This is a genomic window from Sphingomonas vulcanisoli, from assembly GCF_011761305.1.
GTDB lineage: Bacteria > Pseudomonadota > Alphaproteobacteria > Sphingomonadales > Sphingomonadaceae > Sphingomonas_I > Sphingomonas_I vulcanisoli.
In genome coordinates this window covers 1-112,260 of the sequence record NZ_JAAOZC010000007.1, presented here as the reverse complement: position 1 = coordinate 112,260, position 112,260 = coordinate 1, and the positions used below count along the sequence as shown (strand labels likewise).

General features: G+C 65.2%; 115 protein-coding genes and 1 tRNA gene (1 of these 116 only partly in view). 59 read left to right on the top strand and 57 right to left on the bottom strand.

Features of this window, described 5'->3' with window-relative positions:
* A protein-coding gene (locus FHS31_RS13160) for a M1 family metallopeptidase (protein WP_167074255.1) crosses the window boundary here: on the bottom strand, positions 1-139 show its start. 1,745 nt of this gene lie to the left of the window's left edge; only the first 139 of its 1,884 coding nucleotides appear in the window; it begins with the start codon at positions 137-139; its stop codon lies off the left edge, out of view.
* 330 nt (positions 140-469) lie between these two features.
* Between FHS31_RS13160 and FHS31_RS13155 the strand changes: the two genes are divergently transcribed.
* The 9 genes from FHS31_RS13155 (at position 470) to FHS31_RS13120 (ending at position 8,675) form a co-directional block, all read left to right on the top strand.
* Positions 470-2,317, top strand: a complete 1,848-nt coding sequence (locus FHS31_RS13155) for an AsmA family protein (protein ID WP_167074253.1) — start codon at positions 470-472, stop codon at positions 2,315-2,317.
* Between the two features lie 67 nt (positions 2,318-2,384).
* Positions 2,385-3,002 (top strand): DUF2585 domain-containing protein, encoded by a 618-nt coding sequence (locus FHS31_RS13150; RefSeq protein ID WP_167074251.1) that lies wholly within the window; start codon positions 2,385-2,387, stop codon positions 3,000-3,002.
* Positions 3,003-3,038: 36 nt separating this feature from the next.
* The gene (locus FHS31_RS13145; protein ID WP_167074249.1) at positions 3,039-3,803 is read left to right on the top strand and encodes a BglII/BstYI family type II restriction endonuclease; all 765 of its coding nucleotides are present in this window, start codon (positions 3,039-3,041) and stop codon (positions 3,801-3,803) included.
* On the top strand, positions 3,800-4,453 hold the full coding sequence (locus FHS31_RS13140) for an MT-A70 family methyltransferase (protein ID WP_167074247.1): 654 nt from the start codon (positions 3,800-3,802) through the stop codon (positions 4,451-4,453). Before FHS31_RS13145 ends, FHS31_RS13140 begins: the two co-directional genes overlap by 4 nt.
* Before the next feature lie 316 nt (positions 4,454-4,769).
* Entirely contained in the window at positions 4,770-7,769 is a 3,000-nt protein-coding gene (uvrA, locus tag FHS31_RS13135) for an excinuclease ABC subunit UvrA (protein WP_167074245.1), read from the top strand.
* Positions 7,770-7,874: 105 nt separating this feature from the next.
* Positions 7,875-8,093 carry a DUF433 domain-containing protein gene (locus tag FHS31_RS13130; RefSeq protein ID WP_167074243.1) on the top strand — a complete coding sequence of 73 codons (219 nt, stop codon included), beginning with the start codon at positions 7,875-7,877 and terminating at the stop codon, positions 8,091-8,093.
* Positions 8,093-8,239, top strand: coding sequence for a DUF5615 family PIN-like protein (locus FHS31_RS16485; RefSeq protein WP_243843460.1), 147 nt, complete (start codon positions 8,093-8,095; stop codon positions 8,237-8,239). Before FHS31_RS13130 ends, FHS31_RS16485 begins: the two co-directional genes overlap by 1 nt.
* On the top strand, positions 8,240-8,416 hold the full coding sequence (locus tag FHS31_RS16480) for a hypothetical protein (protein WP_243843459.1): 177 nt from the start codon (positions 8,240-8,242) through the stop codon (positions 8,414-8,416).
* Positions 8,417-8,492: 76 nt separating this feature from the next.
* The gene (locus FHS31_RS13120; RefSeq protein ID WP_167074061.1) at positions 8,493-8,675 is read left to right on the top strand and encodes a hypothetical protein; all 183 of its coding nucleotides are present in this window, start codon (positions 8,493-8,495) and stop codon (positions 8,673-8,675) included.
* 146 nt (positions 8,676-8,821) lie between these two features.
* On the opposite strand, the gene FHS31_RS13115 is transcribed toward FHS31_RS13120, so the two are convergent.
* From FHS31_RS13115 to FHS31_RS13105, 3 genes are all read right to left on the bottom strand, one after another.
* Entirely contained in the window at positions 8,822-9,328 is a 507-nt protein-coding gene (locus tag FHS31_RS13115) for a HEPN domain-containing protein (protein WP_425057236.1), read from the bottom strand.
* 7 nt (positions 9,329-9,335) lie between these two features.
* Positions 9,336-10,412 (bottom strand): DUF262 domain-containing protein, encoded by a 1,077-nt coding sequence (locus tag FHS31_RS13110; RefSeq protein WP_167074239.1) that lies wholly within the window; start codon positions 10,410-10,412, stop codon positions 9,336-9,338.
* Positions 10,413-10,492: 80 nt separating this feature from the next.
* Positions 10,493-10,912: a hypothetical protein gene (locus FHS31_RS13105; RefSeq protein ID WP_167074237.1), complete on the bottom strand. Its 420-nt coding sequence runs from the start codon at positions 10,910-10,912 to the stop codon at positions 10,493-10,495.
* Between the two features lie 340 nt (positions 10,913-11,252).
* On the opposite strand from FHS31_RS13105, the gene FHS31_RS13100 reads away from it, so the two are divergent.
* Both FHS31_RS13100 and FHS31_RS13095 read left to right on the top strand, forming a co-directional pair.
* A complete protein-coding gene (locus FHS31_RS13100) occupies positions 11,253-11,540 on the top strand; it encodes a hypothetical protein (RefSeq protein ID WP_167074235.1) in 288 nt (95 codons plus the stop codon).
* Positions 11,537-12,322 (top strand): hypothetical protein, encoded by a 786-nt coding sequence (locus FHS31_RS13095; protein WP_167074233.1) that lies wholly within the window; start codon positions 11,537-11,539, stop codon positions 12,320-12,322. The genes FHS31_RS13100 and FHS31_RS13095 overlap by 4 nt, the downstream gene beginning before the upstream one ends.
* 131 nt (positions 12,323-12,453) lie before the next feature.
* Here FHS31_RS13095 and msrA read toward each other — a convergent pair whose 3' ends face one another.
* From msrA to FHS31_RS13075, 4 genes are all read right to left on the bottom strand, one after another.
* A complete protein-coding gene (gene msrA / locus FHS31_RS13090; protein WP_167074231.1) occupies positions 12,454-13,167 on the bottom strand; it encodes a peptide-methionine (S)-S-oxide reductase MsrA in 714 nt (237 codons plus the stop codon).
* 199 nt (positions 13,168-13,366) lie between these two features.
* Positions 13,367-14,569, bottom strand: coding sequence for a pyridoxal phosphate-dependent aminotransferase (locus FHS31_RS13085; RefSeq protein ID WP_167074229.1), 1,203 nt, complete (start codon positions 14,567-14,569; stop codon positions 13,367-13,369).
* A gap of 219 nt (positions 14,570-14,788) precedes the next feature.
* Positions 14,789-16,486 carry an aminodeoxychorismate synthase component I gene (pabB, locus tag FHS31_RS13080; protein WP_167074227.1) on the bottom strand — a complete coding sequence of 566 codons (1,698 nt, stop codon included), beginning with the start codon at positions 16,484-16,486 and terminating at the stop codon, positions 14,789-14,791.
* Between the two features lie 48 nt (positions 16,487-16,534).
* The gene (locus FHS31_RS13075; RefSeq protein ID WP_243843458.1) at positions 16,535-17,026 is read right to left on the bottom strand and encodes a DUF4142 domain-containing protein; all 492 of its coding nucleotides are present in this window, start codon (positions 17,024-17,026) and stop codon (positions 16,535-16,537) included.
* Positions 17,027-17,150: 124 nt separating this feature from the next.
* On the opposite strand from FHS31_RS13075, the gene FHS31_RS13070 reads away from it, so the two are divergent.
* The gene (locus FHS31_RS13070; RefSeq protein WP_167074225.1) at positions 17,151-17,816 is read left to right on the top strand and encodes an MBL fold metallo-hydrolase; all 666 of its coding nucleotides are present in this window, start codon (positions 17,151-17,153) and stop codon (positions 17,814-17,816) included.
* Here FHS31_RS13070 and FHS31_RS13065 read toward each other — a convergent pair whose 3' ends face one another.
* Entirely contained in the window at positions 17,817-18,539 is a 723-nt protein-coding gene (locus FHS31_RS13065; RefSeq protein ID WP_167074223.1) for a hypothetical protein, read from the bottom strand. It abuts the gene before it with no gap.
* A 19-nt stretch (positions 18,540-18,558) separates the two neighbouring features.
* A complete protein-coding gene (locus FHS31_RS13060; RefSeq protein ID WP_167074221.1) occupies positions 18,559-18,966 on the bottom strand; it encodes an MAPEG family protein in 408 nt (135 codons plus the stop codon).
* Positions 18,967-19,166: 200 nt separating this feature from the next.
* Here FHS31_RS13060 and rpmF point away from each other — a divergent pair, with 200 nt between their 5' ends.
* Genes rpmF through FHS31_RS13035 form a run of 5 tightly spaced genes read left to right on the top strand, consistent with a single transcriptional unit; the run spans position 19,167 to position 22,109 of the window.
* The gene (gene rpmF, locus FHS31_RS13055; RefSeq protein ID WP_167074219.1) at positions 19,167-19,346 is read left to right on the top strand and encodes a 50S ribosomal protein L32; all 180 of its coding nucleotides are present in this window, start codon (positions 19,167-19,169) and stop codon (positions 19,344-19,346) included.
* A gap of 31 nt (positions 19,347-19,377) precedes the next feature.
* Positions 19,378-20,421 carry a phosphate acyltransferase PlsX gene (gene plsX, locus FHS31_RS13050; protein WP_167074217.1) on the top strand — a complete coding sequence of 348 codons (1,044 nt, stop codon included), beginning with the start codon at positions 19,378-19,380 and terminating at the stop codon, positions 20,419-20,421.
* Positions 20,418-21,389, top strand: coding sequence for a beta-ketoacyl-ACP synthase 3 (locus tag FHS31_RS13045; RefSeq protein WP_167074215.1), 972 nt, complete (start codon positions 20,418-20,420; stop codon positions 21,387-21,389). The genes plsX and FHS31_RS13045 overlap by 4 nt, the downstream gene beginning before the upstream one ends.
* 55 nt (positions 21,390-21,444) lie before the next feature.
* Positions 21,445-21,744 carry an integration host factor subunit alpha gene (locus FHS31_RS13040; protein ID WP_167074213.1) on the top strand — a complete coding sequence of 100 codons (300 nt, stop codon included), beginning with the start codon at positions 21,445-21,447 and terminating at the stop codon, positions 21,742-21,744.
* Positions 21,745-21,752: 8 nt separating this feature from the next.
* The gene (locus FHS31_RS13035) at positions 21,753-22,109 is read left to right on the top strand and encodes a MerR family transcriptional regulator (RefSeq protein WP_167074211.1); all 357 of its coding nucleotides are present in this window, start codon (positions 21,753-21,755) and stop codon (positions 22,107-22,109) included.
* 6 nt (positions 22,110-22,115) lie between these two features.
* On the opposite strand, the gene FHS31_RS13030 is transcribed toward FHS31_RS13035, so the two are convergent.
* From FHS31_RS13030 to FHS31_RS13015, 4 genes are all read right to left on the bottom strand, one after another.
* On the bottom strand, positions 22,116-22,640 hold the full coding sequence (locus FHS31_RS13030) for a GNAT family N-acetyltransferase (protein WP_208408709.1): 525 nt from the start codon (positions 22,638-22,640) through the stop codon (positions 22,116-22,118).
* Positions 22,637-23,176 (bottom strand): SixA phosphatase family protein, encoded by a 540-nt coding sequence (locus tag FHS31_RS13025; RefSeq protein ID WP_167074209.1) that lies wholly within the window; start codon positions 23,174-23,176, stop codon positions 22,637-22,639. The genes FHS31_RS13030 and FHS31_RS13025 overlap by 4 nt, the downstream gene beginning before the upstream one ends.
* Positions 23,173-25,899 carry an ATP-dependent DNA helicase gene (locus FHS31_RS13020; protein WP_167074315.1) on the bottom strand — a complete coding sequence of 909 codons (2,727 nt, stop codon included), beginning with the start codon at positions 25,897-25,899 and terminating at the stop codon, positions 23,173-23,175. The genes FHS31_RS13025 and FHS31_RS13020 overlap by 4 nt, the downstream gene beginning before the upstream one ends.
* A 110-nt stretch (positions 25,900-26,009) precedes the next feature.
* Positions 26,010-26,579 carry a hypothetical protein gene (locus FHS31_RS13015; RefSeq protein WP_341786358.1) on the bottom strand — a complete coding sequence of 190 codons (570 nt, stop codon included), beginning with the start codon at positions 26,577-26,579 and terminating at the stop codon, positions 26,010-26,012.
* A gap of 82 nt (positions 26,580-26,661) precedes the next feature.
* Between FHS31_RS13015 and FHS31_RS13010 the strand changes: the two genes are divergently transcribed.
* The 7 genes from FHS31_RS13010 to eda all read left to right on the top strand — a co-directional run bounded on the left by FHS31_RS13010 (position 26,662) and on the right by eda (position 35,583).
* Positions 26,662-28,239: a lysine--tRNA ligase gene (locus FHS31_RS13010; protein WP_425057235.1), complete on the top strand. Its 1,578-nt coding sequence runs from the start codon at positions 26,662-26,664 to the stop codon at positions 28,237-28,239.
* A gap of 111 nt (positions 28,240-28,350) precedes the next feature.
* Positions 28,351-29,016 carry a DUF1345 domain-containing protein gene (locus tag FHS31_RS13005; RefSeq protein ID WP_167074205.1) on the top strand — a complete coding sequence of 222 codons (666 nt, stop codon included), beginning with the start codon at positions 28,351-28,353 and terminating at the stop codon, positions 29,014-29,016.
* Positions 29,017-29,055: 39 nt separating this feature from the next.
* Positions 29,056-30,993 carry a M61 family metallopeptidase gene (locus FHS31_RS13000; RefSeq protein WP_167074203.1) on the top strand — a complete coding sequence of 646 codons (1,938 nt, stop codon included), beginning with the start codon at positions 29,056-29,058 and terminating at the stop codon, positions 30,991-30,993.
* A gap of 4 nt (positions 30,994-30,997) precedes the next feature.
* On the top strand, positions 30,998-32,446 hold the full coding sequence (gene zwf, locus FHS31_RS12995; protein WP_167074201.1) for a glucose-6-phosphate dehydrogenase: 1,449 nt from the start codon (positions 30,998-31,000) through the stop codon (positions 32,444-32,446).
* Positions 32,439-33,143, top strand: coding sequence for a 6-phosphogluconolactonase (pgl, locus tag FHS31_RS12990; protein WP_167074199.1), 705 nt, complete (start codon positions 32,439-32,441; stop codon positions 33,141-33,143). Before zwf ends, pgl begins: the two co-directional genes overlap by 8 nt.
* The gene (gene edd, locus FHS31_RS12985; RefSeq protein ID WP_167074197.1) at positions 33,140-34,972 is read left to right on the top strand and encodes a phosphogluconate dehydratase; all 1,833 of its coding nucleotides are present in this window, start codon (positions 33,140-33,142) and stop codon (positions 34,970-34,972) included. The genes pgl and edd overlap by 4 nt, the downstream gene beginning before the upstream one ends.
* Positions 34,969-35,583: a bifunctional 4-hydroxy-2-oxoglutarate aldolase/2-dehydro-3-deoxy-phosphogluconate aldolase gene (gene eda / locus FHS31_RS12980; protein WP_167074195.1), complete on the top strand. Its 615-nt coding sequence runs from the start codon at positions 34,969-34,971 to the stop codon at positions 35,581-35,583. The genes edd and eda overlap by 4 nt, the downstream gene beginning before the upstream one ends.
* 3 nt (positions 35,584-35,586) lie before the next feature.
* Here the strand turns inward: eda and FHS31_RS12975 are convergent, their stop codons facing one another.
* The 14 genes from FHS31_RS12975 to flgB all read right to left on the bottom strand — a co-directional run bounded on the left by FHS31_RS12975 (position 35,587) and on the right by flgB (position 46,692).
* Positions 35,587-35,757, bottom strand: a complete 171-nt coding sequence (locus FHS31_RS12975; protein WP_167074193.1) for a hypothetical protein — start codon at positions 35,755-35,757, stop codon at positions 35,587-35,589.
* Between the two features lie 231 nt (positions 35,758-35,988).
* Positions 35,989-36,948, bottom strand: a complete 960-nt coding sequence (locus tag FHS31_RS12970) for a flagellar motor protein MotB (RefSeq protein ID WP_167074191.1) — start codon at positions 36,946-36,948, stop codon at positions 35,989-35,991.
* Between the two features lie 3 nt (positions 36,949-36,951).
* Positions 36,952-37,815 carry a flagellar motor stator protein MotA gene (gene motA, locus FHS31_RS12965; protein WP_167074189.1) on the bottom strand — a complete coding sequence of 288 codons (864 nt, stop codon included), beginning with the start codon at positions 37,813-37,815 and terminating at the stop codon, positions 36,952-36,954.
* Between the two features lie 125 nt (positions 37,816-37,940).
* Positions 37,941-38,786, bottom strand: a complete 846-nt coding sequence (locus tag FHS31_RS12960; protein ID WP_167074187.1) for a flagellin N-terminal helical domain-containing protein — start codon at positions 38,784-38,786, stop codon at positions 37,941-37,943.
* Between the two features lie 10 nt (positions 38,787-38,796).
* Positions 38,797-40,161, bottom strand: a complete 1,365-nt coding sequence (flgK, locus tag FHS31_RS12955; RefSeq protein ID WP_167074184.1) for a flagellar hook-associated protein FlgK — start codon at positions 40,159-40,161, stop codon at positions 38,797-38,799.
* Positions 40,158-40,478 (bottom strand): rod-binding protein, encoded by a 321-nt coding sequence (locus FHS31_RS12950; protein WP_341786357.1) that lies wholly within the window; start codon positions 40,476-40,478, stop codon positions 40,158-40,160. The genes flgK and FHS31_RS12950 overlap by 4 nt, the downstream gene beginning before the upstream one ends.
* The gene (locus FHS31_RS12945) at positions 40,475-41,533 is read right to left on the bottom strand and encodes a flagellar basal body P-ring protein FlgI (protein ID WP_243843463.1); all 1,059 of its coding nucleotides are present in this window, start codon (positions 41,531-41,533) and stop codon (positions 40,475-40,477) included. Before FHS31_RS12945 ends, FHS31_RS12950 begins: the two co-directional genes overlap by 4 nt.
* Before the next feature lie 101 nt (positions 41,534-41,634).
* Positions 41,635-42,357, bottom strand: a complete 723-nt coding sequence (locus tag FHS31_RS12940; RefSeq protein WP_167074181.1) for a flagellar basal body L-ring protein FlgH — start codon at positions 42,355-42,357, stop codon at positions 41,635-41,637.
* The gene (gene flgG / locus FHS31_RS12935) at positions 42,338-43,126 is read right to left on the bottom strand and encodes a flagellar basal-body rod protein FlgG (protein WP_167074179.1); all 789 of its coding nucleotides are present in this window, start codon (positions 43,124-43,126) and stop codon (positions 42,338-42,340) included. Before flgG ends, FHS31_RS12940 begins: the two co-directional genes overlap by 20 nt.
* Before the next feature lie 10 nt (positions 43,127-43,136).
* Entirely contained in the window at positions 43,137-43,883 is a 747-nt protein-coding gene (gene flgF / locus FHS31_RS12930) for a flagellar basal-body rod protein FlgF (protein WP_167074177.1), read from the bottom strand.
* A gap of 11 nt (positions 43,884-43,894) precedes the next feature.
* Positions 43,895-45,199, bottom strand: coding sequence for a flagellar hook protein FlgE (locus FHS31_RS12925; protein ID WP_167074175.1), 1,305 nt, complete (start codon positions 45,197-45,199; stop codon positions 43,895-43,897).
* Positions 45,200-45,221: 22 nt separating this feature from the next.
* Positions 45,222-45,905 (bottom strand): flagellar hook assembly protein FlgD, encoded by a 684-nt coding sequence (locus FHS31_RS12920; protein ID WP_167074173.1) that lies wholly within the window; start codon positions 45,903-45,905, stop codon positions 45,222-45,224.
* Positions 45,902-46,309, bottom strand: coding sequence for a flagellar basal body rod protein FlgC (gene flgC, locus FHS31_RS12915; protein ID WP_167074171.1), 408 nt, complete (start codon positions 46,307-46,309; stop codon positions 45,902-45,904). The genes FHS31_RS12920 and flgC overlap by 4 nt, the downstream gene beginning before the upstream one ends.
* A 2-nt stretch (positions 46,310-46,311) precedes the next feature.
* The gene (gene flgB / locus FHS31_RS12910; protein WP_167074169.1) at positions 46,312-46,692 is read right to left on the bottom strand and encodes a flagellar basal body rod protein FlgB; all 381 of its coding nucleotides are present in this window, start codon (positions 46,690-46,692) and stop codon (positions 46,312-46,314) included.
* Positions 46,693-46,878: 186 nt separating this feature from the next.
* Here flgB and FHS31_RS12905 point away from each other — a divergent pair, with 186 nt between their 5' ends.
* The 7 genes from FHS31_RS12905 to FHS31_RS12875 all read left to right on the top strand — a co-directional run bounded on the left by FHS31_RS12905 (position 46,879) and on the right by FHS31_RS12875 (position 52,328).
* Positions 46,879-47,574, top strand: coding sequence for a MotA/TolQ/ExbB proton channel family protein (locus FHS31_RS12905; protein WP_167074167.1), 696 nt, complete (start codon positions 46,879-46,881; stop codon positions 47,572-47,574).
* On the top strand, positions 47,571-48,008 hold the full coding sequence (locus FHS31_RS12900; RefSeq protein ID WP_167074165.1) for an OmpA family protein: 438 nt from the start codon (positions 47,571-47,573) through the stop codon (positions 48,006-48,008). Before FHS31_RS12905 ends, FHS31_RS12900 begins: the two co-directional genes overlap by 4 nt.
* Before the next feature lie 35 nt (positions 48,009-48,043).
* Complete coding sequence (locus tag FHS31_RS12895; protein WP_167074163.1) at positions 48,044-48,562, top strand: flagella basal body P-ring formation protein FlgA; 519 nt, start codon at positions 48,044-48,046, stop codon at positions 48,560-48,562.
* A gap of 73 nt (positions 48,563-48,635) precedes the next feature.
* Positions 48,636-48,908 (top strand): flagellar biosynthesis anti-sigma factor FlgM, encoded by a 273-nt coding sequence (gene flgM, locus FHS31_RS12890; RefSeq protein WP_243843457.1) that lies wholly within the window; start codon positions 48,636-48,638, stop codon positions 48,906-48,908.
* On the top strand, positions 48,905-49,222 hold the full coding sequence (locus FHS31_RS12885; protein ID WP_167074161.1) for a hypothetical protein: 318 nt from the start codon (positions 48,905-48,907) through the stop codon (positions 49,220-49,222). Before flgM ends, FHS31_RS12885 begins: the two co-directional genes overlap by 4 nt.
* 254 nt (positions 49,223-49,476) lie before the next feature.
* Entirely contained in the window at positions 49,477-51,600 is a 2,124-nt protein-coding gene (gene flhA / locus FHS31_RS12880; protein WP_167074160.1) for a flagellar biosynthesis protein FlhA, read from the top strand.
* Positions 51,597-52,328, top strand: a complete 732-nt coding sequence (locus tag FHS31_RS12875; RefSeq protein ID WP_425057234.1) for a FliA/WhiG family RNA polymerase sigma factor — start codon at positions 51,597-51,599, stop codon at positions 52,326-52,328. The genes flhA and FHS31_RS12875 overlap by 4 nt, the downstream gene beginning before the upstream one ends.
* 87 nt (positions 52,329-52,415) lie before the next feature.
* Here the strand turns inward: FHS31_RS12875 and FHS31_RS12870 are convergent, their stop codons facing one another.
* The 4 genes from FHS31_RS12870 to FHS31_RS12855 form a co-directional block, all read right to left on the bottom strand.
* The gene (locus tag FHS31_RS12870; RefSeq protein WP_167074159.1) at positions 52,416-53,081 is read right to left on the bottom strand and encodes a hypothetical protein; all 666 of its coding nucleotides are present in this window, start codon (positions 53,079-53,081) and stop codon (positions 52,416-52,418) included.
* A 120-nt stretch (positions 53,082-53,201) separates the two neighbouring features.
* Positions 53,202-53,873, bottom strand: a complete 672-nt coding sequence (pdeM, locus tag FHS31_RS12865; protein WP_167074157.1) for a ligase-associated DNA damage response endonuclease PdeM — start codon at positions 53,871-53,873, stop codon at positions 53,202-53,204.
* A gap of 190 nt (positions 53,874-54,063) precedes the next feature.
* Complete coding sequence (clpX, locus tag FHS31_RS12860) at positions 54,064-55,332, bottom strand: ATP-dependent Clp protease ATP-binding subunit ClpX (protein ID WP_167074155.1); 1,269 nt, start codon at positions 55,330-55,332, stop codon at positions 54,064-54,066.
* Positions 55,333-55,399: 67 nt separating this feature from the next.
* Positions 55,400-55,582 carry a hypothetical protein gene (locus FHS31_RS12855; protein ID WP_167074153.1) on the bottom strand — a complete coding sequence of 61 codons (183 nt, stop codon included), beginning with the start codon at positions 55,580-55,582 and terminating at the stop codon, positions 55,400-55,402.
* A 105-nt stretch (positions 55,583-55,687) separates the two neighbouring features.
* On the opposite strand from FHS31_RS12855, the gene FHS31_RS16740 reads away from it, so the two are divergent.
* Positions 55,688-56,710, top strand: a complete 1,023-nt coding sequence (locus FHS31_RS16740; protein WP_167074151.1) for a glycosyltransferase — start codon at positions 55,688-55,690, stop codon at positions 56,708-56,710.
* Positions 56,711-56,810: 100 nt separating this feature from the next.
* Here FHS31_RS16740 and clpP read toward each other — a convergent pair whose 3' ends face one another.
* The 6 genes from clpP to FHS31_RS12820 form a co-directional block, all read right to left on the bottom strand.
* Entirely contained in the window at positions 56,811-57,449 is a 639-nt protein-coding gene (clpP, locus tag FHS31_RS12845) for an ATP-dependent Clp endopeptidase proteolytic subunit ClpP (protein ID WP_167074149.1), read from the bottom strand.
* A 77-nt stretch (positions 57,450-57,526) separates the two neighbouring features.
* Positions 57,527-58,516: a glycosyltransferase family 2 protein gene (locus FHS31_RS12840; RefSeq protein ID WP_167074147.1), complete on the bottom strand. Its 990-nt coding sequence runs from the start codon at positions 58,514-58,516 to the stop codon at positions 57,527-57,529.
* Positions 58,513-60,036: a hypothetical protein gene (locus FHS31_RS12835; protein ID WP_167074145.1), complete on the bottom strand. Its 1,524-nt coding sequence runs from the start codon at positions 60,034-60,036 to the stop codon at positions 58,513-58,515. Before FHS31_RS12835 ends, FHS31_RS12840 begins: the two co-directional genes overlap by 4 nt.
* Positions 60,037-60,084: 48 nt before the next feature.
* Positions 60,085-61,026, bottom strand: a complete 942-nt coding sequence (locus tag FHS31_RS12830; RefSeq protein WP_167074143.1) for a glycosyltransferase family 2 protein — start codon at positions 61,024-61,026, stop codon at positions 60,085-60,087.
* 118 nt (positions 61,027-61,144) lie between these two features.
* A complete protein-coding gene (gene tig / locus FHS31_RS12825; protein ID WP_167074141.1) occupies positions 61,145-62,758 on the bottom strand; it encodes a trigger factor in 1,614 nt (537 codons plus the stop codon).
* A 98-nt stretch (positions 62,759-62,856) separates the two neighbouring features.
* A tRNA-Leu gene (locus FHS31_RS12820) sits at positions 62,857-62,941 on the bottom strand.
* A 234-nt stretch (positions 62,942-63,175) separates the two neighbouring features.
* Here FHS31_RS12820 and FHS31_RS12815 point away from each other — a divergent pair.
* Together FHS31_RS12815 and FHS31_RS12810 are read left to right on the top strand one after the other, a co-directional pair.
* Complete coding sequence (locus FHS31_RS12815) at positions 63,176-63,355, top strand: hypothetical protein (protein WP_167074139.1); 180 nt, start codon at positions 63,176-63,178, stop codon at positions 63,353-63,355.
* 17 nt (positions 63,356-63,372) lie between these two features.
* A complete protein-coding gene (locus tag FHS31_RS12810; RefSeq protein ID WP_167074137.1) occupies positions 63,373-63,579 on the top strand; it encodes a hypothetical protein in 207 nt (68 codons plus the stop codon).
* A 7-nt stretch (positions 63,580-63,586) separates the two neighbouring features.
* On the opposite strand, the gene ruvC is transcribed toward FHS31_RS12810, so the two are convergent.
* The 3 genes from ruvC to FHS31_RS12795 all read right to left on the bottom strand — a co-directional run bounded on the left by ruvC (position 63,587) and on the right by FHS31_RS12795 (position 65,333).
* Positions 63,587-64,078: a crossover junction endodeoxyribonuclease RuvC gene (ruvC, locus tag FHS31_RS12805; RefSeq protein ID WP_167074135.1), complete on the bottom strand. Its 492-nt coding sequence runs from the start codon at positions 64,076-64,078 to the stop codon at positions 63,587-63,589.
* Positions 64,075-64,440 carry an endonuclease domain-containing protein gene (locus FHS31_RS12800; protein ID WP_243843456.1) on the bottom strand — a complete coding sequence of 122 codons (366 nt, stop codon included), beginning with the start codon at positions 64,438-64,440 and terminating at the stop codon, positions 64,075-64,077. Before FHS31_RS12800 ends, ruvC begins: the two co-directional genes overlap by 4 nt.
* Positions 64,441-64,589: 149 nt before the next feature.
* Entirely contained in the window at positions 64,590-65,333 is a 744-nt protein-coding gene (locus FHS31_RS12795) for a YebC/PmpR family DNA-binding transcriptional regulator (protein WP_167074134.1), read from the bottom strand.
* A gap of 147 nt (positions 65,334-65,480) precedes the next feature.
* Here FHS31_RS12795 and FHS31_RS12790 point away from each other — a divergent pair, with 147 nt between their 5' ends.
* Positions 65,481-66,056 (top strand): hypothetical protein, encoded by a 576-nt coding sequence (locus FHS31_RS12790; RefSeq protein WP_167074132.1) that lies wholly within the window; start codon positions 65,481-65,483, stop codon positions 66,054-66,056.
* A 323-nt stretch (positions 66,057-66,379) separates the two neighbouring features.
* Here FHS31_RS12790 and FHS31_RS12785 read toward each other — a convergent pair whose 3' ends face one another.
* From FHS31_RS12785 to FHS31_RS12755, 7 genes are all read right to left on the bottom strand, one after another.
* Positions 66,380-66,619 carry a DUF2312 domain-containing protein gene (locus FHS31_RS12785; protein ID WP_167074130.1) on the bottom strand — a complete coding sequence of 80 codons (240 nt, stop codon included), beginning with the start codon at positions 66,617-66,619 and terminating at the stop codon, positions 66,380-66,382.
* 61 nt (positions 66,620-66,680) lie between these two features.
* Complete coding sequence (locus tag FHS31_RS12780) at positions 66,681-67,352, bottom strand: peptidylprolyl isomerase (RefSeq protein WP_167074128.1); 672 nt, start codon at positions 67,350-67,352, stop codon at positions 66,681-66,683.
* Positions 67,349-68,914, bottom strand: a complete 1,566-nt coding sequence (locus FHS31_RS12775; RefSeq protein ID WP_167074126.1) for an oligosaccharide flippase family protein — start codon at positions 68,912-68,914, stop codon at positions 67,349-67,351. Before FHS31_RS12775 ends, FHS31_RS12780 begins: the two co-directional genes overlap by 4 nt.
* Before the next feature lie 120 nt (positions 68,915-69,034).
* Positions 69,035-71,785, bottom strand: coding sequence for a DNA polymerase I (polA, locus tag FHS31_RS12770; RefSeq protein ID WP_167074124.1), 2,751 nt, complete (start codon positions 71,783-71,785; stop codon positions 69,035-69,037).
* A 207-nt stretch (positions 71,786-71,992) separates the two neighbouring features.
* Positions 71,993-72,172, bottom strand: coding sequence for a hypothetical protein (locus FHS31_RS12765; RefSeq protein WP_167074122.1), 180 nt, complete (start codon positions 72,170-72,172; stop codon positions 71,993-71,995).
* A 334-nt stretch (positions 72,173-72,506) separates the two neighbouring features.
* Complete coding sequence (locus FHS31_RS12760) at positions 72,507-73,676, bottom strand: N-acetyltransferase (RefSeq protein ID WP_167074120.1); 1,170 nt, start codon at positions 73,674-73,676, stop codon at positions 72,507-72,509.
* Positions 73,677-73,684: 8 nt separating this feature from the next.
* Positions 73,685-74,392, bottom strand: coding sequence for a sterol desaturase family protein (locus FHS31_RS12755; RefSeq protein ID WP_167074303.1), 708 nt, complete (start codon positions 74,390-74,392; stop codon positions 73,685-73,687).
* 178 nt (positions 74,393-74,570) lie between these two features.
* Between FHS31_RS12755 and FHS31_RS12750 the strand changes: the two genes are divergently transcribed.
* From FHS31_RS12750 to FHS31_RS12720, 7 genes are all read left to right on the top strand, one after another.
* Entirely contained in the window at positions 74,571-75,653 is a 1,083-nt protein-coding gene (locus FHS31_RS12750) for a CDP-alcohol phosphatidyltransferase family protein (protein WP_341786355.1), read from the top strand.
* The gene (locus FHS31_RS12745) at positions 75,650-76,474 is read left to right on the top strand and encodes an NTP transferase domain-containing protein (protein ID WP_167074118.1); all 825 of its coding nucleotides are present in this window, start codon (positions 75,650-75,652) and stop codon (positions 76,472-76,474) included. The genes FHS31_RS12750 and FHS31_RS12745 overlap by 4 nt, the downstream gene beginning before the upstream one ends.
* A 149-nt stretch (positions 76,475-76,623) precedes the next feature.
* A complete protein-coding gene (locus FHS31_RS12740; protein ID WP_167074116.1) occupies positions 76,624-78,177 on the top strand; it encodes an alkaline phosphatase D family protein in 1,554 nt (517 codons plus the stop codon).
* Between the two features lie 205 nt (positions 78,178-78,382).
* Complete coding sequence (pepN, locus tag FHS31_RS12735) at positions 78,383-80,980, top strand: aminopeptidase N (protein ID WP_167074114.1); 2,598 nt, start codon at positions 78,383-78,385, stop codon at positions 80,978-80,980.
* A gap of 105 nt (positions 80,981-81,085) precedes the next feature.
* Positions 81,086-81,751 (top strand): PEPxxWA-CTERM sorting domain-containing protein, encoded by a 666-nt coding sequence (locus FHS31_RS16470; RefSeq protein WP_243843455.1) that lies wholly within the window; start codon positions 81,086-81,088, stop codon positions 81,749-81,751.
* 21 nt (positions 81,752-81,772) lie between these two features.
* Positions 81,773-82,606: a PEPxxWA-CTERM sorting domain-containing protein gene (locus tag FHS31_RS12725; protein WP_167074112.1), complete on the top strand. Its 834-nt coding sequence runs from the start codon at positions 81,773-81,775 to the stop codon at positions 82,604-82,606.
* 42 nt (positions 82,607-82,648) lie between these two features.
* Complete coding sequence (locus FHS31_RS12720) at positions 82,649-83,347, top strand: NAD-dependent deacylase (RefSeq protein ID WP_167074110.1); 699 nt, start codon at positions 82,649-82,651, stop codon at positions 83,345-83,347.
* Positions 83,348-83,512: 165 nt separating this feature from the next.
* On the opposite strand, the gene rplI is transcribed toward FHS31_RS12720, so the two are convergent.
* The 4 genes from rplI to FHS31_RS12700 all read right to left on the bottom strand — a co-directional run bounded on the left by rplI (position 83,513) and on the right by FHS31_RS12700 (position 85,414).
* A complete protein-coding gene (gene rplI / locus FHS31_RS12715; RefSeq protein WP_167074108.1) occupies positions 83,513-84,109 on the bottom strand; it encodes a 50S ribosomal protein L9 in 597 nt (198 codons plus the stop codon).
* A 12-nt stretch (positions 84,110-84,121) separates the two neighbouring features.
* Complete coding sequence (gene rpsR, locus FHS31_RS12710; RefSeq protein ID WP_167074106.1) at positions 84,122-84,346, bottom strand: 30S ribosomal protein S18; 225 nt, start codon at positions 84,344-84,346, stop codon at positions 84,122-84,124.
* A 12-nt stretch (positions 84,347-84,358) separates the two neighbouring features.
* Positions 84,359-84,790 (bottom strand): 30S ribosomal protein S6, encoded by a 432-nt coding sequence (rpsF, locus tag FHS31_RS12705; protein WP_167074104.1) that lies wholly within the window; start codon positions 84,788-84,790, stop codon positions 84,359-84,361.
* A gap of 198 nt (positions 84,791-84,988) precedes the next feature.
* A complete protein-coding gene (locus tag FHS31_RS12700) occupies positions 84,989-85,414 on the bottom strand; it encodes an organic hydroperoxide resistance protein (RefSeq protein ID WP_167074102.1) in 426 nt (141 codons plus the stop codon).
* Positions 85,415-85,606: 192 nt separating this feature from the next.
* Between FHS31_RS12700 and katG the strand changes: the two genes are divergently transcribed.
* Positions 85,607-87,784 (top strand): catalase/peroxidase HPI, encoded by a 2,178-nt coding sequence (gene katG / locus FHS31_RS12695; RefSeq protein WP_167074100.1) that lies wholly within the window; start codon positions 85,607-85,609, stop codon positions 87,782-87,784.
* 123 nt (positions 87,785-87,907) lie between these two features.
* Here the strand turns inward: katG and FHS31_RS12690 are convergent, their stop codons facing one another.
* Positions 87,908-89,314, bottom strand: a complete 1,407-nt coding sequence (locus FHS31_RS12690) for an amino acid permease (protein ID WP_167074296.1) — start codon at positions 89,312-89,314, stop codon at positions 87,908-87,910.
* A 196-nt stretch (positions 89,315-89,510) separates the two neighbouring features.
* Between FHS31_RS12690 and FHS31_RS12685 the strand changes: the two genes are divergently transcribed.
* The 10 genes from FHS31_RS12685 (at position 89,511) to FHS31_RS12640 (ending at position 102,328) form a co-directional block, all read left to right on the top strand.
* The gene (locus FHS31_RS12685) at positions 89,511-90,872 is read left to right on the top strand and encodes a glycoside hydrolase family 47 protein (protein WP_341786354.1); all 1,362 of its coding nucleotides are present in this window, start codon (positions 89,511-89,513) and stop codon (positions 90,870-90,872) included.
* Between the two features lie 135 nt (positions 90,873-91,007).
* Positions 91,008-91,439 carry a MarR family winged helix-turn-helix transcriptional regulator gene (locus FHS31_RS12680; RefSeq protein WP_243843454.1) on the top strand — a complete coding sequence of 144 codons (432 nt, stop codon included), beginning with the start codon at positions 91,008-91,010 and terminating at the stop codon, positions 91,437-91,439.
* Positions 91,436-92,860: an efflux transporter outer membrane subunit gene (locus FHS31_RS12675; RefSeq protein WP_167074096.1), complete on the top strand. Its 1,425-nt coding sequence runs from the start codon at positions 91,436-91,438 to the stop codon at positions 92,858-92,860. Before FHS31_RS12680 ends, FHS31_RS12675 begins: the two co-directional genes overlap by 4 nt.
* Complete coding sequence (locus tag FHS31_RS12670) at positions 92,857-94,092, top strand: HlyD family secretion protein (protein ID WP_167074094.1); 1,236 nt, start codon at positions 92,857-92,859, stop codon at positions 94,090-94,092. Before FHS31_RS12675 ends, FHS31_RS12670 begins: the two co-directional genes overlap by 4 nt.
* Entirely contained in the window at positions 94,089-95,639 is a 1,551-nt protein-coding gene (locus FHS31_RS12665) for a DHA2 family efflux MFS transporter permease subunit (RefSeq protein WP_167074092.1), read from the top strand. The genes FHS31_RS12670 and FHS31_RS12665 overlap by 4 nt, the downstream gene beginning before the upstream one ends.
* Positions 95,636-96,526: an ROK family protein gene (locus FHS31_RS12660; protein WP_208408707.1), complete on the top strand. Its 891-nt coding sequence runs from the start codon at positions 95,636-95,638 to the stop codon at positions 96,524-96,526. The genes FHS31_RS12665 and FHS31_RS12660 overlap by 4 nt, the downstream gene beginning before the upstream one ends.
* Before the next feature lie 109 nt (positions 96,527-96,635).
* Positions 96,636-98,741 carry a histidine kinase dimerization/phosphoacceptor domain -containing protein gene (locus FHS31_RS12655; RefSeq protein WP_167074088.1) on the top strand — a complete coding sequence of 702 codons (2,106 nt, stop codon included), beginning with the start codon at positions 96,636-96,638 and terminating at the stop codon, positions 98,739-98,741.
* Positions 98,742-98,852: 111 nt separating this feature from the next.
* Positions 98,853-100,328 carry a circularly permuted type 2 ATP-grasp protein gene (locus tag FHS31_RS12650; protein ID WP_167074086.1) on the top strand — a complete coding sequence of 492 codons (1,476 nt, stop codon included), beginning with the start codon at positions 98,853-98,855 and terminating at the stop codon, positions 100,326-100,328.
* Positions 100,329-100,461: 133 nt separating this feature from the next.
* A complete protein-coding gene (locus tag FHS31_RS12645) occupies positions 100,462-101,397 on the top strand; it encodes an alpha-E domain-containing protein (RefSeq protein ID WP_167074084.1) in 936 nt (311 codons plus the stop codon).
* A gap of 118 nt (positions 101,398-101,515) precedes the next feature.
* On the top strand, positions 101,516-102,328 hold the full coding sequence (locus FHS31_RS12640) for a transglutaminase family protein (protein ID WP_167074082.1): 813 nt from the start codon (positions 101,516-101,518) through the stop codon (positions 102,326-102,328).
* 48 nt (positions 102,329-102,376) lie between these two features.
* Here FHS31_RS12640 and FHS31_RS12635 read toward each other — a convergent pair whose 3' ends face one another.
* Positions 102,377-103,156 carry a hypothetical protein gene (locus FHS31_RS12635; protein ID WP_167074081.1) on the bottom strand — a complete coding sequence of 260 codons (780 nt, stop codon included), beginning with the start codon at positions 103,154-103,156 and terminating at the stop codon, positions 102,377-102,379.
* A 132-nt stretch (positions 103,157-103,288) separates the two neighbouring features.
* Here FHS31_RS12635 and FHS31_RS12630 point away from each other — a divergent pair, with 132 nt between their 5' ends.
* Positions 103,289-104,809: a fumarate hydratase gene (locus FHS31_RS12630; protein ID WP_167074079.1), complete on the top strand. Its 1,521-nt coding sequence runs from the start codon at positions 103,289-103,291 to the stop codon at positions 104,807-104,809.
* Positions 104,810-105,036: 227 nt separating this feature from the next.
* On the opposite strand, the gene FHS31_RS12625 is transcribed toward FHS31_RS12630, so the two are convergent.
* The 3 genes from FHS31_RS12625 to FHS31_RS12615 form a co-directional block, all read right to left on the bottom strand.
* Positions 105,037-105,462 (bottom strand): type II toxin-antitoxin system VapC family toxin, encoded by a 426-nt coding sequence (locus FHS31_RS12625; protein ID WP_167074077.1) that lies wholly within the window; start codon positions 105,460-105,462, stop codon positions 105,037-105,039.
* Positions 105,462-105,704 (bottom strand): type II toxin-antitoxin system Phd/YefM family antitoxin, encoded by a 243-nt coding sequence (locus tag FHS31_RS12620; RefSeq protein WP_167074075.1) that lies wholly within the window; start codon positions 105,702-105,704, stop codon positions 105,462-105,464. Before FHS31_RS12620 ends, FHS31_RS12625 begins: the two co-directional genes overlap by 1 nt.
* A gap of 75 nt (positions 105,705-105,779) precedes the next feature.
* Complete coding sequence (locus FHS31_RS12615) at positions 105,780-106,964, bottom strand: serine hydrolase domain-containing protein (protein ID WP_167074073.1); 1,185 nt, start codon at positions 106,962-106,964, stop codon at positions 105,780-105,782.
* 257 nt (positions 106,965-107,221) lie between these two features.
* Here FHS31_RS12615 and FHS31_RS12610 point away from each other — a divergent pair, with 257 nt between their 5' ends.
* From FHS31_RS12610 to FHS31_RS12590, 5 genes are all read left to right on the top strand, one after another.
* Positions 107,222-108,799, top strand: a complete 1,578-nt coding sequence (locus FHS31_RS12610) for a DNA polymerase III subunit gamma/tau (RefSeq protein WP_167074071.1) — start codon at positions 107,222-107,224, stop codon at positions 108,797-108,799.
* Positions 108,800-108,815: 16 nt separating this feature from the next.
* Entirely contained in the window at positions 108,816-109,148 is a 333-nt protein-coding gene (locus FHS31_RS12605) for a YbaB/EbfC family nucleoid-associated protein (protein WP_167074069.1), read from the top strand.
* Positions 109,149-109,297: 149 nt separating this feature from the next.
* A complete protein-coding gene (locus tag FHS31_RS12600) occupies positions 109,298-109,690 on the top strand; it encodes a GFA family protein (RefSeq protein ID WP_167074067.1) in 393 nt (130 codons plus the stop codon).
* Between the two features lie 81 nt (positions 109,691-109,771).
* Positions 109,772-110,959, top strand: a complete 1,188-nt coding sequence (locus FHS31_RS12595) for a glycosyltransferase family 4 protein (RefSeq protein WP_167074065.1) — start codon at positions 109,772-109,774, stop codon at positions 110,957-110,959.
* Positions 110,956-112,134 carry a glycosyltransferase family 2 protein gene (locus tag FHS31_RS12590; protein WP_167074063.1) on the top strand — a complete coding sequence of 393 codons (1,179 nt, stop codon included), beginning with the start codon at positions 110,956-110,958 and terminating at the stop codon, positions 112,132-112,134. The genes FHS31_RS12595 and FHS31_RS12590 overlap by 4 nt, the downstream gene beginning before the upstream one ends.
* Positions 112,135-112,260 lie beyond the last annotated feature (126 nt).

The following is a 112,260-nucleotide window of genomic DNA, read 5'->3' as shown; positions in this document are numbered from 1 at the left end:
GCCGGGCGTAGGTCAGCTCGTCCCTTGCCTCGGGCGTGGTGAGGATCGGCGAAGGCGCATCGGGGGCGGCCTGCGCGGCGGAGGCGAGCGCCAGGGCGAGAGTGAGCGAGCGGAGCGGAAGGCGTGGAGCTTTGGTCATGCGCCAAGGCTTCCGATGTTTGTGGAAGACTGACAAGAGGCTCCCAACGTTCTCCGGAGCAGGCGGGCCGAGCGCAACGCCGGCCCCAAGGCAAAACCCGCCCCCTCCCTGTCAAGGGAGGGGCAAGGGGTGGGTGAGCATCTTCGGGGCTCGATGCCCCGACGATGCTTTCGGTTGCGGAGGGACCGCGAGTCTTCTGGGCGCGCAGACGCGCGCACCCACCCCCAACCCCTCCCTTGCAGGGAGGGGAGAATGCCTTAAATCCCCGACTTCCCATGCCATTTCGGCCATTTGCGGAACCTTTGCCGCAGCGGACCGTCCCCCCACGCAATGCCCCTGCCCAAATCGCGCACCGCGAAGATCATCCTCCTCGCGGGCCTCGGGCTGGCGCTGGTGCTATTGCTCGCCGCGAGCTTCCCCGCCACCTGGCTCAAGGGCCGGGCCGAGGCACAGCTCGGCACGCAATTCGGTGGCCCGGCGACGATCGCCACGCTGGCGCGCGAGAACGGCCCGTCCTTCAATCCCGTCATCCGCGCCACCGGCATCCGCATCGCGCAGCCCGCCTGGGCCGGCCCCGGCGACATGGCGACGATCGCCGAGCTGCGGCTGCGCGTCCACCTCTTCTCCCTGCTCGGCGGGCACCTCAGGAGCGATCTGCTCTCCGCGCGCGGCGTCCGCCTCGATCTCGTCCGCGCCGCCGATGGGCGCGAGAATTGGCGCAAGGAGAGCGAGCGCAAAACCGCCTCCAGCGGCGGCAGCCTCGGCGCCGTCTCGATCGAGGATGCCGTGCTCCGCTACCGCGATGCCAAGCGCAACCGCACCCTCGCCGTGAATATCCGCATCGATCCCGCCGCCGGGCTGTTCCTCTCGGGCAGCGGCACGATCAACGGCACGGCGGTACGGCTGCGCGCGCGCGGCGGGCCGATGGCGGCGGATCGCCCCTGGCCGTTCGAAGGCGCGATCCAGGGCACCGCGCTCACCATGCAGGCGAGGGGCATCATGGCCGCCCCGCTCGATACCACCCACATGCACTTCGCCGCCCGCGCACGTGCCGACGATCTCGATCGCATCGATCGCGTGATCGAGGCCGGTCTGTTCTCCACCCAGCCGATCACGCTGCAGGCGGATGTCACGCGGACGCCTGATCGCTGGACGCTTCACGCGCTCCGCGGCACCGTCGGCCGAAGCCCCTTCTCCGGCCAGATCGAAATCCGCAAGCTGGAAGGGCGGAGCAAGGTCGATGGCACGATCCGCTCGACGCAGCTCGATTTCGACGATCTCTCGAACGATGCCGCGCTGGCCAAGGGCGCCGCGCTGGCCCGCGCGCTGGGGCCAAGGCTGGTGCCGAATACGCGGATCAATATCCGCAAGATCCGCAACACCGATGGCGTCCTCCGCGTGACGGCGGATCATGTGGTCAGCCGCCGCAGCCCCTCCCCCATCAACAGCGCCAGCGGCGCGCTGACGATGGACCATCGCCTGCTGACGATCGCGCCGCTCCGCATCGGCCTCAGCCAGGGCGTGATCACCGGCACAGCGATCATCGATCAGCGCGATGATGCGCCGCAGCCGCTCGTCACCCTGGCGCTCGATCTCGCCAACGCCAGCTTCTCGACGCTGACCGGCGGCAATAGCGCGGGCGTCGAGGCGCCGGTGATCGGCCGGATGCGGCTTAAGGGCCGCGGCGATACGGTGCGCGATGCGGTGGGCCACGCCAACGGCGCGATCGGCATGGCCGCGCGATCGGGATCGCTGCCCGCCAAGACCGCCGCGATGCTCGGCTTCGATCTCGGCGGGGCGATCGGCGGCAAGCAAGGGCGGACGGCGCTGCGCTGCGCGGTCCTCCGCCTGGACATGCACGGCGGCCACGGCACCGCCAACCCGCTGCTGATCGATACCGCCGCCAGCCAGCTCAGCGGCCGCGGCACGATCACCTTCCCGACCGAAGCGCTGGACCTCACCCTGACCGGAGCGCCCAAGGGCAAGGCCGCGCTGCGCCTCCCCGGCGCAATCTACGCCCACGGCACAATCCGCACCCCCACCCTCCTCACCCCGCAGAAGGACCGCCCGGTCAGCACGCTGCTCACGGCGGTCAAACGCGCGGTGACGGGGCGAAATCACCCGCCGGCGGGTGATTTGGATTGCGCGGGCGCGGAGCGGCGCGCGCTGGGGTTTTGAGGGAGAGGCAGTTAGGTATGACTGATCCGGTCTTTCCCGCAAGCGCCTGACGGGGCAGGATCACGGTATGCCCCACCCTGCATCATCGCTCATAAGCCGACGCCACGCCGCCGCCGTCGCACTGCTGATCGCCGCGACCGGCCTGATCGAATGGGCCGAGGGACGCCCGCCGATCTGCCGCTGTGGCGTGGTGAGGCTTTGGGCAGGCACCGCCGATGGCCCCGAGACGAGCCAGATGCTCGCCGACTGGTACAGCGCGAGCCACATCATCCATGGCCTTTTGTTCTATGCCGCGCTGTGCTGGCTGCTCCTGCGCTGGCCGGCTGGTGTTCGCCTGATGCTAGCAGTGGGCATGGAAGCCGCCTGGGAACTAATCGAAAACTCCCCCGCCGTCATCGCGCGCTACCGCGCTACGACCATCGCCATCGGCTACTCCGGTGACAGCATCCTAAACTCGCTCGGCGACATCGGCTTTATGGTCTGCGGCTTCCTGATCGCCCGCGCGCTGCCTTGGCGGGCGAGCGTGGTGCTGGGCGTGGTGCTGGAGCTGGCCGCGCTATGGGCGATCCGGGATAATCTTACGCTGAATGTGCTGATGCTGGTGCATCCGGTAGAGGCGGTGCGGGTGTGGCAAGCGGGGATAAGCCCTAACGCCCAGATTATCTTCGCCCGTTCGTACGACTAACCTTGACCCGGTTTTGTTCTGTGGCATGAGTTGCGTATGGCTGAAGAAGAGGCAGTATTCCCAGCGGGTGGAGACGTCGGCGATGACGTAGCAAGCAAGCCCGATCAAAGCGGCGATCCGCCTTCGGTTGTTGCGGCCTATATTCCGGAAGACATACTCGCTCGCTACGAGGTATATAGCTATCGCAATGCTGCGTTGATCTTAAGACAGGCGTATCCAGAGCAGTTCGAAGAGTTGATGAACGCGCTTCGTGCCTTCAAAATCAGCACCGCTACCATCCTCAAGGCTGGTGGAAATGAATCGGAAATTCCAAAACTCATCTCAGCGGAGTTGCGTCCTCGGGGTTGGAATGAAACCACCATTCGCGCTGACCTGCTGATTTCGCTGCTCTGGAAAGAGCAGCAACTTAAAAGAAACGGCAAGCCGAAGAACGTTAAGCGAGAAGAGCAGCGAACCAAGGCCCGCTTTTTGGATGGTCATAAGGTTGATTACATCAAAGGCGCAGTGGCTTTCGACTTGGAGTGGAACTCTAAGGATCAGACGTTCGACAGAGACCTATATGCTTTCAGCGCTTTCAGCCAATGTGGCGTTATCGACGTGGGCGTTTTGCTGACGCGCAGCGCAAGCCTCAACCCTGTTTTTGCATCGTTGGGGAAGAAAGTCGCCGCAAAGTATGGCGCGTCCACCACGTGGATGGGCAAGTTGATTTATCGCTTGAATGCTGGACGTAATGGGAGCTGTCCCGTTCTCGCCATCGGTATTCGGCCCGAATGCGTCGAAGATTGGGAGCAGCCGGCATGACAATCGACGCCAAACTCGATTTCGAGAAGGCGACCCGAGGAAAGAAGTTTAAGACTATTCTCGCCGACCCGCCTTGGCGATTTCAAAACCGTACCGGGAAGATGGCACCCGAGCATCACCGTCTGTCTCGCTACGGTACAATGGATTTGGACGAGATTTGCGCGCTGCCGGTGGAGGGTGTCGCGGCTGATCCGGCGCATCTTTATCTTTGGGTGCCGAATGCGCTGTTGCCAGATGGCTTGGCGGTGATGAAGGCGTGGGGCTTCGAATATAAGTCGAACATAGTCTGGCACAAGATTCGGAAGGATGGCGGATCGGACGGGCGGGGTGTCGGCTTCTATTTCCGCAACGTCACAGAGCTAGTGCTGTTCGGTGTGCGCGGCAAGAATGCCCGCACGTTGCAGCCGGGACGGAGTCAGGTGAACCTGCTCGGCACCCGGAAGCGGGAGCATAGCCGTAAGCCTGACGAGTTTTACGACATCGTCGAAGCCTGTAGCCCCGGCCCGCGATTAGAGATGTTCGCACGTGGCGCTCGTAAAGGTTGGACAGCGTGGGGCAATCAGGCTGACGATTATGAGATTGGCTGGGATACGTACGCGCATAACTCGCGCCGCACCGTAGACGCGAATTGGGTAGAGGCCGCGGAGTAGTTCGCTACTCCAGGAGGGTGCCCGTTAGATCCAGGGCGTCATAAGCGCGATCGGCTTCGCCAGCCCATTCACTGAACATAGCGAACGGAGCGTCAAAGGGGTCCGTGGCGGCGGGATAACACAGGACAGAGCCACCGCCGTCGACTTCGGAAGAAATCTCGTTATTCATAAACAAAAGGTAAGGAAAAATCCTTACGCGCGTCCAGACGCGTCGATTGCCGCCAGCATCTTCAAATCCGCGCCCGCGTTCCCATCTACCTTACACCAAGCGCAACACACGCTTGCCACCCGAACAGATCTGGAACAAAATCGCCCCATGGCACTGACTCACCTCACCGTGCGCGGCGCGCGCGAGCATAATCTCAAGGGCGTGGACGTGGATATTCCGCGTGAGACGCTGACGGTGATCACCGGGCTTTCCGGTTCGGGCAAATCCAGCCTCGCCTTCGATACCATCTATGCCGAGGGGCAGCGGCGCTATGTCGAGAGCCTTTCCGCTTATGCGCGCCAGTTCCTGGAGCTGATGCAGAAGCCCGATGTCGATCATATCGAGGGCCTCTCCCCCGCCATTTCGATCGAGCAGAAGACGACCAGCCGCAACCCGCGCTCCACCGTCGCCACCGTCACCGAAATCTATGATTATATGCGCCTGCTGTGGGCGCGGGTCGGCGTGCCCTATTCGCCCGCCACCGGCCTGCCGATCTCTTCGCAGACGGTCAGCCAGATGGTCGATCGGGTGATGCAGCTGCCGGAGGGTACGCGCTGCTATCTGATCGCGCCGGTCGTGCGCGGGCGCAAGGGCGAGTATCGCAAGGAGCTGGCCGAATGGCAGCGCGCGGGCTTCACGCGCGTGCGGATCGACGGCACCTTGTACGAGATCGAGGAGGCCCCCGCGCTCGACAAGAAATATAAGCATGACATCGATATCGTGGTGGATCGTCTGGCGATCCGCGAGGGCATCGAAACGCGGCTGGCGCAGAGCTTCGAGACCGCGCTGAAGCTGGCCGAGGGGCTGGCTTATGTGGATGTCGTGGGGGAGGCGGCAGGTGCCTCGACTTCGCTCGGCACGAACGGGGAAGAGAGTGCCAGTGAAAAACCGTTAGTCCCGAGCGAAGTCGAGGGACGGGCCAAGAACGCATCGGGCGGTTCGATGAAAGGCCTCACCCTCCCTGAGGGCATCGCCGATCGCCTCACCTTCTCCGAAAAGTTCGCCTGCCCCGTCTCCGGCTTCACCATCGCCGAGATCGAGCCGCGGCTGTTCAGCTTCAACGCCCCGCAAGGCGCCTGCCCGGCCTGCGACGGGCTTGGCGAGAAATTGTATTTCAATCCCGAGCTGGTCGTCCCCAATGAGGCGCTGTCGATCAAGCAGGGCGCGGTGGTGCCCTGGGCGAAGAGCAACCCGCCGAGCCCCTATTACATGCAGGTGCTGGGCAGCCTGGCGAAGGCCTATGACTTCGATCTCAAGACCCCCTGGAACGAACTGACCGAGGAGCAGCGCACCGTCGTGCTCCACGGCACCAGGGGCAAGGCGATCCCGCTCACCTTCGTCGATGGCCGCAAGAGCTATACCGTCACCAAGGCGTTCGAGGGCGTGATCGGCAATCTCAAGCGGCGGATGCTCGCCACCGAAAGCGCCTGGATGCGCGAGGAGCTCGCCAAATATCAGGGCACCCGCCCGTGCGAGGTCTGCCACGGCGCGCGGCTGAAGCCCGAGGCGCTGGCGGTGAAGATCGCGGGCGAGGATATCTCGATGTCAACACGCCGCGCGGTCGGCCCCGCGCTCGCCTTCTTTCGCGCGATGCCCGCGCATCTCAACGCGCAGCAGAACGAGATCGCCAAGGCCATCCTCAAGGAGATTATCGAGCGGCTGGGCTTCCTCGATAATGTCGGGCTCGATTACCTCAATCTCGATCGCACCAGCGGCACGCTGAGCGGCGGCGAGAGCCAGCGCATCCGCCTCGCCAGCCAGATCGGCAGCGGCCTCTCGGGCGTGCTCTATGTGCTGGACGAGCCCTCGATCGGCCTCCACCAGCGCGATAACGATCGCCTGATCGTCACGCTCAAGCGGCTGCGCGATCTCGGCAACACGGTGATCGTGGTCGAGCATGACGAGGATGCGATCCGCACCGCCGATTATGTCATCGATATGGGGCCGGGCGCGGGCGTCCACGGCGGGCAGGTGATCGCGGCGGGCAGCCTGGAGGAGGTGCTGGCCTGCGAGGGCAGCCTCACCGCCGATTATCTCACCGGCCGCCGCATGGTCCCCCTCCCCAAGAAGCGCCGCAAGGGCAACGGCAAGAAGCTCACCGTGCGCGGCGCGCGCGCCAACAATCTCAAGGATGTCACCGCCAGCGTGCCCCTTGGCACCTTCACCTGCATCACCGGCGTCTCGGGCTCCGGCAAATCGACCTTCACGATCGATACGCTCTTCGCCTCCGCCAGCCGCCAGCTCAACGGCGCACGCATCCTGGCCGGGCATCATGAGAAGATCGAGGGGCTGCAATATCTCGATAAGGTGATCGATATCGATCAATCGCCGATCGGCCGCACCCCGCGCAGCAACCCCGCCACCTACACCGGCGCCTTCACCCAGATCCGCGATTGGTTCGCGGGGCTGCCCGAAGCCCAAGCGCGCGGCTACAAGCCCGGCCGCTTCAGCTTCAACGTCAAGGGCGGGCGGTGTGAGGCGTGCACGGGCGATGGCCTGCTCAAGATCGAGATGCACTTCCTGCCCGATGTCTATGTGACGTGCGATGTCTGCCACGGGCAGCGCTACAATCGTGAGACGCTGGAGGTGAAGTTCCGCGACAAATCGATCGCCGACGTGCTGGACATGACGGTGGAGGATGCGGTGGAATTCTTCAAGGCGGTGCCCGGCATTCGGGACAAGATGGCGATGCTGGCCGAGGTCGGCCTCGGCTACGTCAAGGTCGGCCAGCAGGCGACGACGCTGAGCGGCGGCGAGGCGCAGCGCGTCAAGCTCGCCAAGGAACTGTCCCGCCGCGCCACCGGCAACACGCTCTACATCCTCGACGAACCCACCACCGGCCTGCACTTCGATGACGTGCGCAAACTGCTGGAAGTGCTCCACGCGCTGGTGGAGCAGGGCAACACCGTGGTGGTGATCGAACATAATCTGGAGGTCATCAAGACCGCCGACTGGATCATCGATCTGGGGCCGGAAGGCGGCGACAAGGGCGGCGAGATCGTCGCGGTGGGCGTGCCCGAGGATGTGGTGAAGGAGCCGCGCAGCTATACGGGGCGGTATCTCAAGCCGCTGCTGGAAGCGAAGCGGGAGGCTGTAGCGGCGGAGTGAAAGTCTCCCTCTCCCCGCTAGCGGGGAGAGGGCCGGGGAGAGGGGGAGTCGTAGATGGCTGGGCCGACGATTGACGAAAACCCCCACCAAGCGCACTTTCCCCCCATGAGCGACCGCATCACCATCGATCCCGAAGTCTGCGGCGGCCGCCCGATCGTGGCGGGCACGCGGATGCGCGTCGTCGATGTGCTCGACGCGCTGGCGGCCTCCGCCACGGTTGACGAATTGCTGGCCGACTTTCCCTATCTGACGCAAGCGGACGTTCTGGCCTGCCTCGCCTATGGCGCGCGGGCCGTTGACCATACGGTCGTGCAAGCGGCCTGATGCGCTTCCTGATCGACGCGCAGCTGCCGCCGGCGCTGTGCGATTGGTTCGCGGATAAGGGGTACGGGGCGGAGCATGTCAGTGCAGCACTTGGCGGCCAGACCCCGGACGGGGTGATCGCCGACTATGCCGCGAAAGGCGGCTGAGTGCTGGTCACCAAGGACGATGACTTTCGCCTGCGCTTCCCGCCGATCGCCTATCAGCTCGTCTGGGTCCGCTGCGGCAACATCACCAATCGCGCGCTGAGAGTTTGGCTCGATGCCCGCTGGCCGAGGGTGCTGGCGCTTTTGGCAGCGGGCGATGCGCTGATTGAGGTGCGGTAACGTGCCATCCTTCACGCCCGCGCCGATCTGGCGTATCTGGAGCGGCGCATGCGCGAGGAAAGCGACGGAGATTACGGTGTCCAAGACATCCGCTGAAAGCGAGGAGGCCGTGATCGACATGGCCGAACTGGGCGCCAGCCTCGCGCGCCGCCGCGCGACGCTCGCCCCTGTCGAAACGCCACGCAATGCCGGCAAGGCGCGCACCGCCAGCAAACGCGCGTTGCTCAGGGCGATTGAAGAGGCAGGCGGCCATTGGTGACGGCGGCGACACGCCTGTCCTGAGCCTGTCGAAGGAGGCGGCGAGATCGTCGCGGGCGTGCCCGAGGGTGGTGAAGGAGCCATACGGGGCGGTATCTCAAGCCGCTGCTAGAAGCGAAGCGCGAGGCTGTGGCGGCGGAGTGAGTTTCAGCGTTTCATCGTTTTATCCAGACAATGAATAACGCCTTTAGCTCGATGATATGCCGCCTTTACTTCCACGTAGTTAGTTGTTTGCGGCGCCCTTGCTTGGTGAACAAAGTCGTGTCGCCATTGTATTATATTACCGTAAGATGACTTTATACTACCATTGCGAGATCTAAGACTTTCGACTTCGGCATTTTCCAGATTTTTGTTAAACCTCTCAAGATACTTCGCGCCAAACGGTTTGATGAACTCGTTCTGTAGACTACTAATCCTAATACGCCCGTTTATTTGCTCAAATTTTGATCGTATCACATTTCCTAGAACTACGTGTTTCTTTTCCGCAAATTCAATAAATACGTCTTTAATAGCTAGCTCAAAAACAGTAACGGCGGATAGGACCACAAATCCCAAATATCTGCTCTGGAGAAATGGATCTGCGATTCCTATCATTACTCCATCCAAATGATTGATGAAGTCATCCGCGATCGAAAATTGCCCATCGTATGCCAATCAGCAATCAATCAATTAGTATTTGTTTAGCTAAGTTGAGCCTAACCTCTACGGTCGATGCATCGCTCGTGTTGAAAAATATCGCCTCCTGGTATTTTTTATTTTTGACCAAAGCGCCAAGCCGGTCTCCAATATCATGGGGAATTTTTGCATGATATTTTATCAAAGTAGCGAAAACCGAATCTAGGGCTGCAAGGTTCAATGGGCCGCGAATGTGGAATGGGCGAGATGGAAGCTTCTTAGTTATAATAGTGCAGACACCAACAAAGTTCTTCACAAACTCTTTGGTAACAGGGTCGCCCGCCGACCGGTGCAGCTCCATTTGCTTGCTCAAAAACTCTTTCATAGGCTTTTCATATTTTTGTCCACGCTCTGCCATGGCAAATATACGAAGTATAAGCTCAACGTCTTTCTGGTATTTGTCCAACATCCGTTTATCGATGATCTTACGCCAATCGGTGTTATCATTTAGCGTATGTAAAGTCTCGACCAACGACCCGTGGAAAACGCAGTTCCGAATCTCTTGGGGTTTGAGAGGCGTCCCACCTGTATTAAGTCGTTCAAAGATATGATACATGCTCGTGCTTTGATCATTTGGAGCAAGCTGCCTAATGTTGACTGCGCGCAAAACCGCGCTTTTTAGCTTTCTTTGATCAGACTCAGTAAGATCAACAAATCGTTTGTTATAATATGGACTCTTCTCATCAAGTCCAAATAATCTAAATACTTGTCGACGGCCTTGAAGATTTTCCTCTCCAAAATATCCTTCCAAAAAGAATATCACACTTTTTATTCTTTGCTGCCCGTCAATTACTAAGTTCTTATTTTTCTCACTAATATAGAAGAAAACTTGAGGAACAGGAAGTCCGACAAGAAATGACTCAATAAGATTAGACGACTGCTTTATATTCCAAACGAAGTTTCTCTGAAACGAAGGGACGATTATCTCGTCGTTTTTCCACATTTCGTGAATGACGCTAAGCGTCAGATCCGAGGGATACGTTGCTATGTCGTATTCAATATGAGTTTCTGCATCCTCAGAAACATCGTCCACCTCAAGTTCGTCAGTTTCCGTATCAGCCATTCTACACCTCTTATGACAGAAGCTAGCGTTGTGGGCCGGGAATGCAACGACATAGCAATACGATTGCTCGCTGCCCGACCTCACAACCACCCACAGCTCTTAGTCGGCGCCACCATCCGCGTATCGTTGCCCGATCGCTGCGGCCGCTCCGGCCCCCGCGCCGCCGCGTGCCGCCGCCGCCCCAATGTGGTCGCATCCTCGGGGCCGCCGGGCCAGTTCTGGTCGGTGAGGCCCGCCAGTATCTCGGCATAGGCCGCCCACGCCGCCTGATAGCGCGCTTGTCGCATCGCGCGCGCCCGCTCTCCCTTCACATCCAAGATCCCGCACACTTTCCAGAAGGTGACATAGGGCTCGCGCGGGCCGTCGCTCAGCCCATAGAGCATCGCCAGCGCCAGCCGCAGCCCCTGCCCGCGATGGGGCCTGGCGCTCAGGCAGGCGTCCGCCGTCTCGGCCAGCACCGTGGTGCCCATCCGCACCAGCTGATCCTTGGGGAATCGCATCGCGGCAGGCTAACCCGCGCGGCTGTTTCGGAAAAGAACAAAGAGGGATCACTCTAAATCCTCCCCCGCCAGGGAAGGTGGAGCCGAAAGCCTCGGAGGGGGAGGGCGGCGATGCCCTGTCTTATGTCCCGCGTCCTCCCCCTCCGTCAGGCTGCGCCTGCCACCTCCCCCTGGCGGGGGAGGATTGGGTGAGGCGGGCGCGGCATTCCCTGCCCGCTCACCCCCTCCCCGCCTTTCCCACAAAAGAACATTGTAGGACATTATATCGAACATTTCGCTGGCCCACAGCCACTGCTATGTGATAACTGGTCCGTCCGAATCACGGTTCAAGGATCGGACGATGCCCCAATTTCCCAAGCCCCGCCCCTTCATCACCCGCCCGCCCGTGCGCGCCGATGCGCGGCCCCGCACGCGGATCGCGCCGGTGCCCGATGCGGCCCGCCCGGCGCTCGATCGCGGCGAGGGCGATCCTCAGGCCGGCGCCACCATCGCGGCGCAGCGCGAATGGCAGGTGCATGTCGATGCCGGGCGCATCGGCACCCCCGCCCCGCCTCCCGCGGGGGCGGGCGACTATCGCCTTGCCGGGCTCGCCGCGATCCTCGGCTTCGGAGCAGGGGGCGGGCGATGAACGACCTGACCCCACTGCGCATCGCGCTCGATGCCGCCGAGCTGGGCGATGCCGCCCGCCCCGATGGCTGGACGGGCGCGCGCCGCCGCAGCTTTCTCGAAAGCCTGGCCGAGGGGCATACGGTGGAGGCGGCGTGCCGCATCGTCGGCCTCTCGGTCGCCTCGGCCTATGCGCTGCGCCGCCGGGCGGGGGGTGAGGCGTTCGCGCTCGGCTGGCGCGCGGCCTGCCTGCTGGCGCGCGATGCGCTCGCCGACACACTCACCAGCCGGGCGATCGATGGCCAGGTGGATACCTATACGCGGGCCGATGGCGAGCAGGTGACGCGGCATCGCTTCGATAACCGGCTGGCGATGGCGGTGCTCACCCGGCTCGATCGCCTCGCCGAACCGCCCGCCGAGCGTGGCGCCGGAGCGGGCGCTGCGGCCACCGAACGGCCCGCGCCCTCGGCCGATGATCCGGCCCAGGCGGCGCGCGCGGTTGCCGCCGATTTCCCGGCCTTCCTCGATCTGATCACGCAGGAGGGCGCGGACTGGCGCGCCTTCGTGGCAGCGGCGATCGCGCTCCACACCCCTCAACTTCCTCAACTTCGGGAGGGGGCCGGAGACGGCGATGATGACGCCGAATATGAATTCTGGTGGGATGAAGGCTGGCGCACCGATCGCCCGCCGCCGCCCAATTTCCAGGGCTATCAAAACGGCGAACCCGGCGATCTCGGCTACTGGCGCAAACTCACCCGCCGCGAAATCCGTGGCGTGGAGGCGGAAGGTAATGGGAGGGGTTAAGAACGGGAGATCCTCCCCTGCAAGGGGAGGTGGCATCGCGTCAGCGATGACGGAGGGGTGTCACCCTATCGATAGCGGGATACCCCTCCACCATGCTGCGCATGGTCCCCCTCCCCTTGCAGGGGAGGATTTTAACCCCGCACCAGCACGGGCTTATCGCGCCACAGCTGCGGATAGAGCTTCTTCAGCGCGGTCAGCTTGGGCAGATCGTTGGCACGGATGTAGCCCGAATCCGGGTGCAGCGTCAGATAATCCTGATGATAGCCCTCGGCCGGGTAAAAGGGCCGCGCGGGCTCGATCGCGGTGACGATCGGGCGCTTCCACAGGTGGGCCTGCCTGAGCTGGGCGAGATAGGCGGCGGCGACCTTGGCCTGCGCGGCATTCTGCGGGAACAGCGCGCTGCGATATTGCGTGCCCGTGTCCGGGCCCTGCGCATTGAGCTGCGTCGGATCGGCGACCACCGAGAAATAGACGCGCAGCAGATCGGCATAGCTCACCTGGCGCGGATCGAAGGTGACGCGCACCGATTCGGCATGGCCGGTGTCGCCATCCGAGACCCGCTCATAATGGGCGTTGTCGGCGGCGCCGCCGGTGAAGCCCGAAACCGCGCTGGTGACGCCCTTCACATGCTGGAACACGCCCTGCACGCCCCAGAAGCAACCGCCCGCGAACACCGCAGTCTCGGATTTGGCGGTGGAGGGTACGGAGAGCAAAGGCGCGGGCGCGCTCACCGCCGTCTCCGCCGAAAGCGCCGACCCGCCACCGACGATCGCCGCGGCCAAGCCCAGCGCGGCGGCGCCCGCCAAAGCGCGGCTGGAAACGGTGCGGAAAGCGAACTTGGACATGGGCGTGCTCCGAAAGGATTACGCCCCCAATATAGGCGCTCGGCGGCTGGCAGCTAGGGGCACACGCAGATCCTCCCCGGCACGGGGAGGGGGACCGCGCGAAGCGTGGTGGAGGGGGCTTACCACCAGGCGCAGCGCTTATGGAGAGCCCCCTCCGTCAGCCTGCGGCTGCCACCTCCCCGTCCCGGGGAGGATCAGCTCACCCCAGCTTGGCGCAGGCCTCCTGCATCCGCGTGCAGGCCTCGGTCAGCGTCGCCTCCGAAGTCGCATAGCTGATGCGGAACGCGGGCGAGAGGCCGAAGGCCGCGCCGTGGACCGCCGCGACGCGATAGTCATCGAGGAAATAGCCGATCAGCGCCTCGTCGCTATCGATCACCTTGCCCGCCGGCGTCGCCTTGCCGATCAGCCCGGAGACGTCGGGATAGACGTAGAAGGCGCCCTCAGGCACCGGGCAGGTGACGCCCGGAATCGCGTTGAGCATCCCGCACACCAGATCGCGCCGCCGCTGGAAGGCGGCATTGCGCTCGATCAGGAAATCCTGCGGCCCGTTCAATGCCGCCACCGCCGCCGCCTGGCTGATCGAGCAGGGGTTGGAGGTGGATTGCGATTGCAGCTTGCTCATCGCCTTGATGATCGCCACCGGCCCGCCCGCGAAACCGATCCGCCAGCCGGTCATCGAATAGGCCTTCGAACAGCCGTTCACGGTCAGCGTGCGATCGTAGAGATCGGGGCAGACCTGCGCGATCGTCGCAAACTCAAAATCGCCGTAGACGATATGCTCATACATATCGTCGGCCATGATCCATACGTGCGGGTGGAGCAGCAGCACCTCGCCCAGCGCCTTCAATTCGGCGGCGGAGTAGGCCGCGCCGGTCGGATTGGAGGGCGAATTGAGGATGATCCACTTGGTCCGGGGCGTGATCGCCGCCTCCAGCTGCTCGGCGCGAATCTTGTAGCTCTGGTCCGCGCCCGCCGCGACGAACACCGGCGTGCCCCCACAGAACTGGACGATATCGGGATAGGAGACCCAGTAAGGCGCGGGCACGATCACCTCGTCCCCCGCTTCCACCGTGGCGACCAGCGCGTTGAACAGCGTGTGCTTGCCACCCGAATTCACGCTAATCTGCTGCGTCGCATAGGTCAGCTCGTTGTCGCGCAGGAACTTGGCCGCGATCGCTTCCTTGAGCTCGGCGGTGCCGTCGACATTGGTATATTTGGTCTTGCCGGCGCGGATCGCCTCGATCGCCGCATCCTTGACGAAGTCGGGCGTATCGAAATCGGGCTCCCCCGCCGCCAGCCCGATCACCTTGATGCCCTTGGCCTGCAGCTCCAGCGTGCGCGAAGTCATCGCCAGCGTCGGCGAAGGGGTAATGCGGTCGAGCGCGGCCGAGATCAGCGGCATTGGGGGTGTCCTTGTGGCCTGGAGAAGCGCGGCTGCCTATAATCGCCTTTGCCCAGCGGGCAACCGGGGATCGGAACACTTCCATAATCCTCCCCCGCCAAGGGGAGGTGTCAGCGCAGCTGACGGAGGGGGAGGATGCCGCGTACTTCGATAGTTCACCGCCGTCCTCCCCCTCCGACGCCTTCGGCGCCACCTCCCCCTGGCGGGGGAGGATTGAGCTCAGCCGAGCCGCGCTTCGATCAACCCGCGCAGCGCATTGCCGATCAGGAAGCCTTGCGCGAGATCCTCGCGCCGAAGCTCCCCCTCGATCGCCTCGCCCTCCGCAATCAGCGCCGCGCGAAGCACGCCGGGCAGCAGGCCGCGCGTCAGCGGCGGCGTGACGAGAAGGCCATCGCTTCGCCGCACGAACAGCGAGGTGAAGCTGCCCTCGGTGAGCAAGCCCTCCTCATCGACGAACACCACTTCGAAGCAGCCGCTCTCCCGCCGCGCCCGATCGTAAAAGCCGCGATCGCTGGTCTTGTGGATCAGCCGCACGTCGGCATGATCGACCGGCAGCGGCGCGATCCGCACCGTCACCGGCTTGTCCGGCACAGGCGGCAGCGCTCTGCTTTCAATTGCCAACGCCCCCGATCGCGCCAGCCGCAGCCGCACGCGCGCCGCATCGCGCAGGCGGAAGGTGGCGGCGTGCAGCTCGTTGCGCGCGGCATGGCGATCGAAGCGGAAGCCGAGCGCCGCGGCGCTCGCCTTCAGCCGCGCGAGATGACGCTCCAGCTCCAGCAACCCTTCCTCGGCATCGAAGCGCATCGTCTCGATCAGATCGAAGCGCGGCTGCCCGGCGCGCAGGAAGGCGCCCTTGGCCAGGCACTCCTCCCACTCGGCCGGCGCCCGCGAATCCGCGACGATCCCCGAACCAAGCCCGATGCTCGCCTCGCCTTCGCCATCGATCACCAATGTGCGAATCGCCACGTTGAAGGCGGCATCGCCGTCGGGATCGATCGCGCCGATCGCGCCCGTATAGATGCCGCGCGGCGCCTGCTCGATCGCGGCGATCGCCTGCATCGCGCGATGCTTGGGCGCGCCGGTGATCGATCCGCACGGAAATAGAGCCTCAAGCGCGTCCAACGCATCCTTATCCGGCGCAAGCGCTGCCTCGACGCCAGAGACCATCTGCAGCACGGTCGGATAGCGTTCGACGGCAAACAGCTCCGGCACCGCGACACTGCCCGGCGCGGAGACGCGCGCGAGATCGTTGCGCAGCAGATCGACGATCATCAGATTTTCGGCGCGCTGCTTGGGATCGGCGGCAAGGGCCTCCGCCAGCGCATCGTCCTCGGCGGGAGAGCGCCCGCGCCGCTCGGTGCCCTTCATCGGCCGCGCGATGATCCGCTGGCCCTCGATCCGGAAGAACAGCTCGGGCGAAAAGGACAGTAGCCAGCGCGCGCCATCATGCACCACCGCCCCCCACCCCGCTCCCGCCTCGGCGCGCAGCCGCGCATAGAGCCCAAGGGGGTGCCCGCCGACGCTTACGCGGTTTGGGAAGGTCAGGTTGAGTTGGTAGACTTCGCCCGCCGCAATCAGCGCCTGCGCCTCGGCAAGCGCGGCGGCATAGGCCTCGTAGCTGATCGAAGGTTCGGCAGCGGAGCAGAAAGCGCCAGCCGGATCGGGCAGCTCGGCGATATCGAAAGGCTCGTCGCGGTCGAACAGGCCGAACCATAGCGAGGGGCCGGCGCCAGCATCATAGCTCAGATAGCCCGCGACATGCCGCCCGGCACCAATTGCCTCACGCAACCGGTTCAGCGCCTGCGGAACATCCCCGGCGCGATCGGCGCTGACGATCTCGATCGGATCGCGGAGCAACAGCTGCCGTCCGCCGGGCCGCGCATCATCCAGCAAAACAAAAGGACCGCTGATGGGCATTGCGTGGCCCATGCAGCGGTCCTCCCGTTCAGGCAATCATAGCCTGGCTTACATCGGCATCGAATTGAGCATCGAGATATGCTCCTGCACCACCGGCACGATCTTGGCGGCGGTTTCCTTCAGCGCGGGCTTGTCGCCGGTCGAAGCATAATCCTGATGGGTTTCCAGCGCCATCTGGTGCGCGGTCTTCTGCTGGCTCACATAGAGTGCATCGCGGTCCTTGCCCTTGGCGGCGGTGAGATCGGCGATCATCTTCTTCTGATCGGGCGAGAGCATCGGCGGCTTCGGGTGCAGGCCCGATTTCATCGCGGCCGACTTCACCATCGTCGTGCTCTTGGTGTGATCGGTGATCATCATATTGGCAAACTTCTTGATACCCGCATCCTTGCTGGACGAAAGCACCAGCGCACTGGCCTTCTTCTCATAGAGATCGCCGGCACCGGCTTTCATCAGATATTCCGAAGTCGGCATCGCGGCGGCGACGCCCGCGAAAGCCACCGACGCAGCAAGCGCGGCCGTAATTCCAGAGCGCAAATTCATGACGATCCTCCTGTTTAGTTGGTCGGCAGCAGAACGCCTGACTTTCCAAATAGTTCGTCCTGATATGGATCAAGCTGCACTCCCGCGCTTGCCCTTGCCTCGTCGCCACGCCATTTCGGCAGGCATGAACCAGCAACCCCCGCTTCGCGCCGCCATCGTGCCCGTCACGCCGCTGCAGCAGAATTGCAGCCTGATCTGGTGCACCAAGACGACGCGGGGCGCGTTCATCGATGCCGGGGGCGATCTCGATCGGCTGAAGGCGGCGGCGGCGAAGGCAGGCGTCACGATCGAGAAACTGCTCGTGACGCACGGCCACATCGATCATTGCGGCGGCACCGGCATCCTCGCCGCGGAGCTCGGCGTACCGATCGAGGGGCCGCACGAAGAGGATCGCTTCTGGATCGCGCGGCTGGGCGATGATGGCCGCAGCTATGGCATCGAGGGCAAGCCTTTCGAGCCCGACCGCTGGCTGCAGGATGGCGATCAGGTGACGGTCGGCGAACTGGTGCTGGACGTCTACCATTGCCCCGGCCACACGCCGGGCCATGTCGTCTTCCACCACGCGCCCTCGAAGCTGGCGATCGTCGGCGATGTGCTGTTCCAGGGATCGATCGGCCGCACAGATTTCCCGCGCGGCAATCACGCCGATCTGATCGCCGCGATCACGGGGAAGCTCTGGCCGCTCGGCGGTGACACCGCCTTCATCTGCGGCCACGGCGCCATGTCCACCTTCGCCCACGAACGGCAGAGCAACCCCTTTGTGGGCGATCGGGTGCTGGCGGGTATTTAACTATCGACCTACAAGAGCCTTTAGTACATCAAGCGTCCCTTGATCTGCGGGGCCATCAAAAGATCGAATGGTTGCGAGAGCCTTTTTCCCCGCCTCAATCACTTCTACTTTAGACGCGCCACTTCGACTGCCGGCCGCGTTAGTTAAAGCCAATGCGGCATGATAAAATAAGAATGGAGCCTCCGTTCTAAATCGGTCCTGCAGCCAATCGATATCTGCCTTTATCGGCTCCATTTGCATCATAGCTATGGCAGCCAGCCGACTGCCGGCAGAACCAGAGCCCTTATAAGTTTCGATTCTGCTAGACGTTGATGGCCCCAGCGCACGCATTTTTACTATGATGCGTGTCATCTCTCGTGTTCGAGTACTTCCCGAAGACATTGTCCTTCGGATCGAGTCGTATTCCAAGCAGAGCTTATCGAGTTCACGAAACAGATCTTCTGCTCCAAACTCCTTCGAAGCCGCCTCGAGCCTGCCAGCCGTTCGAGCTTGGTCGATCGTTATCTCGCCAGTCTCGGAGGCTTTATCCGCCAAACTATCGAGTTCCACACCGACGCCGGGAAATGATACCTTGCGCACTCGATCGACGAGCGACGGCAAGCGCGTCACGGCGGAACTCAAATCGCGCCGAAAAGCGATCACGATCGCCGCAAAGGCGGCAGGCCAAGCAATCGCGCCGATAAGCGCTGCGACCGCTGTAATTAGTTTAGCCGCCGCATCCATCAGTCAACATCTCCTAATGTCAGCGATGCCCGGTGTAGACGATCCAGATCGCCGCCGCCGCCAGGATAAGCTGCACGGCCCAGGTCACCATGATGCCGATCGCCCTTAAGGGCACATGGCGGGGTTCGCCGCCCAGCGATTGATCCATGCCGATCGGGTGCAGCACGCGCGCCACGATGAAGGCGATGCCCACCGCCCACAGCCAGCCCTGCGGCCCCTTGGCATATTCGAGGAGGCCGAGCAGGATCAGCACGAAGGGCGCATTCTCGGCGAAATTGGCCTGGGCGCGCATCCGGCAGAGCATCAGCGGGTGGCCGGCATCCCCGGTCATGATCTTGGCGCCCATCCGCACCTGTACGCAGCGTGATGCCAGCCAGATATTGATGATGGCGGCGGCGGCAGCCATCGTGAGCGTGATCGGCAACATAGCACTTCCTCCCCGGAGCGGACCCACCTGCCATGGGGCGGTTTGGCTTGCAACGCGGGCCAGAATCTGTATGAGGGGCCGGTCCGCGACGCTCCCGTCGGCGCGCTTCCAGCCCTCCTCGCTCTGGTGAGACTCGGTGCCGGCAGCGATCCCTTGGGTCCGTCGCGCATTTTTTTGTTAATATTGGAACAGGTGCCGAGATGGCAGTCCCTAAAAGAAAAACCTCGCCTTCCCGGCGGAACATGCGCCGCAGCCACCATGCGCTTGAAGTCGCGGCGTTTCAGGAATGCCCGAACTGCGGCGAGCTGAAGCGCCCGCACAATCTCTGCGGTCATTGTGGTCATTACAACGGACGTGAGATCCTTCCGGTCGAGGCCTGAGGATAGCAGTGTCGGTTGGGGCGCAGGGTCGATGAGCGGGCCGCGTCTCGCGATTGATACCATGGGTGGTGACAACGGGCCGGCCGCGCCGGTTGCCGGAGTCGCGCATGCGATTGGTCAGCATCCCGACCTCGCCTTCACCTTGTTCGGGGACGAAGCCGCCGTCGCGGCCGAAGTCGCCAAATACCCCGCGCTCGCCGGCGGCCTTGTCGCCATCGCGCACGCGCCCGACACAATCAGCGGTGAGGACAAGCCCAGCCAGGCGATCCGACGCGCGCGCACCACATCGATGGGGCTCGCGATTCAGGCGGTGAAGGACGGCGGCGCCGATGCCGCCGTGTCGGCGGGCAACACCGGCGCGCTGATGGCGATGTCCAAGCTCGCGCTGCGTACCATCCCCGGCATCGATCGCCCCGCGCTGGCGACCTTGCTGCCGACGCTCGGCAAGCATGATCTCGTCATGCTCGATCTCGGCGCCAATACCGAGTGCGATGCCCAGAATCTCGTCCAGTTCGCGGTGATGGGCGCGGCCTATGCGCGCATCCAGAACGGCATCGCGCGGCCCACGGTGCGTCTGCTCAACATCGGCACCGAAGAGCTCAAGGGCACCGGCGAGCTGCGCGAGGCGGCGGGCATGCTACGCGCTGCGCCTCATCTTCCCCTCACTTTCGACGGCTATATCGAGAGCGATCGTCTCGGCCGGGGCGAGGCGGACGTAGTCGTTTCGGACGGCTTCTCCGGCAATATCGCCTTGAAGACCATGGAGGGAACGGCGCGCTTCGTCACCGATCTGCTCCGCCGCGCCTTCACCAGCTCCTTCCGCTCCAAGGCGGGCTTCCTGCTTTCCAAGCCGGCTCTGCACCTGCTGCGCGTCCAGCTCGATCCCAACAATCATAACGGCGCGGTCTTTCTGGGCCTCAACGGCATCGTCGTGAAGAGCCACGGCGGCGCCAATGCCGTCGGCATAGCCAATGCGATCGAGGTGGCGGCGAAACTGGCGCGGGAGAATGTCATCGCGCGGATCGTCGAGGATCTCGCCAAGGTCTCGACCGCGCCGGTCAAAGGCGCAGCGTGAGCGGCCCTTCGCGGCGGGCGATCATTCTCGGCACCGGATCGGCGTTGCCGAAGCGCCGCGTGACGAATGCCGAGCTCGCCGAGACCGTCGACACCTCAGACGAATGGATCGTCGAGCGCACCGGCATCCGTGCCCGCCACATCGCGGGAGAGGGCGAAACCACCGCGACGCTGGGCGCTGACGCGGCCCGCGGCGCGCTGGAGGCCGCGGGAATAGAAGCGCATGAGATCGGCCTCATCATCCTCGCCACCGCCACGCCCGATCAGACCTTCCCCGCATCCGCCACCAAGGTGCAGGATATGCTCGGCATCACCGATTGCGTCGCCTTTGACGTCGCGGCGGTCTGCTCGGGATTCCTTTATGCGCTGTCGGTCGCCGACAGCATGATCCGCGGCGGCACGGCGGACAAGGCGCTGGTGATCGGCTCCGAAACCTTCAGCCGCATCCTCGACTGGGAAGACCGCGCTACCTGTGTGCTGTTCGGCGACGGTGCGGGCGCGGTCGTGCTGGGCGCGGAGGAGGCCAGCGAACGCGGCATCCTCTCGGTGGCGCTGCATGCCGATGGGCGGCACAACCAACTGCTCTATGTCGATGGCGGCCCCTCGACCACGGGCACGGTCGGCAAGCTGCGCATGAAGGGCCAGGAAGTGTTCCGCCATGCCGTCACCAATCTCGCCGCCGTGCTCAGCGAGGCCGTTGCCAAGGCCGGGCTGGAGACCAGCGCGATCGATTGGGTGGTGCCTCATCAGGCCAACCGCCGCATCCTTGACGCCACCGCGCGCAAGCTCGGCCTCGCGCCCGAGAAGGTGATCGTCACGGTGGACGAACATGCCAATACGTCTGCGGCCTCCGTCCCCCTTGCCTTCGACTCCGCAGTGCGCGACGGGCGCATCAAGCGCGGCGATCTGATCGTGTTCGAAGCAATGGGCGGAGGCTTCACCTGGGGCGCGGCAGTCGCCCGTTTCTAAACACTTGGCGGGCACGGCTCGCTTGGGTTACAAAATTCCACTCAATGGGGGCGAAATGACCGAATCGGGAACACTGACCCGCGCCGATCTGGCGGAACTGTTGCACAGCGAGATCGGCCTTTCGCGCGCCGCATGCGCCGATATTATCGAGCGCACGCTGGCACATATGTGCCACGCCATGTCCATCGGTGAGAATGTGAAGATCTCGGGCTTCGGCACGTTCGTGCTGCGCGACAAGGCGCAGCGTGTCGGCCGCAATCCAAAGACCGGCCAGGAAGTGCCGATCGCGCCGCGCCGCGTGCTCACCTTCCGCGCGAGCCAATCGTTGCGCGACCGTATCGTCCAGGCCGGCTGACCCGGAGGATGGCGCCCTCCGAAAAAGCCGAGGGCGCCTTTCGGACGATCAGTGAAGTGGCGGGCGAACTCGGCCTGCCTCAGCATATCCTGCGCTATTGGGAAACGCGCTTTCCGCAACTGAAGCCGCTGCAACGCGCGGGCAACCGCCGCTATTATCGGCCCGCCGATGTCGCTTTGGTGAAGCGCATCCATGAGCTGCTGGGTAAGCACGGTTATACGGTGCGCGGCGTGCAGAAACTGCTCGCCGAGGACCACCGCAAGGCGATGCCTGCGCCGGAGCCTGAGGATAAGCACGGCGCACTCAAAGCGATCCGTGACGGCCTCGCACTGGCGCTGATCGAGGATGCTCGGCTGACGCTCTGAAATCGGTCACAACGCCTTGGCGTAGATATGATCCTCGAACGGCGCGTCACCGACCATGAAGCGCTGAACCGCGCCAGTATCGACGAAGCCCTGTCGCGCGTAGAAGACCTGGGCCTTGATGTTCTGCCGATAGACGCAGAGCAGCAGCCGATCGCCGCCCGACGCGCGCGCCTCCGCTTCGACCGCCGCCAGCATCCGCGCGCCCCAGCCGCCGCTCTGCCAGCCGCTGAGCATGTACAGCCGCTTGAGCTCACGATCCCGCTCGGCGGCCGGAAAATCGATCGTCGGACGGCCGAGCATCGCATAGCCGATCGGCGCGCCCAGCGCCGTTTCGACCAGCCAAAGCGCCATCGTCGGATCGGCCAGCGCAGCATGGTAATAGGCCGGGGAATGATAGGCGCGGACATGCGCGAGAATGGCGTCGCCCGGATGATCCTCAGCGAAGGCGGTGAGGAAGGTCGCGGGGCCGAGCAGCGCCAGCTTCTCCGCATCCGCCGCCACTGCCCGCCGCAGCGTCGGCTCGGCGGTCAAGGCTGATCGGGGCCGAACGCGGGATCGAGATCGCGGGGGCGGGTAAAGCGCTTGAGGCGCCCGCTGCCAGGGGTCAGGCGCGCCCAGCTTGAGGTATCGAGATCGATTTCAGCGACGCTGGCCGTGGGATATTTCTCCTGCACGGTGCGCCGCTCGCTCTGCTCGCCCTCGGGTACGAGCATCAGGACCAGCTCCTCCAAGCCTGGATTGTGCCCGACGAGCAGCACATCGTCGGCCTCGTCCGGCACCTCGTGCAACACGTCCAGCAACTCATCCGCGGTGCCGAGATAGATGCGCCGCTCCCAGGCCGGATCGATCCCCGGGCCATAGCCTGCCGAAACCTCTTCCAGCGTTTCGGCAACGCGCAGCGCGGGCGAGGCGAGGATGCGGTCAAAGTGTGCGCCCTCGTCGCGCAGGTAGCGGCCGATCGCGCGCGCCACCTTGCGCCCCTTGGCGTTGAGCGGCCGATCGAAATCGCGCTTGGCCATGCCGTCGTCACCCGATTTGGCATGGCGCAGCAAGGTCAGCCGTTTCATACCCGTCCCGTCAGCGCCTCGGTCGCGGCCTTCTGCCCGAAAGCAGCCCCGTGCGAAAGCCGTTGTTGCACGCGGACGACCGCTTCTTCGAGCGAAAGTCGGGAAATCGGCACGCCGGGCGGAAAGGCATCGAGCAGGCGCGAAGGCGTCGCGGCCGACAGCAGTACGAACAGTCCACGATCCCCCGCGCGCCGGATCAGCCGCCCGAAGCCCTGCGCGAGCCGCGCTTTGACCAGCCTTTCATCATAAGCGGAGCCGCCACCCGCTGCGCGCCGGGCGGCATGCAGCACGGTCGGGCGCGGCCAGGGCACGCCCTCCAGCACCACCAGTCGCAGCGAATCGCCGGGAACATCGACCCCGTCGCGCAGGGCATCGGTGCCGAGCAGCGAGGCACGCGGCTCATCGCGGAAGATATCGACGAGCGTGCCGGTATCGATCGGATCAACGTGCTGCGCGTAGAGCGGCAGCCCGGCGCGTGCGAGGCGATCGGCGATGCGGGCGTGGACCGCCCGCAGGCGCTGGATCGCGGTGAACAGGCCAAGCGCCCCGCCGTCGGACGCCTCGATCAGCCGCGCATACGCCCCCGCAAGCGCGGGCAGATCGCCACGCTTGATATCGGTGACGATCAGCACCTCCGATTGCGCAGCATAATCGAACGGGCTCGGCACCGAAAAGCGCATCGCATCGCGATCGAGATGGATCGCGCCGCTCCGCGCCTCGGCAACGGGCCAGTCGCCGCTGCTCGTCAGCGTCGCCGAGGTGACGATCAGGCCGTGGGCGGGCTTGAGCACGACCTCGGCGAGCGGCCGGGTGGGATCGAGCCAGCGGCGATGGAGGCCGATGTCATACTCCCGCCCCTCGACGCGATCGACCGCCAACCAATCGACGAAATCGGGATCGGTCGGCCCGCCGAGCCGGGTAAGCAGCGACACCCAGGCGCCGAGGATCTGGGTGCGATGCGCGATACCGTAGATCGCGCCATCGACCCGCGCGCGGGCGGCGGCATCGAGCCAATCCGGCGCATCCTCCAGCACCGCCTGCAGCCGCTGCCGCAGGCGCGCGAGCGGGCGCATCAGCGATTCGAGCGCCTCGGCGGCAACAGCCGCCGCCTCGACCAGCGGTGCCTCGAGCTCCGAAGCGTGCGTCTCGAGGCCATAGCCCGCGTCCGCCGCATTGGCGCGCGCATAGACGGCGGTGCGAACCTGCGCGAGCAGCTTCTCGATGGGACCGAGCGGCATCTCCTCCGCTAACCGCCCTAGCCAGCCATCGCTCGGCAAGAGCGTCGCCGCCTCCCGCGCCTGCTCGATCGCGCGCGCGCCTTCCTCGTCATAGGAAGCGACATCGAGCAGCCGCGCGGCCAGCCCCCGTCGTCGCCCGCGCGCCTTGCTCTCGGGGCCGATGATCCAGCGGCGCAGCTCGATCGCCTCCTGCCCGCTCAGGATCGCGGCGAAGGTCGAATCGGCGGCATCGAAGACGTGATGGCCCTCGTCGAAGATCAGCCGATCGAGCGATTCGCCCGCCTCGGCACGGCGCGCGGCGGCTGTCATAACCAGCGCATGGTTGGCGATCACCAGATCGGCCTGCTCCGAGGCCTTGGCCGATCGTTCGATGAAGCAGCGGCGATAGTGGGGGCAACCGGCATGGATGCACTCTCCGCGCCGATCGGTAAGCGCCGTCGCGCCCGCGCGGCGGAACAGAGAGGGCAACCAGCCGGGCAGATCGCCGCCGACCATATCGCCATCGCGGCTGTAGGCGGCCCAGCGCGCGACCAATTGCGCGAGGATGGCGGCGCGTCCCTGGAAGCCACCTTGCAGCGCATCCTCCAGATTGAGCAGGCAGAGATAATTCTCCCGCCCCTTGCGGATCACAACCTTTGCGCGCCGCTCGGCAGGATCGGGGAAGAGCCGTGCGGTCTCGGCCGAGAGCTGGCGCTGCAGCGCCTTGGTGTAGGTCGAAATCCACACCGGCCCCTGCGCCCGATCCGCCCACAGCGCGGCGGGCGCGAGATAGCCGAGCGTCTTGCCGATGCCCGTTCCCGCCTCGGCGAGCAGCATATGCGGCTGGCCTTGTGCCATGCGCGGATCGAAGACGCGCGATGCGGCGGCGGCATAGTCCCGCTGGCCTGCCCGCACTTCGGCGCCGGGGCCGGTCAGCCGCTCCAGTGCGGCGACGGCCTCCTCCGAATCGAGGCGAATCGGCAGCGGCTGCGGGCGCTGCGGTGCCTCTTCCCATTGCGGCAGTTTGGAAAAAAGCCAGGCTTCGGCCTCACTCGGCCGGGCGATGCGCGGACCGACGAGAGCCGCCCAGGGCCAGCGCATCCGACTGAGCGATTGCGCGGAGGTCCACGCGCCGCCGCGTTCGGGCCAGTCCGCATCGCCGAGCGTGGCGAGCATGGCGCCCGCCGCTTGCTGCAGGAAAGCCGCCGCCGCGCTCTCCTCGTCGGGCGGCATCAGCTCCAGTGCGCGGGCGAGGCCGCCGGGCGTCGGCACCGCAAACCGCGCCGGATGCGCGAAGGCGAACAATTCCAGCAGATCGAGCCCCGAAAGCTCCGGCATCCCCAGCCGCGCGGCGACCAGTGGCGCGTTGAGGATGATCGTCGGCGTCGCCGAAAGCTGGCTGAGCGCCGCCCCGCGCCCGATCTGGGCGGTGGTGCCATCGGCGTGGGCGAGCCAGATGCCCGCGTGGGTAGCATGCAGCGCGGGAAGCAGTGCGCTCGCTACCATCCCCATTCGTCCCGAGCGAAGTCGAGGGACGTGGCGCAGCAGCAGCGTCGAACGTGTCTCGACTTCGCTCGACACGAAAGGATTTTCAAATCAGGCACGATCTAACGCCCTCAATACCGCAGCGCCGCCACGAAGGCCTCGGCGTTGGGCAGGCGATCGAAATGGATGTTGCCGTCCACGTCTGCACTCGGGTCATCCGGCACCAGGATCAGCGCGGCATTGCCGAAGCCCTTGGCGTCCACCTGCCCCAAGACACCCCCCATCACGCGATCGCGGCAAATCTCCATCAACGGCAGGCGCATCCATGGCAGCGTCCAGAGAATGCGGCGATCGGTCACGGTTAGCTGGATGAACGGCGCGCGCATCACCGCGGTGAGGAAGCCCGGATATCTGCGGATCAACAGCCAGGCGACGAGCACCACGAGTGCGAACAGCACGCCGGTTACGCCTAGCGAGAACAGCCAATCGCTACGGCTTTGCGGATAAGGCCACCAGATCGCCCAGAGCAATATGGTCAGCGTCCAGCCCTGCAGCAGGATGAAGGTGAGGACGGTCGCCGATCCCGCCGGCACCGCGCGAATCCCCGGTCGCGCGACATAGCGAGTCTCCTCGGCCAGATGATCGGAACGGCGCATATAGAGCGTCGGCAGGGAGGCTTCGGGCGGCAGGATTTCGATCACGCTGGCACCTCCTCTCGGCCGAAGTGGACACCACAGTCCCCCTCCCATAAAGGCACGCCCAACCTAAGACATGACGGAACAGATGGCAAACGAGCTTCGCGATCCTGCGCTCGCCTCCAAGGCGTGGCCCTATGAGGAGGCGCGCAAGCTGCTCGCCCGTACCAAGGGCGGTGTGCCGGATAAAGGCTATGTGCTGTTCGAGACGGGTTACGGCCCCTCGGGCTTGCCGCACATCGGCACCTTCAATGAGGTGCTGCGCACGACGATGGTGCGCCGCGCCTTCGAAACGCTGTCCGACATACCGACCCGCCTGATCGCTTTTTCGGACGACATGGACGGGTTGCGCAAGGTGCCGGACAATGTCCCCAACCCGGATATGCTGCGCGCCCATCTCGGCAAGCCGCTGACCCAGATCCCCGATCCCTTCGGCACCCACGATAGCTTCGCCGCGCACAACAATGCGATGCTGCGCGATTTCCTTGATCGCTTCGGCTTCGATTACGAATTCATGTCCTCGACCGAGCGATATACGTCCGGCGCGTTCGACGATGCGCTGCGAGGCGTACTCCGCCACTATGATGCGATCATGGGCGTCATGCTGCCGACATTGCGCGAGGAGCGGCGCGCGACTTATTCGCCGGTGCTGCCGATCGATCCGTTCAGCGGCGTCGTGCTGCAGGTGCCGGTGCAGGTGGTGGATGCGGACGCCGGCACGATCCGCTTCACCGCTTCGAACGGCGAGCCGATCACGCAGTTGGCGCTCGGCGGTCATGCCAAGCTGCAGTGGAAGGTCGATTGGGCGATGCGCTGGGTCGCGCTCGGCGTCGATTATGAGATGGCGGGCAAGGATCTGATCGATTCGGTGATCCAATCCTCGAAGATCGCGCGCGTGCTGGGCGCGAAGCCGCCCGAGGGCTTCAATTACGAGATGTTCCTGGACGAGCATGGCGAGAAGATCAGCAAGTCGAAGGGGAATGGCCTGAGCCTAGAGCAATGGCTGACCTATGGCCCGCCCGAGAGCCTCGCTTACTTCATCTACCGCGAGCCCAAACGCGCCAAGCAGCTCCACATCGGCGTCATCCCGCGCGCGATCGACGATTATTGGCAATCGGCCGGGCAATATCCCGCGCAGACGGTGGACCAGCGGCTGAGCAATCCCGTCCATCACATTCCGCTGGGCGCGGTGCCGGAGCAGCTGCCGCCGGTGAGCTTCAGCCTGTTGCTCAACCTCGTCGGCGTGCTCGGCAGCGAGGCTGATGAAGCCGCGGTCTGGGCCTATCTCGGCCGCTATCGCGAAGGCGTGACCGCCGAGGCACATCCCGAGCTTGCGCCCCTCGTTCGCCACGCCATCGCCTATTATCGCGACTATGTTGCGCCGACGCTTCAGCGCCGCGCTCCAAGCGCGGCCGAGGCAGCGGCGCTGCGCGATCTCGACGCGCGGCTGGCGGCGCTGCCCGCCGATACGCAGGCCGACGCGATCCAGAACGAGGTCTATGAGGTCGGCAAGGCGCATTACGCCAAGGAGGCTTTGCGCGATTGGTTTAAGGCGCTTTACGAGACCTTGCTCGGCTCAGAGCAAGGCCCGCGCATGGGCAGCTTCATTGCGCTCTACGGCATCGAAAACAGCCGCCGCCTGATCGCCGAAGCGCTGGGCAATTAATAAGGCTCCATTCCGTTCGCCCTGAGCTTGTCGAAGGGCCGTAATTCTGTTCAGTCGCCAAGCAAGAAAAGCTGTGCTTCGACAAGCTCAGCACAAACGGGAATGGTTTCGATGACCACGGCAAGCGATAAGGGCTTCCAGATCGGGCGCAAGATCGCGCCGCCGCGCTTCATCGTCTTCATGGTGGTGGCGATCGTCGGCGCCGCCGTCGCGATCGGGCCGCTCGGCTGGCGCGAGGGCACGATGGCGGCGTTCGATTGCGCCGCGATCATCTTCCTGGTCAGCGTCTATCCCCTGCTCTGCAGCGAGGCGGATCAGATGCGCGAGGCGGCGCGGCGCAACGATGCCAACCGCGCCTTCCTGCTCCTGATCACCTTGGTGGTATCAATGACCGTGCTGGTCGCGGTGGCAGCCGAGCTTAGCCAGAAGGGCGGGCTCAAGCCGCCGATCGTCGCCATGATCGTCGGCACGCTGGCGCTCTGCTGGGTGTTCAGCAACACGATCTACGCGCTGCATTATGCGCATATCTTCTACACACTTGATGGCGACGGTGAGGGCGACAGCGGCGGCATCGAATTCCCCAAGACGCCCGAGCCCGATTATTGGGACTTCATTTATTTCGCCTTCTGCCTGGGGATGACCTTCCAGGTCTCCGACATGGACATCACCAGCGGCCGGGTGCGCAAGGTCGTTACCGCACATTGTCTGGCGGCGTTCATCTTCAACCTCGGCGTGCTGGCCTTTACGATCAACACTTTGGGCGGCGGCGGCAGCTAAAGGCTGGACAGCGGACCGCGCGCGATTAAGGCCGGTGCCATGATTAAGCTCGCCGCGCGCATCGCGCTCCCGCTCCTCGCCACCGCTGCTCTTGCCCAGGCCGGCCCTTCGCCCACCGGCGCCAGCAAGCCGCAGGCGCTGCCGATCACGCAGACCATCCCGCCCGCAAAAGATGTGCCCTACCCCGGCACGATCAAGCTCGCGGTCGATGCGACGGATACCGCCCGCCACATCTTCCAGATCAGCGAGACGATCCCCGTCCAGCCGGGGCATCTCGTGCTGCTCCATCCGGCCTGGCTTCCGGGCGCGCATGCGCCGCAAGGCGAGATCGACAAGATCGCTGGCCTGACCGTCACCGCTAACGGCCAGACGATCCCGTGGACGCGCGACACGGTCGATGTGCGCGCCTTCCATCTCGATGTGCCGGCGGGCGTTACCCAGATCGATGTCAAGTTCCAGTTCCTCTCGGCGACCGACGCCAAGCAGGGCCCGGTGGTGATGACGCCCAACATCGTCGCGCTCGAATGGATCTCGAACGTCCTCTATCCGGCCGGTTATTATGCCCGGCAAATCATGATCGATCCGAGCGCCACCTTCCCGGCCGGCTGGACCTCGGCGGGCGCGCTCCGCCCGGCAGGGGCGGCGACGGCGGCGGGCGGCACGGTGCATTACGGCACGGTCGCGCTCGATACGCTGGCGGACTCACCGACGTTCGCGGGCCGCTTCTACAAGGCCTATGAGCTCTCGCCCGACGTCACGCTGAATGTCTTCGGCGAACGGCCCGACCAGATCGACATCAAGCCCGAGCTGCTGGCGCAGCACAAGGCACTCGTGGCGCAGGCGACCAGGCTCTACGGCGCGCAGCACTACAGCCATTACGATTTCCTATTCGCGATATCGGACAAGATCGATGGCTTCGGACTGGAGCATCACCGCTCGTCCGAAGATCAGGCGCCCAACGATTATTACAGTGATTGGGACGCGCATGTCGCCGAGCGCGATCTGCTCGCGCATGAATATACCCATAGCTGGAATGGCAAATTCCGCCGACCCGCCGATCTCTGGACTCCCGATTACCGGACCCCGATGCAGAACAGCCTGCTCTGGGTCTATGAGGGGCAGACCCAGTTCTGGGGCAATATCCTGACTGCGCGCGCGGGCCTGCGCAGCAAGCAGGAGGCGCTGGACGGCCTGGCGATCGACGCCGCCAATTACGATACGCAGCCCGGCCGCAACTGGCGCGCCCTGGTCGACACCACCAACGAAGAGATCATGTCCAACCGCCATCCCGAACCTTGGCCGAGCTGGCAGCGGGTAGAGGATTATTACCGCGAGGGTCAGCTCGTCTGGCTGGAAGCCGATGCGATCCTGCGCGAGAAATCGGGTGGCAGGAAATCGATGGATGATTTCGCGCATGCCTTCTTCGGCGTGAAGGATCGCGACTGGGGCGAACTGACCTATACCGTCGATGACATCGCCGCGACGCTGAATGCGATCCAGCCCTATGACTGGGCGACCTTCCTCAAGGAGCGCGTCTATGCCGTCGCGCCCAAGGCGCCGCTCGGCTGGATCGAAAAGGGTGGCTACAAGCTTGTCTATACCGATAAGCCGGGCTCCTTCTGGAAGAGCCGCGAGAGCCACGCGCACAACCTCAACCTCATCTATTCGGGCGGCCTGGTGATCGGCAAGAACGGCAGCGTCAGTTCGGTGCAGTGGGATAGCCCGGCCTTCAACGCCGGCATTGCCGTCGGGGCGACCATCGTCGCGATCAACGGCGCGGAATATTCGAACGACGATTTCAAGTCCGCGATCAGCAACGCCAAGGGCGGCACCCAGCCGATTGCGCTGCTGGTCAAGCAGGGCGATGTCTATCGGACGGTCAATCTGCAATGGAACGGCGGCCTGCGCTACCCGCACCTCGAAAAGACCGGCAAGGGATCGAGCGGCCTGGACGCGCTGCTGGCGGCCCGAAAGTAAGCGGATGAGCGCCGCACAAACCCTGCTGCTGTTTGGCGTTACCGGCGATCTTTCGCGGCGGATGCTGCTGCCCAGCCTGTTCGGGCTGCATGCGGATGGTTTGTTGCCCGAAGGGCTGATGATCGTCGGCACCGCGCGGCACGATATCGGCGACGACGGCCTGAGGGATGAGGCCCGCAAGGCGATTGCGCCGCTCGTCGCCGAACGCAAGCTGGATGCGGCCGTGCTTGAGAGCTTCATCACGCGGCTGAGCTACGTCGCCGCCGACGCTTCCGATCCGTCGAGCTTCGCAGCGCTCGGCAAGGCTCTCGAGGACCGCATCGAGGGCGGCATCGCGATCTTTCTTTCGACCGCGCCCAGCCTGTTCGGCTCGACGATCGCGGGCCTCGAGCAAGCCGGTCTCGCGGGCCCCAAAACGCGCCTCGCGCTGGAAAAGCCGCTGGGCCAGGATCTCGCCTCCAGCCGCGAGATCAACGATGCCGTCGCGCGCGTCTTTCCCGAACAGCGCACCTTCCGCATCGATCATTACCTCGGCAAGGAGACGGTGCAGAATCTGCTCGCGCTCCGCTTCGGCAATCTGATGTTCGAACCGTTGTGGAACGCGCAGGGCATCGACCATGTTCAGATCACGGTTTCGGAAACGGTCGGCCTGGAGGGACGGACCGGCTATTTCGACGGCATGGGTTCGCTCCGCGACATGGTGCAGAACCATATGCTGCAGCTCCTCGCTCTGGTGGCGATGGAGGCTCCCGCCCAATTCTCCGCCGATGCCGTCCGCGACGAAAAGGTGAAGGTGCTGCGCTCGCTGCGCCCGCTCGATGCGGCCAAGGAGAGCGTGATCGGCCAATATGCGGCGGGCGCGATCGCCGGCCAGCCGGTGCCGGGCTATATCGACGAGCTCGGCAAGCCATCGGATACCGAGACCTTCGTCGCGCTGAAGGCGCATGTCGATAACTGGCGGTGGAAAGGCGTGCCTTTCTATCTGCGCACCGGCAAACGCCTGCCCGCCCGACAGTCCGAGATCGTCATCCAGTTCAGAGCGGTGCCGCATTCGATGTTCAACGGGCGTGGTGCCAGCCTCAAGCAGAACCGGCTCGTGCTCGGCATCCAGCCCGAGGAGAATATCCGCCTCGCCATCATGGCCAAGCAGCCGGGCCTCGATCGCCAGGGGATCCGCCTGCGCGAGGTCGATATGGACATCCGTGACGCAAACGCCTTCGCCGACGTCCGCCGCCGCATCGCCTATGAGCGGCTGCTGATCGATCTGATCGAAGGCGAAAGCACCCTGTTCGTCCGCCGTGATGAGGTGGAGGCGCAGTGGCAATGGATCGACGCGATCCGCGCGGGCTGGAACGAAGCCGGGATGCGGCCGAAAAATTATGGCGCGGGAACCTGGGGCCCCGCTGCAGCGATAGCCCTTACCGAGCGCGATGGAGTGAGCTGGTATGATTGAAGCCGAATGGTGGGATTATGAGGAGCGCGACGAATTCGTCGACGCGCTCGCGGGCGATATCGGTTTCATCATCGAAAGCGCGCTCGATGCGCGCGGCTCGGCGGTGGTTGCCTTGTCCGGCGGCAAGACGCCGGTCGCGGCCTATGAGAAGCTCGCCAAGCAGAAGCTCGATTGGAAGCACGTCACCATTTTCCCCGCCGACGATCGGCTGGTGAAGATCGACAGTCCGATGTCCAACGTCGCGATGCTCGCAAAGATTTTCCTGCCCAAGGGCGCGCGGGTTATGCCGCTCGGGACCGACAACCCCGATTACAAGGCGGCGGGCGCCGCGGCCGACGCCCGGCTGCAAGACGTGAGCTGGCCGCCCGATTTGATCCTGCTCGGCATGGGCGAAGACGGGCACACCGCATCGATCCTGCCCGGCCCTGACCTTCAAGGCGCGCTCGATGCGCCCAAGGCGCGCCGCGCGATCGGCGTGATGCCCGATCCGCTGCCCAAAGACGCGCCCGTTGCCCGCGTCACGCTGACCGCCGCGGCGATCCGTCAGTCCCGGTCGCTGCTGATCGCGATCACGGGCGAGAAAAAGAAGGAAGTGCTGGAGGCGGCGATCGAAGAAGGCGCTTCCTCCAAATATCCGATCGGCCGCGTGCTCGCCGAAAGCGATCTCGCGGTGGATATCCACTGGAGCGCCGAATGAGCCTCGACGCCGCCGTTTCCGCGGTCACCGATCGGGTAATCGCGCGATCGGCGGCGACCCGAGCGCGCTACCTCGATCTGATCGATCAGCAGCGCGATCACGGCGTCCACCGCCCCCGCCTCGCCTGCGGCAACCTCGCGCACGGCTTCGCCGCTGCAGGCGAGGACAAGCATGCCATCAAGCGCGGCCATGCGATGAACATCGGCATCGTCACCGCGTATAACGACATGCTCTCGGCGCATCAGCCCTATGGCCGCTACCCCGAGCAGATGAAGGTCTTCGCTCGCGAAGTCGGCGCCACCGCGCAGGTGGCGGGGGGCGTGCCGGCGATGTGCGACGGCGTGACGCAGGGCCAGGCGGGCATGGAGCTCAGCCTGTTCAGCCGCGATACGATCGCGCTTTCGACGGCGGTGGCGCTCAGCCATGGCATGTTCGAAGGCGCGGCACTGCTCGGCATCTGTGACAAGATCGTCCCCGGCCTGTTGATCGGCGCTCTGCGCTTCGGCCATCTGCCGACGATCCTGATCCCCGGCGGCCCGATGCCCTCAGGCCTGCCCAACAAGGAGAAGGTCCGCATCCGCGAGGCATATGCGCGGAGCGAGGCAAGCGAAGAGGATCTGCTGGAGGGCGAAAGCGCCAGCTATCATTCGGCGGGCACCTGCACCTTCTACGGCACCGCAAACAGCAATCAGATGATGATGGAGGTGATGGGCCTGCACGTGCCCGGCGCCGCCTTCGTCAATCCGGGCACCAAGCTGCGCCAGGAGCTCACCCGTGCCGCTGTTCACCGGCTTGCCGAAATCGGCTGGGCGGGCAACGACTATCGCCCGCTGGGCCGCTGCATCGATGAGAAAGCGATCGTCAACGCTGCGGTCGGGCTGCTCGCTACCGGAGGATCGACCAATCATGCGATCCACATTCCCGCGATCGCACGCGCAGCAGGGATCATCTTCGATTGGGAGGATCTCGATCGGCTATCGGCGGCGGTGCCGATGATCGCCAAGGTCTACCCCTCCGGCCCCGGCGACGTGAATCAATTCCATGCGGCGGGCGGCATGGCGTACGTGATATCCGCACTGCTCGACGGCGGGCTCCTCCACCGTGACGTGCTGACGATCTGGGACGGAGACCTAAGCATTTATGCCGAGGAGCCGCAGCTGAGCGATGGCGATAAGCTTATCTGGAACCCGGTCGAACGGAGTCGCGATCCTAATATGCTCCGCCCCGTGTCCAATCCCTTCCTGCCCGATGGCGGCATGCGGCTGGTGACCGGCAACCTCGGCCGCGCGACGTTCAAGACCAGCGCGGTGGCGCGCGAACGGTGGACGATCGAGGCGCCGGCTGCGGTGTTCGACGATCAGGACGATGTGTTGCGCGCCTACAAAGCTGGTGAACTGAACCGTGACGTGATCGTCGTCGTCCGTTTTCAGGGCCCGCGCGCCAATGGCATGCCGGAACTGCACAAGCTCACCCCCGCGCTCGGCGTGCTGCAGGACAAAGGCTTCAAGGTGGCGCTCCTCACCGATGGGCGCATGTCGGGCGCGAGCGGAAAGGTGCCTGCGGCCATCCACCTTTCGCCCGAGGCGCTGGCCGGCGGCATGATCGCGCGCATCCGCGACGGCGATCTGATCCGGCTGTGCGCCAACCGTGGCGATATCGAATTGCTGGTCGATGCCGATGAACTGGCCGAACGCCAGGATGCGCCGACGCCTCCCCCCGCGATCGGCACGGGACGCGAACTGTTTGCCTTCATGCGCGATGGCGCGAGCGATGCGGAAGCCGGCGGATCGGCAATGCTCGCGACGATGACACGAGATTATGCGATATGAAGACCGTTGATGACCTGATGACGCTTGCTCCGGTGATCCCGGTGCTGGTGATCCACGATGTCGCGCACGCACGCCCGATCGCCGAGGCGCTGGTGAAGGGCGGGATTCGCGCGCTGGAAGTGACGCTGCGCACGCCGGCCGCGATCGAAGTGATCCAGGAAATGACCAGGGTGGAGGGCGCCGTGGTCGGCGCGGGCACGGTGGTGAGCGAGCGCCAGCTGGATCAGGCGATCGAGGCCGGCGCACGCTTCATCGTCAGCCCCGGGCTCACGGATACGTTCGGCCCGGCGGCGATCGAACGGAACCTGCCTTTCCTGCCGGGCGTCTCCGATGCCGGCGACATCATGCGCGGACTGGAGCTGGGGCTCGATCGCTTCAAATTCTTCCCGGCCGAAACTTCGGGCGGCTTGCGTGCGCTCAAGGCGCTGGCGGCGCCTTTCTATCAATGCAAATTCTGCCCGACCGGCGGCATCACCGCCGAGAGCGCCCCGCTGTGGCTGGCCGAGCCCGCGGTTGTCTGCGTGGGCGGCAGCTGGCTGGTCCCCCCGGGCGAGCCCGACCCCGCCGAGATCGAAACGCGCGCCCGTGCGGCAGCTTTGCTCGGACACTAAACGCTAGGTCAGCGGGCCCGAATAGAACCAGCGCCGCGTCGCCAGCGTCCGCACCATTGCGCAGCCGCAATCGCGGCAGGTGGTGCGCAGGGTTCCCCCCGTCAGGCCGATCGGCACGCGCCGAGGGCGGTGACGGCCGCTCAGGCAGCTGTGGGGAAGGGCTTCGTTCGACATGCTGACCTCCATGCCGGCCGCTATCCAGTTCCCAAATCGCGCGCCTATTTCGCATTTATTGCACGGCACTACGAAGCCGAAACGAAACGGGCCCGCCTTTTGGGGGAAAAGGCGGGCCCTTCGATCGGCCGATCCTATCGGCCGCGGCGAGGCACGTGGGGAGTCGGCGGCCTCGTCACAGCCAAGATAGGATAGCGAAATACGCTTTCCAGATGCTTCTGCTTGGAGGCCTCAAAGCCCGCTTTGGGCGGCGGGACCGAAAGATCCCAGCAGATGCGCGCTCTGGCTCTTATCGGTAAGCCCGGGCGGTGCAGAAGCGGCCTGATCGGCGGACCAGGTGAGCGTGATCGACATGCGCCGGTTGCGCGGATCGTAGCGATCGGCGGCAATGAACGGCTCGCGATCGGCGACGCCTTCGATCCGCGCGAAGCGATCGGCGGGCACGCCCTGATCGGCCAGTGCCTTGCGCGTCGCCTCGGCCCGGGCGCTGGAAAGTGTCCAATTGTTGACCGATCGGCCCGCCGCATAGGGCAGCGCATCCGTATGGCCGCGGACGATCACGCCGTTGGGCGCGCCCTGGATGACCTGCGCCACCTTGCCCATCAGCTCGTAAGCCTCAGGCACCAGCTTGTCCGTCCCCATCCCGAACATCGCGAAATCGGCCTTGTCGATCAGATCGATGCGTAGCCCCTCGGGCGTATCCGTGAACCGGATGTTGGACATGAACTTCTTCATGGCCTTGTCCTGACTCAGCTTATTGACGAGCTGACGTTTGAGGAAGCCAAACCGCTGCTGATCCTTGGCGCGATTGGTGATTGAGCTTTCGCTGGGGCCGCCGATTGCATCGCGCGGAATGGTCATGCTCTTGCTGCCGACGCCGCCCGAATGGGGATAATTGTCCTTGGCCATCAAGGAATCGCCGCCGAACACGCCATTTGAACCCGCGCTCTTCTCGCGCATCTCGACCAAGGTCGGCGTGAAATAATCGGCAATGCCCTTGCGCTGCTTCTCGGTGGTGGCGCCGAGGATCCAGAGCAGCAGGAAGAAGGCCATCATCGCGGTCACGAAGTCCGCATAAGCGACCTTCCAGGCACCGCCGTGATGCCCGGCGTGCGCTTCCTGATAGATCTTCTTGACGATGATCGGCCGCGGCTCCGGCTCGTTCTTGCCGCGCTTGTTGGGGGCAGCCATTTTTTAGCGCCCGCGCATGCCATCGAACACATCGGCAAAGGCCGGCTGGTTCGAATGCGTGATACCGGAGCGCGCGGCTTCGATCACCAGGGGCAGCGGATGGCCGTGCAGCGAGGCGATGATGATCTGCTTGACCACGCCATAGATGGCGGCGTCGGCTTCTACGACCTGCTTGCAGCGGTTGGCAAACGGCCCGACAATGCCATAAGCAAGCAACACGCCCATGAAGGTGCCGACCAGAGCCGAGCCGATCATGGCGCCAAGGATCGACGGCGGCTTGTCGATCGATCCCATGGTCTTCACCACACCCAGCACGGCGGCGACGATGCCGAGCGCGGGCAGCGCATCGGCGAGGTTCTGCAGCATGTCCGCCGGGCGGATGTCGTCATGGTGATGCGTCTTGAGCGCATTATCCATCACGTCTTCAACGGCATGGGGGTCGAGCGTGCCCGATGAGATCACGACCAGCCGTAGCGTATCGGTGATCATGTGGACGAGCGTGCTGTCCTTCAGCAGCTTCGGATATTGCGCGAAGATCGCCGAGGATTTGGGATCCTCGATATGCGGTTCGAGCGCGACCGGCCCTTCGATCCGCAGCATCTTCATCAGGCTGGAGACCAAGAAGATCGTCTCCAGATAATCCTTCTTGCTGTATTTCGGGCCCTTGAACACCTTCATGATGCCACCGCCGAACTGCTTCAGCTCCTTCATCGAATTGCCCGCGACGATCGCGCCGATGGCAGCACCGCCGATGATGATCATCTCATGCGGAATCGATTCCAGGACAGGGCCGAGCGCGCCGCCCGTGAAGGCGAAACCGCCGAACACCATGCCCAGGAGAACAACGAGACCGATGGCAGCAAACATGGTTTTCGGCTCTCCCCGCCCGCAAATCACGGAAAGCCGATACAGGTCGCCTTTCCCAATATGATTAACGGCGCGGCGCGGCGGACTTTATGGTGAAGCGGTTGTTAACCGTAAAAACGCCCGCGTCAGGCGAGAAGGCTGAAGAGGTTGTTCTTCATCGATTGCGCGAACACCGTCTGCGCGGCCTGGAGCGAAGTCTGTTTGGATTCGATCTCGCTGAGCGCATAGGTCAGATCGGTGTCTTCCAGACCCGTCCGCTCGGTGGCGAGATCGGTATCATTGTCCTGAAGCTGCGATTTGACCGAGGTGAAGCGCGCCTCGCGAAGGCCTTGATCGGTCTGCGCGGTGCTGACGTGGGCGATGGCCGCATCGAGTTCGTCGAGGCTCGTCGAAAGGCCGGTATTGTCGCCGTTCGTGAGCGCGGTCTGCGCGGCGCTGAGGATATCGCCGATCGTCTTGCTGCCTGCCGCTGTCGAAACGCCCTGAAAGACGCTGCTATAGGAAGGGGTGGCCGTAACCTGCAGACTGTCCGAAATCGGAATCGCGCTGGGTGTTCCCGTCGGGAACAAAGGATTGCCGTTAGGATCGTTCGCCTGCGAGGCGGTGGTGATGTCCCCCGCGATGCCCGCGAGCTCGGTCGCCAGCGCATTGCGGTCATTGCCTGAACTGCTGTCGGTGCGACCGTTCAGCACAAGCTCTTTGGCGCGCGTCAGCGCATTTTGAATCGAGGCGAGTTGCGTATCGGCGGCACTGGCGATCGAGGCACCCGTGTTGATATTGGCCTCATAAACCGTGTTGTTGGCCTGGGTCTGGTTGATGCTGGCGATGCGCGCCGCGGCGACGGGATCGTCGGAGGCGGCGGACAGCCTCTTGCCGCTCGAGACGCTCGCCTGCAGCTTGGTGATGTCGCTGGAGATACGCGACTGCCGGTTGATTTCGGCTTGGGAGACGTAGCGGGTCGAGCCGATCATGGCCTGGTCCTTAATTGAACAATGCGAGGATGGAGTTGAGCGTGTCGCGCGCGGTCGAGATGATCTTCGCCGATGCCGAATAGGCCTGTTGATAGCGCAACAGATTGGCCGCCTCGGTATCGAGATCGACGCCGGTGGTCTCGTCGAGCATACTGTAGGCGCTGTCCTTGCTGCTCGCCGCGGCGGTGGATTCGGTGGTGGCCGAAGAGACGAGGAGCGCCTGCGCATTGGCCATCGACTGCCATTTCGCTTCCACTCCCGCGGTGCCACGCAGAGTGGAAAGCGTCAGCAAATTGCCGTTATCCGTCGCCGACGTGGATCCGGCAGCGATCGCGCCGGGATCTGTGGCAGTCAGCTTGATCGTCGCCGCAGTCAGGCCGGCGGGATCGAGAAGATCGCCGCCGGCAGCACCCGTCAGTGTCTTGCCCTGCCGGTTCCAGCTGTTGAGCTGGGTAACGAACTGGCTGGCGATCGCATCGACCGACTGGCGGCGGCCCGCGATCGTGTTCGATACATCGACCAGCCCGGAAAGCGCCCCCCCGGTGGGCGTGGCGGCCGATGTCGCGGTGCCGACGGTCAGCGTCATCGCCAGCTGCCCGGTATTGGAAGGCGCGATACTCAGCACGGCCGGCGTAATGCTGTTGCTGGAGAGCAGTTGGGGTCCTGAATAATCGCTGAGCTTCAACGATGCTGCGCCGGTGTTGGCATCGATCGTTACATCGATGCCGATGTTGGAAGAGATCGAGCCGATCAGCGAATCGCGCTGATCCTCGAGATCGGCGCGCGATGCCGATCCCAGCGGTGCGGTCTTGAGCGCGGTGTTCACCTTGGCGAGCGTGCCGAGCGCGGTGTTGGTCTGATCGACCAAGCTCTGTGCCTGAGAGGAAACGGTGTTCGTGATCTTGGCGAGATCGGCGTCGGTCTGCCCGATCGCGGTAGCGGCATCGTTGATCGCGGACAGCATCGTCTGCCGCGCCGCGGTGTCGCTGGGATTTGCGGCGAGCTGGGTGGCGTTGGTGAAGACGGCGGTCAGCTTGGCGGCGACGCCATTGGTGCCGTCTCCCAGCGTGGTCTCGACCGACGTAAGATATTGCAAGCGCGTGCTCGCCCGGCTCGCGTCCGAATTGGCGGACCAGGCGCTCTGCGCCTGATATTGATCCCAGACGCGCTGCACCTGGCTTGCCTGCACGCCGCCGAAGGCGCTGCCCGATCGGCTGAGCGTATACGGCCCCGCCGCCGTGGTCTGTTCGGTAAGCACGACCGAACGGCGCGAATAGCCATCGGTATCCGCGTTAGTGACATTCTGGCCGACCGCGGCGAGAGCGCCCTGATAGGCCATGACGCCCGAGCGGCCGATCGACAGCAGATCGCTCATTTGACGCCGCCTTTATCCGCGGTCGCCGTGCCCGAGACCCGCGCGCCATATTGTTTGATCAGCATATCGGCGATGTGGAGGCCACCCTTCTCGGCGATCTGATCGGCCATCTTGGCGTCGCTCATATCGCGGAACTGCTGCGAGCTGTCGGAATCCATGATCCCGTCGCCCAAGCTCGCGGTCCGCATAGATCCGATCATTTGGCGCACGAAAATCGCCTCGAACGCCTTGGCCGCCTTCTTGAGCTTCTCCTGCTCAGGATTGGCGGCAGGCGTCGCAGGCTTGACGGCCGTGGTCGAGGCGATCGCATCGGTCACAGGACGATCAGTTCCGCCTTCATCGCGCCCGCCTGCTTGAGCGCTTCGAGGATGGCGACGAGATCGGCCGGTGAGGCGCCGATGGCGTTCACCGCCTTGACGATATCGGCCAAGCTGGCACCGCCGCCGAAGCGGAACATCGGATTGCGCTCCTCATCCACCGCGATCGTGCTCTTGGGGACGACCTTGGTCTGGCCCTGGCTGAAGGGCTCGGGCTGCGAGACCTTGAGATCGTTCGAGACCTTCACGGTAAGCTTGCCATGGGTGACCGCGGCTGGCGCGATGCGGACCGCGCCGTTGATCACGACCGTACCGGTGCGGGCATTCACGATGACACGCGCGGGCGCATCGGCGGGCTGGACGTTGAGATCCTCGATCTCACCCATCAGGGCGGTCCGGAGTTCCGCGCCTTGCGGCGCGGTAATCGCGACGGTGACCGCATCGATCGCGCGCGCCCGGCCTGCGCCCAGCCTGGAATTGATCGCATCGGCAAGACGGCCGACGGTCGTGAGGTCGGCCTCAGCGAGATTGAAATGCAACTCTGGCGTCGTTGCGAAGCCGGCATCGACGCTTTTCTCCACCGTCGCCCCGCCGGGGATGCGGCCGGCGGTGGGCACGTTGATCGTGATGTTCGATCCATCGGCGGCGCTGACGCCCAGCCCGCCGACCGCGAGATTGCCCTGTGCCATCGCGTAAATCTGGCCGTCCGCGCCCTGTAGGCCGGTCATCAGCAGTGTGCCGCCCCGAAGGGACTTGGCCTTGCCGAGCGCGGCGACGGTGATGTCCAGCCGCTCGCCGGGTTTGGCGAAAGGCGGCAGTTCGGCGGTGATCATAACCGCAGCGGCATTCTTGAGCGCGGGGTTGAGGCCCGGCGGCAGCGACAGGCCGAAGCGCGAGGCGACGCCCTTCATGCCTTGCGTGGTATATTCCAGGCTGTCGTCGCCCGTGCCGGCCAAGCCGACGACGATGCCGTATCCGGTCAGCTGGTTGGCGCGCAGGCCCTGGAAATTGCCGAGATCCTTGATCCGCTCGGCCCGCACCGGTGCGCCGCTCATCAGCGCCGCGATCAGCGGCACGATGGCGAACAGCGAGAACCAGCGCCACATGGGCGATCCGGCGATACGGGTGGAAGCGCGAAGCGGAAGCATACTCATCCTCAGAACGGGTTGATGCGGGTGAAGAAGCGGCTGAGGAAGCCTTGCGTGCTGGCGCGCGCCACCTCGCCCTTGCCGGTATAGTTGATCCGGGCATCGGCAACGCGGGTCGACTGAACCGTGTTGTCAAAGTCGATATCGCTCTGCCGGATCAGGCCGGAGATCTGGATCTGCTCGTCACCGCGATTGAGTGTCAGCTGCTTCTGCCCCCGTACCAGCATCGTGCCGTTCGGATAGACCGCCGCAACGGTGACGCTGATGTTGCCGGTCAGCTGGTTGGATTGCGCGGCATCGCCCTTGCCGCCGAACTTCTGGCCGGTCCCCATGTTGAGGTTGACCTTGTTGAGCACGGTGGCGATCGGCCCGGTCGGCGGCGGCGTGACGCTTACCGATCCCGAACGGTCCATCGTCTGGCTGTTGCTCTTCAAGGCCTGGGTCTTCTCGACGAGCGTAATCGTCACGATATCGCCGACATGCGCGGCGCGCGTGCCGCTGGTGAGCGGCGCATAGCCGTAGGAGGCATGATAGATCGCGCCGTCGGCCGGCGCTTCGGCCGGCATTTCGGGCGCGGGCGTTGGCGCATATTCGATGCGCGCTTCCTGCGTCTTCTTGCCGAAAAGACGGGCGTGCGCGGGCGCGGGTAGCGCGAGAATCGCGGCGCCGGCGGCAAGGCCGAGGATGATCGCGATCCGCGCCGACAAGGCCTCAGAGCTGCTGGTTGGCATATTGCATCATCTCGTCGGTGGCCTTGATCAGCTTTGAGTTCACTTCGTAGGCGCGCTGGGTCTCGATCATGTCGACGAGCTCCTGCGTGATATCGACGTTGGAGGATTCGAGGCTGCCCTGCGCGATCGTGCCGCGCCCATCGGTGCCGGCATCGCCGACCTGAGGACTGCCCGAGGAGGCGGTTTCGGTCAGAAGGTTGTTTCCCCCTGCCTGCAGCCCGGTCGGGTTGACGAAGCTCACCGTCTGGATCTTGCCGACATTGGTCGCGGCTGTCTGGCCCTGCAGCGTTGCGGAGACGGTGCCGTCCGCCGCGATCGTGATGTTGGTGGCGCCGGTCGGGACGGTGATTTCGGGCTGAAGGGGCATGCCGTCCGACGTGACGATCTTGCCCTCAGCGGTCAGTTGGAAGGCGCCGTCGCGGGTGTAGGCGGTGGTGCCGTCCGGCTTCTGAACCTGAAAGAAGCCTGCGCCCTGAATCGCGAGATCGAGCGCATTGCCCGTCGTCTGTAGCGATCCCTGCGTGTCGAGCCGCGAGGTGCTCATGATCTTGACGCCCGAGCCCAGATTCAGCCCGGTCGCATATTTATTCTGGTCCGAAGAGGCGGCGCCGGGATCGGTGATCGACTGATAGTCGAGCGTCTCGAATTGCGCGCGATCCTTCTTGAAGCCCGTGGTGTTCACGTTGGCGAGATTGTTGGCGATTACGCGCATGCGCTCGTTCTGCGCATCGAGCCCGGTGCGGGCGACGTGGAGGGCGGCGTTGGTCATCTAATCTTCCTCAATCGGAAATCTTCATGAGATCGGTTGCGGAGCGATCCATCTCCTGTGCGGTGGTGAGCATTTTCACCTGGCCATCCCAGGCGCGGCTGGCGTCGATCATATTGACCAGCGCGGACGAGGTGCTGACGTTCGATCCTTCGAGGCTGCCTGCGATAACCGTAGCATCGGGATCCTCGGGCAGCGTGCCGCCGCCCGCGACCTGGAATAGACCATCGATCCCCTTCTTAACGTCGGAGCCTTTGGGGCTGACCAGCTTGAGCTTGTCGACCTGTTGCGGGTTCTTGGGATCGCCGCCCTGCGGCACGATCGAGATGGTGCCATCCGCCGCGATCGAGACCTTGTCCGCCGGCGGCAGCGTTATTGGGCCGCTGGAGCCGAGCACGATCTGGCCGTCTCCCGTCGTAAGCAGCCCGCTCTCATTCTGGGTCAGGTCGCCGCGCCGCGTATATTCCTCGCCGCCGTCCTTGCCCTGCACCGCAAGCATGGCATCGCCGTTGATCGCGACATCCAGATCGCGGCCGGTGGCGGTGACGGGTCCGGCGCTCATGTCCGTCCCCGCCACCTCTCCGGTCACGGTGGCGCGCGCGTCGGTGGCCTTGCCGTTCGACATCCACAGCGCCTGCGCGTTGGTAAGCTCGCCGCGAAACCCCGTGGTGTTCGCGTTGGCGAGATTGCTGGCGATCGCGGTCTGGCGCGCCATCGCGCCACGCATCGCCGCAAGCGAGCTGTAGATGAGGCGGTCCACCTGCTTTTACCTTAGCTGCGCAGGTTGACGATCGTGTCGGTCATATTGTTGGCCGTCTCGATCGCCTTCGCGTTGGCCGAGAAGTTGCGCTGCGCGGAGATCAGCGACACCAGCTCTTCGGTAATATCGACATTGGCTTCCTCGAGCGCCCCCGACTGGATATTGCCCGCCGAACCTGTGCCCGCGGCGCTGACGATCGGCTCGCCCGAAAGCCCGCTCTGGCCCCAATAGCCGCTGCCGAGCTGACGGAGACCATTGGGATTGGGGAAGTTGGCGATCATCACCGCGCCGAGCTTTTTGGTCGATCCGTCGGAAAAAGTCGCGGTTATCAGACCCTGCGCGCTGACCGAAATATTATCGAGCTGACCCGCGGCCTTACCGTCCTGTGTGACGGTGCCCGGGGTGAAGGTGGAGGCGATCTGGCGCGTGTTGACGCCATATGTCGCCGACAACGCCACTTCCGAGGAAGAACCCGAAGGGAGCACCTGGCTGAAGGTCGTGACGCCGCTCGGCGCGGTCAGATTGCCCGAGCTATCGAAGGTCATCGTCAGCGGCTGGGGCGGCGAGGTCGCGACGTTGCCGTCCGCGCTCGCTTCCTGATCGCCGACGAAGAGGTGGGCCTGCCAGGTCGAGGTCTGACTATTGCCCGCGCTCGGCGTCGCGGTGCGGACATAATAGAGCGTCGCCTGTAGCGGATTGCCCGCCGAATCGTAGATCGTGGTGGCGCTCGAATAATTGTAGCTGTTCGAATCGTAGCGATCGAACTTGTAGGGGATGGTCGAGCTGTAGTTCGAACGGGTCGAAGGCAGATCTGCGTCGCTGGGCAGCGTCACGCTGAGGTTCAGATTCTGCGTCGCCTTGGGTTGGCCGGCGGTCTGCGGGATCTGGATGGCGGACGCCGAACCGATGCCGGATGCGGTGACATTGCCATTGGTGTCGACCGGCAGCACCTGAACCTGATTGCCGTTACCATCGACGAGATAGCTCTGATCGTTGACCTGGAAGGCGCCGTCCCGCGTGTAGCTGAGCTGCGATGCGTTCTTGGTGACGAAGAAGCCCTGGCCGGAGATGGCGAGATCGAGCGCGCGATCCGAACTCTGGAAGCCGCCTTGGGTGAACTGCTGGCTGATGTCCTTCAGCTGGCTGCCCTGCCCTGCCACATTGCCCGACTGCAGCGGCGAAGCGGAGATGATGTCGCCGAATTCGGCACGGCTCTTCTTGAAGCCGATCGAGCCGACGTTGGCAATATTGTTCGAGATGACGCCAAGATCGGTCTGCGCGCCTTTGAGGCCGGAGAGCGAGGTATAGAAGGACATGAAGACTTACTCCTGAGGAAGGTCAGCCGAGCTGCAGGACTGCGGAAGGATCGATGGTGCCAAGGCCGGTCGTCAGCTTGGTCGTGCCGGTGGCGGGAGACTGGACCGACTGGATTTCGGTCCAGGCGGCATTGCTGGGGGTCACCGAGCCCGATCCGGTAGCGGCGGGCGCGGTGACGATGATCCTCAGCGGGCCGGAGACGGCGGCGCCGCTGGCGTCCTTACCATTCCAGCTCCAGTCGACCGCGCCGGCGCTCTTGGCGCCGAGATCCTGGCTGTTGACGGTGTTTCCGTTGGCATCGACCAGGCTGAGCGTCACGTCCTTGGCGGCGGCTGGCAGCGTGATCTCGCCCGCGAAGGCGCCGCTGGAAATCGCACCCACCGAGTCCGACGCAACGAGCGCATCGCGCCCGAGCCAGCCCGAAGCGTCGAATCGCGAGGCAGAAAGATTATCGGAGATCGTCTTCAGCGAGCTGTTCATCTCGGTGATGCCCGCAACCTGACTAAAAGTCGCCATCTGTTGGACCATCGCGTTCGTGTCCTGCGTATCGGTCGGATCCTGCGTCTGGAGCTGCGTCGTAAGCAGCTTGAGGAAGCCCGCCTGATCGATCGTCTGACTGGAGCTGGACGTGCCGCTGCCGCTTGTCGCCGTGGCGGCGGCGGCGCCGAGCGAATCCAGATAGCTGTTACCGGTGGATAGGGTCATTTCTCGATCCTCAGCGTGTCGAGGGTTAGTGTCTTGGCGGTCTGAAGCACCTGAACGTTGTTCTGATATTGGCGGGCGGTCTCCATCATCTCGACCAGCTCACCCGCATTATCGACGCCCGCATCCCAGACGTTGCCGTCCTTGTCGGCGAGCGGATTGCCGGGATCGTGACGCTGCGTCGGCTCGGTGTTGCTGGCGACGACCTTGGAGACGCCGACAGTAGCGACGCCTGCCTGATTGCTGCCCACCGTCTGGAACACAGGCTTCAGCGCGCGGAAGGCGCCGTCCTTAGTGGTCGAGACGCTGTTGGCGTTGGCGAGGTTCGAAGCGGTGGTCGAAAGCCGCACCAGCTGGGCGCTCATCGCGCGGCCGGCGATATCGAAGACCGAGAGGTTGGTGCTCATCCTTATTCTCCCTTCAGCGCCGTCATGACCGTCTGGACGCGGCCTTGGAGGAAGGAGAGCGTGGTTTTGTACTGAACCGCATTCTCGGCGAAGAGCGTCTGCTCGGTCGAGAGCTCGACCGTGTTGCCGTCGAGCGATGTCTGCAGCGGCACGCGATAGCCCATCGCGCTATCGGCGGCGGCGGAGGCTGCGGCGGTACGCTCGTCGGCCGATCCACCCGCGGCCTGTGCGGTCGCCGTGGCCAGCGCCTTGGTGAAATCGAAATCGCGCGCCTTGTAATTGGGGGTCGCCGCGTTGGCGATGTTGGACGCGAGCAGGGCCATGCGCTGCGATCGCAGCGTCAGCGCCGTCCCCTCGATCCCGAAAAGTGGATCATTCGCCATGAGAGCCTCCTTTCGCCCTAAACTTCTTCACGCCCCGGTCGTCATCAGCTTCGAACGGGGCTTCCGAGCCATGCCTTGCAATGGGCGTGCCAATTCGGAAGTGGCGGTCGGGAACGGGCATGGCGGGGCCGTTCCACAAGGGTGCCGGCAAATTTTTGCCGGGACCGGCAATGTATTGCCGGGAGTATGCGTATCGTGGTGTTAGTTGACGCTTTGCTGGCTTTCGTGGACCCCCTCGCGTTCGGCGCGGTGTGGGGGGGATCGGTGCTTGTCGCCTGTGCGCGGGCGTCCCGCGGGGAGGCCACCGCAGCGTTCGCTGCGCTGAAACCGCTATTTGCGGCGGACCCCCAGGCCGATGCCGATGCCGCCCGCCGCGCCACCAACCGCATCGCTGCCGTGGCCGAGGTGAAGGGCATCGTCTTCGCCGAGCGCGTATCGACCACGGGCCGCTTCCTGGCGCAGGCCGCCGCAGAGCTTGCCGATGCTCGCGATGCCGAAGACTTCGCCCGCTGGGCCGATGAGCAACTCGCCGCCCGCGCCGCCCGTCACGCGGGCGCGATCGCTTTCTGGGAGGCTATGGCCGATACCGCGCCCGCGATGGGCATGATCGCGACGGTGATCGGCCTCGTCCGCATGTTCGCGACGCTCGACGATCCACATGCGATCGGTGGCCCTATGGCGACCGCGCTGGTCGCAACTCTGATGGGCCTGATCGTCGCCAATCTGATCGCCGGACCGATCGCGGCGCGGCTGGAGCGGCTCTCCGCCGCCGAGCTCGCCTGGCAGCGGCGGACGCTCGACCATTTCTCGCGCCTCGCCCAGGCCGAATTGAGCGATGCGCGCGCGCTCCAGCGCCGTGTCCAGCGCAGCGTTGCCGCATGAAGAAGGCGCGTGCACGCTGGGCGCTGAGCTTCGCGGATCTCTGCCTGCTGCTGCTCGGCTTCATGATCATCCTCGTGGCGCGGCCCGATGGCGCCGCGCTGGCGGGCGGGCTGCGCAGCGCGATGGGGGACAAGGGCACGCGGGCCGAACAGCCTGCGGCCGCATGGTTCGATTCCGGCGAGGCGGTGCTCAACACCAACGGCCAACGCTTCGTGCGGGATTTCGCCCGGGGCGCGGGCGGAGCGCATATCCGCCTCACCAGCCACGGCACCGATGATCAAAGCGCGCGCTTCGATGGATGGGAGCTTGCCGCCGCGCGTCTCGCGGCGGTCGCCCGCGCGCTGCAGGCGGCCAACGTCCCCGCCGCGAACATCGCGCTTTCGATCGATGGGGCATCCGGCGGCGGGCAGCGAATAGGGTTAGAGCGAAGTTAACCTTATCTTGGCACGTTTCCTGCACCATGTTTGGTATGAAACGTCCCTTTCTCCTCCTGATCGGCCTTGCGGCCCCCGCAACGGCGGCGCCGTTCCAGAACATCGCGGCGCTCCAGAACCGCGTGATCGCGGCGCTGGGCGCGGGGATCGGTGAGCCGGGCGGCCCCTCGGCACCGATCGATACCCGGCTGAAGCTCGCCGCCTGCCCTTCCAGCGTAACCGTCGATCCGCCCGCGATGGGCGCGGTGGCGCTGCGCTGCCCGGCGGTGGGGTGGAAGATCCGTGTGCCGCTGGTCCGCTTCGCCGGCGCTCCAAATATCGCATCCGCCGCAGCGCCCAAGGCCGATATGATCGTCCGCAAGGGCGATCCGGTCGATCTCGTCGCCACGTCCAGCGGGTTCAGCGTCTCGGTAGGGGCCGTCGCGCAGGAAGACGGCGCGCAGGGCTCTCGCATCCGGGTGAAGACCGATGGTGGTGAACGGCGGCCTCAGGGCCAGATCCTGTTCGCCGAGGTGATCGAGCAGGGGCGCGTCAGATTACCGGGATTTAACTGATTGGACGTTTTGCCGTTATCATCGAACAAGTAGGCGTTCGATCGGTGGCGGTATCATGCGGAAGGATTTCATGATGATCACGGGCATTGGGGCGACGGGCAGCCGCCCTCTCGACCAGCTCCGTACCGAAAAGCCCGCGCCGAAGGCCGCCACCCTTCCGGCTGCATCGGACGACGCGGACACCGCGCCGGTTTCGACCGCGAGCGGCCTTGCCGCGGCGGGCGCACCGGTCGATCTCGACAAGGTCGCGCAGATCAAGGCAGGCATCGCCAACGGCAGCTACAAGGCCGATCCGGAGGCGATCGCCGCCAAGATGATCGCGCTGGATATTCCGGCCAAGGCATGAGCGCCGCCGCTCTCGACACGCTGATCGCGCGCGAAGAGGCCCTGATCGCCGCGCTCGATGGTCAGGACGTGACGCAGATCGAAAGCTCTACCGACGCAATGCGCGCCGCGCTGATCGAGCTTGCCGCGATTGGCGCCTGGCACAATCGCGTCGAGGTCGGAGAGCGCGTGATCCAGGCGGTGAAGCTCGCCGAGGCTGCCAAGGGCCGAATCAACTTCCTCGCCGATCGCAACCGCCGCAAGCTCGATCGCCTGGCGACGCTGACCGGCGCGCCCCTCGCCCCCGCCTACGGACGCAGCGGCCGGCTGAGCTGACGCCTTCGGGCTTCCTCAATATCGTGGTGTAATACCCTCTCCCGCTTTCGCGGGAGAGGAGGGGCCCGCTCGCGCAGCGTGGGAGGTGAGGGTCTTTCTTCCTTTCGATCTCGGCTGAAGAAGAAGACCCTCACCCTCCCACCTTTCTCGCTTCGCTCGAAACGCGGACCCCTCCCTCTCCCGCGAAGCGGGAGAGGGGAAAAAGTTCTGGCACGCCTCTTGCTTCTTTGCCCTCGTGCACAGTGAGGGTGAACATGGCGACGGACGCGATTAAGCGGAAGCTCTGGGTGGGATCGATCAAGGGCGCCATCCTGCCGATGGCGACCTTGGCGCTGGTCGGGCTGATGATCGTGCCGGTGCCGAGCTTCCTGCTCGATGTCGGCTTCATCATCAATATCATGATCAGCCTCGCCGTGCTGATGGTCGCGCTCAACGCCGCCAAGCCGCTCGATTTCTCCGCCTTCCCCACCGTGCTGCTGTTCGCGACCCTGCTGCGCCTCGGCCTCAACGTCGCCTCGACGCGCGTGGTGCTGGTCAATGGCCACACCGGCGCCGCAGCGGCGGGTCATGTGATCGAAGCGTTCGGCCACTTCCTGATCGGCGGCGATTATGTCGTCGGCCTGTTCGTGTTCGGCATTCTGATGATCATCAACCTGGTGGTGATCACCAAGGGCGCGGGCCGCGTCTCCGAAGTCTCCGCACGCTTCACCCTCGATGCCTTGCCCGGCAAGCAGATGGCGATCGACGCAGATCTCAACGCCGGCCTCGTCACGCCTGAGGAAGCCAAGGCCCGCCGTCAGGAAGTCGCCACCGAAGCCGATTTCTACGGATCGATGGACGGTGCCTCCAAATTCGTGAAGGGCGATGCCGTCGCGGGCGTGCTGATCCTGGCGATCAACATCCTCGGCGGCCTCGTGCTCGGCGTCGTCAGCCACAAGATGGCGGTGGGCGATGCCGCCTCCACCTATATCCAGCTGGCGATCGGCGACGCGCTGGTCGCGCAGATCCCGGCGCTGCTGCTGTCGATCGCCGCCGCCGCGATCGTGACGCGCGTGTCCAGCCCGCTCGACCTCTCCAACCAGATCACCAGCCAGTTCGGTTCGGCCAAGGCCTGGACGCCCGTCGCGGGCATTCTCGGCTTCCTCGGGCTCCTGCCCGGCATGCCGCACCTGATCATGATCCCCGCCGCCGCCAGCGCGGCCGGGATCGCCTGGAAGCTCAACAAGAATAAGAAGATTGCCGCGATCGCCGCCGCCGCGCCCCCGCCGGCCGCCATCGCCAATCCCAGCGCGATCAAATGGGACGAGGTTTCGGACGGCGCGCCGCTGAGCCTGGAGCTCGGCTATGGCCTGGTCGGCCTGGTCGACGATCGCAAGGGGGCGCCCCTGATGGCGCGGATCACCGGCATACGCCGCCAGTTGAGCCGCGAACTCGGCTTCGTCGTCCCGCTGGTCCGCGTCCGCGACAATCTTGCGCTCGGGCCCAACGCCTATCGGATCAGCGTCGCGGGCGTCGTCGTCGGTGAGGATGAGTGCTGGCCGGAGGATCTGCTCGCGCTCGACAGCGGCGATCTCACCGCCACGGTCGAAGGCCGCGCCTGCCGCGATCCGAGCTTTGGGCTGGAGGCGGTGTGGATCAATCCCGCCCAGCGCGGCGAGGCGGTGGTCGCGGGCTATACCGTGGTCGATGCCGCGACGGTGATCGCCACGCATCTCAATCAACTCGTCGCCAACGCGGCGAGCGATCTGTTCGGCATGGACGAGATGCAGAAGCTGCTCGACGCGCTCAAGGAGAATGCGCCGCAGCTCGTTGCGGGCCTCACCCCCGCCCCGCTCAGCCTCGCCCAACTCGCCGCGGTCAGCCGGCTGCTGCTGGTGGAGGGTGTGCCGCTCAAGGACTTCCGCCGGATCGCCGAGGCGATCGTCGATGCCGCGCGCGAGACGACCGAGCTGGTGCCACTGGTCGAGGCGGTGCGCCAGCGAATCGGCGCGCTGATCGTGCAGACGGTGGTGCCGGTGCGGATGCCGCTGCCGGTGATCACGCTGGATGCCGAGCTCGAAGGCCTGCTCGCCCAGGCGATTCGCGTCGGCCCCAATGCGCAGCATCCGTTCGAGCCCGCGCTCGCGCAACGCATCGTTTCCGCCGTTTCCGATGCCGCCGCGCCGATGGTCAATGCCGCCAGCCGCTTCGCCTTGGTGACATCGCCGATCGCGCGGAGGGCGCTCTCAAGACTTCTTAAACCACATCTGCCCGATAGTCCGGTGATGAGCTTCCTGGAGATTCCGGACGGCAAGGCTGTCGAGGTGGTGGCGATCGTCGGCGGCAAGTCCGGCGAGGCGCCGGCATCGGCTCGGCCACGATTGGAGATGGCGCAATGAGTGCCGCGCTCGCCTACGATATGGGTGCGACCTATGGGCGCAAGCCGACGCGGGCCGATCCCGCCGCGCTCGCCCGCACGCATATGCAGCTGGTCCGCAAGATCGCCTGGCACGTCCACGGCCGCGTCTCCTCGGCCATCGATATCGAGGATCTGGTGCAGATCGGCATGGTCGCGCTGGTCGAGGCAGCCAACAGCTACGAAGACCGGGGCCACGCTTTCGCGACCTATGCGACGCTGCGCATCCGCGGCAACATGATCGATCACCTCCGCCGCCACGCGACGATCTGCCGATCGGCGATGGCCAAGCGCAAGGAGATCGGCAAGGTCAGCGCCGGCTTACGCGCCACCCTCGGCCGCGAGCCTTCGGAGGGCGAGGTTGCACAGGCGATGGGGCTGAGCGCGTCCGAATACCGCGAAGTGACCGACAGCTCGGCCGGCATGCGCCAGGAATCGCTCGACGAGGTCTATTCGGACCAGAGCCTGTGGTTCGCCGACGTCGAGGAGCGGATCGACGAGACGCTGGAGCGCGAGGAACTGGGACGGTTGCTCGCGTCCCGCATCGCCGATCTGCCCGAGCGCGAGGCGATGGTGCTCCAGCTGTATTTCGTCGAGGAGATGAACCTCGATGAGATCGGCCAAGTGCTGAACGTCGGCGCGGCGCGGGTCTGCCAGATCAAGAAGGCGGCGCTGGATAAACTGCGCAGGGATTTGAGCGACGCGATGTGAGCGCGAAGCCCTCTCCCTTGAGGGAGAGGGTTGGGTGAGGGTGACCCGCCATTGATGGCTGGGAGCTCGGGCTGACGCCCTCGCCCCCTAACCCCAACCTGTGCGGGCGAGTGTTCGTCCCCGGACGAACACAAAAACGCCCGCACACCCCACAGGGGAGAGGGAGTTTTCGTATCCCCTGCCATCGCCGAAGTTGAAGAAGTTGAGGCTTGTGACGGGTTTTCCCCACTCCTCCCCCGCCAGGGGGAGGTGGCAGGCTTCAGCCTGACGGAGGGGGAGGTCAGGAATGTCTTGGATAGTTCGCCGCCGTCCTCCCCCTCCGACGCCTTCGGCGCCACCTCCCCCTTGGCGGGGGAGGATTGATTGAGGCGCCTCCGCCATCCGGTCGAGCCGCCGGAGCTGCGCCAGTGCGGCGCGGTTATCGAGGCGGTGGTGGGTTACCGCCACGCCATCGGCGCCGACGCGGGTCACGCTGACGCCATCGATCGCGCGGCTGGTGACGATGCCGGAGCAGCGATTACGGGCGAACGCGCGGGCGGCGCGCCAGGCGCGGGCGAAGGCCTCGCCGCCCGCCCTGCCCCGCAACGCATAGGCCGACGCCACCGACAGCCCGACCGCGCGGCACGCCGCAGCCACCTGCCGCCCCTCGACGAGCAGCGCCAGGAAGCGGCAGCGGCGCCGGTTCGTCCAGCCATCGCGCCGGGCGGTGGTGCCGAGATCGATGACGCCGGGAACTGTGGCGAGACCTTGCATTATCCGACCCTTCCGGATGTGTGTTCGGACGGTGCCTCTACCAGATAATCCAAGAAATTGCAACCTTATTGGTTCGTTGATTTCCCACTAAATGTCCGTTGTGGTATTTCTCCAGCGCATTCAGGCCGCGAGTGGGAACCGCAGCAATCGATCGGCCAGAGGGACCAAAGCCTGCGCACGCGGCCCGACGGCCTTGCGAATCGCGGGATCGTGCGCGTCCAGGCCGCCGGTCAGCGTGCCGAAGGCGGGCAGGATGAGCTTGGTGCCACCGGCGATGAAGCAGCGCCGCGCCACCTGCCGCCCCCGCAGATGCAGCCGCAGCTTGGGATGATAATGGCCTGAAAGTTCGGGACGGCGATCACGGGGATCGGCCTCGTGGCGCAGCAGCAGCCCACCGATTGCGATCTCGTCCAGCACGCGGCCGCCGCAATGATCGGCGATGCCGCGCGCGGCGATATCGTGATTGCCGCTGATCCACGTCCAGTCGGTCGCGCCGGTCAGCGCGCGGAGCATCGCCTGCGCCTGCGCGGGCAGCCGTTCGCAACCCGCCTTGTCGTGAAAACTGTCGCCCAGGCACCAGATCTCGCGGGCCGCCGTCGCTTCGGCGAGCTTGGTCAGTTCGGTCAGCGTGGCGATGCTGTCATAGGGTGGCAGCATCTGGCCGCTGCCGGCATAGAAACTGGCCTTTTCGAAATGCAGATCCGCGACGAGCAGCGCCTGCCGATCGGGCCAGAACAGCGCGCCCGCGGGGAGAAGCGCCAGTTCGACGCCACAGAACGAAAAGCGAACCATAGCGTGGCTATAAGGGGTGCACCATTACGCTGCAACGGCCAAGCAAGGTGACTTTGGCGGCGTTCAAATCCTCCCCTGCAAGGGGAGGTGGCATCGCGTCAGCGATGACGGAGGGGTGTCGCGCTATCGAGGGTGCAGTCACCCCTCCGACGCGCTCCGCGCGCCACCTCCCCCCAAGGGGAAGGATTTTTTAGGCCGCGTCGCCCGCTTGTTCGGCTTTCTTGGCGAAGACGCGGACGGGATCCTTGCGGCCCTCGACCACATCCTTGTCGATCACGATCTCGTCGACGCCATCCATCGAGGGCAGATCGAACATCGTATCGAGCAGCATGCCCTCGAGGATCGAACGCAGGCCGCGCGCGCCGGTCTTGCGCTGGATCGCCTTCTTGGCGACCGCGGACAGCGCCTCGTCGGTGAAGCTGAGGCTGACGCCCTCCATCTCGAACAGCTTCTGATACTGTTTGACCAGCGCATTCTTGGGCTCGCCCAGGATCTTGACCAGAGCCGGCTCGTCGAGATCCTCCAGCGTGGCGATCACGGGCAGACGGCCGACGAATTCGGGGATCAGGCCGAACTTGAGCAGATCCTCGGGCTCGCACTGGCGCAGCACCTCGCCGGTGCGGCGCTCGTCGGGGGCGGCGACGAAGGCGCCGAAGCCGATCGACTTGCCCTGCAGGCGATCGCCGATGATCTTTTCGAGGCCCGCGAACGCGCCGCCACAGATGAACAGGATGTTGGTCGTGTCCACCTGCAGGAATTCCTGCTGCGGATGCTTGCGGCCGCCCTGCGGGGGCACGGAGGCGGTGGTGCCTTCCATCAGCTTGAGCAACGCCTGCTGCACGCCCTCGCCCGAGACGTCGCGCGTGATCGAGGGATTGTCGGCCTTGCGGCTGATCTTGTCGATCTCGTCGATATAGACGATGCCGCGCTGCGCCCGCTCGACATTATAGTCGGAGGCCTGGAGCAGCTTGAGGATGATGTTCTCCACATCCTCGCCCACGTAACCGGCTTCGGTCAGCGTCGTCGCGTCGGCCATGGTGAAGGGCACATCGAAGGTCTTGGCCAGCGTCTGCGCGAGCAAAGTCTTGCCGCAGCCGGTGGGGCCGACGAGCAGGATGTTCGATTTGGCGAGCTCAACCTCGGCGCCCTTCGCGCCGTGCGCGAGCCGCTTGTAATGGTTGTGGACCGCCACCGAGAGCACGCGCTTGGCGCGCATCTGGCCGATGACATAATCATCGAGCACGCTGCAGATTTCCTGCGGGCTCGGCACGCCGCCATCCTTGCGGCTGACCAAAGTCGCCTTGGTCTCTTCGCGGATGATGTCGTTGCAGAGCTCGACGCACTCGTCGCAGATGAACACGGTCGGGCCGGCGATGAGCTTGCGCACCTCATGCTGGCTCTTGCCGCAGAAGGAGCAATAGAGCGTGCTCTTGGAGTCGCCGCCGCTGAGTTTGGTCATCTTCTTCCTGTTCCTCGGCCGCCCGAGTCGGGTGGCATGGTAGCCCTCTGCCTCGGCAGCGGGCAAATCATATATCGCGGCATCCCTTGCCAGCGGGTTTACCGGGCAAGCGATATGTGATCGCGGAGCCGGTTAAACAAGCGCCCGGCGACGAAGCGAACGGATGCCGGGCACGACGGTTCCCCATCCGGGCCACGACCAGCGCGCCGAGGCAATCATGGAGCAGGATCGCTTGCGTGACGATCTTCATCTTGGGTATGTCGTTCACATTAGCGGGCGCTTTCAAGAGTGGTGATGACCCTATTCCTTTATCGGCTTCAGTCCGGCGCCTTCGTCGCCCAAGATTTGTTGTAGAGTGATCGACCGCCCGCTTTGCGTCGCGAGTATCGCCGATTTTCCCGAGCCGTGGCGTTGGATCGAGCCGCTGTACGATGGCGAACCTCCGATCGACTTCCGATTTTTCAGAACGCCATCCAGCAAATGGATCAATCGATTGCCCGGCCTGAGCTGGGGGCGCATCGGCATCGCGTTGCAACTGCGCGGGACGATCAGACGCGGCGGCATCGATCTCGTCGCCAGCAGCATGCCGCGGCTCAGTCACTATACCTCGGCCATCGCACGGCCTCATGCCGAGGGCGTACCGCATCTGGCGACCGGGTTTAATTTCACGGACCTTCCCACGGGAATGCGGCTTGATGCGATGCGGCGCAGCTTTGCCCGTATCGATCGTTTCGGCGTCTTCAGCCGGATGGAACGCGAGCTCTATGCGCGGCTGTTCGATCTTCCCGTCGAGCGATTTCATTTTGACCCGTGGGGCGTTGCGCCGCCGATCGCTGCGCCGCTGCCCCGCACGATCGCCGAGCCTTATGTCGTGGCGATCGGGGGGGAAGCGCGGGATTATGAAACGCTGGCGGCCGTGGCCAAGCGATTGCCGAAGCGCCGCTTCGTCGCCGTCGTTCGTCCGCACAGCTTCCAAAATATCGAAGCTCCTGCAAACCTGACGATATTGGTCAATTTACCCTGGGACCAGACATGGTCGCTTGCGGCCCATGCCGATGCCATGGCGATCCCCCTGCGATCGTCCGATACGCCCAACGGCATCGTCACGATTGTCGGCGCAGCCCACCTCGGCAAAGCCATGGTCGTGACCGATTCATCCGGCATTCGCGATTATTTGACAAGCGAACAGAATAGCCTGCTCGTTCCCGTTCAAGACGCGGCGGCGTTCGCGGCGGCGATAGAGCGGCTGTGGGACGAGCCGGATTTGCGCCGCAGGCTGGGCGACGTAGCACAGGGCTTTGCGCAAACGCATTGCACCGAAGAGGTCTCAATGCGCGCGACGATTCGCCATATCCTGGAGCTGACCGGGCGGGCGTGATCGCTTAAGACAGGTCAGCCCGGACTATCGAGGGCGCCAACGCACCTTGCCGACAATCGCCCCCTCGGCCGTTCTGACGGCCAAGGGGAGGAGCAACAGATCAGGCGGCGCCATCCTCGGACGGCGCGGGGCGCTTGTCGAAGACCTCGTCGATCAGGCCGAATTCCTTGGCCTCGTCGGCTTCCAGGAACTTGTCGCGGTCCATGGCGCGCTCGATCTCCTCGATCGGCTTGCCGGTATATTTGGCATAGAGCGAATTGAGCGAGTGGCGCATGCGCAGGATCTCGCGCGCCTGGATTTCGATATCCGCCGCCATGCCCTGCGCGCCGCCCGAAGGCTGGTGGATCATGATCCGGCTGTTGGTGAGCGCGACGCGCTTGCCCTTCTCACCGGCCGCCAAAAGGAAGCTGCCCATCGATGCCGCCTGCCCGATGCAGACCGTGCCGACCTCTGGCCGGATGTAGTGCATCGTATCGTGGATCGCGAGCCCGGCGGTGACCACGCCGCCCGGGCTGTTGATGTACATATAGATGTCTTTCTTGGGATTTTCGGATTCCAGGAAGAGCAATTGGGCGGTGATCAGCGAGGCCATATGATCCTCGACCTGGCCGGTGACGAACACGATCCGCTCACGCAGCAGACGCGAATAGATATCGAAGCTGCGCTCGCCGCGATTCGATTGTTCGATGACGATGGGAACGAGGCCGGAGACGATATCGACGTGATCGGGAGTGCTCATTGGGTCTTCCTGTGAATGATGGTCAAGAGATCGCGCTTCGGCGGCGCATGTTCAAGGGGCGGCTTTGGGGGGCGGGCTCAGGCGTCGCCTGCGGGATCGCCGATACGCTGGCGGACGACATAAATCGGGCGGTGCTTGGCCTCGACCAGGATGCGCCCGACATATTCGCCGAGCACGCCCAGGCTGAGCAATTGTACGCCGCCCAGGAACAGCACGGCGACCATCATCGAGGCATAGCCCGCGACGTCGATCCCGAACAGGATCGTGCGGCCGACAAGGTAAAGCGCATAGAAAATGGCGACGATCGCGATCATCGCGCCGACATAGCTCCATACCCGGAGCGGCACCGTCGACGCCGACGTAATGCCATCCACCGCCAGCTTCCACAGCCGGACATAATTGAACTTGGTGGTGCCGACTTTGCGCTCGGTCCGGTCATATTCCACCGCGGTCTGGCGGAAGCCGCCCCAGGCGAACAGGCCTTTCATGAAGCGGTTGCGCTCAGGCAATTGCTTGATGACATCGACCACCTTGCGATCGAGCAGGCGGAAATCGCCGGCATGTTCGGGGATCTTGTCGTCCGAAAGCCAATTGTGCGCGCGGTAATAGAGATCGGCGGTGAGGCGTTTGGGGAGCGAATCGCTCATGCGGTTGGCGCGGACGCCGTAGACCACGTCATAACCCTCACGCCATTTGTCGATCATCGCGCCCAGCACTTCGGGCGGATCCTGCAGATCGACGTCCATCGGCACGACCGCCTGCCCGCGGACATGATCGAGGCCCGCGGTCAGCGCCGCCTCCTTGCCGAAGTTGCGCGAGAAGGAGAGGCCGCGAATGCGCGGGTCACGATTGTGCGCGGCGATGATCTCGGCGAGCGTCGCATCGCTGCTGCCATCATCGATGAACAGGATTTCCCAGCCAAAGCCCGGCCCGTGCTGCGTGCGCAACCCCTCCAGGATCGGCAGGACGCGCGTGAAGAAGGGCCGGATCGCCTCCTCCTCATCCTTGACGGGGACGATCAGCGATAGAGTGATCGCTGCCTCGCCGGGGGTTGGCGCCTCGGTCATGCGCGGGGTCTAGCCGGTTCGGAGGAGGTGCGGAAGGCGCGGATGGCGGCGATCATCGCCAGCAGCGGCACGATCCATACGATCCGCTCCTGATAGCGGGTCTGCGGATTGGAGATCGCCCCGCCGAGAAAGGCGTTGATCAGGAAGGCGGCGGCGGTGAGCGCCACCCACAGCAGCAGAGTCTTGCGCGCCTCGTCCCGCTCCCGCCCGAGCCTGCGGATCGAGATTGCCAGCAGCGCGATCGCCGCCACCGTGGCCGCGGCATCGAGGGCGGCAAGGAGCCGCGTGGGCCAGAGATTGCGCCCCGCAATCGTGCGCCGCATCGTCGCGCGCCCGGCATCGGGGAAGTCGACGCCCGAGCAGCCCTGATCGGCGAAGCAATGTTCGTTGAGGATCAGCAGATCGAAACGGGTGAGTTGATCCAGCGTGTTGCGTGCCATCATCCCTGCCTGCCACAGTGGGTAAGCGGTAAACACCGCGCGGGCAAAGCGGCTGTCCTCGGCCGAGAGCCGCGCGCGCGTATCGGCATCGGCGGCGAGGAAGCCGCCGATCTTGGGATCGGGCGACCACAGCCAGAGATCGCTATCCGGAACGGCGGTCGGCCGGGTGCAGGCCGCGAATTGCTGGTCGCCACCGCAGCCATTGGCGATAAAGGCGCGGCCCGGGCCATCGACGATGAAGCGCGCGGTGAGCACAGGGGCGGCGGCGGGCGGCTTGCCCAGCGCCCTCTTGACCGCGAAATTGGTCACCATCACCGACAGCAATGCCAGCACCGTTACCGCACCGCCAATCAGCACGGCGGGCTTCGCCGTCCGCCACGGCACCGCCCGGACCAGCGCCAGCAGGCCGAGCAGCGCGGTCATCCCCGCGATGATAACGATGTGGGTGAGGTGCGCGGCGGCCGAGACCAGCAGCAGCAGCATGAGCGCCGGCCTTTCCCACCGCCGCAGATCGGGCGGCGGCCGGGCGATAAGCAGGAAGGCAAGGATGCCGAAGCCCGCCAGCGCATCGGCCAGCAGCAGGCCGAGATAGAAAGCGAGCGGAGACAGCAAGGCGAGAATGACCGCGATGCCGAGGCGGACGGCCAGCGACCGGCTGCCCATCGCGCGCTGGGCCAGCCCGATCAGCCACCAGGCGGTCATCGCCTGCCCCAGCACGAACAGCCAGAAGCCGCTCGTCACATAGCCGAGGTAGAGCAGCATCCCGAAATAGGGCGAGCGGCCCGCCATCACGCTGCCGCCGTTCTGGCCATCGCTGGCATGGACCTGCGGCGCGGCGATCGGGCCAACTGCGGGAGCGGACCCAGCGGGCGCCGGTGCGGCCTCGGGGCGGCTCCAGGCGGTGCGGATATGATGGCGGCTGGCGATCTGCACGGCGAGATCGGCGGCGCGCACATAGGCCGTGGTATCGGAGAAGAAGAACGGCTGGCCGTTGACCAAGGGCGGCCACATCAGCGCCAGCAGGCCGAGCAGATGCAGCCCCCAGCGCCGGATCGGAAGCCCCTGAAGATCGCCGGTCAAATTACCCCCCAAAGCGCGCGCCGAGCGTGGCGCGCGCCGCTTTGCCGGTCAAGCCGGGTCCGCGTCTCCGCCCGGCGCCGGCAGGCCCAGATACGCCAGCCGCCGCACCTCGCGCCGGCCGCGCACCACCGTGTCCAGGATCAGACCGGTAAAGAAACAGAGCACGCCGATGATCACCAGCCCGGTGGCGAGCACGGCGGTCGGCAGGCGCGGCACGAGGCCTGTGCGCGCATAAGTGATGAAGAGATCGAGGCTGATGCCGAGCGCGGCCAGCGTCAGCAGCGCACCGATCGATCCGAAGAACAGCACGGGCCGCTCGAGACGGAACAGGGTGAGGATGGTGCGCAGGATGCGCCAGCCATCGCGATAGGTGGAAAGCTTGCTCGCCGATCCCTCGGGCCGCGCCGCATAATGGGTGGTGATCTCGGCAACCGGCATCCGCAGTTCCAGCGCGTGAACGCTGATCTCGGTCTCGATCTCGAAGCCGGTGGAGAGGATCGGGAAGCTCTTCACGAAGCGGCGCGAGAAGACGCGGTAGCCCGAGAGAATATCACTGAAGGTACGCCCGAAAATCTGCGCGAGGATGCCGGTGAGCAAGGCATTGCCGAAGCGGTGGCCGCGGCGATACGCCTCCTCCACCTGATCCTGACGCGCGCCCACGACCATATCGAGTTGTTCGCCGGTCAGCCGCGCCACCATCGCGGGCGAGGAGGCGGCATCGTAGGTCGCATCGCCATCGGCCATCACATAGACGTCCGCCTCGACATCGGCGAACATGCGGCGGACGACATGGCCCTTGCCCTGCATCGCCTCCCGACGGACGATCGCGCCGGCGGCGCGCGCCACCTCGGCGGTGCGATCGGTGCTGCTGTTATCGTAAACATATATGGCCGCATCGGGCAGCGCGGCGCGGAAATCGCGCACGGTCTGCGCGATCGCGGCTTCCTCGTTATAGCAGGGCAGAATGACCGCGATGCGGGGCTTCGTCATGCTGTTGGAGCCTGCCCATCTAAACCGTTCGCCCTGAGCCTGTCGAAGGGCCGTTCTTCTTGACCAAGGCTGGCAGAAGGACGGTGCTTCGACAAGCTCAGCACAAACGGAAAGGAGATTAGCCCTCGGCCTTCGGCTTAGCTGCCTTCTTTGCCTTGGGCTTCTCGGCAGGCGCATCGGCCAGCTCTGGAGCCTCTTCCGCAGCGGCCTTCTTGGGCGCAGCCTTCTTCTTCGCGGCAGGCTTGTCCTCGGCCACCACCGCTTCATCGGCCTTGGCCGCAGCCGCCTTCTTCGCCGCTGGCTTCTTGACTGGCTTGGCTTCAGCCGAGTGATCGTGATCATGCTCGTCATGATCATGGCCGCAATCGGGGCCGTGGACGTGCGGCTTGATGTCGTCGCTCTCGATTTCCTCGATCGCGGCTTCCAGCTCCTCGCGCGTCACTTGGCGATCGCTGATCTCGGCCTTTTCAAACAGGAAATCGACGACCTTGTCCTCATAGAGCGGCGCGCGCAGCTGGGCGGCGGCGATCGGATCGCTCTGGATATATTCGATGAAGCGCTTCTGATCCTCGGGGCGGTACTGCTGCGCCGCCTGGAAGGCGAGGCGCTGCATCTCCTGATCCGAAATCTGGACATTGTTCTGCTGGCCGATCTCGGACAGCAGCAGGCCCAGCCGCACGCGGCGCTCGGCGATCTTGCGATAATCCTCGCGGTCGGCTTCCAGCTCGGCGCGCGCGGCCTCCTGATCGGCTTCGTGCGTCACCTCATGCTCCAGCTGCTGCCAGATCTGCGCGAATTCGGCCTCGACCATCGACGGCGGCACTTCGAAATCGTGCGAGCCGGCGAGCTGATCGAGCAGCTTGCGCTTCATGTGCGTGCGGGTGAGGCCGTTGAGCTCCTGCTCGACCTGCCCCTTGAACAGCTCCTTGAGCTTGTCGAGGCTTTCGAGGCCGAGCGTCTTGGCGAACTCATCGTCGACGGTCGCTTCCTTGGCGACCTTCACTTCCTTGACCACGACGTCGAAGGTCGCGGGCTTACCGGCCAGGCTCTTCTCGCCATAATCCTTGGGGAAGGTAACGTTGAGCGTGCGCTCGTCGCCGACCTTGGCGCCTTCGAGCTGCGTCTCGAAACCGGGGATCAAGCGACCCGCGCCGAGCTCGACCGCCATATCGGTGCCGGTGCCGCCCGGGAAGGCGACGCCATCGGCGGTCTTGCCGACGAAATCGACCACCACCGTATCGCCTTCGATCGCGGGATGGCCCTCGGGCGCCGCGGCCCAGCTCTTCTGCTGGGAGGCGAACCGCTCGACCTGCGCGTCAACCTCGGCCTCGGGCGCGGCCACGGTCAGCCGCTCCAGCTTAAGCCCTTCTATCGAGGGCGTCGGCACCTGCGGCAGCACTTCGAGCGCAACCTTGACCTCGACATCCTTGCCGGAGGTGTAATCCTCATCGAGCTGGACTTCGGGCTGCATCGCCGGACGCAGGCCCTTTTCGGCCATCAGATTCTGCACGCCTTCCTGAACGGCGGTGTTCAGCGCCTCGCGCTCCATCGCCGGGCCGTGCATCTTCTTGATGAGGTTGGCGGGCACCTTGCCGGGGCGGAAGCCCGGCATCTTGATCTGCGGCGCGGCCTTGGCGACTTCGGCATCGACCTTGGCGATGATGTCCTTCGCCGGAATGGTCAGCGTGTAGGCGCGCTTGAGGCCCTGGTTCAACGTCTCGACAGTCTGCATGGTCTCGTTTCTATCTCTCTTTCGGCGGGGACCCCTTCGCTTGCGCTCGGGAGTTGCGAAGCCGAAAATGTCCGCCGGACATTTTCCGTCTTCGCAACTGGTGCGGGCGAAGGGACTCGAACCCCCACATCTTGCGATGGCAGGACCTAAACCTGCTGCGTCTACCAGTTCCGCCACGCCCGCGTCAGGCCGGTCAGGCGGGCGTCCCTATAGCAGGCGTGGGGCGAGAGCAAGGTGCGCGCGGGGGAGTATTCTGGATCCGCTCGCGCGGATGGCGGCACCGGCCCGCACCCCCACCCGGCCTCCCAACGGCAGTATCATATGGGAGGCCGGGTGGTGGTGCGGGCCGGTGCGGCACTCTATTGCGTAGCTGAATCGAAAACTCATGCGTTGGAGCCCCGATCAAGGAGAGACAGCATGGCCAGCACACCCGACGCCCACCCCGATTCGGCGCCACCCGCCGAGTCCGACGATGTCGAGACCGTATCGACCGAAGGCACCCCGCGCGAAAGCATCGAGGACAGCGCCGGCACTGACGGCGGCACCAGCGGCACGGGCGGCACCAACCATCGCGGCGACCGCGATATCACCAGCTAAATTCAGGGAGACGTTCAATGAAGACACTGATGTTGGGCCTGCTCGCCGCGGCCACGCTTGTGACCGGCGCGAGTGCCGCCGAAGCGAAGCGGGGGCATGACAATTATCGCCATGGCGGTGCGCATCGCGGCTATGAGCGCCACCGCTGGAGCCACGGCCCCTATCACCACCGCCGCGGCTATTGGTATTATCGCCACGGCCACCGCTACCACGGCTGGCGCTAGGACGATCCTACCGGCCCACGCTCCGTCTGGCGCTCGCCAGATGATGGGCGTGGGCGATCGCCACCGCGAGCGCATCGGCGGCATCGGCACCCGCGATCTTAACGCCGGGCAGCAGGCGTGACACCATCGCATGCACCTGCACCTTTTCCGCCGCGCCGGTGCCGACCACGGCCTTCTTGACCAACCGCGGCGCATATTCGCCGACTTCCACGCCCGCGCGCGCCGCGACCAATAGGATCACGCCCCGCGCCTGACCCAACTTGAGCGTCGATTGCGCGTTGGTATTTACGAACACTTCCTCGACTGCGGCGCCGCTCGGCTGGTGCAGGAGCATCAGATCGTGGAGCGCATCGTGCAGCGCCAACAGCCGCGCAGACAGCGCTTCCTTGGCGTCGGTGCGAACCTGCCCGTTGGCGATGTGACTGAGCCGATTCCCCTCCGCCGCGATCACGCCCCAGCCGGTCGTGCCGAGACCAGGATCGAGGCCGAGGATGATCATCGCCCAAGCCCCTCCCCTTCAGGGGAGGGGTTGGGGTGGGGACGCCAGCGGCGATCCGGCGCAGCCTGCAGGGATGAGAGCAGGACTTCTAGAACCCCATCGATGTTGCCCATCACGTCAGCATTCGTGAAGCGGATCACTCGATAGCCGAGCGATCCCAGATAGGCATCGCGTCGCTGGTCGCGCCCGATATCCTGATGTGTATCGCCATCAATCTCGACGATCACGGCTTTCGCGGGGCATAAGAAATCCGCGATAAAGGGATCGATCGTAGTCTGACGGCGAAACTTGAAGCCGCCCAATTGGGAATTCGAAAGGCTGCGCCAAAGCCGCTTCTCCGGCTCGGTGGGGTTGCGGTGCATTGCCTTTGCATGATCGGCGAGTTCGGGATTTCGCTTCATTGTCGCCCCCACCCCAACCCAGTTGCAGGTAAACAGCGTCCCACGCTGTTTAGGCCATGCTGGGAGCATGGCCGACCTGCAACTCCTGAAGGGGAGGGGCTTAGTGCTTGTTACGCCAGTTTCTCCATCACTTCGTCGGAAATCTCGTAATTGCCCCAGACGGTCTGGACGTCATCATCGTCCTCCAGCGCGTCGATCAGCTTGATCAGCGTGGTGGCCTCGGCCTCGTCCACGGGCGCGTGGGTCTGCGGGCGCCAGGCGAGTTTGATGCCTTCGGGCGCGCCCAGGCTGGCTTCCAGCGCCTTGGCGACTTCGTGCAGGCTTTCGGGCGCGGTCCAGACCGAATGCCCTTCCTCGCCACTCTCGACATCGTCGGCACCCGCCTCCAGCGCGGCCTCGAACACCGTATCGGCGTCCCCTGCCCCCGCCGGATAGCTGATCAGGCCGAGCCGATCGAAGCCGTGGCTCACCGATCCCGGCGCGCCCAAATTGCCGCCGTTCTTGGAGAAGGCGAGGCGGACGTTGGTGGCGGTGCGGTTGCGGTTGTCCGTCAGCGTCTCGACGATCAGCGCGACGCCGGCGGGGCCGAAGCCTTCGTAGCGGATCTCCTCGTAATTCTCCATGTCGGAGCCCGAGGCCTTGTCGATCGCGCGCTTGATATTGTCATTGGGCATCGATTGCGCGCGCGCCGCGATCACCGCCGAGCGCAGCCGGGCGTTCATGTCCGGATCGGGCAGCCCCGCCTTGGCGGCGACAGTGATCTCGCGGCTGAGCTTGGAGAAAAGGGTGGAGCGCTTCTTATCCTGCGCGCCCTTGCGGTACATGATGTTCTTATATTTGGAATGGCCGGCCATTGCCGCTCGTCTCGCTCTGTTTCGATGGAATGGCGCGCGGTCTAGCGCCGCCGCGCCCGCGCTTCAATCGAGCGCGCCATAAACCATCTGCTAACCATGTTTCGCCATGCCTGCGCGCGGGGCAATCCCGCCCCGAAAGGACAGGCCATGACCTCCATTTCCGGAAGCATGTCGCCCAGTGACCGGATCCAGCAGATGCTGCAATCCGCTGTCACATCGGGCACGGTCAAAACCGCCGACCAGGGCGCCCTCTCCGGCGCGATCACCGATATCGATACGGCGCTGCAATCGGGCGGCCCCTCGTCCACGGCGCTGACCCCCTCCAGCATGAAGAGCAAGGTCGACGGACTCGTCGATCAGGAGGTGAAAGACGGCAAGCTCACCAGCGATCAGGCCGATGAGCTGAAGCAGCTATTCGCCAAGGCGACCCAGGGCGCGGGCCATCATCACGGGCACCACGTCAAAGCCTCCGGCGACAGCAGCGCGATCGACGATATAACATCGACCGATACCGATCCGACGAGCCTCACCGCGACCGGCACCTCTGCCTCTTCGAGCAGCACGGGTTCCTCGAACACGGACAGTCTGACCGCGAGCATCGAAAACCTGATCACGGCGCTGAAACAGCTCGAAACCGCGACCAGCAGCGCGACCAATTACACTGCCAGCGGGACGAGCGCGGGCAGCCTCACGCAGAACCTGCTGGTCAACGCGACCGCATGACGACGAAAAATCCCGCGAGGCGAAAGCCGGGCGGGGACTGGACGGAGGGTCCAGTTACCGACGGGGTAGGGGCCCGTCACATGCGGCCGGCCAGTCCGCATATCCGCACCAGCTCCCCTGGGGGGCAGAGCATGGCTGACCGCCCTTCCCGCGCATGATTTGCCGCCAAATGTCGCCAATGTTGCGGCGGCGTAACAGGGGCCTCTGCGCCTCCGACCCCCACTCCGTTTGCCCTGAGCTTGTCGAAGGGCCGTACTTCCTTGAGCTCAACAAAAAGAACAGTGCTTCGACAAGCTCAGCACGAACGGATTTGATGTAACCGTTCAGCTCAGCCCCAGTGCCGCCTTGTAGGTGTCGAGCAAAGCCTCCGCCTCATCGCGGGCATGCTTTTCCATTTTCCGCAGGCGAACGATCGCGCGCATGGTCTTGGTATCGTAGCCCTGGCTCTTCGCCTCGCTGTAAACGTCGCGGATATCGTCGGCCATGCCCTTCTTCTCTTCCTCCAGCCGCTCGATCCGCTCGATGAAGAGGCGCAGCTGATCGGCCGCGATGATGTCGCTCATGATTCTTTCCGATGTCCCGTGAATGTCAGGCGGCGCGGACTAGGGGGCCTGTCCCGCCCGGTCAATCAGTGCGGCGCGCGGTCAATATCTTGATTGGCTGGACGAGCATCTGGCCTTTCATCGTTGCAGGCCCGGCGGTGGCGGACGTCGGCTCGTCGAGAATCCTTTTCACGATATCCATGCCCTCGATGACATGGCCGAAGGCGGCGAAACCCTGATTGTCGCCGGGCTGCTTGGGATCGGCGTCCATCGTCGAGAGATCGCCGATGACAATGAAGAAATCGCCCGTCGCCGTCCCCGGCGCGCCGCGCGCGAAGCTGATCGTGCCATCGGTATGGCTGAGGCCGGTCTTGCTGGTCGGCTCATGCGGGATGGCGGGGAGGACGCGCTTGGGATCGTTGCGCGGGCCGCCCTGGATCAGCCCGTAGCCGGGCGCGACCTTGACCGCCCGATAGAAAACGGTGCCATCGAGCCGCTTCTGATCAACATATTTGAGGAAATAGCCCGCCGAGATCGGCGCGCGCTGCTTCTCGATCGCCAGCGTAATCGGGCCCTCGCTGGTGGTGAGGCGGACGTGGACGACGGCATAAGCCGGCGGCGACGGCGGGGTCGGCGTCGCAGCGGTGGGCGGCGGCGCGGTGACGGGGGGTGGCGCTGTCGGCTCGGCGGGCGGCACCTGTGCGAACGCGGGCGCCGCAACCGATAGGGCCAATGCCGCGATCCAGATCCTCATGCCGTCGCTCCCGCCCGCGCGTCCTTCTTGAAGCGGAACAGCGCGCGATCCTGTTCCTTGAATCCCCAATACCAGATGATCGCACCGTAGGTTCCGAGAATCACCGGCACGCCGACCGCCAGCTCCACCCACTCGAGCTTATGCTGCAGCCGCGTCACCGCCCAGCCGACCACGCCCGCCACCAGAGCGGCGCCGACCAGCGGCCATCGCCAGCCATTTACCCGCGCGCCGAGCAGCCGGGCGAGCAGCCACGCCTTGGCGATCGAGGCGAGCCCCAAGCCCAGCATCAGCGCGATAGCGGGCCCGGCGGCGGCGATGGCATCGTCCTTTGGCGCGGGCCGGGGCGCGACCCAGCCTTCCGCCGCCAGATGCGGCAGCGCCGCGCGCAGCATCCAGACAAAGATTACCGAGAAAACCACCTGCAGCACGATCATCGCGGTCGAGATCAGCAGGTTGCGCTTGGGCGCGACATAGATCAGCGCGGCCTCCGATACGACCGCGGTGGCGGCGATCGCCTCGGCCGCGAGCAGCACGGCCAGCGCGCCCGTGCCGCCGACAAAGCTCGGCCCGACCAGCCCCATCACCGCCTTGCCGGGGATCGAGAGCGCAAGCGCGATGCCGACCTGCGCGGCGATGATCCAGAAGCCGACCTGCCGAACCTGCTTGGCGACCGCTGCCTTGTTGTCGTCCGCCAGATTCTGGGTGATCACCGGCCCGAGGATCGGATCGAAGCTGGTCTTGAGCTTCTGCGGCAAGGAAGCGACCTGCTGCGCGACATAATAGATACCGACGATCGCGGGGGTGAAGAACAGCCCCAGCATCGCGATATCCAGGCGGCGCGATCCCCACTCGATCGCATCCGCGCCCGCCAAAGGCAGATTCTTCATCGCGATCTTCTGCAGGCGCAGCGGCTCGGGCCGCCAGCCCTTCGGCCAGCCGTAGCTGCGGATCAGCGGCCACAGCGAGGCGACGAGCGCGGCGATGGCGGACGCGCCGTATGCCAGAATCAGCCCATCCCGCTTCGAATAGAAAGCGAAGCCGAAGGCGGCGATGCTGATTACCCACGGTTCGATCAGTGAACGCGCTCGCACCGTCGCGCCGATATCCTGCCGATAGGCCATCGCCGCCAGCGCGATATCGGAGCCAGCCCAGCAAAAGATGCTCAGCGCCAGCATCCGATCGCGCCCGTTGATCGGGCTGTTGGGGAACATGATCTGCGGCACCGCGATCAGCACCGCCGATGCGACGATCGAGGCGAGGAAGCCGACCAGAATCCCATCCCAGACGACATGGGCATGTTCGCGATGCGTGAGCGAAAGCTGCTGCGCGAGCCCGCGCTTCAGCCCCATCGTTGCGAGCTGGCCCGCGAATTCAACGATGATCGTGGCGTAGGCGAAGCGGCCGAGCGCGTCGGCGCCGTACCAGCGGCCGGCGATGAACAGGAAGGGCAGCCGCGCCGCGAGGCGGAGGAGGAAGCCGAAGAAATTGGTCCGCCCGCCCTTGGCCAGCGCATCGATATCGCCGGGGCCGGTGGGGGGTGCAGGGGCTTCGGGATCAGTCACGGTTGGAGCAGATAAAATCCGTTCGTGCTGAGCTTGTCGAAGCACTGTCCTTCTTTTCTCCACCGAGCAGAAAGGAAGAGCAGCCCTTCGACAGGCTCAGGGCAAACGGGTTCGGGCAAATCAATGCGCCGCGCCCCAGCTAAGGCCGGTGCCGATCTCGACGCCCAGCGGCACCGACAGCGAGACATGCGGCTCGGCGGCGTTTGCCATCACCGCGCGGATCGTTGCCTTGGCGGTTTCCACCTCCGCATCCGGCACCTCGAACACCAGTTCGTCATGCACCTGCAGCAGCATCCGCGTGCCGCTCAGCCCCGCCTCCATCAGCGCCGCCGGCATCCGCACCATCGCGCGCTTGATGATGTCCGCGCAGGTGCCCTGGATCGGGGCGTTGATCGCCTGACGCTCGGCCGACTGGCGCTCGCCGACCGTCTTGCCCTTGATGCCGGGCAGGTGCGTCTTGCGGCCGAAGAGCGTGGTGACGAAGCCTTTCTCGCGGACTTCGTTGATCGTCGCGGCGATATAATTCTTCACGCCGGGGAAACGATCGAAATAGCGATCGATGATCGCCTGCGCCTCGCCGCGATCGACGCCCAGCCGCCCCGCCAGCCCCCAGGAGGAGATGCCGTAGAGGATCGCGAAGTTGATCGTCTTCGCCTTGCCGCGCGTGTCGCGGTTGACCTCGCCGAACAATTCTTCGGCGGTGAGATTGTGGATGTCGGTGCCCGCCGCGAACGCTTCGCGCAGTTGCGGTACATCGGCCATGTGCGCGGCGAGCCGCAGCTCGATCTGCGAATAATCGGCCGAGAGCAGGACATGGCCCGGCGGCGCGACGAACGCCTCGCGGATCCGGCGGCCTTCCTCGGTGCGGATCGGGATGTTCTGCAGGTTGGGATCGGTGGAGGACAGCCGCCCGGTCTGCGCCACCGCGAGGCTGAAACAGGTGTGGACGCGGCCCGTCGTTGTGTTGATCTCTTCCTGCAGCGCATCGGTGTAGGTAGACTTGAGCTTGGTCAGCTGCCGCCAGTCGAGCACCAGCCGCGCGACCTCGATGCCCTCCGCCGCCAATCGCTCCAGTTCGGTGACGTCGGTCGAATAGACGCCCGACTTGCCCTTGCGCCCGCCGGTGAGGCCGAGGCGATCGAACAGCACTTCGCCCAATTGCTTGGGGCTGCCGATCGGGAACGGCCCGCCCGCCGCTTCGTGGACGCGCGCCTCGAGCTTTATGATCGCCTCGCCGAACTCGGTGGAGAGCTTATGCAGCTCGGCGCGATCGACGAGGATGCCAGCGCGCTCCATCTCGGCGACGACGGGCACCAGCGGCCGATCGACCAGCTCGTACACGCGCGATGCCGCCTCGCGCGTCAGGCGCGGCTTGAGCCGCTTCCACAGCCGCAGCGTAACGTCCGCATCTTCAGCCGCATATTCGGTGGCACGATCGAGCGGCACCTGATCGAAGCTGATCTGCGCTTTGCCCGTGCCGCACACCGCCTTGAACTCGATACAGGCGTGATCGAGGTGCCGCTTGGCGAGATCGTCCATGCCATGCCCGCCCAGGCCCGCATCGAGATCGTAGCTCAGCAGCATCGTGTCATCATAGGGCGCGATATCGACGCCGTGGCGGCGGAACATGATCAGATCATATTTGAGGTTCTGGCCGATCTTGAGCACCGCCGGATCCTCCAGCAGCGGCTTGAGCTTGGCCATCACCAGATCGAGCGCCAATTGCGCGGGCTTCTCGCTGAGCAGATCGCCGCCAGCCGCGCCATGCGCGATGGGGATGTAGCAGGCCTTGCCCGAAGCATGTGCGAGGCTGACGCCGACCAGGCCCGCGCTGATGCAATCGAGCGCGTCGGTCTCGGTATCCACCGCCACCACGCCCGCCGCGAACCCCGCCGCGATCCAGCGATCGAGATCGGCCTCGGTGGTGACCGTCTCATACTCCTTATGGACGAACGGCGGCTCGTCCTCGACGCGGGTCGGCATCGCCGCCGCGGCTTCGACGCCGCCCAGCTTGCCAAGCAAAGAGCGGAAGCCCTGTTCGGTGAGGAATTCGCGCAGCGGCTCCTCGGGAATGCCCTTCATCGCCAGCGCTTCCAGCGGCTCGGGCAGCGCGCGATCACAGACCAGCCGGACGAGTTCGCGGCTGAGGCGCGCGTTGTCGGCATGGTCGATCAGCGATTGCGAAAGCTTGGGTTTCTTGATCTCGGGCGCGGCGGCCAGCACCGCCTCCAGCGTGCCATAGGTCTTGATCAGCTCGCTCGCGGTCTTGGGGCCGACGCCCGGCACCCCCGGCACATTGTCGACGCTGTCGCCCATCAGCGCGAGCACGTCGCCCAATTGCTCGGGCTCGACGCCGAACTTCTCGCGGACATGCTCCCGGCCCAGCCGCCGGTTGTTCATCGTATCGAACAGATCGACGCGATCTTCGGCATCGATCAGCTGCATCAGATCCTTGTCGGACGAGACGATCGTGACCCGCCAGCCCTCCGCGAGCGCGGCGGTGGTGTAGCAGGCGATGATGTCGTCCGCCTCCAACCCTTCCTCTTCGATGCACGGCAGGGAGAAGGCCCGGGTGGCGGTGCGGATCAGCGGGAATTGCGGGACGAGGTCTTCGGGCGGCGGCGGGCGGTGCGCCTTATACTGATCGTACATATCGTTGCGGAACGTATGCGACGAGGCATCGAGGATCACCGCGAGGTGCGTCGGCCCATCGGCCGCGTTCAGCTCCTCGACCAGCTTCCACAACATCGTCGTGAAGCCATAGACCGCACCCGCGGGCTGGCCGTGGCGATTGGTGAGCGGCGGGAGGCGGTGATAGGCCCGGAAAATATAGCCCGAGCCATCGATCAGATAGAGGTGGTTGGCAGCCATCGCCCGCCATCTAGCAGGGAGCGGTTGGCGAGGCGAGGCGGCTTTCGGCGAGTGGAGGGATTGGACCAAAGCCCTCTCCCGCTTTCGCGGGAGAGGGTTGGGTGAGGGTCTTCTTCTTCGGCCACAGCGACGAAAGAAGAAGACCCTCACCTCCCACTCGCTTCGCGAGCGGGCCCCTCCTCTCCCGCGAAAGCGGGAGAGGAGATTTTAGCGCAGCTTGCTGATCTTCAGCCCGTCGAGCTTGGCGCGCTCCTGGATCGATTCTTCGCTGCGCGTCATCGCCTTGCCGATCGCTTTCAGCGCCATGCCCTTGGCGGCGAGGCGGTGGAGCTTCTGGATTTCGTCGCTGGTCCAGGGCTGGCGGTGGCGGACGAAACCTTCTGCCATTTTTCGCTCCGTACGCCCTGAGCTTGTCGAAGGGCTGCTGTCTGTTTCGCCATCCAAGAAGGACAGGCCTTCGAAAGGCTCAGGCCAGACGGGATTGGTAGTTCCGGTCAATCCGCCTTGATCGCACCCTTGGTCGAAGGATTGGCCGCGATGGTCTTCTTGACCTCTTTCTTCGGCTTCTTGGCTTCCTTGTTGCTCTTCATCTGACCCTTGGCCATCGCGCTTCTCCTTGTTTGATCCGCTCTCGCGGATGGCGGCACCGGCCCGCTCCCCCACCCGGCCTCCCATAGCATATCCGTTGGGAGGCCGGGTGGGGAGCGGGCCGGTGCTGACCTTAGATCGCTTTCTCGTAGATACGATAGGTCTTGTTGATCTTCGCCTTGATCGTCTCGGCGATCGAATTCATGCCCTGATTGTCCTCGAGGATCCAGCCGATCTCGGCGCGATCGGCGCCGTAAAGCTTGTGCGCGTCAATGCGGGTCTGTTCGATCATCGTGAAGACGAGCTGGCTGGCCATGCGGGTGGACTGCAATTTCTTGCGCACGCCCATCAGCGGCACGCGCACCGATTTGGTCTTGGGTTTGCCCGACAGGCCGCCGTTGAGCCGCCACAGCAATTTGACGAAATTGAACGGGAAAAGATTGCCCTTCAGATCCGCCTGCAGCTCGTGAACATCGGGCAGGGTCATCATGAAGGCGACGGGCTCGCCATCATATTCGGCGATCATGATCAGATCCTCGAACACGATCGGCTTCAGTTTCTTGCCCGTGAAGGCAATCTCGCTCGGCGTGATCGGCACGAAGCCCCAATTGCTGCTCCACGCATCGTTCAAAATGTCGAGGATGATCGCCGCTTCCTCATCGAATTTCTTCTTGTTGACCTTGCGGAAGCTGATGCGCGGATTCTTGTGGCCGGCGGCGATGACGCGCTGGAGCATCTCATTATACGGGATGCGGATATCGATATCCCAGGTGTGCAGATCCTTGACCTTGGCATAGCCGGCGCCCTCGACCCACGCCTCGTAGCGCGGATCGTCATGCCCCATCATCACCAGCGGGGGATGATCGTGGCCCTTGATCAGCAGGCCGGGCTCCTCCCAGATCGACAGGCTGACCGGGGCGAGTACGCGCTTGACCCCCATGCCGCGCAGCCATTCCTCGGCCTTGGCGATCAATAGATCGGCGATCTCCTCGCTCTCGGCATCCAGGAAGCCCCAATTGCCGCTGTCGGCGCCGCCGCCCTTCTCCACCGGCATGCCCTGCCAGAGGCGATCGATGTGCGCGGAAATGCGGCCGACGACCTGGCCATCGCGTTCGGCGAGATAGAGCTGGACCTCGGCATGTTCGAAGAAGGGGTTCTTGCCCGGCGTGATCACGCCATAGGCTTCGCCCTTCAGCGGCGGGATCCAGTTGGGATCATCCTTGTAGAGCCGGAAGGGGAGATCGACGAAGGCCTTGCGGTCCGCCTTGGTGTTCGCCGGGCGGATCACGATCTCTTGGCTCATTCTATCCTCTATTGCCTGATGCGCGTGGCGGGATGGCCGGTGGCGACGCCGCCGGAAAGCTCGGCCACGGTCGGCCATTTCTCAGCGACTTCGGGCGTGTAGCCGAGGTTGAAGACGGTCGGGCTCTTCTGCTGATCGCTGACCTTGCCGAAATAGGTGCCGCCGAGGCGATCCCACCAGAAATTGGTGATGCCGTAATTGCCGCCCTCATTATGGAAATGATGCTGCATGTGGCGCTGCTTCATGTTGAGCAGCCACTTGTTCTTGGGCGTATAGCTCAGATGCTGGATGCAGTGGCAGAATTCGTTGAACGCGGTCTGGACGAGGCCCGTGCCGAACGCCGCCGCCGCCCCGCCGACGCCGCCGATCGCATAGCCCAAAGGCAGCGTGAAGATCGCTACGGTCGGGATCGTGGTGTGCAAGCCGCCGAACAGCACTTCAAGGTGGTTCGGATCCTGATGATGATCGTAATGGATGCGCTTCCACGTCGCGGCCAGCGGCTTGATCTTGTACATCCAGCTGCCGTGCAACACCCAGCGGTGCAGGCCGTACCAGGCGATCGGGAAGGCGACGATCGCCGCCGCCATCGCCAGCAAGGTCTGGCCGAGCGGTGCCGGGCGATAAGCATAGACGACAGCCATGATGATCGCGCCGCCGAGATAGGCGATGATCGCGGGATATTGGAAATAGGCGATGACGAGCTCACGCAGCGTCATCCGATCGAGATGATGCCGCCGGCTCCAGAAACCGCCCTTCAAAGCCTTACTCGCCACTCTATCCGTCCCTGAAACGCCGGCGCGCACGCCTGCCTACCATATGGTCAACGCCGCTGCCCGCGCAATGCGGCGGATTTACGGCCTCGCCACCGCCGCCCATCCTCTGTAGGCCTGCCAAGTGACCGACGCCGCGCTGCAACAATCCCCTACCATTGTCCCCTTCGGTGTGAACCGCACCTTGCTCTGGGGCATGACCAGCCTGGAGCGGCTGCGCCGGATCGCCGCGGCGCAGGGGCTGTCGATGGCGGATCACAGCCCCGGTCCGTGCCTGCGCGTCGATCTCGGCTATGCGTTCGATCCGCAATGGCTGCGCTGGGCGGCGGCACATCCGGGGCAGGCGGTGACGCGCGGCGGCATCCCGGTGATCGCGCATGTCCGTAAGGAGGATCCCGGCTTAGAGGCGCTCTCCCGCATCGCGCAGGAAACCAGCGAGATCGAGAATGTCGCGCTGCGCAAGCGCGAGCGGCCGTTCATCGAGCGGCTGACCCCCGAGACCGTGCCCGCGATCGAGCGCGCGAGCTATGCGGGCGCCTACAAGGGCGTCACCGATATCCTCACCAAATATCTCTGGCCGGAATGGGCGTACCACCTGACCCGCCTCGCGGCACGCTGGCGTCTGACGCCCAATATGGTGACCGGGATCAGCGCGATCTTCTGCCTGATCGCCACGCTTGCCTTCTTTCGCGGCTTCTACTGGATCGGTCTGGCGACGGGCCTGTTCATGATGATCCTCGATACCGTCGATGGTAAGCTCGCGCGCTGCACGATCACCTCCTCCAAATGGGGCAATATCTTCGATCACGGGATGGATCTGGTCCATCCGCCCTTCTGGTGGTGGGGCTGGGGCGTCGGCCTGTACTATTATGGCCGCCCCCTGCCCGAGGATGTCTTTCTGTGGTGCATGGCCGCGATCCTCGGCGGCTATGTCATCCAGCGGCTGATCGAGGGCGCGTTCATCACCCTGTTCGGCATCCACATCCATGTCTGGCGGCGGTTCGATAGCTGGTTCCGGCTGATCACCGCGCGGCGCAACCCCAACATGCCGATCCTGCTCGCCTTCCTGATGATCGGGCGGCCCGACTGGGGGCTGGAGGCGGTGGCAATCTGGACGATCCTGTCGCTGCTCGTCCACGTGGTGCAGTTGGTCCAGGCTTTGATGGTGCGGGCGCGGGGCGGCGAGGTGCGGAGCTGGCTCGGATGAGCAGGATCCCACCCCAAAAAGCTCCGCTTTTTGGGGGCCCCGGCTGGACCGCCATCCTGCTCGCGGGGCAGCGGCCCGGCGTCGATCCACTGGCCGAGGCCTTCGGTGAGACGTGGAAGGCGCAGGTCCGAATCGCAGGCGAAGCGATGCTCTCGCGGGTAGCCAAGACCTTGCTGGGAACGCCGGGGATCGATCGCATCGTGGTGCTGGCGCAGGAGCCCGAGGCGCTGTTCACCGGCGATTGCGCGTGGCTGGCCGACGAGCCCAAAGTGACGACCGCCCGCTCCACCTCCGGCATTGCCGCCAGCGTCGCGGCGCTCGCGGGAAGCGCCGCAACGCCCTTTCCAGTGCTGCTCACCACCGCCGATCACCCTTTGCTGACTCCCGCGATGGTGGAGGCGGCGATGGCCGGGCTGGGCGATGCGGACGTCGGCGTCGGCATGGTCGCGGCCAGCACCTTGCTGGCCGCTTACCCGGACAACAAGCGCACCTGGCTGCGCTTCCGGGGCGAGGCTTGGACGGGGGCCAATCTGTTCGCGCTCGGCACGCCCAAGGCCAAGCTGGCGCTGGAGGCGTGGAGCGCGGTCGAGCGCGATCGCAAGAAGGCGCTCAAGCTGCTCTGGCATTTCGGCCCGCTGCTGGCGATCCGCGCCGCGACCCGGACGATCACGCTGGCGGGCGCGCTGGCGCAGGCCTCAAAGCGGCTCGGCTTCCGCGCCGTGCCGATCGCGCTGCCCTTCGCGGAGGCGGGGATCGACATCGATAAGCCGAGCGATCACGCGCTGGCTGAGGCGATTTTGATGACCCGCGAAGCTTCCTGAACCGCTCATGCTGAGCTTGTCGAAGCATTGCCCCTCTTCCGACCGCCCTTGAAGAGAAGGACGATGCTTCGACAAGCTCAGCACGAACGGAGTGCGGGGGACGACAGGGAGGATGTCGTATAAGCGTCACTTTCCCGTGCAAAACTTTGATGATGACCGACTTCACACGACGCGATCTGATCGCCGCCCCTGCCCTGCTCGCGCTGGCCACGCGATCGGCCGCGATCGGGCCGCGCGATCCGTTCACGCTGGGCGTGGCGTCGGGCGATCCCTGGCCCGATGGCATGGTGCTGTGGACGCGGCTCGCGCCCGATCCGCTCACAAGCGACGGGGGCATGCCCGCGCGGCCCGTACCGGTGCGATGGGAGCTGGCGGCCGATCCGCAGTTCCGCCGCCTGCTGCGCCACGGCACCGCGATTGCCGAACCCGCCTGGGGCCATTCGGTGCATGTCGAACTCACGGGCCTGCTCCCTGGCCGGCCCTATTGGTATCGGTTCATCGCCGGCGGCGCGGTCAGCCCGGTCGGCCGCACGCGCACCGCGCCGACCCCCGGCGCGAAGGTCGATCGCGCGCGCTTCTGTTACGGCTCCTGCCAGAAGTGGGAGGTCGGCTATTATTCCGCCTATCATCACATGGTGGCGGAGGATCCCGACATGATCCTCTTCCTCGGCGACTATATCTACGAAGGCGCGCCCGAAAAGGGTCAGGTCCGGCTCCACGCCAATCCCGAGCCCAAGGACGTGCCCGGCTATCGCGTCCGCTATGCGCAGTACAAGACCGATCCGCTTCTCCAGGCCGCGCATGCCGCCGCGCCGTGGGTAACGACGTGGGACGATCATGAAGTCGCCAACGATTATGCCGACGATCTCGACGAGAAGAATTCGGACCCGATGGCGTTCCTCAAGCGGCGCGCCGCCGCCTATCATGTCTATTACGAACATCTGCCGCTGCGCGCCCATGCTCGGCCCGCGCCGGACGGCTTGACCACGCTGTATCGGACGATCGACTGGGGCGGGCTCGCGCAATTCCAGGTGGTCGACGATCGCCAGTTCCGCAGCCATCGCGCCTGCCAGCCCCCGGAGCTGATCGCCGCGCACAAGCAATATCAGGTCTATGTGCCAGACTGCCCCGAAATCCACGATCCGCGGCGGACGATGCTGGGAAGCGCGCAGGAAGCCTGGCTCAACGGCAAGCTCGGCAGCAGCCGGGCGCGTTGGAATCTGCTGACCCAGCAGACGCTGATGACGACGCTGAAGCGCGTCGATCCCGACCATCCCAAAAGCCCGGAGCCCGTCTATTCGGGCGATACCTGGTCCACCTACCAGCCGGCGCGGGATCGCATCCTGCAACGCTGGGCGGACGCCAGAACCCCCAACCCGATCGCGCTGGGCGGGGACATCCACAGCTTCTTCGCGGGAGACATGCGGCTTTCGCCCGATGGCCCGCCGATCGCCGCCGAATTCGTCGGCGGATCGATCACCAGCCTGTTCCACGATCCTTATCTCAAGCTGGAAGCGGCACGCAGCGGCGGCACGTATTCCGAGAATGAGGTTCGCGGCTACGGCCGCGTCGATCTCACCCCCGAGGTCGCCGAGATCACCTTCCGCGGCGTCCGCGATGCGACAAAGCCGATGAGCGATATCTTCGATGTGAAGCGCTTCACGGTGGAGGCCGGCCGGCCCGGGATCGCGGAGACGGCTTGAGCGGAGACTGAGGTGTCGCGGCCTACTGATCCTCCCCCGCCAGGGGGAGGTGGCGCCGAAGGCGTCGGAGGGGGAGGACGGCGGCGAATTATCAAAGGCATCTCCAACCTCCCCCTCCGTCAGCTGCGCTGACACCTCCCCCTGGCGGGGGGAGGATTGGCGGATACGCCTAGCGTTCGCGCGCCAACCTTCATACATCGCCCCCATGCTAGATGCCGCCACCGCCGTCACCACCCCCGCCATCATCCGCCGCGAGGATTATCGCGCGCCCGATTGGCTGGTGCCCGAGATCGCGCTCGATTTCCGGCTCGATCCCGCAGCCACCAGGGTCACCGCGCGGCTGACCGTCCGCCGCAACGGCGTTCACACCCATCCGCTCCGCCTCGATGGTGATGAGATCGCGCCGCTCTCGGTTTCGGTCGATGGCGAAGAACTGCACGATGCCTGGCGAATGGACGGGCCCGCGCTGGTCATCGATCTGGCGGGCGACGATCATCTCATCGAAACCGAAGTCCAGCTTTCGCCCGAAACCAACAGCAAGCTGATGGGGCTCTATGCTTCCGGCGGGCTGCTCTGCACGCAGTGCGAGGCCGAGGGCTTCCGCCGCATCACCTTCTTCCCCGATCGGCCCGATGTGCTCAGCCGCTACACGGTGCGGATGGAGGCGGATCAGGCCGCTTTCCCCGTGCTGCTGTCCAACGGCGATCATGTCGATGGCGGCGAACTGGCGGGCGGGCGGCATTATGCGCTGTGGCGCGATCCCTTTCTCAAGCCCTGCTACCTCTTCGCTTTGGTCGCAGGCGATCTCGCCGCCAACCGCGATAGCTTCACCACCATGTCGGGGCGGAACATCGATCTCGGCATCTGGGTGCGCTCGGCCGATCTGCCCCGCACCGAACATGCGATGGACGCGCTCAAGGCATCGATGGCGTGGGACGAGCGCACCTATGGGCGCGAATATGATCTGGCGGTGTTCAACATCGTCGCGGTCGACGATTTCAACTTCGGGGCGATGGAGAACAAGGGCCTCAACATCTTCAACTCGCGCTACATCCTCGCCGATCCCGAGACCGCGACCGATGGCGATTATGACGCGATCGCGGGCGTGGTGGCGCACGAATATTTCCACAATTGGTCGGGAAACCGCGTCACCTGCCGGGACTGGTTCCAACTCTCGCTGAAGGAGGGCTTCACCGTCTTCCGCGATCAGCAATTCTCAGCCGATCAGGGCAGCGCCGCGGTCAAGCGGATCGAGGATGTCCGCGCGCTGCGCGCCGCGCAATTCCCCGAGGACGCGGGGCCGCTCGCGCACCCGATCCGGCCCGAATCCTATATCGAGATCACCAATTTCTACACCGCGACGATCTACAACAAGGGCGCCGAGATCATCCGGATGCTCAAGCTGATCCTGGGCGAAGAGGCGTTCCGCGCCGGCACCGATCTCTATTTCGAGCGCCATGATGGCCAGGCGGCAACCTGCGAGGATTTCGTCACGGCGATGGAGGACGCCAGCGGCGCCGACCTCACCCACTTCCGCCGCTGGTATGCCCAAGCGGGCACGCCGCGCGTCAAAGCCTCGCTGATCGCCGAGCCGACCGGCGGCCGCGCCCGCCTCACACTCAGCCAGACCGTGCCGCCGACGCCGGGGCAGGATACCAAGCAGCCGATGCCGATCCCGCTGCGCGTCGCCCTGCTCGGCGCGCAGAGCGGCAAACCGCTGGGGCCGGAACGTCTCATCGTGCTGGACGAGGCGGAGAGCGAGGTGTTGTTCGATGGGCTGAGCGAGGCGCCGGTGCTGTCGATCAACCGCGGCTTCTCCGCACCGATCTGCCTGGAAACGGATCGCTCCGCCGCCGATCTCGCCTTTCTCTCCGCCCACGATCCTGATCCCTTCGCCCGCTACGAGGCGATGCAGCAGCTGATGCTGGATACCCTGCTCGCAGGCGTGCGCACCGGCACCGTGGAAAGCGAGTCGGTGGTCAAGGCGGTGCGCAACACGCTGACCGATCCCGGGCTGGACGCCGCTTTCGTCGGCGAAGCGGTGCTGCTGCCGTCCGAGGCCTTCATCGCCGAACAGCTGGACGAGATCGATCCCGACGCCATCGCCGAGGTGCGCGAAAGCCTGCGCCGCACGCTCGGCACCGAACTCGCCGATCTCTGGCAGGAGATTTATGCGCGCAACCGCGCCAACCGTTACGAATATACGCCCTCGGCCAAGGGCTCGCGCCGCCTGCGTTCCGTCGCGCTTGGGTATATCGCGGTTTCGGGCGATGAGGATTGGGCGAGCCTCGCACTGACGCAATATCGCGACGCCGACAATATGACCGATACGATCGGCGCGTTGGGGGTACTCACCAACAATGCAGCCCCGGAGCGTGAGCAGGCGCTGGCGGATTTTTACGAACGCTACCGCGCCGATCCACTGGTCATCGACAAATGGTTCACCACGCAGGCGCTCGCCAGCCACGGCGATACGGTGGGGACGGTCGAGGCTCTGGCCACGCACCCCGATTTCACCATCGCCAATCCCAACCGCCTGCGCAGTCTGGTCGGCGCCTTCGCGGTCAACCAGCGCGCCTTCCACGATCCTTCGGGGCGCGGCTACCGTTTCGTCGCGGATATGGTGCTGGCGGTGGACAAACTCAATCCGCAGGCCGCCGCGCGGCTGATCCCCAGTTTGGGGCGGTGGCGCAAGTTCGAGCCCAAGCGGCAGGCGCTGATGCAGGCGGAGCTGCGCCGCATCCTCGATGCGCCGGGCCTTTCGAAGGATGTGTTCGAGCAAGTCAGCAAAAGTCTGGGCTGATCGTTGTTAAGGCGAAATTAACTTTCTTATCAATGTCATAAGAAAGTACGCGAACCGTCACACCGACCTGCGAAGGCCTCCCGGCGCACTTTGTAGGGGTCTTCCATGCTTCGTCATTTTCTTGCCGCCGCCGTTCTGGCGGCCGTTGCCACGCCTGCCCTGCAGGCGGCCACCACCACCGTCATGTCGGGATCGGGCATCCGGGCGCTGCAGATCGCTTATTACAGCCCGGTCGGCCAGAGCTTCATCTCGGCCGGCACCGAGCTTACCTCGTTCGGCTTCGATTTCCAGACTTTCAATCAGGGCCAGGCCAACACGCCCGTTACCCTGACCCTCCGCAGCGGCGATGGGCTGACGGGCGCGATTGTCGCATCGCGGACGATGACGCTGCCGACGATTCCCTATGATCGCGACAATCACTGGTATGATTTCGATTTCACCGGCACCGCGCTGACCGCGGGCGCGACCTATACGGCGTTGCTGTCGACCAGCTCCTCGCTGCTCGGCATCGTCTATGGGCCCGACGTCAACATCTATACCGGCGCGGTGCTCGGCGGCGACGCTTACACCGGCGGCGAGATCGTCACCTCGCAGACGCTGAGCAGCCCTTGCGCCGCCGGCAACAATATCTGCGATACCAACTTCCGCTTCACCACCACCGGCGACGCCGCCGCGGTGCCCGAGCCGGCGAGCTGGGCGATGATGGTCGGCGGCTTCGCTCTGCTGGGCGCCACGCTTCGCCGCCGCCGCGCCACCGCCACCTTCGCCTGACCCTCGATCAAGGACATCGATATGCTGAGCACAAGCCTCCGTGCGCTCGCCCTGATCGGCGGCGCGTTTCTTCTTGCCGAACCTTCGCTGGCGGCGACTCAAGTTTCTCCACTCACCACCGCATCGCTGACGAGCACAGGCTACACGCAGAATTTCGATACGCTCGCCAACACCGGCACCAGTAATGTCCTGCCCGTCGGCTGGCAGATTTCCGAAACCGGCACCAGCAGCGCGGCCGACGGCAGCTATACCGCCAACAACGGCAGCGCGAACGCGGGCAACGCCTATAGCTATGGCGCGAACGGCAGCACGGATCGGGCGCTGGGCAGCCTGACGAGCGGCACCAACTCGCCCGTCAGCTTCGGCTTCATCTTCTCCAATGATACGGGCGGCACCATCACCGCGCTCAATATCGGCTATACCGGCGAGCAATGGCGCCTGTCGAACGCCGCCAGCGATTCGCTCACCTTCCAATATTCGACCGATGCGACCGACGTCTCCGATGCGGGCGGCACCTGGCAGACCTTCTCCGCGCTCAATTTCGCCAGCGTGAAGGCGGGCGGCACCAGCACCGGAGCGGCGCTCGACGGCAACGACGCCGCGAACCAGGCGGCGATCAGCGGGCTGCTGGGCGATCTTTCGATCGCATCGGGCCAGAGTTTCGCGATCCGCTGGCGCGATCTGGACGTCACCGGCGGCGACAATGGCCTCGCGGTCGATGATTTTTCGCTGACCGCGACCAGCGCCAGCGCGGCGACGGTGCCCGAACCGGCGAGCTGGGCGATGATGGTCGGCGGCTTCGGCCTGATCGGGAGCGCGATGCGCCGACGCAACCGGGCGATCGCCGCCGCCTGATCTTGCATGGCCATGACGCCGCTGCGCTCTTATCGTGGCGTCATGGCCAACATCGTCATCCTTACCGGCGCGGGCATCTCCGCCGAGTCCGGGCTCGCCACGTTTCGCGGGCCGGACGGACTGTGGGAGGGACATCGCGTCGAAGATGTCTGTACGCCCGAGGCGCTGGCGCGCGATCGGGAGACGGTGCTGCGTTTTTATGACGAACGGCGCGCAGCGCTGGCGACGGTCGCGCCCAATGCCGCGCATCAGGCGCTGGCGAAGCTGGATGCCGAATGGCGGGGCGGGTTGCTGATCGTCACCCAGAATGTCGATGATCTGCACGAGCGCGCCGGGGCGGAGCGGCTGATCCATATCCATGGCGAGCTGCTGTCGGCATTGTGCGAGGGCTGCGGCGGGCGGGAGCGGTTTGCGGGCGCGATGCTGGGCGGGACGGTATGCGCGGGCTGCGGCGCGGTAAACCGACTGCGGCCGGACATCGTCTTCTTCGGCGAAATTCCCTACGATATGGAGCGGATCGAAGCTGCCGTGCAGGCGGCGGACCTGTTCGTTTCGATCGGGACTTCGGGGGCGGTCTATCCGGCGGCGGGGTTCGTGCGGCTGGCGCGCGCGGTCGGCGCGCAGACGCTGGAGCTCAATCTCGAGCCGAGCGAGGGGAGCTTCCTGTTCGACGAGCGGCGCTATGGCCCGGCAAGCGTGCTGGTGCCGGAGTGGGTGGAGGAACTACTTTCCAGGCAGTGACGTGCTCCGGCGAAGGCCGGAGCGTTGGCGGCATTCGGAGCGCTCTCCATCCAACGCTCCGGCCTGCGCCGGAGCACAGCATTTCCCAAAGCAGGCGTTCACAAGAAAAAAGCCGCCCGGGTCACCCCGGACGGCCTCTTCTGTTTCACGCAAAGCCGAAAGGCCTCAGCCCTCGGCCTGCTCTTCGGCGGGAGCCGCATCGGAGATGATCTCGCCCGGCTCGGCGTTGGGATCATAGTCCTCGATGAAGCCGGCTTCATCACGCTCGAACATCTGCGCACGAACATCGACGCCCTGCGCCTGCATCTCGGCCTCTTCAGGCGAGCGCGCGACGTTGACCTTGATCGTCACCGCGACCTCGGGATGCAGCACGATCTTCACCACCGAAACGCCGATCGCCTTGATCGGCTTATCGAGCACGACCTGGCTCTTGGTGACCTTGGCGCCGTCCTCGGCAAGCAGCTCGGCCAGATCGCGGGCCGAAACCGAACCGTAAAGCTGGCCGGTGTTCGATGCCTGACGGATCAGGGTGATCGTCTTGCCGTCGATGTCCTTCGAAGCCTTTTCGGCCTCACCGCGGCGGGCATCGTTATCGGCAACGATCTGCGCCTTGTTCGATTCGAACACCTTGCGATTGGCTTCGTTGGCGCGGAGCGCCTTCTTGTTCGGCAGCAGGAAATTGCGGGCGAAGCCGTTCTTCACGGTGACGACGTCACCGATGGCGCCGAGTTTCTCGACGCGCTCGAGCAGGATAACTTCCATGTCGTCCGCTCCTTACTTCACGAGGTAGGGCAGCAAGCCCAGATGACGGGCGCGCTTGATCGCCGTGGCGAGTTCGCGCTGCTTCTTGGCCGAAACCGCGGTGATGCGGCTCGGCACGATCTTGCCGCGCTCGGACACGAAGCCCTGGAGCAGACGGACATCCTTATAATCGATCCGGGGAGCGTCCTTCGCGGAGAAGGGGCAGCTCTTGCGGCGGCGGAAAAATGCGCGTGCCATAGTCTCTACTCCTTACGCCGCGTCGCGGCTGAAGCCGCCACGCTCGCCATCGTCACGGCGGGGGCGATCGCCGCCACGCTCGCTGCGGTCACCGCGATCGCGGCTGCGCTCACGATCGCGCTCGCCACGGCGCATCATCGCCGAGGGGCCGGCTTCGTGCGCATCGACGCGGATGGTCATGAAGCGGATGATATCTTCGTTGATGCCGAGCTGACGCTCGATCTCGGCGACGACATCGCCCGGCGCGTCGATCTCGAGCAGCACATAATGCGCCTTGCGATTCTTCGCGATGCGATAGGCGATCGAGCGCAGACCCCAGGTCTCCGTCTTGACGACCTTGCCGCCCTTTTCGGTAACGATGCCCGTGACCAGTTCGGCCAGTGCGTCCACCTGCGCTTGGGCCAGATCCTGGCGCGCGAGGAAGACATGCTCGTACAGAGCCATGTTCCATTTCTCCTGCCGATCGCTGACGCCGCCCCATGCGACGCCCCTCCGGCTTGTCGTCCAAAGGACGACACTCCTGAAGGAATGCCGTCAAAATCAAACCGGGCGGAAGCGTAGAGCTCCGCCCGGTTGCTGGCGCCTATACGCGAATGGCGTACAAAAGCAACGTGCATCCTCCCTCGCCAGGGGGAGGATTGGTCAGGCCAGCGTCAGCCCGACATCGACATTGTTGCGCGTGGCGTTCGAGTACGGGCAGATCTGGTGCGCGGTATCGACCAGTTTCTGGGCGTCGGCCTTGTCGAGGCCGGGGAGGTTTACTTCAAGATCGGCGGTGATGCCGAAGCCGCCCTCGCTGCGCGGGCCGATGCCGACCGTGGCGGTGACGGTGGTGTCGTCCGGCACCTTGAGCTTGAGCTGCATTCCTGCGACTTTCATCGCGCCGATGAAGCAGGCCGCATAGCCCGCTGCGAAAAGCTGCTCCGGATTGGTGCCGTCGCCGCCCGCGCCGCCCAACTCCTTGGGCGTGGAGAGCTTGACCGAGACCTTGCCGTCCTCGGTCCTGGATTCGCCATCTCGTCCGCCCTTGGCGGTGGCGCGGGTCTTGTACTTCACATCGACAGACATTGGATCGCTCCTTGCAAACTCGCCCTCCCAACGACCTGGCAGGCCGATAGTGCCGGGCGTCGATCAGTGACATGGTCACTCAATCGATGATCTTCTAAGTGATTTGATCGATCAGTCTCATCACAACAAGCGCTTGGACGACTCGCAAGCGCGGGGGCAAAAAGCCGCATCGAATTTCAAAAGGAGAGCGTAATGAACGCGGAATCCCAATGCCCCTTCAGGGGCGGCAAGGTCGACGGCAAGGCCGTCCTGTTTGAGATGACCAACCGGCTGTGGTGGCCGAACACGCTCGATCTCTCGATCCTCCACCAGAACCCGGCGGCCGGCGACCCGATGGACCCGGATTTCGACTATGCGGCGGAGTTCAAGACGCTCGATCTTGATGCGGTGAAGGCCGATCTCAAGACGCTGATGAAGACCAGCCAGGATTGGTGGCCCGCCGATTTCGGCCATTATGGGCCGCTGTTCATCCGCATGTCGTGGCACGCCGCGGGCACCTATCGCATCGGCGACGGGCGCGGTGGTGCCGGCGCGGGGCAGCAGAGGTTCGCGCCGCTCAACAGTTGGCCCGACAACGCCAATCTCGACAAGGCGCGCCATCTGCTCTGGCCGATCAAGGAGAAGTACGGCCGCAAGCTGAGCTGGGCGGATCTGCTCGTCCTCGCCGGCACCGTCGCGCTGGAGGATATGGGACTGGAGACCGCGGGCTTCGGCGGCGGGCGTGTCGATGTGTGGGAGCCCGAGAAGGACGTCTATTGGGGCCCCGAGCGCGAGTGGCTGAAGGACGAGCGCTATTCGGGCGAGCGCGATCTCGCGCACCCGCTCGCCGCCGTGCAGATGGGCCTGATCTACGTTAATCCCGAAGGCCCGGGCGGCAATCCCGATCCGCTGGCGGCGGCGCACGACATCCGCGAGACCTTCGCGCGCATGGCGATGAACGACGAGGAGACCGTCGCACTGATCGCCGGCGGCCACACCTTCGGCAAGACGCACGGCGCGGCCAGCCCCGACGACTATGTCGGCGCGGAGCCCGAGGGCGCGGGCATCGAGCAGCAGGGCCTCGGCTGGGCGAACAGCTACGGCCCCGGCAACGGCGCACACACGATCACCAGCGGCCTCGAAGTCACCTGGACGCAGGAGCCCGCCAAGTGGACCAACCTCTTCTTCAAGAATCTGTTCGCGCATGAGTGGGAGCTGACCAAGAGCCCGGCCGGCGCGCATCAGTGGGTGGCGAAGGATGCCGCCGAGGACGTGCCCGATGCGCACATCGCGGGCAGGACGCACCGCCCGACGATGCTGACCACCGATCTCGCGCTGCGCTTCGATCCCGAATATGCCAAGATTTCGCGCCGTTTCGCCGAGGATCACGAAGCGTTCGGCAAGGCGTTCGCCGAAGCCTGGTATAAGCTGACCCACCGCGACATGGGGCCGCACCGCCTGCTGCTCGGCAAGGACGTGCCCGCCGAGCCCCGCATCTGGCAGGATCCGGTGCCCGCACCGACCGGCACGTTGAGCGAGGCCGATATCGCCGCGCTCAAGGAGAAGCTGCTCAGTTCGGGCCTGTCAATCAGCCGTCTGGTGACGACCGCCTGGGCCTCGGCCTCGACGTTCCGGGGTTCGGACAAGCGCGGCGGCGCCAATGGCGCGCGTATCCGGCTCGCGCCGCAGAAGGATTGGGCGGTCAACGAGCCGGCCGAGCTCGCCAAGGCGCTTAGCGTTTATCAAGATATCAAGGCCGACTTCGCGGGAACCGTCAGCATTGCCGATCTGATCGTGCTCGGCGGCACGGCGGCGATCGAAGCCGCAGCGAAGAAGGCCGGTCACGATATCACCGTGCCCTTTACCCCCGGCCGCACCGACGCGACCGAGGAACAGACCGACGCGCTCTCCTTCGATCCTTTGGAGCCCAAGACCGACGGCTTCCGCAATTATCAGGGCGAACCTTCGGTCTATTCGGCGGAGGAACTGCTGCTCGATCGATCGCACCTGCTGACGCTGACCGCGCCCGAGATGACCGTGCTGGTGGCGGGGCTGCGCGTGCTCGGCGCCAACCATGGCGGATCGAAGCATGGCGTGTTCACCGATCGGCCGGAGACCTTGTCCAACGACTTCCTCAAGACGCTGCTGCGCACGAGCACCAGCATGAAGTGGGAGCCCAAGGCCGACGAGGCGGACGTGTTCGTCGCCAAGGACCGCGCGACGGGCGAGGCAAAGCTGACCGGAACCCGCGTCGATCTGATCTTCGGCTCCAACGCGCAGCTGCGCGCGCTGGCAGAGGCTTATGCCACCGACGACGCCGAAACGAAGTTCATCGCGGCCTTCGTCAAAGCGTGGACCAAGGTGATGAACCTCGATCGGTTTGACGTCTGATTTGGTGCTCCGGCGTAGGCCGGAGCGTGGAGACGAACGTGTGGCGCTTGCCGCCAGCGCTCCGGCCTACGCCGGAGCACAAGTAGGGCTTCCGCAGCGAAAGCTGTGGAAGCCCTTCACGTGTCAGCCCGCCCGCCGCACCTCGCTCGAATCCCGGCTGTAGGCGAAATAGATCGCCAGCCCGATCGCGTTCCAGATCAGGAAGCGGACGATCGTCATCGTCGGCAGGCTGGCGAGCAGATAGAGGCAGCCGAGGATCGCCAGCGTGCCGACGACATAAGGCGCCGGGCAGCGAAACAGGCGCGGCATTTCAGGTGATCGCTTGCGCAGCACCATCAGGCAGGCGCCGACCGCGATGAAGGCCAGCAACGTCCCCGCATTGGCCAGTTCGGCAATCTCATCGAGGCGGAACAGCCCGGCGATGATCGCGATGGCGATACCGGTGAGGATGGTGATCCGCGTCGGCGCGCCGGTCCGTGGCGAAACCTTGGCGAGGCCGCGCGGCAGCAGGCCATCGCGCGCCATCACGAAGAAGATGCGGCTCTGCCCGTACATGAACACCAGGATCACCGATGGCAGCGCGACGATCGCGGCCAGCTCGATCAGGTGCGCAGCGAGCGGATGCTGGAGCGTCTTGAGCACCAGCGCCAGCGGCTCGCTCGATCCGCCGAGGATGCCGTAGGGCAGCGCCCCGATCGCGGCCACCGCGACGAGCATATAAATTCCGGTGCAGACCAGCATCGATCCGACGATGCCGATGGTGAGATCGCGGCCGGGGTTCTTGGCCTCTTCGGCCGAGGTCGCCACCGCATCGAAGCCGTAGAAAGCGAAGAAGACGATCGCCGCCGCCGCCATCACCCCGCGCTTCATGCCGCCCTGCTCGGTGCCCGCGAAGCCATAAGGCATGAAGGGGTGAAGGTTGGCGCTCTGAAAGGCGGGCAACGAGACGATCACGAACACCGCCAGCGCGACCAGCTTGATGACGACCAGCACGATGTTGAGCGTCGCGCTTTCCTTCGTGCCCGCGATCAGCATCCCCATCACCGCCAGCGCCACCGCCACGGCGGGCAGATTGACGACGCCGCCGCCCGAGGGCCCGACCAGCAAGGCGTGCGGCAGATGGACACCCACCGCGCCGAGCCAGCCCATCGCATGGCCCGACCATCCGACCGCGACCGTGGAGCAGGCCAGCGAATATTCGAGGATCAGGCTCCAGCCGACCACCCAGGCGACCCCCTCGCCCAGCGCCGCATAGCTGAACGTATAGGCGCTGCCCGCCGCGGGGATCATCGTCGCCAGTTCGGCATAGGCCAGGGCCGCGCAGGCGCAGACCAGCCCCGCGATCACGAACGACAGGATCACCGCCGGCCCCGCCCGCTCCGCGCCGACACCGATCAGCGTATAGATGCCTGTGCCGACGATCGCGCCGACGCCGAGCGCGATCAGGTGCGGCCAGCTCAAGGTCTTGGCGAGGCGGTGCTCCTTGTCCGGGCGGATCAGCGCGTCGAGCGCGATGCGAGGTCCGAAGATGATACGACTCCCTTGCTGCGGCTTGGCGGCACGCCGCACGGCGGCCGTTTGTGTTGCAGGGAATGCTGAAACAAGTTCTGCATGACGGCAAGCTTGGCGGAGCAGCCTGCCCCACGCATAAGCGTGCAAAATCGATCGAGAGGATAAGCCTTGCACCGTTTCGCCCGTGTCCTCCCGATATCCTCGGCGCACTGAGGTGCGGATCAGCCGCCGCGCCGCGCTGGCCGGTCTCGCCGCCGCTCCTCTTCGTGCCACGCCCGCGCAGGAGAATTGGTCCGCGCTTGCCGAACAGGTGAAGGCGGCGATGGCCTGGGCCTGGGGCCATTACCGCGAACGCGCCTGGGGCAAGGACGAGATCAAGCCGGTCAGCGGCACCAGCTCCAGCTTCCCGATGAAGGGCCACCACCTCGGCCTCAGCCTGATCGAGGCGCTCGATACCTTGTGGGTGATGGGGCTCGACGCGCAGTTCCGCGAGGGCGTCGATTGGGTGAAGGCCAATGCCGACTTCAATGTGGATGGCGAGGTTTCGGTGTTCGAGACATCGATCCGCATCGTCGGAGGGCTGCTCTCCGCGCATCATGCCTGCGGCGATCCGGTGCTGCTCGCCAAGGCGCGCGACCTCGCCGAGCGGCTGCTGCCCGCCTTCGATACGCCGACCGGCTTTCCCTATCGCACGATCAACCTCAAGACCGGGACGCGCCACGATACCGCGACCAATCCGGCGGAGATCGGCACTTTTCTGCCGGAATGGGGCACGCTCGCGCGGCTGACCGGGGACAAACGCTTTCACGACGTGCCGCGCAAGGCGGTGGTGGCGCTGTTCGAGAAACGATCGAAGCGCGATCTCCTCGCCACGCAGATCGATGCGCTGAGCGGCGAATGGCTCGACGGGCGCGCCACGGTCGGCGCCTATGCGGACAGTTTTTACGAAACTCTCTGGGATAGCTGGCAGCTGTTCGGCGATGCCGAGATGAAGCGGATGTACGACGTCTGCACGGCAGGCATCCTGCGCTGTCAGCAGGTGCATGTCGGCGGCAAGCTGTGGATCAGCGACGTGGATTTCGAGACGGGCGAGATCATGTCGACCGAGCAGGACGAGCTTTCGGCTTTCTACGGCGGCCTGCTCGCCCAAGGCGGCGCGGCGGCGACTGGGGCGGCGCTGACCGAGAGCTGGGCATCGCTGCAGGCCCGCTACGGCATCTTGCCCGAAGGCTATGATTATCTCGCGGGCAAGCCGACGCAGGTGACCAACGCGCTCCGCCCCGAGTTGGCCGACGCCGCCTTCAACCTCTGGCTGCTCGATCGCAATCCGCGCTGGCGGCAGGTCTGCGCCGATCATTTCCGGGCGATGCTCAAGTGGAACAAGGCCGCCTACGGCTTCACCGATATCGCCGACATGACCGCCGATCCCAAGACTCAGGCCGATCATTGCCCCGGCTATTGGTGGTCCGAGCAGATGAAATATTACTACCTGATCTTCGCCGATACGCCGCGCTTCGATTACCGACGCAACTATCTCAGCACGGAGGGCAATGTGCTGCTCGGCTTCCGGCGATAGCCAAATCGCAGCTTCAGGCATTTCCATGCCTTGACAATATCTCTCTGCGATATATCTGCCTATGAAGATACTTTCGAGGCAGGCATGAGACGATTTTCCATTGCTGATTGTTCGTCGTCCGTTTCCCCGGGCCGATTGATCCGCCGGATCGACAAGACAATGACCGTCTGGATCGATGATCGGCTTGCTGCGCATGGCCTGAGCTATTCGCAGTGGGTGGCGCTCAAGCTGGTCGCCGATGGCTATGCCAGCAATCCTGGCATGCTGGCGCGCGACCTCGGCTATTCGACGGGTGCGGTCACGCGGCTGATCGATGGGCTTGAACAGCGGGGCCTGATGGCGCGGGATCGCGCCGCGGGCGATCGGCGCGTGGTCAGCCTCGTGCTGACAGACGAAGGCGCCGCCCAGCTCAACGCGCTCGCGCCCGAAGTGCTCGATCCCTGGAACGACGTGCTGGAGGAATTCAACGATGACGAGGGCGAACTGCTCGTCGGGCTGCTCAACCGGCTGTTGAAGGCGGCCGAACGCAAAGCCGCAGGTGCGCTGAATGAGGCGGTGGGCGCATGAGACAGCGTTCTCTGCTGAGCGGGGCAGCCATGCTGCTCCTCGCCGGCTGCGCCGGCGTGCCGCATGGCGATCCGCAGCTTGCCCGGGTCGCGCCCGCGTCGCTCGGCCTTGCCGCGGAGACGCCTGCGATCAGCGCGAACTGGTGGAGCGCGTTCGGCGATCCGCAGCTCGATCGCCTGATCGAGACCGGGCTTGCGGACAATCCCTCGCTGCAGGGCGCGCTCGCCCGCGTCCGGGTCGCCGATGCCCAGCTCGGCGCGGCGCGCGCGCAGCTCGATCCGCAAGTGACCGGCATCGGCACGGTGCAGGAATCGCATCTTGGCGATCATTTCATCGGCGAAGGCGGCTGGTCGACGATCGGCCTCGTCACCGGCAGCCTCAGCTGGAACCTCGATCTGTTCGGCCGGCTGCATGCTTCGGTGGATCGGGCGCGCGGCAATGCCGCCGCCGCCGATCTGGATGCGGCGGGCGCACGGCTGATGCTCGCCTCCTCGATCGCGCAGGCCTATGTCGGGCTGGCACAGGCCGAGCAGCAGATCCGCGTCGCCAATGATTTCGCCGCGACCCGCCAGCAGGCGCTTGGCTTTGTCCAGACGCGCATCCGCGATCAGCTTGCCAGCCAGTTCGATCTGCGCACCGCGCAGACCCTGCTCGCCGAGGCTCAGCAATCGCAGGTGCGTGCGCTGCGCCAGCGCGATCTTCTGGTCCATGCGCTGGCCGCGCTGGTCGGCCGGGGGGCGGATTTCTATCCGCAGGTTACCGCGCCGACGCTGGCGCTGAACGCCGCGCCGCCGGTGCCGCAGCTGCTGCCCGCCGATCTGCTCGGCCGCCGCCCCGATCTGCTCGCCGCGCAGGCGCGGATCGATGCTTCGGTCGCCAACCGGCGCGTGGCGCGCGCGGCTTTCTATCCCAACATCGATATCAGCGCCTTCGCCGGTATCGCCTCGATGGGCCTCAGCCATCTCGTCAGCGCCGGATCGGCGATGGGCGGCGGCGGGCCGGCGATCACGCTGCCGATCTTCGACGGCGGCAAGCTGCGCGCACAGTATCGCGGCGCCACCGCCGATCTCGATCGCGCCATCGCCGACTATAACGATGCGGTGCTCGCCGCCGTCCGCGACAGCGCCGACGCCATCACCAACGTCCGCTCGGCCGACGCCGATCTCGCCACGCAGGAGAAGGTCGTCGCAGGCTTGCGCGATACCGTGCGGCTCAATGGCGTGCGGACGCGCACCGGCCTCGGCACCCAGCTCGATGCGATCGAAAGCGGCTTCCGCCTGCTGGAGGCCGAACAGCAGCTCGTCGGCCTGCAGGCCGATACGCTCAGCCGCCGCATCCAGCTTATCACAGCCTTGGGCGGCGGCTTCGCTCCCGCCCCCGTCACCACCGCGGCCGCCCCCGCTTCGGACAAAAGATCATGAACGACAGCACGCACAATTTCGACAAGAGCACGGTCGCAGAGGCCGATCTCACCCCCGCCGAGACGATGACCCGGCCCGATCTGCCGCAGCCGCCCGAGCCCGCGCGCCCGAACACGCGCAAACGCGCGTTCCTGATCCTGGGCGCGATCGTGGTGCTTGCCGCGATCGGCTATCTAATCATGCGGCTGCTGGCAGGATCGGTGCAATCGACCGACGATGCCTATGTCGGCGGTGATATCGTCGCGATCACCGCGCGCGAGGGCGGCACGGTGCTGGCGCTCAACGCGGACAATACCCAACAGGTCACTCGCGGCCAGAAGCTGATCGAGCTCGACCCCGCCGTGCAGGATGTCGCGGTCGCGTCCGCCGAGGCCGATCTTGGCCGGGCGGTGCGCTCGATCCGCGCCGATCGCTCCGCGGTCGATGAGGCGAGCGCCGAGATCGCGCAGGCGCAGGCCAATCTCGATCGGGCGCGCAGCGATTACCGCCGCCGCAGCGCCGCCGCCAAGGATGGCGCCGTTTCGGGCGAGGAACTCAGCCACGCGCAGGATGCCGTGACCACGGCGCAGGCCGCCCTGACTCTCGCCGACGCGCGCCGCGCACAGGCCGAAAGCTCGATTGCGGGCACCGATGTCGCCAACAATCCGGCGGTGCTCGCCGCGATCGCCAATTTGCGCCGCGCTGCGATCAGCCGCAGCTATATGGATGTGTTCGCGCCCGTCGCCGGCATCGTTGCGCAACGCACCGTGCAGCTTGGCCAGCGCGTCGCCGCGGGCACGCCGCTGATGGCCGTGGTGCCGCTCGATTCGCTGTGGATCGACGCCAATTTCCGCGAAACCCAGCTTCAGCGCATCCGCGTCGGCCAGCCGGTGACGATCAAGGCCGATGCCTATGGATCGAGTGTCGTCTTTCACGGCAAGGTGCTGGGCCTGGGCGCGGGATCGGGCGCGGCCTTCGCGCTGCTGCCCGCGCAGAATGCGACCGGCAACTGGATCAAGATCGTGCAGCGCGTTCCGGTGCGCATCGCGCTCGATCCCAATGAGTTGCGCCAGCATCCGCTGCGCATCGGCCTGAGCGTCACCGCGTCGGTCGACACCGCCGATCAATCGGGCCCGATGGTTTCGGCCAGCGCGCCGCCCGCCGGCGGCCGCCAGGCGAGCTTCGCGGGCAATGCCGCTGTCGACGCGCGCATCCGCCAGATCATCCAAGCGAATCTCGGCCGCGGGAAATGAGCGGATCGGCCGCGACGGCCGCCGAGCCGCCACCGCTTGTCGGCGTGATCCTGTGGATCGTGGCGCTGGCGCTGGCGACCGGCACCTTCATGCAGGTGCTGGACGGCACCATCGCCAACGTCTCGCTGCCCACCATAGCGGGCAACCTCGGCATTTCGTCCGATAATGGCGTCTGGATCATCACCAGCTTCGCGGTGGCGAACGGCGTCACGGTGCCGCTGACCGGCTGGCTGATGGGCCGCTTCGGCGTCGTCAAGACCTTCTGCGTCTCGGTTACCGCCTTCACGCTCGCTTCGCTGCTGTGCGGGATCGCCTGGGATCTGCCATCACTAATCCTGTTTCGCATCCTGCAGGGGGCCTGTTCGGGGCCGATGATCCCGGGCAGCCAGGCGCTGCTGCTGATGATCTTCCCGGCCAACAAGCGTGCTTTGGCGCTTTCGATCTGGTCGGTGATGACGATGGGCGCGCCGGTGCTCGGCCCCGTGCTGGGCGGCTTCATCTCTGATCATTATCACTGGGGCTGGATCTTCCTGATCAACGTGCCGGTGGGGATCGTCGTTGCTTTGATCAGCTGGCTGGGACTGCGCACCCGCGATACGCCGATCGTCAAGGTGAAGTTCGATACCGTCGGCCTGATCCTGCTCGCCATCTGGGTGTTCAGCCTGCAGGTGGTCCTTGATCTCGGCAAGGACCGCGACTGGTTTCACAATAATCTCATCGTGGCGCTGTCGTGCTGCGCGGCGGTAGGTTTCGTCGCCTGGGTGATCTGGGAGCTGACCGATCGCCAGCCGGCCGTCGATCTCCGGCTGTTCAAGACGCGCAATTTCCTGCTCGCCAATATCGCACTGGCGCTCGGCTATGCGGTGATGTTCGGCAACAATCTGCTGCTGCCGCTCTGGCTGCAGCAGCAGATGGGTTATACCGCGACCTATGCCGGGCTGGTCGCGGCGCCGGCCGGGCTGATGGCCGTAGTGCTGTCACCCTTGCTGAGCAGGACGCGCAACCTGGATTCGCGCATCGTCGCGACAATTGCCTTCCTCGGCTACGGCATCTGCTATCTGCTGCGCGCCCGTTACACGCCGGACGCCAGCTTCTGGGCGCTGACCCTCCCGCAGATCGTTCAGGGCGTGGGCGCCGCGATGTTCTTCGTTCCCCTGCTCACGATCATGCTCGGTGGTCTGCGCGCCGATCAGGTGCCTTCGGCCAGCGGCCTTTCGAACTTCGTGCGCATCACCGCGGGCAGCTTCGGCGCATCGATCATCACGACCTTATGGTCGCGGCGCGAAACGCTGCACCAGACGCGGCTTGTGGAGAACGCCAATCCATGGTCTCCGGTTTATCAGCAGGCCACGGATCAGATGCAGGCGCACGGAATGACAATGGCGCAGGCCAACGGATCGATCCTGCGCAGCGTGATCGATCAGAGCTATCTGCTCGCCTCCACAGAGATCTTCTACGTCTCGGGATGGATATCAATCGCGCTGATCGCGGTGGTCTGGTTCTCGCGGCGCGCCCAGCCCTCGCAGCACGTGGTGGTGGCGGATTGAGCAAGCTCTACGCAGGCGTCGAGACGGGCGGCACCAAGTTCGTTGCAGGCGTGGGATCGGCCGCGGGCGGATCGCGGATCACGCGGCGGATCGAAACCCGCGATCCCGACGCGACCTTTGCCGACATTGCCGCCTTTTTCGCCGAAAATGCGCCGACGGACGGTTATGCCGGCGTCGGCATTGCCAGTTTCGGTCCGGTCGATCTCGATCGCTCCAGCCAGAGCTACGGTCACATCCTCGAAACCCCCAAGATCGCCTGGCGCGGCGCCGATCTCGTCGGGCGGATGGCGACGGTGATCGACGCCCCGATCGCGATCGATACCGACGTCAACGCCGCCGCGCTGGCGGAAGCCAGGCTGGGCGCCGGGCGCGGCCGCAGCGACGATCTCGCTTACGTTACGATCGGCACGGGCATCGGCGTCGGGCTGGTGATCGGCGGCCGGACCGTGCACGGCTCATTGCATCCCGAGGCCGGCCATATCTTCGTGCGCCGCCACAAGAGCCTCGGCGAGTTCAAGGGCGTCTGTCCTTCGCACGGGGATTGTCTGGAGGGTATCGCCGCCGGCCCCGCGATCGCGGCGCGCTGGGGTGCGGGTCTCGATACGCTGCCCCCCGATCACCCCGCCTGGGCCGCCGAGGCCGAGCATATCGCCCAGCTCTGCGCAATGTTGCTGCTGACGACCTCCCCGGCGACGATCGTGCTCGGCGGCGGCGTGATGAGCCAGCCGGCGCTGTTCCCGCCGATTCGCAAGCGCACCGCCGCGCTGATCGCCGATTACGTCCGCGATGCCGATGAGGCAGCACTGGCGCAGCGCATCGTGCCGCCCGCCTGCGCCGAAGCGCCCGGGTTGCTCGGCGCCTATCTACTTGCCGAACAAGCCGATTAGCGGTTGCAACCGTAACAATTAACATTAGGATCAAGCCCCGGCGGGGGCCAAACGGAGACGCATCCTGCCGCAAGTGCAAACAGAGTGCAGCAGCGCGGCCGAAGGTCTGATGGATCTTACGGCCTGCGATCGCGAGCCCATCCATATTCCCGGATCAATCCAGCCCCACGGCCTGCTCCTGATCGCGGACATCGATACGCTGGAGGTGCTGGGGGGCGCCGGCGATATCGAGGGGCGGTTGACGCCGACGTGGCTCGGCCGACGGATCGATGCCCTGTTGGCGCAGGACCTCAGCGCCGCGCTGACGCAGATCGAGCCCGGCATGGCGGTGCCGCTGGCGGTGGTGCCGGGGCGGACCGAAAATTTCAGCGCCCTGCTGCATTGCGCCGATCATCGGCTCGCCATCGAGCTGGAGCCTGTAGACGAGGCACCGCTCTCCGCTGCCCAGCTGCTCGCCAAGCTCGATCGCGCCGCCGCCGCGTTCGAACGCGCGACCGATCTCGTCTCGCTGTGCGAGCGCGCGGCGCCGGTCTTTCGGGAGTTGACCGGCTTCGATCGGGTGATGATCTACCGTTTTCTCGACGATGGCGCCGGGGTGGTGATCGCCGAAGACAAGGATCCGGATCTCCACGGCTTTCTCAATCATCACTTTCCTGCGGCCGATATTCCGCGCCAGGCGCGCGCGCTCTACGTGCGCAACCGCACCCGCGTCATACCGGACGTGCGCTACGCGCCCGCACCGATCCGGCCCGCGGACATGGCGGGGATCAATCTCACCGATGTCGGCATCCGCAGCGTTTCGCCCATCCATCTCCAATATCTCCGCAACATGGGCGTGTCCGCCTCGGCATCGGTTTCGATCATCAAGGACGGTCTGCTGTGGGGGCTGATCGCCTGCCACCACATGACGCCCCGCACCCTATCCTACGAAACGCGCGCCGCCTGCGCGGCGCTGGCAAGCGGGCTGGCGCGCCAGATCCGCGCCAAGGAGGAAGCCGAAGCCTATCGCGAGCGCATCCGGCTGCGCTCGTCCGAAGACCTGATTCTCGGCCGCGTCGGGCTTGAGGAGAATTTCGAGAATTTCATCGAACTGATGCGCGAGGAGCTGCGCCGCATGATGGGCGGAGATGGCTTCGCGGCGATCCAGGGATCGCGAATCATCACCAGCGGCCGCGTGCCGACGGGCGCCGATCTGATCGATCTCGACCGCTGGCTGCAGCCCCGGCTCGCCGCCGATACCTTCACCACGCGCAGCTTGCCCGCGATCCATCCCGCCGCCGAAGCCTATGCCGAGATCGCATCGGGCGTGCTCGCGATCGGCATCCTCACCGATACGCCGATAACGATGATCTGGTTTCGCGCCGAGGAGCGCGAGACCGTGGAATGGGCGGGCAATCCCCATAAGGATCTGAGCGCCGATCCCGATGCGATCCTGACGCCGCGCAACAGTTTCGAGGCGTGGAGCGAAGAGGTCCGCGGCCGTTCGCGCGCCTGGACACTCTCCGAAACCGAGGCCGCGGGACGCCTGCGCCGCCAGCTGTTCGAAAGCCGGCAGAGCCGCCGCCTGCGCGAACTGAACCGGGAGCTTGCCGCGACGATCCGCGACAAGGAGGCGCTGATCCACCAGAAGGATCATCTGCTGGGTGAGGTGAACCATCGCGTGCAGAACAGCCTGCAGCTCGTCCAGGCGTTCCTGGGCCTCCAGGAGCGCGCCACGGAGGAAGGGGGCAGCAAGGACGTGCTGCGGGAAGCGCAGCGGCGCATCTCGGCGGTCGCGCTCGTCCACCGTCGGCTTTACCAGGCCGATCAGGTCGATACCGTCGATCTCGCCCGCTATCTCGAAGATCTGATCGTCGACATGCGCGAATCGATGGGCCCCGAATGGGCCGATGCGCTGAAACTCGATCTGGCGCCCATCCTGATCTCCGCCGATCGCGCGGTCAGCGTCGGGCTGATCCTGACCGAGCTGGTGATCAACGCCAACAAATATGCCTATGACGGCGGCGCCGGCCCGATCGCGATCACGCTGGAGCCGTACCGCAACCAGTTCCGCCTGATCGTTGCCGACAGCGGCAAGGGCCAGACGCGGACGCGCGAAGGCTTTGGCACGCGGATGATGAACGCGATGGTCCAGCGGCTGAGCGGAACGATCGAGCTGAGCGACAACCATCCCGGCTTGCGCGTGATCGTCTCCGCACCCGCCGACAGCGCCTGACGGCCCTTCGGCGCCGCAACTTCCCGCCGCTTTTGGCGTTTTTGCGAACATCCTTGCGCGGCGCTTGCTGCCGTTGCAGTCTCTCACCGACGCCCGAACCTCAGGAGCCCGATGACGCCGCCTGCCTTCGACGAGATTTTTGGAACGAGCGGCAGTACGCCCCGCGACGAGTTCGCCGCGCTGGGCGCCTGGTTGGACGAAACGCCGGGCGAGGAACTGGATCGCCGCCAGAAGGCCGCGGAGGCCGCCTTCCGCCAATTGGGCATCACCTTCGCCGTCTATGGCGATGAGGACAGCGCCGAGCGGATCATTCCCTTCGATATCGTGCCGCGCATCTTCACGCACCGCGAATGGACCAAGCTGAGCGAGGGCCTGGTCCAGCGCACCGAGGCGATCAATGCCTTCCTCCGCGATGTTTATGGGGAGCGGAAGATCATCGCCGACGGCGTGGTGCCGGAGGCGCTGGTGCTCGGCAATCCGCAATTCCGCGGCATGCTCGATGGGCAAAAGCCGCCGCACGGCGTGTTCGCACATATCTGCGGCATCGATCTGGTCCGCACCGGGCCCGACGATTTCTTCGTGCTGGAAGACAATGCCCGCACGCCTTCGGGCGTCAGCTATATGCTGGAAAACCGCGAGGCGATGCTACGGCTGTGCCCGGAAATCTTCCATCGCTTCAGCGTCTGCCCGGTCGATCGCTATCCCGATGCGCTGCGCGAGACCTTGCGCTCGGTCGCGCCGCGCGGCGGCAGTGAGCCGGTGTGCGTGGTGCTGACGCCCGGCCACTTCAACTCGGCCTTCTACGAACATAGCTTCCTCGCCGATACGATGGGGATCGAGCTTGTCGAGCCCGCCGATCTCGAGGTGGATGACGATATCGTCTGGATGCGGACGATCGACGGTCGCGTCCGCGTCGACGTCATTTATCGCCGCATCGATGACGATTATATCGATCCGTTGGTGTTCAAGGCGGACAGCATGCTCGGCGTGCCCGGGCTGATCGCCGCCTATCTCGCGGGCAACGTCGCGCTGGTCAACGCGCCCGGCACGGGCATCGCCGACGATAAGGCGATCTACAGCTATATGCCCGAGATCGTGAAATATTATTCGGGCCAGGACGCGAAGCTGCCCAATGTCGAGACCTATCGCTGCCGCGAAGCCTCGGCGCTGCAATATACGCTCGATAATCTCGAGAAACTGGTGGTGAAGCTGGTCGATGGATCGGGCGGCTACGGGATGCTCGTCGGCCCTACCGCGGCCAAAGCCCAGATCGAGGAATTCCGCGCCGCGCTGATCGCCGAGCCGCACCGCTACATCGCGCAGCCGACGCTCGCGCTCTCCACGGTGCCGACGCTGACCGAGCAGGGCGTAGCCCCCCGCCATGTCGACTTCCGGCCCTTCGTCCTGACCGGCTCCAAGGGCGTCCATATCGTCCCCGGCGGGCTGACGCGGGTGGCGCTGAAGGAAGGCTCGCTGGTGGTGAATTCCAGCCAGGGCGGTGGCACCAAGGACAGCCTCATCCTCAGCAACGTGCCCGGACAGTGGCAGAGCCAGGGTTTCGGCGGCCAGATGCAGGGGCAAGGGTGATGGCGCGCGCAACGCATAAGCCCCTCCCCTTCAGGGGAGGGGTTGGGGTGGGGACCGCCCCCACTCATATAACCCAGCCGCGATCAGACTCCCCCACCCCCACCCCCTCCCCTGAAGGGGAGGGGCTTAGCTGATGCTCTCGCGCACCGCCGCATCGCTCTACTGGATCGGCCGCTATGTCGAGCGCGCCGAGTTCACCGCGCGGCTGATCGAGGCAACGCTCCGCCTCGATGCGCTCTCCGCGCGCCCGGCCGGCAAGACCGCGTGGGAAAGCGCATTGCTCGTCGTCGGCGCGGAGGCGGGCTTTGCCGCGACCGGCGCGGAGACGGGTCAGCGCGAAGTCAGCGCCTTTCTCAGCGTCGCGCCCGATAACCCGAGCTCGATCCGATCCTGCCTCGATAGCGCGCGCTGGAACGCGAAATCGGTGCGCACCGCGCTGACCCGCGATGCCTGGGAGACGATCAATCGCGCCTGGCTGGGCCTGCGCAACATCAGCGACATGGGCGACAGCCGTGCGACGCTGGCGATGATCGAGCGGGTGCGCGCCGAAACGCGCGGCTTCGAAGGTGCGCTGGGCCGGATGCTGCGCAACGAAGCCTATGCGTTCCTCGGGCTCGGCGCGGCGATCGAGCGGGCGGACAATACCGCGCGGCTGATCGACGTGAAATATCATTTGCTGCTGCCCGAGGGCGAAATCGTCGGCGGCATCATCGATCGCGATCAGTGGACGACGATCCTGCACACCGTCTCCGCCAACACCGCCTATCGCTGGCTCTACCGCGAGGAACTCAAGCCTTGGCTGGTCGCCGATATGCTGATCTGCCGCCGGGAACTGCCGCGCAGCCTCGCGGGATCGGCGCTCGAAGTCGTCGGCCACCTCGCGTTTATCGGCAAATTGCTGAGCCGCCAGGGCGAGGCCGATCGGCTTGCGCGCCGCCGGCTCGACAAGCTCGGCAACACCTCGATCGACAGCGTGTTCGCGCGCGGATTGCACGAATATCTCGAAAGCTTCCTGATCGAGAATGCGATGATCGATCGCGCGATCGCCGCGCAATTCAAGTTCGGGTGAGCGCGCTCAGCATGAACCCGTTCCCGTTCGTCCCGAGCGTAGTCGAGGGACCTGCAACAGGCGCTTCGCATGACGTGTCTCGACTTCGCTCGACACGAACGGAGTAAAGAGGCGAGCTATGCGCCTCTTCGTCCGCCACCGCAGCGAATATAGCTTTTCCCAGCCGCAGGCGCGGCTCGTCCAGTTGCTGCGCCTCACGCCGCGCGATCATGCCGGGCAGAGCGTGGTGTCCTGGTGGATCGATGTCGACCGCGACGCGCGGCTGAAGCCGATGCGCGACGGCTACGGCAATCAGGCGACGATGCTCTATATCGACGGGCCGATCGATCGCATCACCCTGGACGTGACTGGAGAGGTACTGACCGAGGATCGCGCCGGGATGGTGATCGGCGCGCCCGAGCCGCTGCCGCCCTCCTATTTCCTGCAAGACACGCCGCTGACCAAAGCGGACGCCGCGATCCAAGCGATCGCCACCGCGGACACCGACGGCGGCAGCGGGCTCGATCGGGCACACTTGCTGGCGGATACGATTGCCGAGGCGCTCGACCACCAGCCGACCGCCATCGCCGCCGATCATGACGCCATCGCCTGCTTCGCAGCCAAGGCCGCCGATCCGCAGGGTGCGGCCCACGTCCTGATCGCCGCCGCGCGCGCGGCGGGATTTCCGGCGCGCTATGTCGCGGGTCATGTCTATCGGCCCGAGGCAATCGACAGCCACGCGGCGCATGGTTGGGCCGAACTCTTTATCGAAGGCTATGGCTGGATCGGCTTCGATCCATCGGAAGGCCGCTGCCCGACCGACAATTACATCCGCGTGGCGATCGGCCTCGATCATCGTGAAGCCGCGCCGCTCTCGGGCCTGCGCACCGGCGGCGGCGACGAGGCGCTGACGATCGACGTCCATGTCGGACCGGAGCCCGCGCGCGATTAGCGAAGCAAGCCAAAGTCTCCGCGCCTCGTCGACCCTAGCGAACGCCGGCTAGGGCTCCTCGTCCCGCCCGCGCTTCTCATAGAAATCGATGCGGATACGCACCCACGCGCCGACCAGCATCTTGCCCCCGACGCGCGGTGGCCGGACGAGGAACTGCCATCCCGCCTGCTGGATCGCGCGCGCCAGGCCGTAGCCCGGCGGCGAATCCCCCAGCGCCACGCACTCATCGACATGAAAGCGCGGCATCGTCTTGCAGGCGATCTCCGCCCAGGCGCCCGGCGGCAGATTGCGCTTGGGCATATAGCCGTTGATCTCGGCATCGGTCGGGCGGCGATACCATTCGGCGTTATACAGCGGCTCGCCATTGGGCGCGCTGCCCGAGGCCTGCGAATCGCCCGCGCCGCCGCCCGTCGCCGCCGTCTCGCCCTTGTCGTTCGAGGAGGAGGACTGGATCTTGCCGATGTCGCTCTTGTGGAAATCCTCCTGACTGAGCTCGATGAACGGCGAGAGCTCGCGCGGCGGCAGCGGGATCGGCGGCGGCACCACCGGCTGCGGCACCGGCGAACTCTTGTGCGCCTGCGATTTCGCGGCCCTTGCGGCCTTGGCGGGGGATTTGGCGGCGTTGCTGTTGCTGTTGTCGTTGGAGACGTTGAAGGTCAGCGTCCTACCCTGACCCCCCGGCACCCCGGCGACGCGCGGCGCCAGTGTCAGCAGTATCCACAAGATCAGCAGATTGATCAGGACGGAGATGACGAACGCCGCCGCCCGCTGCCGGAACGACCATTCGTTGCCATAGCCGGAGGAGGGTTGCGAAGCGGGCGTCGTCACGCGCCCGCGCTACAGAGCGCGCCTTTCCACCGCAATCGGCTCGCTTCGCCGCTGCGACCAACCGAAAAGCTGGCATTTTTGCGGCGCACGGCCCTATGGAGCCGCAAACCTTCAAACAGAGCGCCCAATCCGATGATGATCGCCATCCGCGAAGAAGATTTGATCGATAGCGTTGCCGATGCGCTGCAATATATCTCTTACTATCATCCGATGGATTATATCCGCGCGCTGGGCGCGGCGTATGAGGCCGAGCAGGGCCCGGCGGCCAAGGACGCGATCGCGCAGATCCTCACCAATTCGCGGATGTGCGCCGAGGGCCACCGTCCGATCTGTCAGGATACGGGCATCGTCACCGTCTTCGTGAAGTGGGGCCAGGATTGTCGGCTGGAAAGCGCGCGGAGCCTGCAGGAAGTCATCGATGAGGGCGTGCGCCGCGCCTACCGCAATCCCGAGAACCCGCTGCGTGCCTCGATCCTCGCCGATCCCGCGTTCAGCCGGGTGAACACCAAGGACAACACCCCGAGCGTGCTGCATGTCGAGATGGTCCCCGGCCATCATGTCGAGGTGACCGTCGCGGCCAAGGGCGGCGGCAGTGAAAACAAGAGCAAGTTCAAGATGCTCAACCCCTCGGACAGCATCGTCGATTGGGTGCTGGAGATGGTGCCGCAAATGGGCGCGGGCTGGTGTCCGCCCGGCATGCTCGGCATCGGCATCGGCGGCACGGCGGAGAAAGCCGTGATCCTCGCCAAGGAATCGCTGATGGGCGATATCGATATGGCGCAATTGAAGGCGCGCGGCCCCCAGACCAAGATCGAAGAACTGCGCATCGAAATTTTCGATAAGGTCAACGCGCTCGGCATCGGCGCACAGGGGCTGGGCGGGCTCGCCACCATCCTCGACGTCAAGATCATGGACTGGCCGACCCACGCCGCATCGAAGCCGATCGCGATGATCCCCAATTGCGCCGCTACCCGCCACGCCCATTTCCACCTCGATGGCTCCGGCCCCGCCTACCTAGAGCCGCCCAAGCTCAAGGATTGGCCCAAGGTCGAATGGGCGCCGAGCAAGGAATCGATCCGCGTCGATCTCGATACGCTCACCCCCGAAGTCGTGGCGAGCTGGCAACCCGGCGATCGCCTGCTCCTCAACGGCAAGATGCTCACCGGCCGCGATGCCGCGCACAAGCGCATCCAGGATATGCTGGCCAAGGGCGAGTCGCTGCCGGTCGAGTTCGCTGGCCGCGTGATCTATTATGTCGGCCCGGTCGATCCGGTGCGCGACGAGGTCGTCGGTCCCGCCGGCCCCACGACTGCCACGCGGATGGACAGCTTCACCAAGATGATGCTCGATCAGGGCCTGCTCGCGATGGTCGGCAAGGCCGAGCGTGGCCCGGCGGCGATCGCGGCGATCAAGGAAGCCAAGAGCGCCTATCTGATGGCGGTCGGCGGCGCCGCCTATCTGGTGGCGCGCGCGATCAAGGGAGCCAAGGTCGTCGGCTTCGCCGATCTCGGCATGGAAGCGATCTACGAATTCGAGGTGCGCGATATGCCGGTGACCGTGGCGGTGGATGCGACCGGCACCAGCGTTCATAACACCGGCCCGCTGGTGTGGCGCGAGAAGATCGCGCGGGAGCGATTGCTAGAGGGCGCTTGAGCGTGCTGCGGCCTGGAGCCAAGCCTAGGCTGTATCGACGTTCAGGATTTTCGAGAAATTAGCGGACCTTTGTTCGGGCTGACCACAAAATCCTCCCCTGTAAGGGGAGGGGGACCGCCCGAAGGGTGGTGGAGGGGTGTCCCCGCCGGCGGTTACACCCCTCCGTCAGCGCTGCGCGCTGCCACCTCCCCTTCCAGGGGAGGATTTCAGCTGAATGTCGATACAGCTTAGCTCAGCAGGTGGGCAGGCACACCCAGCGCCGGCCCCGCCTGGGCGAGGCGCCGGTCCAGCGTCCAAATGGTCGCGCCTTGCGCGGCCGCGATCGCCAGATGGAGTGCGTCCCCGGCGCGCAGCCCTAATTCGACCTGATCGACGATCCGGGCTGCCGCCCGGAAATGGCCGCCGTTGACCGGCAGGATCACCAGGCTTTCGGCAGCAAGCCGGTTGAACGCCGCCAGCGCGGCGGCTCGGTGATCAAGTTCGATCTGAGCAGTCCGAAGCTTGATCGCCAGAGCCGATGAAATTTCGGTGATCGTCCATTCGCTGATCGCCGATTCGCCCGGTGTCCGTTCCGCCAGCCATGCCTGTACCTGTTGTGTCATCGCCTCGTTCGAAAGCGCCGCAATGAGCAGCGACGTATCGAGATACAGCATCAGTAGCGATCGCCGTCCCGCATCGCTCGCACTATCTCCGCCGCGCTTTCGGTCTGTGGCGGCATCGCGCTCGTCAGGGCGCGCAACAGGGCAATGTCGATCGGCTGGCGCGGGTGCGTCGCGGTCACCAGCCGTGCGACAGGTTTGCCGCGGCGGGTGATGTCGATCGAGTGTCCAGCCTCCACCCGATCAACGAGTTCACTCAGATGAGCCTTGGCTTCCGCGAGACTTATGGCATCCATGGCAGTTCCTGACCAGTTAGATAACTATGTAGTCCGCTTTAAGCGAATTGACTAGGGGCCTTCTTGCAAGCTCGGTTATCGATCGTGGTTTCGGCCTAGATGTTCCTCTTGCGGGCTGAAGGCCGATCGTTTTCCTCTGATGCCGGGCGCCACGGCGGTGGCGAAGAAGGCGACACCTGTGCCTGTTGTCGGATCGACCCATAACCCGGCCCGCAAACCGTAGGCGTCGCCGGCATGACCGATGCGCGGCTTGCCGTCGCCGAAGGGATCGTCGCGGCAGCCCGCTGCCTTCGTCGCCAGCGTCTGCACCGCCAACCCGTAGCGGCAATTGAAACCCTCGTCGGTGTCGCCATTGGCGCCGTCGTAGGTCCAGACCGGACGCTCCAGCAGCGCCATCGAAGCAGGCGTCAGCAAGCGCACGCCGTCGACTTCGCCATCACCGATCAGCAGGCGGCCGATCACAGCCAGATCGCGCATTGATATGCGCAGCCCGCCCTGGGGCGAGAAGATCGCGCCGTTCAGGCCGGGCCGCCATATCGTAAGGTCGCAGCCGCCATCCTTCGCGGGCGTCACCGGGCAGGCGGGGCGATGGCCGTGGAGATCGTCCTTGGTCGGCACGCCCTTGTCGTCGGTCAGCACCACCGCGCGGGCGACTGCCGCGTCCGAGCAGGCGATCCAGTTGAAGCAGGCGTCGAGCTTGAGCGGGGTCAGCACCAGCCGCTGGACGAGGGCATCGAAACGCTCGCTCGTTGCCTTCTCCATCACGCTGGCAATCACGGGAAGGTTGAGGTTGGTATAGTGGAACCAGGTGCCCGGGGCATGCGCCGCGTCCCAGGCCTTGGGATCGGCGAGCGTATCGGCGATCTTGGCGTCGAGCGGCAGCGCGTAGCCCGCATCGTCGCGCAGCGAACTGGTATGCGAGAGCAGCATCCCGAGCGTGATCGGCGACGCGGGAAAGGCCGGGTTTCGCACCGCGTAGCCGAGGCGCTGGCCGACATCCGCATCGAGATCGAGCGTCCCCGCTTCGACCAGCCGCAGCACCGCGATGGCGGTGACCAGCTTGGAGATCGAGGCGACGCGCACGGGATCGTCGGCGGTGACCGGGCGGTGCGTCGCCGGATCGGCGAAGCCTGTGGCGCCCACCGAAGTGACGCCATGCGCGTCGAAAGCCACCCGGACCGTGGCCCTTGTCGCCTTGGGGCCCGGCAGGGTTGCACAGGCGGAAAGCGCCAGGGCCAAGAGAAACAGGAGGCACCGCATTTGCGTCATTTAGCCGATATGGTTATTTATGTCAAGACACATTGCGGCATTTGGGACATTTTGAGGGATTGGTGGCCAGCGTAGCATCGATCCTCCCCTGCAAGGGGAGGTGGCGCGCGCAGCGCGTCGGAGGGGTATCCCGCCATCGAGAGAGTGACACCCCTCGGTCAGCCCTGCGGGCTGCCACCTCCCCTTGCAGGGGAGGATCGATGAAGCGCCCGTGACGCGCCCCTTCCAACCCGCTAATCTCCCGCACCGTGCCCGAATCCCAGCCCTATCGCGTCCTCGCCCGCAAATATCGGCCGCAGACCTTTGCCGAGCTGATCGGCCAGGATGCGATGGTCCAGACGCTGGGCAATGCGATCAAGCGTGATCGCCTCGCCCATGCCTTCCTGCTCACCGGCGTCCGTGGTGTCGGCAAGACATCGACCGCCCGCCTGATCGCCAAGGCGCTCAACTGCATCGGCCCGGACGGGCATGGCGGCCCGACGATCGATCCTTGCGGCGTCTGCGAGCCGTGCAAAGCGATCGCCGAGGGGCGGCATATCGACGTGGTGGAGATGGATGCCGCCAGCCACACCGGCGTCGACGATATCCGTGAGATCATCGAGGCGGTGCGCTATGCGGCGGTCTCGGCGCGCTACAAGATCTACATCATCGACGAAGTCCACATGCTCTCGAAGAATGCCTTCAACGCGCTGTTGAAGACGCTCGAGGAGCCGCCCTCCCACGTCAAATTCCTGTTCGCCACCACCGAGGTGAACAAGGTGCCGGTGACGGTGCTGTCGCGCTGCCAGCGCTTCGATCTGCGCCGTATCCCCGCCGATCTGCTGGCCGAGCATTTCACCAAAGTCGTCGCCGCCGAGCAGGTCGAGGCCGATCCCGAGGCGCTGGCGCTGATCGCGCGCGCGGCGGAAGGGTCGGCGCGCGACGGGCTCTCGATCCTCGATCAGGCGATCGCGCATGGATCGATGGAGAGCGGCGGCGTCACCGCCAATCAAGTGCGGGACATGCTCGGCCTCTCCGATCGCGGCGCGATCCGGCGCTTGTTCGGCAGCATCCTCTCCGGCGACGTGCCTGCGGTGCTCGCGGCGGTCGAGACGCAGCACAGCCTCGGCGTCGAGCCTGCGTCCTTGCTCAAGGGCCTGCTCGAAACCGTCCACGGCATCACCCGCGCCAAGGCGGGCGGCAAGGTCGATCCCGCGCTGTCGGTCGAAGAGCGCGAGGCCTTTGCCGATTGGGCGAGCCGATTGGGCTATGCGACGCTGCATCGCCTCTGGCAGCTGCTGCTCAAGGGCCATGGCGAGGTGATCTCCGCCGCGCTGCCGCAGGAAGCCGCCGAGATGGCGCTGCTGCGCGTGCTGCACGCCGGGCAGATGCCCGATCCGGCGGAGCTGGTTCGCCGTCTGGAATCGGGTGAGGTCAGTGCCCCGGCTGCAACGCCCGCCGCTCCGGCCGCCCCGCCCCTGCCCCCCGCCGTCGCACAGCTGCCCGAGACGCCGCAGCAGCTCCACGATCTGCTGATCGCCAAAAACGCGCACCGCCTTGCCGCCTGTTTCGAAACCGCGCGCCCGATCCGCTTCGCGCCGCCCGAGATCGTGCTGTCCGCGCGCGGCGGGGTGGACGCCGCCTTTGCCGCCGATCTCGAAAAATGTCTCAATCCCAAATTCGGCGAGGATGGGCCGCGCTGGTCGATCTCGGTGGTCGATGGCATCGGCAAGCCCAGCCTGCAGGATGAGGAGAAGGGCCGCGAAGCCGCCGCGCGCCAGGCTATCCTCGAAAGCCCGATCGTCGCCGCCACCCTGGCGGCCTTTCCCGATGCCCAGTTGATGTGATCCCAGGAGACCGCGAATGAACATGGATGAATTGATGAAGGCCGCGCAAGAAGCCGCCGCCAACATCCAGAACCAGATGGCCGGCGCCCAGGCCAATCTCGACAAGATCGAAGTGGAGGGCGCCGCCGGTGGCGGTCTCGTCACGATCCGCGCCACCGCCAAGGGCCGCATCCTGGGCGTCGCGATCGACGACAGCCTGATCGTGCCGAGCGAGAAGCAGATGCTGGAAGACCTCATCGCCGCCGCGATCAACGACGCGCGCGCCAAGGCCGATGCCGCGGGCAACGAAGAGATGAGCAAGATGAGCGCCGGCCTGCCGCTGCCCCCGGGCTTCAAGATGCCGTTTTGAGGTGACAATCCTCCCCCGCCAGGGGGAAGTGTCAGCGTAGCTGACGGAGGGGGAGGACAGAGGTGTCCCTCGAGAGGTTTCGCTGACCTCCCCCTCCGACGCCTTCGGCGCCACCTCCCCCTGACGGGGGAGGATTGAAGGAAAGCGAGATGAACGACATCACCGGCGGCTGTCTGTGCGGCGATGTCCGCGTCACGGCGTCCGGCGCACCCTATCGCGTCGGTCTCTGCCATTGCCTCGATTGCCGCAAGCATCATGGCGCGCTGTTCCACGCCTCGGCGATCTTTCCGGCGGAGGCGGTGGCGATCACCGGCGAGACGCGCGCGTTCGGCACGCGACATTTCTGCCCGCGCTGCGGCGGTTCGGTGTTCGCCCGCTCCGGTGACGAAATCGAGGTCAGTATCGGCGCGCTTGACGCGATCGACCAGTTCCGGCCGACCTACGAGCTTTGGACGATCCGCCGCGAAGGCTGGCTGCCGCCGTTCCCGCTCGCGCACCATTATGAACACGATCGGGAAGCAGCGGGGCGGACAGAGGACTGACCCGAGAAGTCCTCTCCTGCAAGGGGAGGATTGTGGTGTCTCTCTGGACGCACTGCCCGCCCCCGATTAGCCTTGAGGGCAATGCGCATCGCCTATCTCGTCAATCGCTACCCGGCGGTGAGCCACAGCTTCATCCGGCGGGAGATTTTGGGGCTGGAGGCGCTGGGGCATGATGTCGTGCGCTTCTCGATCCGCCCGGTGCCGGGCGACCTTCCCGATCCCGCCGATCTGCGCGAGCGCGAGCGGACACGGATCGTCCTCGATCAAGGCGCAGGCGCCTTGATCGGCACATCGCTAGCAATGGTGTTCAGGCGACCCGGGCGCTTCTTCAAGGCGTTGCGCGCCGCCTTCGCGATGGCAGGCTACGGTCTCAAGCCCAAGCTCCGGCACCTCGCCTATCTCGTCGAGGCGGCATGGCTGGCAAAACAGATGCAGGGCATCGATCACCTCCACGCCCATTTCGGCACCAACCCCGCTGCGGTCGCCCGGCTGGTCCATATTCTCTCGGGCGTGCCCTACAGCTTCACTGTCCACGGCCCCGAAGAGTTCGATTTCCCGCTCGGCTATGCGCTCGGACAGAAGATCGCGGATGCCAAATTCACCGTGGCGATCAGCTCGTTCGGGCGGAGCCAATTGATGCGCTGGGCGGCGTATCGGGATTGGCCCAAGCTGCAGGTCGTGCGCTGCGGCGTCGATGAAGCCTTCGCCGATGCCGCCGTCGCGCCCCCGCAACCAGCCGCGACGCTGTGCTGCGTCGCACGGCTCAGCGGGCAGAAGGGGCTGCCGCTGCTGATCGAGGCGGCGCAATTGCTCCGCGATCGCGGCGTGAGCTTCCACCTCACCCTGGTCGGCGATGGCGAGATGCGCAGCGAGATCGAAGCGATGATCGATCGCGCCGGTCTGGGCATGATGGTGACGATCACCGGCTATCTCTCCGCCGCGGGCGTGCGCGAGAAGATCCAGACGTCGCGCGCGATGGTGCTGCCGAGCTTCGCCGAAGGCCTGCCGGTGGTGATCATGGAGGCGCTGGCGCTGGGCGTGCCTGTGCTGACCACGGCGATCGCGGGCATTCCCGAGCTGGTCGATGCCGAGTGCGGCTGGATCGTCCCGGCTGGGTCGGTGGAGGCACTGGCCGACGCGATGGCGACGGTCCTCGCCGAAGATCCCGTCAGGCTGCGCGCGATGGGTGAGGTCGGGCGCGCCCGCGTGCTGGCGATGCACGACGCGCGCGCCAATGCGGCGGCGCTCGCCGAGCTGATCGCGCGATGAGTCTGATCGTCCTGCTGGCTTCGCTCGCCACGCTGCCGCTCGTTCTGATCGACCTGGTTTTTCTGGCGGAGCTGCTGTTTGGCCTCACGCCCTCCCGCAAGCGGCCGATCGGCCCGGTTCCCGGCAAAATCGCCCTGCTCGTGCCCGCCCACAACGAGGCCACCGCGATCCGCGCCAGCGTGCAGGCGATGCGCGCCGCCGCGCCGGAGGGCGCGCGCATTCTCGTCGTCGCGCACAATTGCAGCGACGCGACCGCCGAGGAGGCGCTGGCGGGCGGAGCGGAGGTCTATCGACTCGATCAGCCGGACAAGCGCGGCAAGGGGTATGCGCTGGCGGGCGGGCGTGACCGGCTCGCGCTCGATCCGCCTGATGTGGTGGTGGCGATCGATGCCGATTGCCTGCCCGAACCCGGTGCGATCGCCACGCTCGCCGCCGAGGCGCTGCAAACCGGCCGGGCGATCCAGGGCTGCTACCTGTTCCGCTCGGCACCCGGCGACGGGCCGGTGGTGCAGGTCTCGAATTTCGCGATCCTGGTCAAGAACCTGCTCCGCCAGCGCGGCGCCGCACGGCTCGGCGGTCCCGCGCTGCTGACCGGATCGGGCATGGCCTTCCCCTGGCCGCTGATCGCGGATCGCGCGCTCGCGACGGGCAACATCGTCGAGGATCTCGCGCTCGGCGTAGATCTTGTCCGCGAGTGCCATCCGCCCCGGTTCGAGGAGCGCGCGATCATCTGGTCCGCGCCCAGCACTTCGGCGGGCACGCAGACGCAGCGCGCGCGCTGGGAGGGAGGTTTTCTCGCCACCGCCCGCCAGTTCGGCCTGCCGCTGATCGGCAAAGGGCTGACCGACGGCGGCTGGCCGATGCTGTGGCTGGGCCTCAATCTGATCACGCTGCCGCTGACCCTGCTGCTGATCGCCAACGCCGCCGCGGTCCTCCTCTGGGGCGTGCTGGTCCTGCTCGGCGCGCCGGCCGGGCTGCTGGCGGCGATGCTGTTGCTTGCCGTGGCGGTGGTCGGCGCGGTGCTGCTGGCCTGGGCGATCGCCGGGCGCGCAATGCTCTCCGGCGCGGCGCTCGTCAGGATGCCGCTCTATTTCGTCTGGAAGCTGATGCTCTACACCCGCATCCTGCGCGGCACCGAAGCCCCCGCCTGGATCCGGACGACGAGGGTGGAGTGAGCAAACTAGCCCCTCCCCTTAAGGGGAGGGGCTAGGCTGAATCGACATTCAGCACCAGAACGAGAGCGCGGCGAGGTAGAGGCTGGCGAGATAGTTTTGTGGGATGCGATCGTATCGGGTGGCGAT

Bases quoted from the DNA above. Each gene is read 5' to 3' on its own strand.
- FHS31_RS13155 (WP_167074253.1), top strand. From the start codon at position 470: ATGCCCCTGCCCAAATCGCGCACCGCGAAGATCATCCTCCTCGCGGGC.
- FHS31_RS13150 (WP_167074251.1), top strand. From the start codon at position 2,385: ATGCCCCACCCTGCATCATCGCTCATAAGCCGACGCCACGCCGCCGCC.
- FHS31_RS13145 (WP_167074249.1), top strand. From the start codon at position 3,039: ATGGCTGAAGAAGAGGCAGTATTCCCAGCGGGTGGAGACGTCGGCGAT.
- FHS31_RS13140 (WP_167074247.1), top strand. From the start codon at position 3,800: ATGACAATCGACGCCAAACTCGATTTCGAGAAGGCGACCCGAGGAAAG.
- uvrA (WP_167074245.1), top strand. From the start codon at position 4,770: ATGGCACTGACTCACCTCACCGTGCGCGGCGCGCGCGAGCATAATCTC.
- FHS31_RS13130 (WP_167074243.1), top strand. From the start codon at position 7,875: ATGAGCGACCGCATCACCATCGATCCCGAAGTCTGCGGCGGCCGCCCG.
- FHS31_RS16485 (WP_243843460.1), top strand. From the start codon at position 8,093: ATGCGCTTCCTGATCGACGCGCAGCTGCCGCCGGCGCTGTGCGATTGG.
- FHS31_RS13110 (WP_167074239.1), bottom strand. From the start codon at position 10,412: ATGGCTGATACGGAAACTGACGAACTTGAGGTGGACGATGTTTCTGAG.
- FHS31_RS13105 (WP_167074237.1), bottom strand. From the start codon at position 10,912: ATGCGATTCCCCAAGGATCAGCTGGTGCGGATGGGCACCACGGTGCTG.
- FHS31_RS13100 (WP_167074235.1), top strand. From the start codon at position 11,253: ATGCCCCAATTTCCCAAGCCCCGCCCCTTCATCACCCGCCCGCCCGTG.
- FHS31_RS13095 (WP_167074233.1), top strand. From the start codon at position 11,537: ATGAACGACCTGACCCCACTGCGCATCGCGCTCGATGCCGCCGAGCTG.
- msrA (WP_167074231.1), bottom strand. From the start codon at position 13,167: ATGTCCAAGTTCGCTTTCCGCACCGTTTCCAGCCGCGCTTTGGCGGGC.
- FHS31_RS13085 (WP_167074229.1), bottom strand. From the start codon at position 14,569: ATGCCGCTGATCTCGGCCGCGCTCGACCGCATTACCCCTTCGCCGACG.
- pabB (WP_167074227.1), bottom strand. From the start codon at position 16,486: ATGCCCATCAGCGGTCCTTTTGTTTTGCTGGATGATGCGCGGCCCGGC.
- FHS31_RS13075 (WP_243843458.1), bottom strand. From the start codon at position 17,026: ATGAATTTGCGCTCTGGAATTACGGCCGCGCTTGCTGCGTCGGTGGCT.
- FHS31_RS13070 (WP_167074225.1), top strand. From the start codon at position 17,151: ATGAACCAGCAACCCCCGCTTCGCGCCGCCATCGTGCCCGTCACGCCG.
- FHS31_RS13065 (WP_167074223.1), bottom strand. From the start codon at position 18,539: ATGGATGCGGCGGCTAAACTAATTACAGCGGTCGCAGCGCTTATCGGC.
- FHS31_RS13060 (WP_167074221.1), bottom strand. From the start codon at position 18,966: ATGTTGCCGATCACGCTCACGATGGCTGCCGCCGCCGCCATCATCAAT.
- rpmF (WP_167074219.1), top strand. From the start codon at position 19,167: ATGGCAGTCCCTAAAAGAAAAACCTCGCCTTCCCGGCGGAACATGCGC.
- plsX (WP_167074217.1), top strand. From the start codon at position 19,378: ATGAGCGGGCCGCGTCTCGCGATTGATACCATGGGTGGTGACAACGGG.
- FHS31_RS13040 (WP_167074213.1), top strand. From the start codon at position 21,445: ATGACCGAATCGGGAACACTGACCCGCGCCGATCTGGCGGAACTGTTG.
- FHS31_RS13035 (WP_167074211.1), top strand. From the start codon at position 21,753: ATGGCGCCCTCCGAAAAAGCCGAGGGCGCCTTTCGGACGATCAGTGAA.
- FHS31_RS13025 (WP_167074209.1), bottom strand. From the start codon at position 23,176: ATGAAACGGCTGACCTTGCTGCGCCATGCCAAATCGGGTGACGACGGC.
- FHS31_RS13020 (WP_167074315.1), bottom strand. From the start codon at position 25,899: ATGGTAGCGAGCGCACTGCTTCCCGCGCTGCATGCTACCCACGCGGGC.
- FHS31_RS13010 (WP_425057235.1), top strand. From the start codon at position 26,662: ATGGCAAACGAGCTTCGCGATCCTGCGCTCGCCTCCAAGGCGTGGCCC.
- FHS31_RS13005 (WP_167074205.1), top strand. From the start codon at position 28,351: ATGACCACGGCAAGCGATAAGGGCTTCCAGATCGGGCGCAAGATCGCG.
- FHS31_RS13000 (WP_167074203.1), top strand. From the start codon at position 29,056: ATGATTAAGCTCGCCGCGCGCATCGCGCTCCCGCTCCTCGCCACCGCT.
- zwf (WP_167074201.1), top strand. From the start codon at position 30,998: ATGAGCGCCGCACAAACCCTGCTGCTGTTTGGCGTTACCGGCGATCTT.
- pgl (WP_167074199.1), top strand. From the start codon at position 32,439: ATGATTGAAGCCGAATGGTGGGATTATGAGGAGCGCGACGAATTCGTC.
- edd (WP_167074197.1), top strand. From the start codon at position 33,140: ATGAGCCTCGACGCCGCCGTTTCCGCGGTCACCGATCGGGTAATCGCG.
- eda (WP_167074195.1), top strand. From the start codon at position 34,969: ATGAAGACCGTTGATGACCTGATGACGCTTGCTCCGGTGATCCCGGTG.
- FHS31_RS12975 (WP_167074193.1), bottom strand. From the start codon at position 35,757: ATGTCGAACGAAGCCCTTCCCCACAGCTGCCTGAGCGGCCGTCACCGC.
- FHS31_RS12970 (WP_167074191.1), bottom strand. From the start codon at position 36,948: ATGGCTGCCCCCAACAAGCGCGGCAAGAACGAGCCGGAGCCGCGGCCG.
- motA (WP_167074189.1), bottom strand. From the start codon at position 37,815: ATGTTTGCTGCCATCGGTCTCGTTGTTCTCCTGGGCATGGTGTTCGGC.
- FHS31_RS12960 (WP_167074187.1), bottom strand. From the start codon at position 38,786: ATGATCGGCTCGACCCGCTACGTCTCCCAAGCCGAAATCAACCGGCAG.
- flgK (WP_167074184.1), bottom strand. From the start codon at position 40,161: ATGAGCGATCTGCTGTCGATCGGCCGCTCGGGCGTCATGGCCTATCAG.
- FHS31_RS12945 (WP_243843463.1), bottom strand. From the start codon at position 41,533: ATGAGCGGCGCACCGGTGCGGGCCGAGCGGATCAAGGATCTCGGCAAT.
- FHS31_RS12940 (WP_167074181.1), bottom strand. From the start codon at position 42,357: ATGCCAACCAGCAGCTCTGAGGCCTTGTCGGCGCGGATCGCGATCATC.
- flgG (WP_167074179.1), bottom strand. From the start codon at position 43,126: ATGACCAACGCCGCCCTCCACGTCGCCCGCACCGGGCTCGATGCGCAG.
- FHS31_RS12925 (WP_167074175.1), bottom strand. From the start codon at position 45,199: ATGTCCTTCTATACCTCGCTCTCCGGCCTCAAAGGCGCGCAGACCGAT.
- FHS31_RS12920 (WP_167074173.1), bottom strand. From the start codon at position 45,905: ATGACCCTATCCACCGGTAACAGCTATCTGGATTCGCTCGGCGCCGCC.
- flgC (WP_167074171.1), bottom strand. From the start codon at position 46,309: ATGAGCACCAACCTCTCGGTCTTCGATATCGCCGGCCGCGCGATGAGC.
- flgB (WP_167074169.1), bottom strand. From the start codon at position 46,692: ATGGCGAATGATCCACTTTTCGGGATCGAGGGGACGGCGCTGACGCTG.
- FHS31_RS12905 (WP_167074167.1), top strand. From the start codon at position 46,879: ATGCGTATCGTGGTGTTAGTTGACGCTTTGCTGGCTTTCGTGGACCCC.
- FHS31_RS12900 (WP_167074165.1), top strand. From the start codon at position 47,571: ATGAAGAAGGCGCGTGCACGCTGGGCGCTGAGCTTCGCGGATCTCTGC.
- FHS31_RS12895 (WP_167074163.1), top strand. From the start codon at position 48,044: ATGAAACGTCCCTTTCTCCTCCTGATCGGCCTTGCGGCCCCCGCAACG.
- flgM (WP_243843457.1), top strand. From the start codon at position 48,636: ATGATCACGGGCATTGGGGCGACGGGCAGCCGCCCTCTCGACCAGCTC.
- FHS31_RS12885 (WP_167074161.1), top strand. From the start codon at position 48,905: ATGAGCGCCGCCGCTCTCGACACGCTGATCGCGCGCGAAGAGGCCCTG.
- flhA (WP_167074160.1), top strand. From the start codon at position 49,477: ATGGCGACGGACGCGATTAAGCGGAAGCTCTGGGTGGGATCGATCAAG.
- FHS31_RS12875 (WP_425057234.1), top strand. From the start codon at position 51,597: ATGAGTGCCGCGCTCGCCTACGATATGGGTGCGACCTATGGGCGCAAG.
- FHS31_RS12870 (WP_167074159.1), bottom strand. From the start codon at position 53,081: ATGCAAGGTCTCGCCACAGTTCCCGGCGTCATCGATCTCGGCACCACC.
- pdeM (WP_167074157.1), bottom strand. From the start codon at position 53,873: ATGGTTCGCTTTTCGTTCTGTGGCGTCGAACTGGCGCTTCTCCCCGCG.
- clpX (WP_167074155.1), bottom strand. From the start codon at position 55,332: ATGACCAAACTCAGCGGCGGCGACTCCAAGAGCACGCTCTATTGCTCC.
- FHS31_RS12855 (WP_167074153.1), bottom strand. From the start codon at position 55,582: ATGAAGATCGTCACGCAAGCGATCCTGCTCCATGATTGCCTCGGCGCG.
- clpP (WP_167074149.1), bottom strand. From the start codon at position 57,449: ATGAGCACTCCCGATCACGTCGATATCGTCTCCGGCCTCGTTCCCATC.
- FHS31_RS12840 (WP_167074147.1), bottom strand. From the start codon at position 58,516: ATGACCGAGGCGCCAACCCCCGGCGAGGCAGCGATCACTCTATCGCTG.
- FHS31_RS12830 (WP_167074143.1), bottom strand. From the start codon at position 61,026: ATGACGAAGCCCCGCATCGCGGTCATTCTGCCCTGCTATAACGAGGAA.
- tig (WP_167074141.1), bottom strand. From the start codon at position 62,758: ATGCAGACTGTCGAGACGTTGAACCAGGGCCTCAAGCGCGCCTACACG.
- FHS31_RS12815 (WP_167074139.1), top strand. From the start codon at position 63,176: ATGGCCAGCACACCCGACGCCCACCCCGATTCGGCGCCACCCGCCGAG.
- FHS31_RS12810 (WP_167074137.1), top strand. From the start codon at position 63,373: ATGAAGACACTGATGTTGGGCCTGCTCGCCGCGGCCACGCTTGTGACC.
- ruvC (WP_167074135.1), bottom strand. From the start codon at position 64,078: ATGATCATCCTCGGCCTCGATCCTGGTCTCGGCACGACCGGCTGGGGC.
- FHS31_RS12800 (WP_243843456.1), bottom strand. From the start codon at position 64,440: ATGCACCGCAACCCCACCGAGCCGGAGAAGCGGCTTTGGCGCAGCCTT.
- FHS31_RS12795 (WP_167074134.1), bottom strand. From the start codon at position 65,333: ATGGCCGGCCATTCCAAATATAAGAACATCATGTACCGCAAGGGCGCG.
- FHS31_RS12790 (WP_167074132.1), top strand. From the start codon at position 65,481: ATGACCTCCATTTCCGGAAGCATGTCGCCCAGTGACCGGATCCAGCAG.
- FHS31_RS12785 (WP_167074130.1), bottom strand. From the start codon at position 66,619: ATGAGCGACATCATCGCGGCCGATCAGCTGCGCCTCTTCATCGAGCGG.
- FHS31_RS12780 (WP_167074128.1), bottom strand. From the start codon at position 67,352: ATGAGGATCTGGATCGCGGCATTGGCCCTATCGGTTGCGGCGCCCGCG.
- polA (WP_167074124.1), bottom strand. From the start codon at position 71,785: ATGGCTGCCAACCACCTCTATCTGATCGATGGCTCGGGCTATATTTTC.
- FHS31_RS12765 (WP_167074122.1), bottom strand. From the start codon at position 72,172: ATGGCAGAAGGTTTCGTCCGCCACCGCCAGCCCTGGACCAGCGACGAA.
- FHS31_RS12760 (WP_167074120.1), bottom strand. From the start codon at position 73,676: ATGAGCCAAGAGATCGTGATCCGCCCGGCGAACACCAAGGCGGACCGC.
- FHS31_RS12755 (WP_167074303.1), bottom strand. From the start codon at position 74,392: ATGACGCTGCGTGAGCTCGTCATCGCCTATTTCCAATATCCCGCGATC.
- FHS31_RS12745 (WP_167074118.1), top strand. From the start codon at position 75,650: ATGAGCAGGATCCCACCCCAAAAAGCTCCGCTTTTTGGGGGCCCCGGC.
- FHS31_RS12740 (WP_167074116.1), top strand. From the start codon at position 76,624: ATGATGACCGACTTCACACGACGCGATCTGATCGCCGCCCCTGCCCTG.
- pepN (WP_167074114.1), top strand. From the start codon at position 78,383: ATGCTAGATGCCGCCACCGCCGTCACCACCCCCGCCATCATCCGCCGC.
- FHS31_RS16470 (WP_243843455.1), top strand. From the start codon at position 81,086: ATGCTTCGTCATTTTCTTGCCGCCGCCGTTCTGGCGGCCGTTGCCACG.
- FHS31_RS12725 (WP_167074112.1), top strand. From the start codon at position 81,773: ATGCTGAGCACAAGCCTCCGTGCGCTCGCCCTGATCGGCGGCGCGTTT.
- FHS31_RS12720 (WP_167074110.1), top strand. From the start codon at position 82,649: ATGGCCAACATCGTCATCCTTACCGGCGCGGGCATCTCCGCCGAGTCC.
- rplI (WP_167074108.1), bottom strand. From the start codon at position 84,109: ATGGAAGTTATCCTGCTCGAGCGCGTCGAGAAACTCGGCGCCATCGGT.
- rpsR (WP_167074106.1), bottom strand. From the start codon at position 84,346: ATGGCACGCGCATTTTTCCGCCGCCGCAAGAGCTGCCCCTTCTCCGCG.
- rpsF (WP_167074104.1), bottom strand. From the start codon at position 84,790: ATGGCTCTGTACGAGCATGTCTTCCTCGCGCGCCAGGATCTGGCCCAA.
- FHS31_RS12700 (WP_167074102.1), bottom strand. From the start codon at position 85,414: ATGTCTGTCGATGTGAAGTACAAGACCCGCGCCACCGCCAAGGGCGGA.
- katG (WP_167074100.1), top strand. From the start codon at position 85,607: ATGAACGCGGAATCCCAATGCCCCTTCAGGGGCGGCAAGGTCGACGGC.
- FHS31_RS12675 (WP_167074096.1), top strand. From the start codon at position 91,436: ATGAGACAGCGTTCTCTGCTGAGCGGGGCAGCCATGCTGCTCCTCGCC.
- FHS31_RS12670 (WP_167074094.1), top strand. From the start codon at position 92,857: ATGAACGACAGCACGCACAATTTCGACAAGAGCACGGTCGCAGAGGCC.
- FHS31_RS12665 (WP_167074092.1), top strand. From the start codon at position 94,089: ATGAGCGGATCGGCCGCGACGGCCGCCGAGCCGCCACCGCTTGTCGGC.
- FHS31_RS12655 (WP_167074088.1), top strand. From the start codon at position 96,636: ATGGATCTTACGGCCTGCGATCGCGAGCCCATCCATATTCCCGGATCA.
- FHS31_RS12650 (WP_167074086.1), top strand. From the start codon at position 98,853: ATGACGCCGCCTGCCTTCGACGAGATTTTTGGAACGAGCGGCAGTACG.
- FHS31_RS12645 (WP_167074084.1), top strand. From the start codon at position 100,462: ATGCTCTCGCGCACCGCCGCATCGCTCTACTGGATCGGCCGCTATGTC.
- FHS31_RS12640 (WP_167074082.1), top strand. From the start codon at position 101,516: ATGCGCCTCTTCGTCCGCCACCGCAGCGAATATAGCTTTTCCCAGCCG.
- FHS31_RS12630 (WP_167074079.1), top strand. From the start codon at position 103,289: ATGATGATCGCCATCCGCGAAGAAGATTTGATCGATAGCGTTGCCGAT.
- FHS31_RS12625 (WP_167074077.1), bottom strand. From the start codon at position 105,462: ATGCTGTATCTCGATACGTCGCTGCTCATTGCGGCGCTTTCGAACGAG.
- FHS31_RS12620 (WP_167074075.1), bottom strand. From the start codon at position 105,704: ATGGATGCCATAAGTCTCGCGGAAGCCAAGGCTCATCTGAGTGAACTC.
- FHS31_RS12615 (WP_167074073.1), bottom strand. From the start codon at position 106,964: ATGCGGTGCCTCCTGTTTCTCTTGGCCCTGGCGCTTTCCGCCTGTGCA.
- FHS31_RS12605 (WP_167074069.1), top strand. From the start codon at position 108,816: ATGAACATGGATGAATTGATGAAGGCCGCGCAAGAAGCCGCCGCCAAC.
- FHS31_RS12600 (WP_167074067.1), top strand. From the start codon at position 109,298: ATGAACGACATCACCGGCGGCTGTCTGTGCGGCGATGTCCGCGTCACG.
- FHS31_RS12595 (WP_167074065.1), top strand. From the start codon at position 109,772: ATGCGCATCGCCTATCTCGTCAATCGCTACCCGGCGGTGAGCCACAGC.
- FHS31_RS12590 (WP_167074063.1), top strand. From the start codon at position 110,956: ATGAGTCTGATCGTCCTGCTGGCTTCGCTCGCCACGCTGCCGCTCGTT.